Origin of the sequence: Acrocarpospora corrugata, from assembly GCF_009687845.1 — a bacterium.
Lineage (GTDB): Bacteria > Actinomycetota > Actinomycetes > Streptosporangiales > Streptosporangiaceae > Acrocarpospora > Acrocarpospora corrugata.
Map to the genome: position 1 here is coordinate 1 of NZ_BLAD01000063.1, position 113,306 is coordinate 113,306.

At 68.9% G+C, this 113,306-nt stretch carries 105 protein-coding genes and 5 pseudogenes; 50 read left to right on the forward strand and 60 right to left on the reverse strand.

The features are described 5' to 3' along the window. Window positions 1-629, forward strand: a 629-nt coding sequence (gene fsxC, locus Acor_RS24580) for an FxsC protein (protein ID WP_218034449.1), incomplete at its 5' end; no start/stop codon positions are given. Between the two features lie 15 nt (window positions 630-644). Here fsxC and Acor_RS24585 read toward each other — a convergent pair. Beyond that, complete coding sequence (locus Acor_RS24585) at window positions 645-1,877, reverse strand: RNA polymerase sigma factor (protein ID WP_218034450.1); 1,233 nt, start codon at window positions 1,875-1,877, stop codon at window positions 645-647. Continuing rightward, window positions 1,874-2,197 carry a YciI family protein gene (locus Acor_RS24590; protein WP_155339106.1) on the reverse strand — a complete coding sequence of 108 codons (324 nt, stop codon included), beginning with the start codon at window positions 2,195-2,197 and terminating at the stop codon, window positions 1,874-1,876. Before Acor_RS24590 ends, Acor_RS24585 begins: the two co-directional genes overlap by 4 nt. 274 nt (window positions 2,198-2,471) lie before the next feature. Here Acor_RS24590 and Acor_RS24595 point away from each other — a divergent pair, with 274 nt between their 5' ends. After that, on the forward strand, window positions 2,472-5,615 hold the full coding sequence (locus tag Acor_RS24595; RefSeq protein WP_170317060.1) for an AfsR/SARP family transcriptional regulator: 3,144 nt from the start codon (window positions 2,472-2,474) through the stop codon (window positions 5,613-5,615). Between the two features lie 92 nt (window positions 5,616-5,707). Here the strand turns inward: Acor_RS24595 and Acor_RS24600 are convergent, their stop codons facing one another. Together Acor_RS24600 and Acor_RS24605 are read right to left on the reverse strand one after the other, a co-directional pair. Then, window positions 5,708-6,712 (reverse strand): HEAT repeat domain-containing protein, encoded by a 1,005-nt coding sequence (locus tag Acor_RS24600; RefSeq protein ID WP_155339108.1) that lies wholly within the window; start codon window positions 6,710-6,712, stop codon window positions 5,708-5,710. Between the two features lie 6 nt (window positions 6,713-6,718). Then, entirely contained in the window at window positions 6,719-7,381 is a 663-nt protein-coding gene (locus Acor_RS24605) for a HEAT repeat domain-containing protein (RefSeq protein ID WP_155339109.1), read from the reverse strand. A 90-nt stretch (window positions 7,382-7,471) separates the two neighbouring features. Here Acor_RS24605 and Acor_RS24610 point away from each other — a divergent pair, with 90 nt between their 5' ends. The 3 genes from Acor_RS24610 (at window position 7,472) to Acor_RS24620 (ending at window position 10,262) form a co-directional block, all read left to right on the forward strand. Beyond that, window positions 7,472-7,957, forward strand: coding sequence for a GNAT family N-acetyltransferase (locus Acor_RS24610; protein ID WP_155339110.1), 486 nt, complete (start codon window positions 7,472-7,474; stop codon window positions 7,955-7,957). A gap of 59 nt (window positions 7,958-8,016) precedes the next feature. Continuing rightward, the gene (gene lexA, locus Acor_RS24615) at window positions 8,017-8,685 is read left to right on the forward strand and encodes a transcriptional repressor LexA (protein ID WP_218034451.1); all 669 of its coding nucleotides are present in this window, start codon (window positions 8,017-8,019) and stop codon (window positions 8,683-8,685) included. Window positions 8,686-9,023: 338 nt separating this feature from the next. Next, a complete protein-coding gene (locus Acor_RS24620; protein WP_155339112.1) occupies window positions 9,024-10,262 on the forward strand; it encodes a hypothetical protein in 1,239 nt (412 codons plus the stop codon). 260 nt (window positions 10,263-10,522) lie between these two features. On the opposite strand, the gene Acor_RS24625 is transcribed toward Acor_RS24620, so the two are convergent. Genes Acor_RS24625 through Acor_RS24635 form a run of 4 tightly spaced genes read right to left on the reverse strand, consistent with a single transcriptional unit; the run spans window position 10,523 to window position 14,307 of the window. Next, window positions 10,523-10,969 (reverse strand): DUF6262 family protein, encoded by a 447-nt coding sequence (locus Acor_RS24625; RefSeq protein ID WP_155339113.1) that lies wholly within the window; start codon window positions 10,967-10,969, stop codon window positions 10,523-10,525. Further along, window positions 10,959-11,897 carry a tyrosine-type recombinase/integrase gene (locus tag Acor_RS43390; protein ID WP_218034452.1) on the reverse strand — a complete coding sequence of 313 codons (939 nt, stop codon included), beginning with the start codon at window positions 11,895-11,897 and terminating at the stop codon, window positions 10,959-10,961. Before Acor_RS43390 ends, Acor_RS24625 begins: the two co-directional genes overlap by 11 nt. Next, window positions 11,837-13,192, reverse strand: coding sequence for a hypothetical protein (locus Acor_RS43395; protein ID WP_218034453.1), 1,356 nt, complete (start codon window positions 13,190-13,192; stop codon window positions 11,837-11,839). The genes Acor_RS43390 and Acor_RS43395 overlap by 61 nt, the downstream gene beginning before the upstream one ends. Continuing rightward, entirely contained in the window at window positions 13,189-14,307 is a 1,119-nt protein-coding gene (locus Acor_RS24635; protein ID WP_155339114.1) for a tyrosine-type recombinase/integrase, read from the reverse strand. The genes Acor_RS43395 and Acor_RS24635 overlap by 4 nt, the downstream gene beginning before the upstream one ends. 339 nt (window positions 14,308-14,646) lie before the next feature. Between Acor_RS24635 and Acor_RS24640 the strand changes: the two genes are divergently transcribed. The 3 genes from Acor_RS24640 (at window position 14,647) to Acor_RS24650 (ending at window position 19,778) form a co-directional block, all read left to right on the forward strand. Next, on the forward strand, window positions 14,647-15,786 hold the full coding sequence (locus Acor_RS24640) for a DUF1835 domain-containing protein (protein ID WP_246239070.1): 1,140 nt from the start codon (window positions 14,647-14,649) through the stop codon (window positions 15,784-15,786). A 117-nt stretch (window positions 15,787-15,903) separates the two neighbouring features. Next, entirely contained in the window at window positions 15,904-17,706 is a 1,803-nt protein-coding gene (locus tag Acor_RS24645) for an alkyl/aryl-sulfatase (RefSeq protein WP_155339115.1), read from the forward strand. A 257-nt stretch (window positions 17,707-17,963) separates the two neighbouring features. After that, the gene (locus Acor_RS24650) at window positions 17,964-19,778 is read left to right on the forward strand and encodes an ABC transporter permease (RefSeq protein WP_155339116.1); all 1,815 of its coding nucleotides are present in this window, start codon (window positions 17,964-17,966) and stop codon (window positions 19,776-19,778) included. 42 nt (window positions 19,779-19,820) lie between these two features. On the opposite strand, the gene Acor_RS24655 is transcribed toward Acor_RS24650, so the two are convergent. Together Acor_RS24655 and Acor_RS24660 are read right to left on the reverse strand one after the other, a co-directional pair. Continuing rightward, entirely contained in the window at window positions 19,821-20,567 is a 747-nt protein-coding gene (locus Acor_RS24655; protein ID WP_155339117.1) for a class I SAM-dependent methyltransferase, read from the reverse strand. A 325-nt stretch (window positions 20,568-20,892) separates the two neighbouring features. After that, window positions 20,893-21,828, reverse strand: a complete 936-nt coding sequence (locus tag Acor_RS24660; RefSeq protein WP_155339118.1) for a LysR family transcriptional regulator — start codon at window positions 21,826-21,828, stop codon at window positions 20,893-20,895. Window positions 21,829-21,958: 130 nt separating this feature from the next. On the opposite strand from Acor_RS24660, the gene Acor_RS24665 reads away from it, so the two are divergent. After that, window positions 21,959-23,203, forward strand: a complete 1,245-nt coding sequence (locus tag Acor_RS24665) for an MFS transporter (protein WP_170317061.1) — start codon at window positions 21,959-21,961, stop codon at window positions 23,201-23,203. A gap of 13 nt (window positions 23,204-23,216) precedes the next feature. On the opposite strand, the gene Acor_RS24670 is transcribed toward Acor_RS24665, so the two are convergent. The 5 genes from Acor_RS24670 to Acor_RS24690 all read right to left on the reverse strand — a co-directional run bounded on the left by Acor_RS24670 (window position 23,217) and on the right by Acor_RS24690 (window position 27,536). After that, window positions 23,217-24,341 (reverse strand): TolB-like translocation protein, encoded by a 1,125-nt coding sequence (locus Acor_RS24670; RefSeq protein WP_155339119.1) that lies wholly within the window; start codon window positions 24,339-24,341, stop codon window positions 23,217-23,219. Continuing rightward, window positions 24,341-24,826 (reverse strand): SigE family RNA polymerase sigma factor, encoded by a 486-nt coding sequence (locus Acor_RS24675; protein WP_155339120.1) that lies wholly within the window; start codon window positions 24,824-24,826, stop codon window positions 24,341-24,343. The genes Acor_RS24670 and Acor_RS24675 overlap by 1 nt, the downstream gene beginning before the upstream one ends. Window positions 24,827-24,876: 50 nt before the next feature. Continuing rightward, window positions 24,877-25,464: a dihydrofolate reductase family protein gene (locus Acor_RS24680; protein WP_155339121.1), complete on the reverse strand. Its 588-nt coding sequence runs from the start codon at window positions 25,462-25,464 to the stop codon at window positions 24,877-24,879. A 47-nt stretch (window positions 25,465-25,511) separates the two neighbouring features. Then, on the reverse strand, window positions 25,512-26,765 hold the full coding sequence (locus tag Acor_RS24685; protein WP_218034454.1) for an SGNH/GDSL hydrolase family protein: 1,254 nt from the start codon (window positions 26,763-26,765) through the stop codon (window positions 25,512-25,514). Between the two features lie 429 nt (window positions 26,766-27,194). Next, on the reverse strand, window positions 27,195-27,536 hold the full coding sequence (locus tag Acor_RS24690; RefSeq protein ID WP_155339122.1) for a hypothetical protein: 342 nt from the start codon (window positions 27,534-27,536) through the stop codon (window positions 27,195-27,197). Between the two features lie 203 nt (window positions 27,537-27,739). Here Acor_RS24690 and Acor_RS24695 point away from each other — a divergent pair, with 203 nt between their 5' ends. Further along, window positions 27,740-28,318 (forward strand): hypothetical protein, encoded by a 579-nt coding sequence (locus Acor_RS24695; protein WP_218034455.1) that lies wholly within the window; start codon window positions 27,740-27,742, stop codon window positions 28,316-28,318. A 281-nt stretch (window positions 28,319-28,599) separates the two neighbouring features. Further along, window positions 28,600-29,337 carry a haloacid dehalogenase type II gene (locus tag Acor_RS24700; protein WP_155339124.1) on the forward strand — a complete coding sequence of 246 codons (738 nt, stop codon included), beginning with the start codon at window positions 28,600-28,602 and terminating at the stop codon, window positions 29,335-29,337. Between the two features lie 65 nt (window positions 29,338-29,402). Here the strand turns inward: Acor_RS24700 and Acor_RS24705 are convergent, their stop codons facing one another. The 10 genes from Acor_RS24705 to Acor_RS24745 all read right to left on the reverse strand — a co-directional run bounded on the left by Acor_RS24705 (window position 29,403) and on the right by Acor_RS24745 (window position 42,033). After that, the gene (locus Acor_RS24705; RefSeq protein WP_155339125.1) at window positions 29,403-32,000 is read right to left on the reverse strand and encodes a caspase, EACC1-associated type; all 2,598 of its coding nucleotides are present in this window, start codon (window positions 31,998-32,000) and stop codon (window positions 29,403-29,405) included. 2 nt (window positions 32,001-32,002) lie between these two features. Next, window positions 32,003-32,377: an effector-associated constant component EACC1 gene (locus tag Acor_RS24710; protein ID WP_218034456.1), complete on the reverse strand. Its 375-nt coding sequence runs from the start codon at window positions 32,375-32,377 to the stop codon at window positions 32,003-32,005. A 207-nt stretch (window positions 32,378-32,584) separates the two neighbouring features. Further along, window positions 32,585-33,460, reverse strand: coding sequence for a pentapeptide repeat-containing protein (locus tag Acor_RS24715; protein ID WP_308805685.1), 876 nt, complete (start codon window positions 33,458-33,460; stop codon window positions 32,585-32,587). Window positions 33,461-33,650: 190 nt separating this feature from the next. After that, on the reverse strand, window positions 33,651-34,397 hold the full coding sequence (locus Acor_RS24720; protein WP_155339127.1) for a GntR family transcriptional regulator: 747 nt from the start codon (window positions 34,395-34,397) through the stop codon (window positions 33,651-33,653). Between the two features lie 8 nt (window positions 34,398-34,405). Beyond that, window positions 34,406-35,179, reverse strand: coding sequence for a tryptophan synthase subunit alpha (trpA, locus tag Acor_RS24725; protein WP_155339128.1), 774 nt, complete (start codon window positions 35,177-35,179; stop codon window positions 34,406-34,408). Then, a complete protein-coding gene (gene trpB / locus Acor_RS24730) occupies window positions 35,176-36,384 on the reverse strand; it encodes a tryptophan synthase subunit beta (protein WP_422664836.1) in 1,209 nt (402 codons plus the stop codon). Before trpB ends, trpA begins: the two co-directional genes overlap by 4 nt. A 186-nt stretch (window positions 36,385-36,570) precedes the next feature. Next, window positions 36,571-36,981: a hypothetical protein gene (locus Acor_RS42335; protein WP_170317063.1), complete on the reverse strand. Its 411-nt coding sequence runs from the start codon at window positions 36,979-36,981 to the stop codon at window positions 36,571-36,573. Between the two features lie 44 nt (window positions 36,982-37,025). Further along, on the reverse strand, window positions 37,026-38,378 hold the full coding sequence (locus Acor_RS24735) for an nSTAND1 domain-containing NTPase (protein ID WP_155339130.1): 1,353 nt from the start codon (window positions 38,376-38,378) through the stop codon (window positions 37,026-37,028). Further along, window positions 38,375-39,085, reverse strand: a complete 711-nt coding sequence (locus Acor_RS24740; RefSeq protein WP_155339131.1) for an nSTAND1 domain-containing NTPase — start codon at window positions 39,083-39,085, stop codon at window positions 38,375-38,377. Before Acor_RS24740 ends, Acor_RS24735 begins: the two co-directional genes overlap by 4 nt. Window positions 39,086-39,237: 152 nt before the next feature. Further along, window positions 39,238-42,033 carry an AfsR/SARP family transcriptional regulator gene (locus Acor_RS24745; RefSeq protein WP_155339132.1) on the reverse strand — a complete coding sequence of 932 codons (2,796 nt, stop codon included), beginning with the start codon at window positions 42,031-42,033 and terminating at the stop codon, window positions 39,238-39,240. Between the two features lie 324 nt (window positions 42,034-42,357). On the opposite strand from Acor_RS24745, the gene Acor_RS24750 reads away from it, so the two are divergent. The 5 genes from Acor_RS24750 (at window position 42,358) to Acor_RS24770 (ending at window position 50,419) form a co-directional block, all read left to right on the forward strand. After that, a complete protein-coding gene (locus tag Acor_RS24750; RefSeq protein ID WP_155339133.1) occupies window positions 42,358-42,918 on the forward strand; it encodes an RICIN domain-containing protein in 561 nt (186 codons plus the stop codon). Window positions 42,919-42,987: 69 nt separating this feature from the next. Continuing rightward, on the forward strand, window positions 42,988-43,974 hold the full coding sequence (locus Acor_RS24755; protein ID WP_155339134.1) for a hypothetical protein: 987 nt from the start codon (window positions 42,988-42,990) through the stop codon (window positions 43,972-43,974). A gap of 96 nt (window positions 43,975-44,070) precedes the next feature. After that, window positions 44,071-47,130 (forward strand): golvesin C-terminal-like domain-containing protein, encoded by a 3,060-nt coding sequence (locus Acor_RS24760; RefSeq protein ID WP_155339135.1) that lies wholly within the window; start codon window positions 44,071-44,073, stop codon window positions 47,128-47,130. Window positions 47,131-47,155: 25 nt separating this feature from the next. Beyond that, the gene (locus Acor_RS24765) at window positions 47,156-50,065 is read left to right on the forward strand and encodes a hypothetical protein (protein WP_155339136.1); all 2,910 of its coding nucleotides are present in this window, start codon (window positions 47,156-47,158) and stop codon (window positions 50,063-50,065) included. Between the two features lie 27 nt (window positions 50,066-50,092). Continuing rightward, the gene (locus Acor_RS24770; protein WP_155339137.1) at window positions 50,093-50,419 is read left to right on the forward strand and encodes a hypothetical protein; all 327 of its coding nucleotides are present in this window, start codon (window positions 50,093-50,095) and stop codon (window positions 50,417-50,419) included. A gap of 180 nt (window positions 50,420-50,599) precedes the next feature. Here the strand turns inward: Acor_RS24770 and Acor_RS24775 are convergent, their stop codons facing one another. Next, window positions 50,600-51,574 (reverse strand): helix-turn-helix transcriptional regulator, encoded by a 975-nt coding sequence (locus Acor_RS24775; RefSeq protein ID WP_155339138.1) that lies wholly within the window; start codon window positions 51,572-51,574, stop codon window positions 50,600-50,602. A 121-nt stretch (window positions 51,575-51,695) separates the two neighbouring features. On the opposite strand from Acor_RS24775, the gene Acor_RS24780 reads away from it, so the two are divergent. Together Acor_RS24780 and Acor_RS24785 are read left to right on the forward strand one after the other, a co-directional pair. Beyond that, the gene (locus Acor_RS24780; RefSeq protein ID WP_155339139.1) at window positions 51,696-52,091 is read left to right on the forward strand and encodes a RidA family protein; all 396 of its coding nucleotides are present in this window, start codon (window positions 51,696-51,698) and stop codon (window positions 52,089-52,091) included. Between the two features lie 46 nt (window positions 52,092-52,137). After that, on the forward strand, window positions 52,138-52,614 hold the full coding sequence (locus tag Acor_RS24785) for a DUF488 domain-containing protein (RefSeq protein ID WP_246239074.1): 477 nt from the start codon (window positions 52,138-52,140) through the stop codon (window positions 52,612-52,614). Between the two features lie 78 nt (window positions 52,615-52,692). On the opposite strand, the gene Acor_RS24790 is transcribed toward Acor_RS24785, so the two are convergent. The 4 genes and pseudogenes from Acor_RS24790 to Acor_RS24805 all read right to left on the reverse strand — a co-directional run bounded on the left by Acor_RS24790 (window position 52,693) and on the right by Acor_RS24805 (window position 56,796). Continuing rightward, window positions 52,693-53,403 carry a VOC family protein gene (locus tag Acor_RS24790; RefSeq protein ID WP_218034457.1) on the reverse strand — a complete coding sequence of 237 codons (711 nt, stop codon included), beginning with the start codon at window positions 53,401-53,403 and terminating at the stop codon, window positions 52,693-52,695. A gap of 57 nt (window positions 53,404-53,460) precedes the next feature. Beyond that, a pseudogene (locus Acor_RS24795) lies at window positions 53,461-53,730 on the reverse strand (aldo/keto reductase); the annotation flags it as partial. A 41-nt stretch (window positions 53,731-53,771) separates the two neighbouring features. Further along, entirely contained in the window at window positions 53,772-55,148 is a 1,377-nt protein-coding gene (locus Acor_RS24800) for an NADP-dependent succinic semialdehyde dehydrogenase (RefSeq protein ID WP_155339142.1), read from the reverse strand. Window positions 55,149-55,326: 178 nt separating this feature from the next. Beyond that, window positions 55,327-56,796, reverse strand: coding sequence for a sensor histidine kinase (locus Acor_RS24805; protein ID WP_155339143.1), 1,470 nt, complete (start codon window positions 56,794-56,796; stop codon window positions 55,327-55,329). A gap of 65 nt (window positions 56,797-56,861) precedes the next feature. Here Acor_RS24805 and Acor_RS24810 point away from each other — a divergent pair, with 65 nt between their 5' ends. The 7 genes from Acor_RS24810 to Acor_RS24840 all read left to right on the forward strand — a co-directional run bounded on the left by Acor_RS24810 (window position 56,862) and on the right by Acor_RS24840 (window position 62,123). After that, a complete protein-coding gene (locus Acor_RS24810) occupies window positions 56,862-57,413 on the forward strand; it encodes a hypothetical protein (protein ID WP_155339144.1) in 552 nt (183 codons plus the stop codon). A 122-nt stretch (window positions 57,414-57,535) separates the two neighbouring features. Next, window positions 57,536-58,177, forward strand: a complete 642-nt coding sequence (locus Acor_RS24815) for a hypothetical protein (protein ID WP_155339145.1) — start codon at window positions 57,536-57,538, stop codon at window positions 58,175-58,177. A 78-nt stretch (window positions 58,178-58,255) separates the two neighbouring features. Next, complete coding sequence (locus tag Acor_RS24820) at window positions 58,256-58,927, forward strand: response regulator transcription factor (RefSeq protein WP_155339146.1); 672 nt, start codon at window positions 58,256-58,258, stop codon at window positions 58,925-58,927. 70 nt (window positions 58,928-58,997) lie between these two features. Next, on the forward strand, window positions 58,998-59,735 hold the full coding sequence (locus Acor_RS24825) for a VOC family protein (RefSeq protein ID WP_155339147.1): 738 nt from the start codon (window positions 58,998-59,000) through the stop codon (window positions 59,733-59,735). A 164-nt stretch (window positions 59,736-59,899) separates the two neighbouring features. Continuing rightward, window positions 59,900-60,307 carry a YciI family protein gene (locus tag Acor_RS24830; protein ID WP_155339148.1) on the forward strand — a complete coding sequence of 136 codons (408 nt, stop codon included), beginning with the start codon at window positions 59,900-59,902 and terminating at the stop codon, window positions 60,305-60,307. Beyond that, window positions 60,304-61,449 carry an RNA polymerase sigma factor gene (locus tag Acor_RS24835; protein ID WP_155339149.1) on the forward strand — a complete coding sequence of 382 codons (1,146 nt, stop codon included), beginning with the start codon at window positions 60,304-60,306 and terminating at the stop codon, window positions 61,447-61,449. The genes Acor_RS24830 and Acor_RS24835 overlap by 4 nt, the downstream gene beginning before the upstream one ends. A 149-nt stretch (window positions 61,450-61,598) precedes the next feature. After that, a complete protein-coding gene (locus tag Acor_RS24840) occupies window positions 61,599-62,123 on the forward strand; it encodes an RICIN domain-containing protein (protein ID WP_155339150.1) in 525 nt (174 codons plus the stop codon). A gap of 56 nt (window positions 62,124-62,179) precedes the next feature. Here Acor_RS24840 and Acor_RS24845 read toward each other — a convergent pair whose 3' ends face one another. Beyond that, entirely contained in the window at window positions 62,180-63,826 is a 1,647-nt protein-coding gene (locus tag Acor_RS24845; RefSeq protein WP_155339151.1) for a beta-1,3-glucanase family protein, read from the reverse strand. 591 nt (window positions 63,827-64,417) lie between these two features. Between Acor_RS24845 and Acor_RS24850 the strand changes: the two genes are divergently transcribed. Next, a complete protein-coding gene (locus Acor_RS24850) occupies window positions 64,418-67,792 on the forward strand; it encodes a glycosyl hydrolase (RefSeq protein ID WP_155339152.1) in 3,375 nt (1,124 codons plus the stop codon). Window positions 67,793-67,876: 84 nt separating this feature from the next. On the opposite strand, the gene Acor_RS24855 is transcribed toward Acor_RS24850, so the two are convergent. Then, entirely contained in the window at window positions 67,877-68,134 is a 258-nt protein-coding gene (locus Acor_RS24855) for a hypothetical protein (protein WP_155339153.1), read from the reverse strand. 79 nt (window positions 68,135-68,213) lie between these two features. Here Acor_RS24855 and Acor_RS24860 point away from each other — a divergent pair. After that, window positions 68,214-68,545, forward strand: a pseudogene (locus tag Acor_RS24860) (helix-turn-helix transcriptional regulator); the annotation flags it as partial. Between the two features lie 50 nt (window positions 68,546-68,595). Here Acor_RS24860 and Acor_RS24865 read toward each other — a convergent pair. From Acor_RS24865 to Acor_RS24880, 4 genes are all read right to left on the reverse strand, one after another. Further along, window positions 68,596-71,733, reverse strand: coding sequence for a glycosyl hydrolase family 95 catalytic domain-containing protein (locus Acor_RS24865; protein ID WP_155339154.1), 3,138 nt, complete (start codon window positions 71,731-71,733; stop codon window positions 68,596-68,598). Window positions 71,734-72,016: 283 nt separating this feature from the next. Beyond that, window positions 72,017-76,735 carry an outer membrane protein assembly factor BamB family protein gene (locus tag Acor_RS24870; protein ID WP_155339155.1) on the reverse strand — a complete coding sequence of 1,573 codons (4,719 nt, stop codon included), beginning with the start codon at window positions 76,733-76,735 and terminating at the stop codon, window positions 72,017-72,019. 30 nt (window positions 76,736-76,765) lie between these two features. Continuing rightward, a complete protein-coding gene (locus Acor_RS24875; protein ID WP_155339156.1) occupies window positions 76,766-77,896 on the reverse strand; it encodes a HupE/UreJ family protein in 1,131 nt (376 codons plus the stop codon). Between the two features lie 173 nt (window positions 77,897-78,069). Next, window positions 78,070-78,513, reverse strand: a complete 444-nt coding sequence (locus Acor_RS24880) for a DUF6223 family protein (RefSeq protein WP_155339157.1) — start codon at window positions 78,511-78,513, stop codon at window positions 78,070-78,072. 219 nt (window positions 78,514-78,732) lie between these two features. Here Acor_RS24880 and Acor_RS24885 point away from each other — a divergent pair, with 219 nt between their 5' ends. Continuing rightward, window positions 78,733-79,848, forward strand: a complete 1,116-nt coding sequence (locus tag Acor_RS24885) for a sensor histidine kinase (protein WP_155339158.1) — start codon at window positions 78,733-78,735, stop codon at window positions 79,846-79,848. Beyond that, window positions 79,845-80,487: pseudogene (locus Acor_RS24890) on the forward strand (response regulator). The gene Acor_RS24885 and the pseudogene Acor_RS24890 overlap by 4 nt, the downstream one beginning before the upstream one ends. Here the strand turns inward: Acor_RS24890 and Acor_RS45555 are convergent. Together Acor_RS45555 and Acor_RS45560 are read right to left on the reverse strand one after the other, a co-directional pair. Further along, entirely contained in the window at window positions 80,451-81,008 is a 558-nt protein-coding gene (locus Acor_RS45555; protein WP_218034458.1) for a CocE/NonD family hydrolase, read from the reverse strand. The pseudogene Acor_RS24890 and the gene Acor_RS45555 overlap by 37 nt on opposite strands. Then, a complete protein-coding gene (locus Acor_RS45560) occupies window positions 80,908-82,146 on the reverse strand; it encodes a CocE/NonD family hydrolase (RefSeq protein ID WP_218034459.1) in 1,239 nt (412 codons plus the stop codon). Before Acor_RS45560 ends, Acor_RS45555 begins: the two co-directional genes overlap by 101 nt. 33 nt (window positions 82,147-82,179) lie before the next feature. On the opposite strand from Acor_RS45560, the gene Acor_RS24900 reads away from it, so the two are divergent. Then, window positions 82,180-82,404, forward strand: a complete 225-nt coding sequence (locus Acor_RS24900) for a hypothetical protein (protein WP_155339159.1) — start codon at window positions 82,180-82,182, stop codon at window positions 82,402-82,404. Between the two features lie 51 nt (window positions 82,405-82,455). On the opposite strand, the gene Acor_RS24905 is transcribed toward Acor_RS24900, so the two are convergent. Next, a complete protein-coding gene (locus Acor_RS24905) occupies window positions 82,456-83,181 on the reverse strand; it encodes a TetR/AcrR family transcriptional regulator (RefSeq protein WP_155339160.1) in 726 nt (241 codons plus the stop codon). Window positions 83,182-83,266: 85 nt separating this feature from the next. On the opposite strand from Acor_RS24905, the gene Acor_RS24910 reads away from it, so the two are divergent. The 6 genes from Acor_RS24910 (at window position 83,267) to Acor_RS24935 (ending at window position 88,690) form a co-directional block, all read left to right on the forward strand. Then, complete coding sequence (locus Acor_RS24910; RefSeq protein WP_170317064.1) at window positions 83,267-84,208, forward strand: ATP-binding cassette domain-containing protein; 942 nt, start codon at window positions 83,267-83,269, stop codon at window positions 84,206-84,208. Beyond that, complete coding sequence (locus Acor_RS24915) at window positions 84,208-85,029, forward strand: ABC transporter permease (RefSeq protein ID WP_155339162.1); 822 nt, start codon at window positions 84,208-84,210, stop codon at window positions 85,027-85,029. Before Acor_RS24910 ends, Acor_RS24915 begins: the two co-directional genes overlap by 1 nt. A gap of 204 nt (window positions 85,030-85,233) precedes the next feature. Then, a complete protein-coding gene (locus tag Acor_RS24920) occupies window positions 85,234-86,229 on the forward strand; it encodes an RCC1 domain-containing protein (RefSeq protein WP_155339163.1) in 996 nt (331 codons plus the stop codon). 169 nt (window positions 86,230-86,398) lie between these two features. Further along, entirely contained in the window at window positions 86,399-86,815 is a 417-nt protein-coding gene (locus Acor_RS24925) for a YciI family protein (RefSeq protein WP_155339164.1), read from the forward strand. Next, complete coding sequence (locus Acor_RS24930) at window positions 86,815-88,029, forward strand: RNA polymerase sigma factor (RefSeq protein WP_155339165.1); 1,215 nt, start codon at window positions 86,815-86,817, stop codon at window positions 88,027-88,029. The genes Acor_RS24925 and Acor_RS24930 overlap by 1 nt, the downstream gene beginning before the upstream one ends. Before the next feature lie 259 nt (window positions 88,030-88,288). Then, complete coding sequence (locus Acor_RS24935; protein WP_155339166.1) at window positions 88,289-88,690, forward strand: MFS transporter; 402 nt, start codon at window positions 88,289-88,291, stop codon at window positions 88,688-88,690. A 16-nt stretch (window positions 88,691-88,706) separates the two neighbouring features. Here Acor_RS24935 and Acor_RS24940 read toward each other — a convergent pair whose 3' ends face one another. After that, the gene (locus Acor_RS24940; protein WP_155339167.1) at window positions 88,707-89,483 is read right to left on the reverse strand and encodes a nucleotidyltransferase; all 777 of its coding nucleotides are present in this window, start codon (window positions 89,481-89,483) and stop codon (window positions 88,707-88,709) included. A 1,439-nt stretch (window positions 89,484-90,922) separates the two neighbouring features. On the opposite strand from Acor_RS24940, the gene Acor_RS24945 reads away from it, so the two are divergent. Both Acor_RS24945 and Acor_RS24950 read left to right on the forward strand, forming a co-directional pair. Continuing rightward, the gene (locus Acor_RS24945; RefSeq protein WP_155339168.1) at window positions 90,923-91,267 is read left to right on the forward strand and encodes a hypothetical protein; all 345 of its coding nucleotides are present in this window, start codon (window positions 90,923-90,925) and stop codon (window positions 91,265-91,267) included. Between the two features lie 96 nt (window positions 91,268-91,363). Then, window positions 91,364-91,654, forward strand: coding sequence for a pyridoxamine 5'-phosphate oxidase family protein (locus tag Acor_RS24950; protein WP_170317066.1), 291 nt, complete (start codon window positions 91,364-91,366; stop codon window positions 91,652-91,654). Here Acor_RS24950 and Acor_RS44645 read toward each other — a convergent pair. Further along, entirely contained in the window at window positions 91,576-92,049 is a 474-nt protein-coding gene (locus Acor_RS44645) for an MBL fold metallo-hydrolase (RefSeq protein ID WP_246239072.1), read from the reverse strand. The two genes, Acor_RS24950 and Acor_RS44645, sit on opposite strands and share 79 nt — an antisense overlap. A gap of 120 nt (window positions 92,050-92,169) precedes the next feature. On the opposite strand from Acor_RS44645, the gene Acor_RS24960 reads away from it, so the two are divergent. Together Acor_RS24960 and Acor_RS24965 are read left to right on the forward strand one after the other, a co-directional pair. After that, entirely contained in the window at window positions 92,170-92,928 is a 759-nt protein-coding gene (locus Acor_RS24960) for a hypothetical protein (RefSeq protein ID WP_155339170.1), read from the forward strand. Window positions 92,929-93,182: 254 nt separating this feature from the next. After that, the gene (locus tag Acor_RS24965) at window positions 93,183-93,401 is read left to right on the forward strand and encodes a hypothetical protein (RefSeq protein WP_155339171.1); all 219 of its coding nucleotides are present in this window, start codon (window positions 93,183-93,185) and stop codon (window positions 93,399-93,401) included. A 184-nt stretch (window positions 93,402-93,585) separates the two neighbouring features. On the opposite strand, the gene Acor_RS24970 is transcribed toward Acor_RS24965, so the two are convergent. From Acor_RS24970 to Acor_RS46375, 4 genes and pseudogenes are all read right to left on the reverse strand, one after another. Beyond that, a complete protein-coding gene (locus Acor_RS24970) occupies window positions 93,586-94,047 on the reverse strand; it encodes a flavin reductase family protein (RefSeq protein WP_155339172.1) in 462 nt (153 codons plus the stop codon). Next, a complete protein-coding gene (locus Acor_RS24975) occupies window positions 94,044-95,267 on the reverse strand; it encodes a styrene monooxygenase/indole monooxygenase family protein (protein WP_155339173.1) in 1,224 nt (407 codons plus the stop codon). The genes Acor_RS24970 and Acor_RS24975 overlap by 4 nt, the downstream gene beginning before the upstream one ends. A gap of 101 nt (window positions 95,268-95,368) precedes the next feature. Further along, entirely contained in the window at window positions 95,369-95,761 is a 393-nt protein-coding gene (locus Acor_RS43405; RefSeq protein WP_218034461.1) for a helix-turn-helix transcriptional regulator, read from the reverse strand. Continuing rightward, a pseudogene (locus Acor_RS46375) lies at window positions 95,731-96,388 on the reverse strand (cupin domain-containing protein). Before Acor_RS46375 ends, Acor_RS43405 begins: the two are co-directional and overlap by 31 nt. Before the next feature lie 205 nt (window positions 96,389-96,593). On the opposite strand from Acor_RS46375, the gene Acor_RS24985 reads away from it, so the two are divergent. Then, window positions 96,594-97,250 (forward strand): flavodoxin family protein, encoded by a 657-nt coding sequence (locus tag Acor_RS24985; RefSeq protein WP_155339174.1) that lies wholly within the window; start codon window positions 96,594-96,596, stop codon window positions 97,248-97,250. Here the strand turns inward: Acor_RS24985 and Acor_RS24990 are convergent. From Acor_RS24990 to Acor_RS25020, 7 genes are all read right to left on the reverse strand, one after another. After that, window positions 97,193-97,729: a hypothetical protein gene (locus Acor_RS24990; protein ID WP_155339175.1), complete on the reverse strand. Its 537-nt coding sequence runs from the start codon at window positions 97,727-97,729 to the stop codon at window positions 97,193-97,195. The two genes, Acor_RS24985 and Acor_RS24990, sit on opposite strands and share 58 nt — an antisense overlap. Beyond that, window positions 97,719-98,105: a carboxymuconolactone decarboxylase family protein gene (locus Acor_RS24995; RefSeq protein ID WP_155339176.1), complete on the reverse strand. Its 387-nt coding sequence runs from the start codon at window positions 98,103-98,105 to the stop codon at window positions 97,719-97,721. The genes Acor_RS24990 and Acor_RS24995 overlap by 11 nt, the downstream gene beginning before the upstream one ends. 110 nt (window positions 98,106-98,215) lie before the next feature. After that, window positions 98,216-98,728 (reverse strand): aromatic-ring-hydroxylating dioxygenase subunit beta, encoded by a 513-nt coding sequence (locus Acor_RS25000; RefSeq protein ID WP_155339177.1) that lies wholly within the window; start codon window positions 98,726-98,728, stop codon window positions 98,216-98,218. Further along, window positions 98,725-100,044 carry an aromatic ring-hydroxylating oxygenase subunit alpha gene (locus Acor_RS25005; RefSeq protein WP_218034464.1) on the reverse strand — a complete coding sequence of 440 codons (1,320 nt, stop codon included), beginning with the start codon at window positions 100,042-100,044 and terminating at the stop codon, window positions 98,725-98,727. The genes Acor_RS25000 and Acor_RS25005 overlap by 4 nt, the downstream gene beginning before the upstream one ends. Then, a complete protein-coding gene (locus Acor_RS25010) occupies window positions 100,041-101,207 on the reverse strand; it encodes a glycosyltransferase (RefSeq protein ID WP_155339179.1) in 1,167 nt (388 codons plus the stop codon). Before Acor_RS25010 ends, Acor_RS25005 begins: the two co-directional genes overlap by 4 nt. Before the next feature lie 438 nt (window positions 101,208-101,645). Beyond that, entirely contained in the window at window positions 101,646-102,212 is a 567-nt protein-coding gene (locus Acor_RS25015) for an OsmC family protein (protein ID WP_155339180.1), read from the reverse strand. Between the two features lie 350 nt (window positions 102,213-102,562). After that, window positions 102,563-102,757, reverse strand: a complete 195-nt coding sequence (locus Acor_RS25020; RefSeq protein WP_155339181.1) for a hypothetical protein — start codon at window positions 102,755-102,757, stop codon at window positions 102,563-102,565. 65 nt (window positions 102,758-102,822) lie between these two features. Here Acor_RS25020 and Acor_RS25025 point away from each other — a divergent pair, with 65 nt between their 5' ends. Continuing rightward, the gene (locus Acor_RS25025) at window positions 102,823-103,320 is read left to right on the forward strand and encodes a hypothetical protein (protein ID WP_155339182.1); all 498 of its coding nucleotides are present in this window, start codon (window positions 102,823-102,825) and stop codon (window positions 103,318-103,320) included. 126 nt (window positions 103,321-103,446) lie between these two features. Here the strand turns inward: Acor_RS25025 and Acor_RS25030 are convergent, their stop codons facing one another. Continuing rightward, window positions 103,447-103,650 (reverse strand): hypothetical protein, encoded by a 204-nt coding sequence (locus tag Acor_RS25030; protein WP_155339183.1) that lies wholly within the window; start codon window positions 103,648-103,650, stop codon window positions 103,447-103,449. Window positions 103,651-103,662: 12 nt separating this feature from the next. Here Acor_RS25030 and Acor_RS25035 point away from each other — a divergent pair, with 12 nt between their 5' ends. Both Acor_RS25035 and Acor_RS25040 read left to right on the forward strand, forming a co-directional pair. Further along, a complete protein-coding gene (locus Acor_RS25035; protein WP_155339184.1) occupies window positions 103,663-104,427 on the forward strand; it encodes a class I SAM-dependent methyltransferase in 765 nt (254 codons plus the stop codon). 144 nt (window positions 104,428-104,571) lie between these two features. Further along, a complete protein-coding gene (locus Acor_RS25040) occupies window positions 104,572-104,820 on the forward strand; it encodes a hypothetical protein (RefSeq protein WP_218034465.1) in 249 nt (82 codons plus the stop codon). A gap of 33 nt (window positions 104,821-104,853) precedes the next feature. On the opposite strand, the gene Acor_RS25045 is transcribed toward Acor_RS25040, so the two are convergent. The 4 genes and pseudogenes from Acor_RS25045 to Acor_RS25055 form a co-directional block, all read right to left on the reverse strand. Next, window positions 104,854-105,159, reverse strand: coding sequence for a hypothetical protein (locus Acor_RS25045; RefSeq protein ID WP_155339186.1), 306 nt, complete (start codon window positions 105,157-105,159; stop codon window positions 104,854-104,856). Window positions 105,160-105,192: 33 nt separating this feature from the next. Beyond that, a pseudogene (locus Acor_RS25050) lies at window positions 105,193-105,874 on the reverse strand (response regulator transcription factor). Continuing rightward, window positions 105,853-106,062, reverse strand: coding sequence for a sensor histidine kinase (locus Acor_RS45930; RefSeq protein WP_308805686.1), 210 nt, complete (start codon window positions 106,060-106,062; stop codon window positions 105,853-105,855). Before Acor_RS45930 ends, Acor_RS25050 begins: the two are co-directional and overlap by 22 nt. A gap of 45 nt (window positions 106,063-106,107) precedes the next feature. Next, window positions 106,108-107,055, reverse strand: coding sequence for a sensor histidine kinase (locus Acor_RS25055; protein ID WP_308805687.1), 948 nt, complete (start codon window positions 107,053-107,055; stop codon window positions 106,108-106,110). 154 nt (window positions 107,056-107,209) lie between these two features. Between Acor_RS25055 and Acor_RS25060 the strand changes: the two genes are divergently transcribed. After that, window positions 107,210-107,596, forward strand: coding sequence for a DUF6326 family protein (locus Acor_RS25060; RefSeq protein ID WP_218034466.1), 387 nt, complete (start codon window positions 107,210-107,212; stop codon window positions 107,594-107,596). Between the two features lie 409 nt (window positions 107,597-108,005). Next, the gene (locus Acor_RS25065) at window positions 108,006-108,569 is read left to right on the forward strand and encodes a dihydrofolate reductase family protein (RefSeq protein WP_155339188.1); all 564 of its coding nucleotides are present in this window, start codon (window positions 108,006-108,008) and stop codon (window positions 108,567-108,569) included. A 197-nt stretch (window positions 108,570-108,766) separates the two neighbouring features. Here the strand turns inward: Acor_RS25065 and Acor_RS25070 are convergent, their stop codons facing one another. Both Acor_RS25070 and Acor_RS42835 read right to left on the reverse strand, forming a co-directional pair. Next, complete coding sequence (locus Acor_RS25070; RefSeq protein ID WP_155339189.1) at window positions 108,767-109,774, reverse strand: RNA polymerase subunit sigma-70; 1,008 nt, start codon at window positions 109,772-109,774, stop codon at window positions 108,767-108,769. A 258-nt stretch (window positions 109,775-110,032) separates the two neighbouring features. Continuing rightward, a complete protein-coding gene (locus Acor_RS42835) occupies window positions 110,033-110,191 on the reverse strand; it encodes a hypothetical protein (RefSeq protein WP_174876194.1) in 159 nt (52 codons plus the stop codon). 771 nt (window positions 110,192-110,962) lie between these two features. Here Acor_RS42835 and Acor_RS25080 point away from each other — a divergent pair. Genes Acor_RS25080 through Acor_RS25095 form a run of 4 tightly spaced genes read left to right on the forward strand, consistent with a single transcriptional unit; the run spans window position 110,963 to window position 112,540 of the window. After that, the gene (locus tag Acor_RS25080) at window positions 110,963-111,283 is read left to right on the forward strand and encodes a PH domain-containing protein (protein WP_155339190.1); all 321 of its coding nucleotides are present in this window, start codon (window positions 110,963-110,965) and stop codon (window positions 111,281-111,283) included. Further along, the gene (locus Acor_RS25085; protein WP_155339191.1) at window positions 111,280-111,702 is read left to right on the forward strand and encodes a hypothetical protein; all 423 of its coding nucleotides are present in this window, start codon (window positions 111,280-111,282) and stop codon (window positions 111,700-111,702) included. Before Acor_RS25080 ends, Acor_RS25085 begins: the two co-directional genes overlap by 4 nt. 17 nt (window positions 111,703-111,719) lie before the next feature. Then, a complete protein-coding gene (locus Acor_RS25090; RefSeq protein ID WP_155339192.1) occupies window positions 111,720-111,941 on the forward strand; it encodes a hypothetical protein in 222 nt (73 codons plus the stop codon). Continuing rightward, entirely contained in the window at window positions 111,938-112,540 is a 603-nt protein-coding gene (locus Acor_RS25095; protein ID WP_155339193.1) for a hypothetical protein, read from the forward strand. Before Acor_RS25090 ends, Acor_RS25095 begins: the two co-directional genes overlap by 4 nt. A gap of 51 nt (window positions 112,541-112,591) precedes the next feature. On the opposite strand, the gene Acor_RS25100 is transcribed toward Acor_RS25095, so the two are convergent. Then, a complete protein-coding gene (locus tag Acor_RS25100) occupies window positions 112,592-113,089 on the reverse strand; it encodes a hypothetical protein (RefSeq protein ID WP_218034467.1) in 498 nt (165 codons plus the stop codon). Window positions 113,090-113,306 lie beyond the last annotated feature (217 nt).

Genomic DNA, 113,306 nt, shown 5'->3' on the forward strand with positions numbered 1-113,306 from the left:
GGCTGAGAAGCGCCTTCCACGACCTCGGCCCGGACGCGAACCAGTCCATCCCCAGGATGCGCCTGACTGTGGCCGCCCCGGACCTGTCCCGGTTGCCCAGCGGAAGGTCGGCGGAGTCGTACGGCCGGGACCCGCAGGACTGGAACCCGTTTTCCGAGCCCAAGGGGCAGCGCCCCCTGGTCGCCTACGCAAGGGAACAGGCGGTGCTGCACGGATTTCTGGCCGAAGTCGGTCCATTGGGCGGTCACATGGATCAGCTGACTCGCGACGACGGCCCTGACGCGCCCGGTGTCATCGTCGTGGACCCGTGGGCGGTCCGGGACGCCGAATTGCGGGAGAGCCTGCGCCGCGTCTGCCGACTGGCTTCGCGTCCACTGCCAATCGTGGTGTGGAATATGAAGGACGAGCAGACTGCCAGAGCCGAAACCGAACTAAGGGCATTGCTCCGCGAGGCCATTCCGGAACGGCCCGGCGTGCCCGTCGCCGCCCACATCACTTCCCTGGCCGCCTTTGATCGGGACCTGCCGCGGATTTTCACCACGGCCCTCACGATCTACAGCAGGTCGAACCGTCTCCGCCCCGAATACCCGCTGGCCAGGCCAAGACTCACAGCGGAGCAGGACGACTGAGCGAAAGACGCGGCGCTACCCCAACTGGTCGCGGCGGCGCGTCAGGTAGGCGATCTCGGCGGTGTTGCCCGCCAGATCGATGGCTTTGTCGTAGGCCGCGCGCGACTTCTGGCTGTAGCCCAGCCGGCGCAGCAGGTAGGCGCGCGTCGCATGGTAGGCGTGATAGCCCGCCAGCTTGTCCTGGAGCCGGTCGACGGCGGCCAGTGCCACCTCCGGGCCGTCGAGTTCGGCGACCGCGATGGCTCGGTTGAGCGCGACGATCGGCGAGGGGTCGAGGCGGACGAGCTGGTCGTAGAGGGCGACGACCTGGGACCAGTCGGTGTCGCGTACGTCGCGGGCGGAGGTGTGCACGGCGTTGATCGCCGCGAGGATCTGGTAGCGGCCCGGGGCCACACCGGCGGCCAGGCGCTCGCGTACCAGCCGGTGGCCTTCGGCGATCAACGCCGTGTCCCAGGCCCCACGGTCCTGCTCAACGAGGGCGACCAGCTCGCCGCTGCCCGAAACCCGGGCGGTGCGGCGGGCCTCGATGAAAAGCATCAGCGCCAGCAGTCCGGCCGCTTCACCGTCGGCCGGCAGGAGGGCACGGATCAGGCGAGTCAGCCGGATCGCCTCGGCGGTCAGGTCGTGACGTACCGGATCGGTGCCGGGGCCGGTCGCCAGGTAGCCCTCGTTGAAGACGAGGTAGAGAACGGCGAGTACGCCGGAGACACGGTCCGGAAGATCCTCCGCGGGCGGCACCCGATAGGGGATGCGCGCTGCTTTGATCTTGGCCTTCGCGCGGGTGATCCGCTGCCCCATGGCGGACTCCTGGACCAGGAAGGCGCGGGCGATCTCGGGCACGGTCGGACCGGCGACCATGCGCAGCGTCAGCGCCACGCGGGTCTCCATGGCCAGCGCCGGGTGACAGCAGGTGAAGATCAGCCGGAGCCGCTCGTCGTGGATGGCGCCGAGCGGCTCGGGCGGGGCGTCGTCGTACAACAGCTGGGCCTCCTTCTGCTTGGCGCCGCGCTTGTTCTCGCGCCGGATCCGGTCGATGGCCTTGCGGTTGGCGGTGATGGTCAGCCAGGCGCCGGGGTTGGCGGGTACGCCGTCGGCCGGCCACCTCTCGACGGCGGTCGCGAACGCCTCGGCCGTCGCCTCCTCGGCGATGTCGAGGTCACCGAAATGCCTGGTCAGGGCGGCGACCACCCGGGCCCACTCCTCGCGGTGGGCCCGGGTGATCGCCTTCCGTACGTCGATCACGCTCACAGGAACGGCCGCACCTCGACCTTCCGGTTGCAGGCCTTCGAACCCTCGGCTGCCAGCTTGAGCGCCACGTCGAGGTCGGGAGCCTCGATGATCCAGAAGCCGATGAGGAACTCCTTCGACTCCACGTAGGGCCCGTCGGTGAACAACGGCTCCGGACCGCGGTTGTCGATCACCGTGGCCGTGCTGGGCGCGCCGAGGCCGACGGCGAAGACCCAGTGACCTTCGGCCTGGAGCCGGTCGTTGAACACGTCGATCGCGGCCTCCTCGTCCGGGGTGGCGAAGTCGGTCGTGTCGGCGATCACGGAAACCAGATACTGCATCTCGTATCATCTCCTGTGCTTCGGGGACGCCCCTCGCCCGCGACCACTCACCCGTACTACGAACACCTCCGGCCCGATCCGACACCGCCGCCCGGCCTGTAGTCGAAAATGCCGCAGCGTGACCAGCGTGTCGCACCAAGCCACCGTGACGACCGCTCTTGGCGCCAACATTCGCCCGACCTGCGATAACGGTCTGATGAAGGCCGGCGGTGTTTGGGGGTGGCGAGCAGTGGCGATTAGTCGGTCGTTGCCATGGTTCGGCACAATTGCCGATGTGCGAGTTGAATTGCTCGGGCCGTTCGAGGTCCGGAACCGCGATGGAGCCATGGTGGAGGTTCCTGGCGTTCGGCTGCGCGCGCTGCTGGCCGCACTCGCCCTCGAACCTGGCCGGATCGTCACGCGGGCGAGGCTGGTGGACTGGATCTGGGGGCAACAGCCGCCCGCGGACGCGGTGAATGCCTTGCAGGCGCTGGTGTCCAGGCTGCGCAGGGTGTTGCCGGACGGTGTGATCGAGGCGGATTCCGGCGGATACCGGCTGGCCGTGGCTCCCGATGCCGTGGACGTGCGCCGGTTCGAGCACCTGGTCGGTCAGGCCCGTGCCGCCGAGCCCGCGGCGCGGGCGGATCTGCTGCGCTCGGCCCTGGCCCTGTGGCGCGGTACGGCCATGGCGGACATCGCACCGCGAGACAGCGACGCGTTCGACGCCGCGGTCACACGTCTGGACGAACTCTACGTCGCCGCGCTCGGGGATCGGGTGAACGCGGACATCCGCCTCGGCCGTGGCTCGGAGCTGGTCTCCGAGCTGACCGGGCTGGTCGCCACGTACCCGCTGCGGGAGGGGTTCGTGGCGGCGCTGATGCGAGCGCTCGCCGAGGCGGGGCGGGGGAACGAGGCGTTGACCGTGTACCAGCGGACGCGCGAGCGGCTCGCCGAGGAGCTGGGCGCGGACCCCTCGGCCGAGCTCTCCGCGCTGCACACCGCGCTGCTCCGTGGCGAGCTGGGCGAGCGGGCGGAGAATCGCAGGACGAACCTGCGCGCCGAGCTGACGAGTTTCGTCGGCAAGGACGAGGACATCGCCGCGGCCGCCGATCTGGCCGTCAAGCACCGGCTGGTCACGCTGACGGGGCCGGGCGGCTCCGGCAAGACCAGACTGGCCACGGAGACCGCGCGGACGATGCTCGCCGATCTGCCGGATGGGGCGTGGCTGGTCGAATTGGCCTCGGTGCGGGCAGGCGGTGAGCTGGCGCAGGCCGCCCTCACCGCGATCGGCCTGCGTGACCAGCCGTTGCTCGGTGGTGTGCGGGGCGGGGAACCGATGGATCGGCTCATCGCCGCGGTCAGGGAGCGCGCGATCCTGCTGGTCCTGGACAACTGCGAGCACGTGATCGAGGCGGCCGCGGCGTTCGCGGACCGGCTGCTGGGGGAGTGCAGGCGGCTGCGGATCCTGGCCACGAGCAGGGAACCGCTCGGCATCACCGGGGAGGTGCTGTGGCAGGTCGAGCCACTCGCGCTGCCCGCGAAGGGAGCCGATACCGCCGAAGTCGGGTCCTCACCCGCGGTACGGCTGCTGCGGGACCGTGCGGGTCTGATGCGCAAGGACATCGGCTCCGACGTGCACACCTTGTCGGCCATGGCGCGGATCTGCCGGGCGCTCGACGGGATGCCGCTGGCCATCGAACTGGCCGCGGCCCGGCTGCGCACCATGTCTGTCGATCAGCTGGCACGTCGGCTCGATGACCGATTCCATCTGCTGACCGGCGGCAGCCGTACGGCGCTGCCCCGGCACAAGACGCTGCGCGCGGTCGTCGACTGGAGCTGGGACCTGCTGACCGAGGCCGAACGTGGCGTGCTGCGGCGGCTCTCGGTGTTCTCCGGCGGGGTGAGCCTGGAAGCCGCCGAACGGGTGTGCGGGGACGAGGCGTCCGCCGGGGAGCAGGTGCTCGACGTGCTGACCGCGCTGATCGAGAAATCGCTGCTACTCGCCGACGGCGAGGGCGCGCCGCGCTACCGGATGCTCAACACCATCAGGGAATACGCGGCGCACCGGCTCGCCGAGGCCGGGGAGACCGAGCCGGCGCGCCGGGCGCACCTCGCCTACTTCACCGAGCTGGCCGAGACAGCCGATCCGCACCTGCGCCGGGCCGAGCAGCTGGAGTGGCTGACCACGCTCCAGGCCGACCACGACAACATCGGTGCGGCCCTGCGCGGAGCGATCGCCGAGGGATGGGCCCAGGAGGCGATGCGGCTGGTCGGGGCCGCGGGCTGGTACTACTACCTCAGCGGGCAGCGGACCGAGGGCACCGAGTTGAGCGTCGCGGCGGCCTCGCTGCGCGGCGAGGTGCCCGATGAGGTGCGGGCGCTGGCGTACACCCTCGTGACGGTGTTCGTGACCTCCGGGCCCGGCCGCGACCAGTATCAGGCGGAGGATTGGATCCGCGAGGCGCACCGGTTCATCCAGCGCAGCGGGTATCGCAACCCGCTGCTCGGGTTCGTCGCGCCGCTGGAACGGATGCTGCGGGAGCCGACGGAGTTCCTGCCCGCGTTCGAGCCGCTCATCACCGACGCCGAACCCTGGGTGCGCGCGCAGGCCAGGCTCACGCGTGGCCGACTGCGGCTCACGCTCGGCGGCGACGAGACAGACGTGGACATCGACATCGAGCTCGCCCTCACCGAGTTCCGCACGCTGGGTGACCGGTGGGGGATCTCGATGGCGCTGACCTTCCTGGCCGACCGGGTCGCCATGCGCGGCGAGTTCGCCCGCGCGTGTGAGCACTACGAAGAGGCGATCGAGGCACTGACCGAGGTCGGCGCGACCGAGGACGTGGTCGGCCTGCGGGCGCGGCAGGCTCAGCTGTACTGGCTGCTCGGCGATGAGCGATCCAGCACGTCCGCCATGGCGGAAGCGCAGCGGCACGCGAGCGGAATCGCCTGGCCGGACGCGCTCGCCGATCTGGCGATTTCGAAGGCACGACTGGCGCGCTGGCGCGGCGAGCCGGACCAGGCCCGCCAGCACCTGGCCACGGCGCACGCGGTCCAGGGCAACGCGGAAATGGCCAGCTTCATCCACGCCAAGACCATGGACCTGTACGGCTACCTCACCGAGGATCCAGAGCAGGCCCGCGCGCACCGGAGCGAGGCACTCCGCGCGGCTGTCGACACGACGTACCCGCCGCTGATCGCCGAGATTCTGATCGGGATCGCGGATCTCGCCCTGCGCCAGGGACAGTACGAGCAGGCCGCACGATTGCTCGCGGCAAGCGACGGCGTGCGCGGCACTCCGGATCGCTCGCAGCCGGACTTCTCCAGAATCACCGCGGACACACGGAACCACCTCGGCGAAACCGCGTTCACCGAAGCGACCCGTGCCGGCCAGCGGCAGGATTGGCGCGAACTGGCCGAGATCACCCTCACTCCGTAAACGTCACGCTCGGTCAGAGGTAGCCGATCAGCGCCCCAGTCCTTCGATCCGCCAGCCGAGCTGATCGACGCTCGCCTCACACAGCACCGCCGTTATCGTGCGTTGCGTAGCCCGAGAATGTATGTCGCAGTAAGCGCGACGCCACGGTCTTCGTCATGTGACAGATCCGCGAGGGCACGTGACGCCGTGATGCCCGGGATATCCGCGAGCGCCTGTGTCAGCCGTCGACGTGCGGACGATTCAACGGTGCTGTGGGCGAGGCGATCGACGAGCCTGGTAGCGATCTGGTCCGCCAGCGTGGGACGACTCGCCAGGGCGCTCAGTGCATCGGCTGCGTCGACGTCATTCGTCCCCTCGACGACCATATCGATGAGTGTCGGGACCGCGTCGGCCACTCCACGTGCTCCGAGCGCCAGAGCCGCATATCTGCGGACCACGATGTCGGGGTTCGCGAAGGCGTCCCGCAGCAGTGCGGTCGCCTCATCGCTGGGGATCTCGGCGATGGACTGGACGGCGCGTTTCCGCACCTCGGCTGATCGTGAGCCGAGGCCCTCCGCCAGCAGCGCCAATCCGCTGTCGCCCAATTGCGCCAAAGCCCATCGAAGGGCTCCCGCGACGTTCGGGTCCGTCTCGCTCAGCGCGGCCTCGACCAGTGCTTCCACTGGCACCGGAACCTCCTCGACTGAGGACAAGGCCGCGTGCTGGCGCTTTCCGGCGCTCTTCGACCCCAGCGCTTGGAGGAGTGCGACGATCTGGAGGACGTCTTCCCAGCCGGCGGGTTCCGCGGCGCCGATCCGACGGAGTCGTGTGAGCAGCTCCGTCTCAGCTGCGATGCGTTCTCGCGTCTGGCGGATGAGGTCGTCGACGAGCTCTGCGGGCGTGAAGCCGGGATCATCGAGCGCGCGCCCGACTTCACGCAGCGACAGCCCCAATGAACGCAGGCTCTCGATATGGAAGATCCGCCGGATGTCCTCGCTGGAGTACTCCCGGTAGCCGGCGTCGGTGCGACCCGTTGGCCGTACCAGGCCGAGCGTGTCGTAATGCCTGAGCATGCGGGCGCTGACCCCGGACCGTCGTGCCACATCACCGATCAACACTGCCGATCACCCCTCCTGGCCGCCGAGGGCCACGACGCGCTTCGCCTCCTTGATCGCGAACTCGAATCCGGCGTCCGGGTCGCGCAACAGCCGCTCCGTGGCGATCGCGTGCGCGCGCACGCGAGGGTCGGGATCCGTCATCGCGGCGCGCAGAGTCGGCAGAATCACTTCACCGAGCGCGATCAGCGCCCGGCTGAGGCTCAGCTGCACCTCACGTTCGCCGCGCCCGAGCTGTGCCGACAACACTACGGCCAACTCGGGCTCTTCACCTTCGGGCACCAGCACGACCGCGGCCCGCCAAGCGCTCCGCGCCACCTCATCGTCGGCGTCGGACAGCAGCGCCCGGGTGATCGCCGGCCACGCTCGCCGATCCCCGATCTTGGACAGTGTGTGCAACGCCTGGCTTCGTGCCTGCGCACGCTCCGAGCGGACTTCATCGAGAAGCTTGGGGACCGTCATTGACGCTGAGTGGCGGGCGAGTGCCCAGGTGAGCATGTCGCGCACGTAGAATTCGGGTTCGATCGCGCATCGTTCGATGAGCTTGTCGATGAACCGCGGGTCAGGGGTCGTGCCGACCGCCAGCGCCGTCCGCAGCCGCACTGACGAACGGCTGTCCTCCAGCCCCTGGAAAACTCGGATCGTATCCGTGTCCTGTTCCGGCATGGTCATCGGGACCACCTCCTCGGCACCAGTGAAGACCTTGTCACTGTGTCAAGGTCAAGCGGCCTCATCCGCCCGGTCTCGCCGTACGCTCCGGTCATGCCGATCCGGTACGCCCACCCGTCCGACGCGGATGTCATGGCCGAGGTCACCTGTGCCGCGTTCGCCGAGTTTGAGGACTTCGACGTCACCCGCGAGCAATCCGCCGCCAACTGGCGCCGGAATCTCGTGGGGGAGGCGGCCGAACGGCCTCGGCCGCATCACACCAGGATCGCCGAACTGCCGGACGGGACGGTCATCGGTCTGGTCATGGCCGGCCCGGCGGATCCGGAGCTCGGCCTTGACGCCGAGATCTACGCCCTCGCGGTCCGTCCCGGCCATCAGGGCCATGGCCACGGCCGTGCCCTGTTACGGGCGGCGGCGGCCGATCTGTCCGCCGACGGGTTCGGCTCGCTGGCGATTCGGGTACTGGCCGTCAACGAACGCGCCCGCCGCTTCTATACCTCTCTCGGCGGAGTCCTCGCGGGCGAGGTGCCACCCGGCGAGGTCTTCTACTCCTGGCCCGAGATCACGGCGCTCCTCTGATCCGGTGCAGCGCGCCACGCTGGCCGGATGTCCGGGCGCGGCAGGCGCTGGGCTCTAGCATGTCGCAGGTGACCGCCTATGACGACACTGACATGTTCGAACACCTGGATTCCTCGGTCTTGTCGCAGCGCCAGCAGCGGATCCTGGCCACGATCCGGGACTGGGTGGTCAGGTACGGATACCCGCCGAGCACCCGCGAGATCGGCCACTCGGTTGGGCTGCGCTCGCCCTCGTCGGTGTCGAAACACCTCAAAAGCCTGGAAGAGCAGGGCTTCCTCCGCCGGGGCACCGCGATGACCAGGCCGATCGACGTGCGGCTGTTCCTGCGCCCCCCGGCGCCGCAACCCGCCGTCGACCTGGTGAGCGTACCCATGGTCGGCGACATCGCCGCGGGCACTCCCATCCCGGCCGAGCAGTACGTGGAGGACACGCTGACCCTGCCTCGCGACCTCACCGGCCGGGGCACTGTGTTCGGCCTGCGGGTGCGGGGCGATTCGATGATCGACGCAGCGATCGGCGACGGCGACATCGTCGTGGTCCGGCAGCAGCCCGAGGCGCATTCGGGTCAGATCGTCGCCGCCATGATCGACGGGGAGGCGACCGTCAAGGTGTTCCGCCGCCGCGGCGGGCATGTCGTTCTCGAACCGCGCAACCCCGCCTACGACGTCATCGACGGTGACGCCGCCGTGGTGCTGGGCATCGTGGTGTCGGTCCTGCGCAGCGTTTGAGGGCTGCACCGGTACGCGCCGGCGGAAACACTCACTACACCCCGGAAGATCCTGTGCGGTAGATGAACGGCGCGTTTCCTAATTGTTATGGCAGGCAACAAAAATGCCATTGTCAGGTCTTGTCTTCGCACTTATGTTGTGGGCAACAACTTTTAAACGACTTCATGTGCTGGTTTCATCACGGTCTGTGCTCCCCAGGCCGGGATGGGTGGACGCTCCCGCAGACACCCCCGTCGTCCGTCGCGCGCCGCGGCTGGGCCACGAGGCTCTGCCCAACCGGCGCGCGCCGATGCTGTCGGACGATCACTGCGCAAGGCGATCACTGACAGGAGCACCACATGTACCATCCGAAACGCTCGCGGCTTCGGATCATCGGGAGTCTCATCGTCGTCGTCTCGGCGTCGATCTTCCCCGTCACCGCTGCATCCGCCGACGTGCTGCCCAACAACCCGATCATCAACGACTACTCGTCAGACCCGGACGCCCGCTGGTGCTACACCGGCAACGCGTGGGGTCTCTGCCTGACCACCTCACGCGACGACCGCCCGTCCGGCTGGAACTACAACGGCGGCAACCCGTATCCCATGTCGGTGACACGGATGTACTTCCTGCCGCAGGGGTCCAACCCCGGCGTCCAGTCCAACTGGCAGGCCAAGGGCAGCAGCGTGAGCGTGGACGGCACCAGCGTCGGCGGCGTCGTCTTCAGGGAGAACCCCGGCTACAGCGGCTGGGTCGACAACAACACCCGACACCTGTGGGCGCCCACCGACTGGTACAACAACCCCTGGGGGCGCTACAACCTGCTGGTTCCCGATCTCGACGTGACCAACCAGCCGCACGCCTCGTCCAGGATCGGCGTCTCCCGCTCCGCCAGCATCGACCCGGGCAGCACCTACACCTACCTTCACACGATGAACCTCGCCACGAACGGCAACGGGAGCGCCGCCCCCAACGGCGGATACGCCAGCGATCCGTCCTTCAGCAACGACTGGTGGCCGTTCATCACCTACGCCAACGGCGACTTCGACACCCGCCCGTGCGGCAAGATCTCCTTCGCGCAACTGGACTTCGAACTGTCCGTCCTGTCCGGCTGGCCGAAGCCGCTCGTCATCAACCAGGCCAGCCCGCCGGCCGGCACCGTCAACATGACCAGCGTGCCCACCAGCCTGCGCGGCTGCGACAACAACAACGACTACTACTTCGAGGGCCCGGAGCTCTTCTACCGCAACGTCAACGGTACGCAGAAGTGGTACCTGATGTTCGCCTCCAAGCCGCAGAGCGGGAACTCGGTCATCGCGTACGCCATGGCGGACAACATCGACGGTCCGTACACCTACCGGGGCATCATCATGTCCGGCAGCAGCACCGAGTGGACCAACCAGGCGACGATCGTCGAGGGCTGGGGCCCGAACGGCATGAGCCTGTTCTTCTACCACGACGGAGCGTCGGGCACCCCGCACTCCCGCAAGGTCCACGCCGAGTGTTTCCGCTTCAACGCCGACGGCACGATCCCGACCATCACCCGCACCACGAGCACGTCGTCCTCCAACTGGGTCGGTAACTGCTGGGACGACTGATCAGGACCGCCGCCCTCAATGACGAGGCGGCCGGCGGGGGCCGGGCTACGGCGCAGTCCGGCCCCCATTCCTGTCTCGCGGTGGTCGCCAGAGCCGGGGAGCCGGTCTGAGAGTGCGTTCCGCGAGCTGACGTAACCCCAGCGCGTTCACCGCCAGGCCCCGTTTCCTGCCCTTATCTTGAGCTCTCGAAATGATCATTATGTTGACCTGGTGCTCCGCGCGGCGGACGGTGTCTCCGACGAAGCATTCGCGGTTTGTGATCAGCACGGTCCGACCACTTTCGAGGATTTCCTCTTCGGCGTGTCGCGGGTGCTTGGCTGGCCGAGGATCTCGTGGGCCCGCACCTCGCCGAGAGCGCGGGCCATCGCGTCGCGGAGCTGCCGGTTCTCGTCTTCGAGGGCTCGGATGCGTGTGGTGGCGGCCTCCAGACGTCGAAGGAGGGAGACCTCGGAGGCGCGCTGACGATCCGGTGGCGAAGAGCCGGCCGGTTGAGGTGAGCGTTCGCGAAGCCGTTGAATCTCGGCTCGTAGGTCGTTTTGGGCGTAGAGCCAGGATCGAGAGACGCCCGCCTCACGGCTGACGGTGTCGAAATTGACCGGCTTGCCGGTGGCGTCCATGCCGCGAAGGGCCGCCAGTGCCCTCGCCCGAGTCTGCTCCGTTCGGCGCTGCGCCGCGGCGAGGAGGTGACGGGTGTTGTCAGCTCGCATCGGCTGCCCCCGGCGTGAGGTCGTCTTTTTCGATCTCACCGATCATGCGGTCCAGATTGGCGAGGACCTGCTGATTCATCTCGACGACGCGGGTCTGGCCCTTGCCGGTGGAGATGTCGATGAGGGTGAGGGTCCGGCGGTGCTGCTCGCGCAGCTCGGGGAGGAACTCCGGGCCGGTGATGAAGACCGGGCAGGTCAGACAGGCGTTGGCGTGGGGACAGCTCTTCTGGACGGGGAGCCCGCAGTAGCCGTTGGGCAGGGTCTGGGTGGCCATGCCGACGCGGGTCTTGGCCCACTGCGCCTGGGCGAGCGGGCCATCAGGATCGAGGGTGACGCGTTCGCCGTTGATGTTGACCTTGGTGGCCTGTTCCCAGTGCCGCCGGACCGTCTGATCGGTGATTTTGGCGTAGCGGGCCGTCATCTTGTGGGACTCGTGATCCAGCAGGACACGGACGACCTCCTGGGGGACGTCGCGGTTGATCAGACGGCAGGCGAACGTGTGCCGCCATTGATGCGGGGTCAGCTTCGCCGGGCGGCCGTGCTCGTCGTGGATGTCGCAGCTGTTCAGCCACCGGTCCAGGGAGCCGCGGAAGCTGGTGGGCTGCACCGGGATCTGTCCCGTGGCGTTGGAGTTCGGCCGTGGGAACAGGTGTGGGATGCCGTCGGGCCACCGGTGCAGGACGCGGCGCTGCTGTTCGATGATGTCGGCCTCGAGCTGCTCGTCGATGGGGACAGCCGCCTCGCGTTTCATCTTGGTGTTGAGGTAGCGCAGGTAGGGGGCGCCCTGTCCGTCGTGCAGGAGGCAGTCGAACTCCAGCCCCAGGGCGCTGGAGATGCGTAGGCCGCAGCGGATGAGGATCAAGGTGATCAGTCGTCCGGCGGGGTCGGGCCAGCGATCCAGGTTCTCGGGTGCCTCGACCTGCGCCATGACGTATTCGGCCAGACGGCGGTTGAGCTTCTCGGGAACCGGTGCGGTGTCGCCGGGAAGAACGCGGCGGTGCCGGGCAGCGTGTCATCCCAGCCATGCCTGCGGATGTCGCGCAGGAAGGTGTTGAGTTGTCCGATGCGCGTCTTCTTGACCCCGAGACCTCCCTTCCCGTTGTTCACCCAGGCCAGGTGACGCTCCAGCAGCGGCCGGTCGACCTCGGCCAGAGCGGTGACGCCTGCGGTGGTGAGCAGCTGGCTGAAGCAGGCCAGGGCGTCGAGTCCGGCTTTGGCGATGGCGGCGCTGAGTCCGGAAGACAGCCTCAGGCGAAGCCATCGCTTGGCCAGCGCGCGCAGCCAGGGCTGGGCGATGCGGTCGAAGCGCAGGTGGGCGCGTTCAGTGGGGCGGCCGGGGCCGATATCAACGCCGGGCAGCAGGTGGAGACGCCAGACGTCGCGGTGGTATTCGATCTCCCAGCCAGTCCCGTCCCGCAGCATTTCCACGGCCTCCCGCGCGTCCAGCAGGAAGATTCCACCGGCGTGCATCCGCGCGCGGAACATCGCGCGCCACTGGTCCGGAGAGCAGTCCAGCAGCGAGGAGACCCCGGCGGCCGTGACACGGTGCACCGCCTCGGCGACGAACTGCGTCGAAACCGTGCGCAGCCGTTGATCGTGCCGCCGTTGCAGGGCGTATTGGAACTCCAGCATCAGCTGAGGCGGGAGCCCTCGCAGGTCGATGTCGGCGCTGCCGGTGAGCTGGCAGTCGATGATGAAGGTCTCCACCTCGGGACGGCCGGAGTACTCCCACCGGTACTGGTGGTTCTGGCAGAAGACCTTGGTGCCGTTTTCCACCCACAGGCTGCAAAACGGCATCCTGCACTCGGCGACCCCAGTGGCGGCGACGACCGCCCAGGTGATCCAGGCCCCGAGCTCGGGGCGGCCCTGGCGTGCCCACTTGTCGTAATGCTTGCAGCACAGCCCGCGGCCGTTGACCCCGAAACGGCAGCCGTCGACGGCGCACTCACGCAGCTCCTCACGGCCGCGAACCGGTGGACCGGGATCGGCGAGGAACTCGGCCATGGTGGGGCCGCCGCGGTGTCGCCAGCGGATGACGTGCCCGTTGCAGAGCCCGTGCTGGGCGACCAGACGGTCACAACCGTCGACTGCGCACTCGGTCGTGACGAACACCGGGTCGTCCCGGTCAGGGTGGTAGACCTCGGCGCGGAACTCGGCCCGCACGCTGGCCAGTAACTTCTCCAGCAGGCCCGCCCCTGCGGGAACCGTTCCGACGGCGGTCACAGCCGGACCTCCCGTCCGGTGAACCAGCCCGCGGACTCCAGTGCCTGGCGGGCGTCCTCGACGGTGAGGTGCCCGTAGGTGTCGATCGTCGTGGTGATCGAGGCATGACCGAGGAGTTCCTTCACGCTCTCCATCCCGGCGCCCCGACGCAAAAGCCAGGTCGCGTAGGTATGCCGGTAGTGATGCGGCTCGAAGCCGATCCCGGTGCGGCGGCGGAGCCGCTGGACCAGGTCATAGACCGCGCGGTAGGTCCACGGCCGACCGTGGGGTTCGGCGAAGAGGTTGACGAACACGTAGTCGGAGTCCAACGCGCCGTACTCGCGGGTGAGGTAGTCGGCATAGAGCCGCATCAGCTCAGGGCTGGCCGGGGTCGTCCGTGAGATTCCGGCTTTGGCTCGGGCTCGGTTGGCGTTCGCGCGGGGAGTGACGGTGACGGTCTGCTCGGCGATGTTCATGTCTTCGTGCCGTAGGCCGAGGGCCTCGCCGATGCGTACTCCGCAATCGAGCAGGACGGCGAACAACAGGCGGTCGCGTAGATGTTCGCATGCGTCCAACACGGCCTGCGCCTGCGGGGCGGTCAGCACCTTCGGCCGGGGCGGGGACGATTTCAGCTTGATCGTCCGCCGCCGTTCCGGCTCCCCCTTGGTGATGTGGTGCAGGAACGGTTTGAACGATGTCGCGGCTCCTCGACGGCCCGCGGGCTGCATGGTGATCAACAGCCTGGCCAGTTCGAGGTCGCCGTGGCGGGCGTGGAACTCGCAGAACGACGTGAGGGCGGCGAGCTTGCGGTTCACGCTGGCCGCCGAGCAGTGGTGCGCGACGGTTGGTAGGACCGCGACCTTCCCGTCGCGCGCCTCGGGCGGCAGCCGTAACCATGCGACGAACCCGGCGACGTCCTCCAGCCCGGCGCTGTTCCAGTCGAGACACTGGCGGTTCAGATAGGCGAACCAGTCCTTCAGGTCGTGGGCGTAGGCCTTGACGGTGTTGGGCGATTTCTCGATCGACGTGAGGAAGGCCAGGAACTGCTCCACCGGCTCGATGGGAACCTGATCGTCGCCGAGCAGGGTCCACGACTCGTTCTCCGACTCCGGCATGAGTACTCGCTGAACGCGCATCGACTCTCCCGCTGTTGCGTGCTGGACAGCGGTAGATAACCGCATCCACGACGGTGATCGGGGAGATGCAGACCCTCGTCATTCACGTCATGGACAGGCCGGAAGCAGCTCAAGATAACTCCCCGGCACGCGCTTGGCGGCGTCCTTGCCGGTCGTGGAAGCCTAGTCGGGTATTCTGGCGGATGGCGTCCGTCCGCGCACAACCTCCGGCGACCCGCCCCAGCCGGGTCACCCCAGGAGGCAAAGGGAGGTTCACCTCCCGGCCGGGCTTTCGTTGTCGATCGTGCGTCCGCCGTACCGGTCGCTGGGGGATCTGCGGTCGGGCCGCGGGAGATGACGATGACCAAGCAGGCCGACTTCAAACGGCGCGTGCGCGCCCGCATGGCCAAGACCGGCGAGTCGTACGCGACCGCCCGCAGCCAGCTCTTGGCCGAGCAGCCGGGTCCAGCGGATTCCAGTCCCGATGGGATGGCCGCGGCCCTGCACGTAAGCAACGGCGACGCCACGGACCTACCCGGGACCGGGCTCGCGTCACGCGTTCTGTACTGGCGCGACTCCCTGCACGAGGGGCCGGTGCCTGCGGTGGGTCCCGAGGAGCTCCGCCAGATCAGAGCCGCCTTCCTGGCAGGAGCGGACGCGGACGACCGCGCGGAGGGCACCGAAATGTTCGCCGAGCGGGATCGCATCCTGGAGGCCAACCGGGACGGCGAGTATGTCCTGTGGTTCGAGGCGGATCTGTACGACCAGTTACAGATCATCCAGATCCTCGCTCGCCTCGCCGACCTTGGAGTGCCGGCGCGGCGCATCACCCTGATCTGCATCGGTGAGCATCCCGGCATCGCCCGTTTCGGTGGTCTCGGTGAGCTGACGGCCGAGCAGTTGCGCGAACTGCCCGGCACGAACGCGTGCGCCCGGCTGACCCCCGCCGCGCTTCAGCTCGCCACCCATGCCTGGGCCGCCTTCCGGGCGCCGAATCCCGAGGGCCTGCGCGCCATCGCCGGTACCCGCTCGGGTGAACTGCGGTTCCTGGGAGAGGCGTTCGACCGGCTCAGCCGGGAGTACCCGGCGACCCGCGACGGGTTGTCGCTGACCGAACGGCGGATCCTGGCCGCCGTCGCCGACGGCGCGGCTGAGGCTGCGACGGCGTTCGTCCGCTCCGCAGCGCGAGAAACGCGCCCGTACCTTGGAGACACCTGGTGCTTCACGATGATGGACCGGATGGCGCACGCCGCCGTTCCACTCCTGCACGCCGAACCGGCAACCCGTCCGGTCAACCGTGGAACCGGCCTGCACCTGACCGACACCGGAGCACGAGTGCTCGCTGGTGTGGCGGACCACGTCACGCTCAACGGCATCGACCGGTGGATTGGCGGGGTGCATCTACGCGGGCACCGCGTGCCGTGGCGCTGGCATGACGGGACCGAATCAATCGCCCGCGTGAGCGAGGAGAGCCAGGGGCCCCACCACGCCACCTCCTGACCAGTCAGTCAGCCGTCCTCCGAGACCTGGAAACGCGGCACAACCACTCACCCGACATGTGCTTTCTTGAGGTCCCCCTTGCCCTTATCGAAAGGCGGCTGCGGGCACGACCGTCCTATGGCAGACCTTCCCTTTCATGACCGGGCCGACTTCGACAACGCTGAGCGCGGCTTCGTCGCGAAACTGACCCCAGGCGTGATAGAGGCGGAAGACGGCACGATCGTGTGGGACAACGACTCCTACGCCTTCCTGGAGGAGGGCTGCCCGGACACCGCGCACCCGAGCCTGTGGCGTCAGGCGCGACTGTGCGCCAAGCAGGGCCTGTTCGAGGTGACCGACGGCATCTACCAGGTACGCGGACTGGATCTGTCCAACATGACCATCGTCGAAGGCGAACGTGGCGTCATCGTCATCGACCCGCTGCTGTCGGTCGAATGCGCGGCCGCCGCGCTGCGGCTCTACCGGGACCACCGGGGCGAGCGCCCGGTCACCGGCCTGATCTACACCCACTCCCACGCCGACCACTTCGGCGGCGCACGCGGCGTCACCGACGGCGCGGGCCTGCCCATCATCGCCCCGGCCGGTTTCCTGGAACACGCCGTCGCCGAGAACGTCTACGCCGGCGCCGCCATGAACCGACGCGCCAGCTACATGTACGGCCAGCTCCTGCCGCACTCGCCCGAAGGCCAGCTCGGCTGCGGGCTGGGCATGGGCACCTCGGCCGGCACCGTCTCCCTCATCCCGCCCACCCTCGACATCACCCACACCGGCCAGCAGGAGACGGTCGACGGCGTACGCATCGTCTTCCAGCTCACCCCCGGCACCGAAGCTCCGGCGGAGATGAACTTCCTGTTCCCGGACCATCGCGCCCTGTGCATGGCCGAGAACGCCACCCACAACCAGCACAACGTGCTCACATTGCGCGGCGCACTGGTCCGGGACACCCGCGTCTGGGCCCGCTACCTGACCGAGGCCATCACGCTGTTCGCCGATCACGCGGACGTGGCCTTCGCCTCCCACCACTGGCCCACCTGGGGCAAGGACCACATCGTGACGTTCCTGTCCCAGCAGCGCGACCTGTACGCCTACCTGCACGACCAGACCCTGCGCCTGCTGAACCGCGGCCTGACCGGCACCGAGATCGCCGAAGCCATGCAGCTACCGCCCGCCCTGGAGCAGGCCTGGCACACCCACGGCTACTACGGCTCGGTCAGCCACAACGTCAAGGCGATCTACCAGCGCTACCTGGGCTGGTTCGACGGCAACCCGGCCCATCTGTGGGAGCACCCGCCCGTCCAGCAGGCACGCCGCTACGTCGAATGCCTGGGCGGCACCGCCGCCGTGGTCGGCCTGGCCGAACGTTACCTCCAGGAAGGCGACGTGCGCTTCGCCGCGACCCTGCTCAATCACGCGGTGTTCGCCGACGACAACGACACCCGCGCCCGCAGGCTCCTGGCCCGGGTCTATACCCGGATGGGCCACGGCGCCGAGAACGCCACCTGGCGCAACTTCTACCTCACCGGCGCCGCCGAACTGACCGGCCGGCCCGCGGCGGCCACCGCCAGCACCACCGCCCCGGACGTGCTCAGCGCGCTCACCACAGAACAGATCTTCGACTCCCTCGCCATCCGGGTCCACGGGCCCAATGCCTGGAATGAGCGCTTCACCATCGACTGGCATCTCACTGATCTGGACGAGCTTCACCGCACCACGATGTCCAACGGCGTACTGATCCACCAGAAGACGCCATCCGGCGACCGAGCGGATCTGACGCTGCGCCTGACTCGGCAAGACCTGCTCGGCCTGTTCACCGGAGACGCTCCCGACGTCATCGACCACGACGGCGACCTGACCGTCCTTCAGCGGCTGACCGCCGTGCTGGAGGAGCCCGCGCCCGACTTCGCCATCGTCACACCCTGACCACGCGCACAGTTTCTGCAACCGGTACCGGGGGCTTGACCGCGACGGGGGATAACCGTTAGCTATTATGGCTAACGGTTAGAGGAGACACCCAGCGCGACGCTGTCGTTGGAGGGCAACATGCGCTGACTCAAGGCATGTGAGAAGAATCCGAAGGAGTAGATCGTGAGCAACACCGCCGACACGCCCGAGTTTCGCGCCCGCGGATTACAAATGGGGCAGTTCGGGGCGCTCGCCGGGCTGGGGGACTGACCGGAATGGGACGCATCGTCCTCGTGGTCCGCTTAACCCTGCGTGACCTCCGGCGGCGTCGCACCGAGGCCGTGCTTCTGCTGATCGCCATCCTGGCCGCGACCACGACGCTGACGCTCGGGCTCGTCCTGCGCGACGCGGCCGACGACCCGTACGAGAGCACCCGGGCGGCGACCAAGGGACCCGACGTGGTCGCCAACATCGGCCCGGCAGCCGACCTCGCCGGTCTCGAGAAACTGGCCACCGCCTCCGGCGTAACCGAGCACAGCGGACCGTACCCCGTCCTCGCGGGGAAGATCGAGGCGTCCGGCCGGACTTCGGACGTGCAGGTCGAAGGGCGTGACGCCACTGTCGCGGCGGTCGATCAGCCCGCGGTGACGCAGGGCGGTTGGGTCGGCGATGGCGGCGTGGTGCTCGAGGCCGCCTTCGCCAACTCGCTGGACGTGGGCGTCGGTGATTCGGTCGCCCTGGGCGGTAGACCGTTCACGGTCGTCGGCGTCGCGGTCACGGCCGGCATGCCGCCCTATCCCGGGGGATCCTGCCTCGTCGCCGCCGGCTGCATCAACGGCGTCATCCCCGCCGACCGGAACCTGCCGGGAGGGTTGCTGCACAATCCCGGGCTGGTCTGGCTCACCGAGGCGGATGTGCGCAGCCTCGCCTCCGACGGAAGCTCCCTGTCCTATGTAATGAACCTGAAGCTGGCCGATCCGGACGAAGCCCAGGCGTTCGTCGACCGGAACGGCGGCGCCCTGCTCATGCAGACCTGGGAGAGCATCCTCGCCGACGCCACCGAGCTGGCCCGGGACTCGCAGATCCTGCTGATGATCGGCGCCTGGCTGCTCGGCCTGCTCGCCGTGGCCAGTCTCTCGGTGCTGGTCGGTGGCCGGATGGCCGACCAGCACCGGCGTGTCGGACTCCTCAAGGCAGTCGGCGGCACCCCGAGCCTGGTCGCCGTCGTATTGCTCGCGGAGTTTCTCCTCCTGGCCATCGTCGCGGCAGCGGCCGGGCTGACGATCGGATCGCTGACCGCTCCGCTGCTCGCCGAGTCCAGTGCCGGCCTCGTCGGCAGCGCGGGCACGCCGTCGATGACCTGGTCCACGATCGGTCTGGTGACCGCCGTGGCGCTCGGAGTCGCCGTACTCGCGACCGCTGTTCCGGCCATGCGCACGGCCCGCTCCAGCACCGTCAGCGCACTGGCCGACGCGGCACGCCCACCCCGCCGCACCGGTTGGCTGATCACTCTCTCGGCGCGACTTCCCGTCCCGCTGCTGCTCGCCCTGCGGGTCGCCGCCCGCCGGCCGCGACGGGTCACGCTGGCTGTGGTCAGCATCGCGATCACCATCAGCGGGATCTACGTCCTGCTGGTACTCAACGCCTTCCTCGGCACCCAGCCGGACGCCGGCGGATACAGCGAGAGTCAGGTGGAGACGCTCCGGCACGTGCTCCTGGTCTGGACAGGCGTCCTGCTCTGCCTGGCTGCGGTCAACGCCATCGTCATCACCTGGGCGACGGTGCTCGACAACCGGCATTCGTCGGCGCTGGCACGCGCCCTCGGCGCAACCCCTCGCGAAGTTAGTACGGCACTGGCGGCGGCGCAGGTGCTGCCCGCGCTCGTCGGCGCTGTCTTGGGCATCTTCCCGGGAGGCTTCACCCTGTTCGCCGCAATCAACGCGATCACCGAGGGCGACGGCGACAGGGCCGCGCTTCCGTCCCTTTGGCAGTTGCTCGCCCTGGTGCTGGCAACCGTGCTCGTGGTGACGGCGCTCACCGCTGTTCCCGCCCGCCTCGGCGGCCGCCGTCCCGTGACCGAGAGTCTCTAGGGATGGGGCAGGCGCCTGGATCCGCGACCGCCGGTCGCGGGTTCAGGCGATCAGCAGGCGAAGGCCAAGCTCGGCCGCGTCGAGATCGGCGAGGTCCCGGTTGCGCTCGGCCCACCGACCGGATGCGAGGTCAGCACAGAGGCTGTGCACTGCGCGCCGCTCGGCGTCCGGCCCGACTCTGGTCCAGACCGATACCCCGCGACGGACATTCTCATCCAGGTACGCCTCAGGCTGGCGCCAGTGGGCCTCGAAGAAGCCGTCAGCGCAGTCCCACGGGATGGGCACCGGTTCGATCCGAGCTCCGATCGCGCGGGCCAGTTCGGTCAGCGAAGGCCGGCCGACAATGAGGTCCGCGACTTCAGGCAGGTAGTCGCGAGTAAGCCAGAACCGATTAAGCCATCCGGCGTCAGTGGTGTCGTGCGTGAACACCACCACGCGGCGAGCGACGCGCCGCATCTCGCGCAGGCCGGCAATCGGGTCCGGCCAGTGATGAACGGAGGCGACAACCATCGCCGCGTCGAAGGACTGGTCATCGAACGGCAGGTTCTCGGCGGATCCAACCAGGCACGGCGCCGCGTCCGGAGGGCGCTGCGAACGCATGAGCGCCGACGGTTCCACCGCGAGGACGTGACGGTCGGGGGGCTCGTAGGACCCGGTGCCCGCCCCGACGTTCAGGATGGTCCGGGCATCGCCGAGCGCAGCCCAGATCCGCGCGGCGATGCGCGGTTCAGTGCGCCGTGTCACGGTGTAGGTGGCCCCGATGGTGTCGTACAACTGCGCACCGGACATTTACACCGCCTCTCTGGCTGTCACCGTCGTCCCCGCACCGTGTCTGCGGCCTGGGTAGCGTGTCACTGCGCGGGATGTCGCTTGTGCGCCATTCCACCACATTGATCAGCCACGTGAGCAGCTGGCAATTGAGTGGCGCTCATGTCTCGCGGTGGACGATGTCACGGGCTAATCCAACGTGGGCCGTTCGGATACCAGCTCACGCGAGACCTTCTCGCTCGCGACGGACAAGGATCCGGAAGCGATCGGGTTCCGCCGGATCTCGATCCACGACCTGGATGGGCGTCCGTCGATCCGGCCACGATGATCGCAGACGCGGCGGCGTTCAGCGCCAAATGACCCAGCCCGGCGTCCAGGTTCCGGCGGCGTCGTGACTGGCCGCTGCGGCGGTGAGGTGGGCGCGGAGGGTGGCCAGCGCCGGGTGGGGGTTGTCGCGGTGCCACAGGAGCGAGTGCGGGTAGACGGGCGTCGGGTCGGTTACCGGGATGCGGCGCAGGCCGTGGCCGGCGGGCCAGACCAGGCGGGTCTGCTCGCCCATGAAAGTGGCCAAGCCCGGCGTGTCGGCGATGGTGTCGAGGAGCGCGTCGGAACCGAAGTTGGGGCCGGTCGCCTCGATCGTGAGGCCGAACTCGGCGACGAGGTCGTCGTAGTAGGCGGCCCACTCGGTACCGGGGACGATGCCGGGCATCCAGATCCGGTGCCCGGCGAGCTGGGCGACGGTCACCGACCGGGCGCCCGCCAGCGCATGGGCGGGCCCGGTGAGGAGTTGGAGCGGCTCGTCCAGTACCCAGACGGACTCGATGTCCTCGGGAAGGGGCCGGCCGGGCATGGCGACGGCGCGGAAGGACGCGTCGATCGCACCGGACCGAATGGCGGCGACGGCCGTCTCGACGTCGAACAGCGTCACCACGTCGAGCTCGATCTCGGGGTGCGCGCGGTGGAAGCCGCGCATCAGGCCCGAAGGCGCGGTGCGCGAGGCGATCACGTCGACGCGCAGCGGACGGCTGCCGGGGAGCACGGACGCGACCGCGCGCTCGGCGACGCGCAGCAGCTCGCGCGCGTGGGGCAGGAACGCCTGCCCGTCGATGGTGAGCCTGGCCCCGCGCGGAGTGCGGCTGAACAGCCGGACGGCGAGGTACTTTTCCAACCCGGCGATGCGCTTGGAGACGGCCTGCTGGGTGATCGACAGATCTGTGGCGGCGTCCTGGAACTGGCCGGTGTCCACGACGGCGACGAACGTGCGCACAGCATCGAGATCCACACCAGCCGACCTTAGTGCACAACTCACAGTTGTGTACCTTCGGCCAGACGGTTGTTTGACGTGCCCACTAACAGCGCATTTTGATCTCTCAATCAACGGGTGGTTGTTTCAAGAGGTTGCGGGGTGCGCGTTGGGAAGGTCACTGGGGCGGCAGTTCAGGTGGTTCTGGGCCGCATCTGCGGTCAGCACGTTCGGCACATGGCTCGCGTTCGACGCGTTCGCCCTGATCGCGATTCTCGCTCTGGACGCAGGGCCTGCCGAGGTGTCGGTTCTGGCCGCCACGGGGCTCGCGGTCGGGGCGGTGGTCGCGGTGCCGCTCGGGCCGTGGGTGGAGTTCCGGCGTAAACGCCCGGTGATGATCGCGATGGACCTGATCCGGTTCGCGGCGCTGATGAGCGTTCCCGCCGCCTACCTGCTCGGCTGGCTGAACTTCGCCCAGCTCCTGATCGTGGCGGTCGTCGTCGGCGCGGCCGACATCGCCTTCACCGCCGCGAGCGGAGCATGTCTGAAGGCGCTCGTCCGGTCCGAGGACCTGCTCGTCGCGTACGGGCGGTTCGAGGCCACGACCTGGACCGCCACCGCGCTCGGGCCGCCGCTCGGCACCGCAGCGCTCGGGCTGGTGGGGCCGGTGACGAGCGTGGCGGTCAACGCGGTCAGCTTCCTCCTCTCGGCCGCGGGAATCCGCGCCATCGGCGGGCGGGAGCCACGCCCCGCGCGAAGGGCCACACCGTCCCGGCCTGGAGCCCGCGACCTGCTGGAGGGCTGGCGGTACATCCTCGCCGGCCCGGCGCTGCGCCCGTTGTTCTTCAACAGCGTCCTGGTCAGCGGGCTGATCATGGCAGCCGTACCGTTGCTCGCCGTCCTCATGCTCGGCGACCTCGGGTTCGCACCCTGGCAGTACGGCCTCGCCTTCGGCGTCCCCTGCGTCGGCGGCCTCGTCGGCTCGCGACTGGCCCGCCCGCTCCTCGCACGGTTCGGACAGCACAAGGTCATGCGCACCGCCGGGACGCTGCGCGCGTGCTGGCCACTCGGATTGGCCTTCATCCACCCCGGCCCCACCGGGCTCCTCCTCGTCATCGCCGTCGAACTCGGGCTGATCACCTGCATGGGCGTGTTCAACCCGGTATTCGCCACCTACCGGCTCCAACAGCTCCCCTCGGACCGGATCGTCCGCACGCTGTCCGCCTGGTCAATCACCAGTAAAGCCACCACCGCGGCCATGACCGCCGGGTGGGGCCTGCTGGCCGGCCTCACCAGTCCCCGCACCGCGATCGCGATCGCCGGTCTCCTCCTGCTGGCGACCTCGCTCCTCCTCCCTCGACACGACCGCACACCCCAACTCGAGGACGCCGACCAGACGCGGACACTCGCATGAGCACCGCGTTTGGTCAGTCGATCGCCGTGAGGTCGACGATCACCATGTGGTCGCCCTTGCGGTAGGTCAGCGTGGTCGCGCGGTAGTCGAGCGCGGGAGAGTCATCGGGGTGCAGTTCGGTGGTCACCCCCGTGGCCAGGTCCGACAGCAGGTGGTAACGGTCCGACTTGGGTGTCGTGAACAGCAGGAAGCGGTCCAGGGCGGGCGGGTCATGCGCCCAGCTCGGCATGGTGCGCACCGAGGTGCCGTCCCGGCGCCCGACCTGATCGCGGCTGACGCACCAGGTGACCGAGCAGGAGGTGGGCGACCACCAGGCCGGCGCGGTGCGGCGTTCGCCGGTCAGCGCGTTGACGATCTCGGCGTGTGTGACCGCCGGGTCCCTGGGGCGGAACGAGGGCCGGCCGAGCCACGGCCAGTGCACCATGTGCAGTCCCTTCGTCCCTTCGATCGGTCTGGGTGTGCCGCCGGTGAGCGGAACCTCGTACGCGCCGCCGGTGCCCCCGCGGGTCCAGACCAGACGTCCGTCGTCGATCACCAGGCCCAGCGGGGAACCGGCGGCCTCGGCGATGGCGCGCTGCTCGCCTCCGGTGACGGGGGCCGTGAAGAACGTGGTGGTCATCTTCCCCGCGACACGGCGGGCCGTCCACCAGACCAGGCGCCCCTCGCCGACCACGGCGAACCAGAAATTGAGGACGCTGTCCTTCGGCACGCGTACCTTCACCAGCCGGGTCGCCGACCCTGTCGCCAGGTCGAGCGACCACAGTCCGTCGGTACGGTCGGCGTTGCCGTCGCGGACCGTGCGCAGCAGCGCGTGCCCTCGGTCGATCATCGCCACCACGTCGAATGGCCGGCCGTCCGGCAGCCTGAACGGGACCACGTGCACCGCGTCCGGGTGAACCTGCTCGATGGTGCGGATCGTCACCGGTGGCGGCACGACGCGTTCGGCGGGGCCGCCCGCCGTGACGATCGCGCCTGTCCCGGCGACGGCCCCCGTCGTGAGCGCGGCGGCGAGCAGGCGCCACCACCACCGGCCACGCCGGGCCCGGATCCGGCTCGTCAGGTCGGGAGGGGCCGCCGGGGCGCGTTCGGCGAGGAGACGCAGGCCCGACTCCAGGTTCCGCTCGAATTCGTCGCGCATCAACGTCTCCTGACCCCGTCGGCCGTCAGTTCCCCACGCAGCCGCGCCAACCCGCGGAACGCCTGACTGCGCACGGTGCCCTGCGAGACGCCCATCGTGGCGGCGATCTCCTCGTCCGGCAGGCCGGTGTAGTAACGCAGCACGATCACCGCGCGCTGGCGGCGCGGCAGCCGGGCCAGCGCGTCGCTCAGATCGGAGGTCTCGTCGTAGACGTCCGGGTCACCGTGGTCGGGTGGCTCGGAGGTCGGGCGTTCCCGGGAGCGGATCCGCCAGGCGCGTACGTGCAGGCGCGTCATCGTGGTGCGGACGTAACTCTCCGGGTCGTCCTTACGCTGGACGCGCGCCCACGAGCCGCGTAATCGGGCCAGCGCCTCCTGGACGAGGTCGGCGGCATCGTGCGGGTCCCCGGACAGGACGTACCCGAAGCGCAGCAGCGCGTCGGCGCGTCCGGCCACGAACTTCTCGAACTGTTCCTCGTCCCGCATGTCTTCTTAGAGCATGAGAGAGCCGGATCCGTTGCACGACGCCGCATCCTTCAGCGGCGTACCCGATAGCGGATGTGGGTAGCCGCCGCCGTGTCGACGACCCGCACGATGTCCAGCTCGACCCGGGACGGCAGGACGTCGAACAGCCGGCGGCCGCCGCCGAACAGCACCGGGATCTGGTGAATCTGCAGCTCGTCCAGGACCCCGGCGTCCAGCGCCCGCTGGGCTGTGTACGCGCCGTGCACCATCACGTCCCGGTCCCCGGCGGCGACCTTCGCCTGGGCCATCGCGCTCTCGATCCCATCGGTCACATAGGTCACCAGCGGATAGTTCGCCACCGACGGGCCCGGCGGCCGGTGGCTGGGCACGAAGATCGGCACACCGCGGCCGTGGTGATCGCCGCCCCAGTGATCGACCTGCTCTACCGTCCGCCGTCCCGCGACGACCGCACCGGTCGCATGGTATTCGTCGGTCAACCGCCCGGCCGCCCCATCTGTCCGGTGCCGCTCCCCGTCCGGCGTGAGGCCCCACTCGTGCAGTCGGACGAAGCCGTCGCCGCCGGGATTGTCCGGTCCGTCGCCCGGCCCCGCGATGTACCCGTCGAGTGACATCGACATGTAGAGCACGGAAGCAGCCACTTCGACCTCCTTGAGGGACCTACCACGCCAGCATGGCCCATGCGGCGTCAGGAGATGGTGAGTGTGCCGTTCGCGTTACGGGCGCATGTGACGATCGTGCGGGGCGGGGCGGTGAGGCCGCCGGTCAGGCACTGGCCGAGGATGGTGTGGCCCGCGGCGTTCGGGTGCCACGACTCCTGGCAGGTCTGGAAGTAGGTGACGCAGGTGTTCGCCAGCCGCTGGATGCCGATCTTCTCCCAGCCGGACAGGCTGGTGATGAACGTGCCGGATGGCCCGTCCTGCACGCGGACCGGTGTGGCGAGCACGCCCGCCGGGCTGCCGGGGTTCTCGCAGAGCCGGGCCCCGTCGAAAGCCTTCTGGACGTCCAGCACCCGCAGGTCGGCCGCCGGGCGCTCGGCCGCCAGCGTGCTGTAGGCGTTCTTGACCAGGGAGCCGAGGTTCTGGGAGAACATGTGCCCGGGCGCGAGGCTCGCGCGGTGGATCGGGCAGCCGGCGGCGTACCGTTCGGCGCCGAGGGCGCGGAACTTGTCGCGGGTGTCAGTGCGGCTGTCCTCATCCCGGTACGGCGTGGCGACATCGAGCGGCAGCGGGTTGGTGTAGGTCTGCAGCACTACCCGGTGAACCCCGTCGGCGTCGATCTGGGCGAGGGTGTCGAGGATCTGACGCAGGGCGGCGGTGGTCTCGGTGGTCGCGGTGGCGACCTCGGCGTCGGTGGCCAGGTCCGAGACGGTGCAGGGCTCCTGCGGCACCTCGCCGTTCAGGTACGCCCAGAACTCCCACCAGCCCGTCCAGGCGTCGGCGATGAAACGGTTGGCGCACAGGGTGGCCACGTCGCCGAAGGTGAACTGGGTGTTGTTGGAGCCGAGGCCGATGAGGACGACGTCGATGTCGTGGGTCTGGGCGACGGCGCGTAACTGGTCGAGCTGCGAGGCGACGGAGCGGCCACTGGCGCGGGCGCTGGAGGGGGCGGCGATGTCGGCGGGCTGGCCGCCGGAGCAGGCGAGGTTGAAACGATCCTGGATGCCGGGAAGTGACGCCTGGAACAACGAGGCGTTCGCCGACCGGTGGCAGAAGTAGGCGTTGCTGTTGGCCGCCGACCAGCCGGGGAAGGCCTGCGCCGTCCCGGAGGCGTCGACGACGGGCTGGTAGTTCCCCGCGCCCTCACCGCTGATGAAGCTGTCGCCGAGCGTGACGGCGGCGGTGGGCAGGGCCGCCTGCGCCGCTTCGCCCTGGACGACTTGGATGCCGACCGCGCCCACCAGGAGCGCGCCCATCGCGACCACCCGCCGGAGAACCTTCACAACCGCCCCATTTCCTACTAAACAAGCATGAAATAACGGACGTTAAGATCACAACACCCCACGACTAGGGCGTCAAGATCTCCCTGAGGCCCGGTCGCTTCCCCTAAAAGATCGCATATCGCCCTGATCGTCAAGCATGCGTTTGCTTGCCCAGGCGCCTGATCGGATCGGATCGCAGCGGTCGGGTACGGCCGGGGCTCTTCCGGCAGGGTTGACATCGAAAGGAGGCCTCATGATCTCGGATCCGGGCCAGGATCTCGTCCAGTTCCGCGGCCGGCCGGTGACGGTCCGGCCGCGCGGACGGGACGAGACCCATGCCCGCCGAAGCCTCGAACGGCATCGGCTCAAGGCCGGAGACCGGCTGGTCAAGCCGGTCCCGGACCTCGATGAAGCGCGCCGCCAGGCCGGGATGCCGGTCGATCAGGTCGGTCAGGTCGCTGCGGGTGAGCAGGGTCCGGCTGAGCGTACGGCCCGGCCGGTCTCCAGCAGCCGCAGCGCCCGCGCCGCCCGCTCACCCGCCGGGGCGCCGGGGTCGGCGAGCGCCAGCGCGGCCGCGTCGGCGGCCAGCCCCGCGAACTCGCCGATCAGGTGCTGCTGGTCGCTTCGCCCCAGCTGGTACGGCGCGGCCGTGGGCAGCAGGCGGACCGCGTTCTCCATCAGCCGGGCCGCCCGGCGGGGATCGGCCGACAGCCGCGCGCCCTGACGGCCTGCCCCGATCCGCAGCGAAGGAGGAGCCTCCGCCATGCCGGCCGCCTCCGCGAACGCCTTCACCGCCTCCTCACGGTCGGATTCCGCGCCCGTGTGCTCGAAACGGGCCTGCAGCGCGATCCCCAGATTGCCGAGCCGCCCGGCCTGTTCGGGATGGCCGGCGGGGCCGGCGGCCAGCCCTTCCCGGATGCGCGCGATGGCCTCGTCCAGGTCGCGCGCAGCGGTGGTCGGCCTCGTGGTCGATTCTGATGCGCGGATCGAGCTTGGTGCGTGGCAGCCGCGTCATTCTCGCGATCTTCGCGGCGACGTTCCTGGTCAACGGCGTCGTCAGCGCCTATGGCCGCCTCTACCCGTTGCGGTTGGTCGACCTCGGGCTTTCCGTCGATCCCGTGGTGTGGCTGGCGGGGCTGGGTGTGCTGATGAGCCTCGCCGGCGCGGCCGGGTTACGCATGGTGCGACCGCATATCGACGGTGTCCACACGGTGCGACGCGGCTACGTCATCGCCTGCGCGGTCGCTGCGGTCGGCGTCGTCGGGCTGGCCGGCGCACCTGAGGAGAACAGCGGCAGCCTCGCCGTGCTGGTGGCTGCGGGCGCGTTGCCGCTGACCCGCACCTTCAGCACCATCTGGGTCAACCGGCAGACCAGCAGCGACGTCAGAGCCACCGTGCACTCGCTGCTCGCCCAGGCCAAGTACCTCGGAGAGATCACCTGCGGACTCGCCCTCGCCGCCGTCGCCCAGCTCGCTGACATGTCCATCGCCCTGGTGACCTGCGGAGCGCTGCGCGCGACCACGATCCTGCTGGTCCAGCGCTTCGGCAATCCGCGAACCGAACGAATGCCATGAGTCGGTTTTGATTCGATCCTCGCCGACGTATCACGCGGTTAACGTCGACATGTAACGCCGCCGACCAGGGTAGAGGCCAAAAGAGGGGGATCGGCCCAGGTCCGCGCCGGTAGAGATCCCGCGCGGATCGAAGTGCGGCGTCGGCCGAGCAGGGCGATCGTATGCATTCCGCCTTCACGAGTCGGTCATGCTGCATGTCACGGTCGGGACCCGGCCTTATGTGGATGCCGCGCCAGGCAAACCTCCCGTACCCATCCGAACCGAACAGGGGGATGACAACGATGAACCACGACCAGAGCACGCCTGCCAGCGGCGATGGCGAGTGGATCGGCGGTGAGCCCCGCGTGCTCGTGTTCGATGTGAACGAGACGCTGATCGACTTCGAGTCGATGAACCCGCTGTTCGAAAAGATCTTCGGTGACGCGCGGGTGATGCGTGAGTGGCTCGGCCATCTCATCATGTACTCGATGACGATCACTCTGTCCGGCCTCTGGGAGGGCTTCTTCAGCCTGGGTCAGGGGCTGCTGAAGATGGTCGGCGACGTCCACGGCGTCCGGGTCACCGACGACGACATCGAGGAGATCAGGCAGGCGATGCTGACCATGCCCGCCCACCCCGATGTCGAGTCCGGCCTGACCAAGCTCAAGGACGCGGGCTTCCGGCTGGTCACGCTCACCAACTCGCCGGCCAATCCCGCCGGGCCCAGCCCGCTGGAGTACGCGCGTCTCGCGCCCTTCTTCGAACGGCAGTTCACCGTCGAGACCGTCCGCGCGTACAAGCCCGCTTCGCAGGTCTACCATCTGGTGGCCCAGGAACTGGCGGTGCCGCCGTCGGCCTGCCACCTGGTCGCCTGCCATGTCTGGGACACCATCGGCGCCCAGAGCGCCGGCTACACCGCAGGCCTGATCACCCGGCCGGGCAACGCGCCTCTGCCGTCGCCCTGCCTGCCGCAGCCCAACCTCGTCGCACCGGACCTGCCCGCCCTGGCCGACCAGCTGATCCGGCGCTGGCGGTCGTGATCTGACGGCCGCGATGAGCATCGCGGCCAGGCCGTTGGCTCCCAGAGCCTGCAGCGTCAACCCGGTCAACGGGCGATGGGCCACAGCCGTACTGTCTTGTCGGAGCTGGCGGTGGCGAGGGTTTTGCCGTCGGGACTGAACGCCATGTCGTTGATGCGATCGGTGTGGCCGACCAGAGCGGCGATGGAGCTGCCGGTGGCCAGGTCCCACAGCCTGCCGGAATCGGCGGTGGCGTAGGCGTAGGTCTTGCCGTCCGGGCTGAACATCGTCCCGGAGGGGAGGCTGGCGGTCATCAGCCCGGTGCCGATGTCCCACACCTGCACCGACTCGTCGTTGTCGGCGACGGCAAGAGTCGTGTGGTTGAGGAATGCCAGAGGGCGGCCAGTGCCGAGGGTGGCAGTGTTCTTGCCGGTGGCCACATCCCACAGCCGCACCTGGTCGTCGGTGTACGGACTACTGGTGGCCAACGTCGTGCCGTCGATACTGAACCGCACTGTCCAGCCTGCGGTGAGGGTGAACGTGGTCTTTCTGGTGGCCACGGCCCACAGCCGTACTGTCTTGTCGACGGCACCAGAGGCGAGGGTCGTCCCGTCGGGACTGAACGCCATGGTCTGGACCCCGTTGGTGTGGCCGGCCAGAGTGTCGATGGGTTTGCCGGTGGTCACGTCCCACAGCTGCACCGGGTTGTCGAAACTGTCGCCGCAGGCGCAGGTGCCGGCGGTGGCGAGGATCGTGCCGTCCGGGTTGAACGCCATCGCGGCCGTGCCTTGATGGCGGCGAGGCAGGGACGCTCGGGTCTTTCTGGTGGCCACGTCCCACAGCCGTACCTTGCCGTCCCCGTTGACGAGGGCGAGGGTCTTGCCGTCGGGGCTGAACTCTGCCGCCTCGACGCCGGTGAGCGTCGCGATGGATTTCTTGGTGGCCAGCTCCCAGAGCCGCCAGGCTGGCTTGGTGGTCTCTGTGCCACTGGTGCCGGTGGCCAGGATCGCACCGTCAGGGCTGAACATGACCTCGTCCACCTTGCCGGGATAGCCATCCAAGGTGGTCGAAGCGGTAACGACAGTAGCGGCAGAGGGCCTGTCGCTACCCGTAGACCCCCCGTTGTTCAGGTAAAACACCACCACGACGATGGTCGCCACCATCGCAATGGCCGCTGTGACGGTGAAGGCTCTGGCGCGGCCAGTGCTAGGCAGCAGCCGGGACCAGCGGACCGGCGCCGAGCCGGATCGCGGCGGTGGCTTGGTCCCTCCGGTCGCCGATGGCGAGGTCCTCGGGTCGGCATCCACGTCGACAATGGGGACCTCTGCCGTGGAGACGTTCCCCGAGGGCGGGTGGCTCGCGGTGGCGGTCGCCGGCGCCGGTCTCATCGGTGGTGCGGTTGGTGGTGTTGTTTCCGGTGCCGCGACCGGTTCGGGCGAGGTCGGCTCGCCTTCCTGCGGCAGGGTCGGCGATGGCGCAACCTCCACCGGCGGGGCGTCCATTCGCACTGGCTCGGCCCGGAGCGGCGCGGGCTCGGTCTCCTGGACGGGTTCGGTCGGTGACCACGCGGGCTGGTCGGGTGGGGCGTCGTCGGCGGGTGATGTCGGCGCGAGGGCGGCGGCTGCCGGGTCGAGTCCGGTGGGAGCCGGCCGGTTGAGCTTGGCGGGGAGGGCTGTGGGCGGTGGGGTGGCCGACTCTGTCGTGCCGGGTGGTTGCCGGCTGGGTGGCTGGGGTGGTGCGGGGAGGAGGGATTGCAGGCGTGCGGCGGCGGAGGCCGACACTTGTTTGCTGTCGTCGTCGGCGAGGCGGCGGATCTGTTCGCGAACGTGGCCGCGGACGGTGCTGTTGCCGATCTGGTGCAGGTGGGCGAGCCCGTCCAGGGCGGTGAGCCGGTCGGTGGCGATCGGGCTGCCGATCGCGTTGCGCAGGTAGGTCGGCAGCGTCCAGTTGATGTTCTGGGCGATGATGGTGCGGCCTTCGACGTTGTCCTGCTTTTTGGGGCGCTGCTGCGGCATCTCCTCCACGACCCGGTCGTGGACGTAGCTGTACAGTTCGTCGACGGAGATGTCGCCGTCGCCGTCCAGGTCCGCGCTGCCGTCGCGCAGGCCGTCCACCAGGTAGCGGGTGAACACCGATTGAGGGGCCTGGCCGTGTGCCTGGTTTCCCTCGAAGGAGTACTGGGTGGCGTCGGAGGCGGTCAGCACGGTACGGCCGCGGCCCTGGAAGCGTTCGAGGGTGTTGACGGCGCTGTCGGCTTTGGCGATTCGGCCCGCGGGGAACGCCCCGCTGTAGCAGCAGTCGAGGATGAGCACCTTCTGCCGCGAGCGGCAGCCCTCCATCGCCTGATCGATCTGCTCGGCCGACAGCGCGGTGAACAGCAGGCTGTCCCGGCGGGTGTTGGTCATCGCCAGATACAACCGGCCGTCGTCGTCCTTGAGGCCGTGCCCGGTGAAGTACAGCAGGGTCAGGTCGTCACGGCGCGGATCACGATAAAAGTCGCCGATGGCCTCGCCGACCCGGTGATGCGGTTCGTTGATCAATGTGGTGACCTCGAACCCGGCGATCTCCGGGTCCCGCAGCACCGCCGCCAGGGCCTCAGCGTCATGCGCCGGCGCGGTCAGCTGCCGCAGCCCGGTGTCCTGGTACTGGTAGGTGGCGATCAGCAGCGCCAGCCGGCGGCCCACCGCTATCCGCCGGAGTGACGCTGAACATAGGCGTCGAGGAGTTCCTGCTGCTGCTTCGCCGAGGCTCGTTCCAACTCGATGGTGTCGCCGTCGATCGTCACCGAGATCCGGTGCCGCCCCGACTGCCGATCCAGCCAATCCCGCAACGTGCCGATCAGCGTCGTGAACACCCCACCTGAAGCGCTGAACGCCACGACCAACGCCGCCAACGTCACAGGGTCGGCGCCTTTCGCCCCCTCAGGAACTGATCCAGCCGCCACCGGCGCAACGGAGACGACATCGAGCTCGGTGAGCTCGCCGCGCAACCGGCGGACCAGCCCCTCACCCCGCTCCAGGTCCAGCTCCGGATCCACATGAACAATCAGAGACAGGCTCACCAGGCCATCGGCGTCCGCGTTCCCGCCATTCATCCGATCGCTCACAGCACCACACTCTCGCCCAGGCAACCCGCCTCGAAAGCGCTCAATCAGCCAGCCCCATCACCCGGGAGAACCGACAACGCCGCCCTCGGATCATTTCAGGAAATAGCCCTTCCGTGAAAGCAATTCGGCGCCATGAGCATCTCGGGGCCCGGCGGTGCGGGCTCAACCACGGGATGTATCACCGGATGTGCGTCGGAACGCGTCGAACAGCTCTTCCCGGAGGGCGGGCGGCAGTTTGCGGCCCAGCATCGCCGGGCTCACCAGAGCCTGATCGTCGTTCCATTCGTGCGCCGTGTCGCCGAGGAACTCCAGTGCCGAACGGGCCACTTGGCGGTGCTTGTCCTCCGGCCAACTGCCGACCAGTGGCAGCACCGAGTTCACCCGGTCGGCGATCCGGTCCAGGAGCGCGTAGCCGGGCAGGCCGGGCAAGCGCGGGGCTCGCAGGTCGATGTGGCGGAAGGAAAAGTCGTCGAGCTCGGCGGCGGTGAAGTCGTTGCCGGTGAAATCATTGTGGTCCCGGCCCAGCACGACCCGGTCGCCGTCGGCCGGGCGGCCCCAGAAGTTGATGCTCCGCACCGGGCCGGCAAAGACGCAGTCGACGAACTCGGCCTCGGCCGTGGCCGTCTGCCGCCGCAGGCCAGGCCGGTCGAATATGCACCTTTCGAACCGGACATTGCCGAAAAAGGTGAACGCCGGGAAACGCGTGCGGCGGAAGACGCAATCGCGGAAGACCGTCTGCGGCCAGGTGGCGCCGTCCCACTCCTGTCCGCCGATGCCGGTGCGGGTGCTGCCCATCAACAGGTTCTCGAAGGCGGCGCGGGAGAAGTCGCATCCGTCGAACTCGCTGCCGTGGGCGATGAAGTGAGGCAGCCGCGTCCCGGTGAAGTCCACGTTCACCAGCCGCGCCCGGTCGAAGATCACATCGGACACGCCTGCGGGCAGCGGAAACGGCTGGTCACAGAGCTCTCCGCGAGCGACCCTGGCGCTTCGCCACGCTTCCTGGCTCGGTTCGAGGGTGAACCGCTCAAAGGTGTCCACAGCAGCCGCCTGAAAGCACGAGATTCATGTGCGGAGTCTCACATCCGGCCCCGACAAAAGCCTCGCTCCAATCACCGTTGCCTGGCAGAAGAGCGCATCCTGCGGGCCGCCCTCGTCTACATCGACGCCCTGATACTCCAGGACGTCCTGGCCGACCCCGAGTGGGCCAAGCTCCTCAAACCGCGGACGGTCAGTGCTGGGAGACCCAGTGCAGTGACAGGTCCGTGGCCTTGCGCTCGGCCCTGATCTCCATCCACTCGCCGAGGATCGTGGCGTGGTCCAGGACGATCAGGGCGCCCTGGTCGTCGTAGGTCGCCCGTTCGCTGACGAAGACCGGGCTGCCCGCCGGGTGCTGCAGCCGTACCGCGACCAGGGCCGTGAGCAGGGCCGGCCTGATCCGTTCAGTCGCCCGGTGCACGCGCGCGCCGGCGTCAATGAGCGCGGTGTACAGCGGGGTCTCGGTGAAATCGGTCCCCTTGATCGCCGAGGCGTGTGGCTCGACGATCCAGGAGATCTGGTGGACGGCGGGCCGGCCCAGCAGATGCCGTACACGTGCCAGCCGGAGGGCCCGGCGGCCGGCCGGCGCGTCGCCCAGCAGCGGGGTGAGCGAGCGCGGGGCCGGCCGGAACGCGGCCGACAGCACCTCGGTCCGCAGGGGGTAACCCTGCCTGCGCAGGTCGTCACCGAGACTGCGCAGCGTGTCGAGAGGGTACTCCGCGCTGGCCGGCGTCACATAAGTGCCGCGGCCGGCTCGCTGGACGATCAGGCCCTCGGCGCTGAGGACCTGCAACGCCTGCCGCAGCGTCATCATCGTCACGCCGTAGTAGGCGCTGAGCTCACGCTGCGCGGGCAACGCCTCGCCCGCGCGGTAGTGGCCCGACTTGATCTTGTGGGTCAGGTCGTCGGCGATGGTGCGGTAGCGGGGAGTACCGCTCATCTGGCTCCCTAATCGAGTGCGCGTCGAATGCTCGCCACATATTCTCCCAGCTCGCGTGGCCGGGCGCCGTCCAGGAGTTTGCGCATCAGCGTCGAAGCGACCACGACGCCGTCGGCGTGGCCCGCCAGTTCGGCGGCCTGCGCCGGGCTGGAGACCCCGAAACCGAACAGGACCGGCCGGTCGGTGAGTCCCTTGAGCTCGCGGCCGAGCCGGGTGGCCTCCTCGGGAATCTCGCCGCGCTCGCCGGTGGTGCCCATGCGGGTCACGGCGTAGACGAAGCCGCGGCTGCGCTCGGTGATCTCGCGCAGTCTGGCCCGGGAGGAGGACGGAGCGGCGAGCAGCACGAGATCCACGCCCTCGGCCGCCGCGGCGTCCGCCAGCTCGCCGACCTCCTCCAGGGGCGAGTCGGGCACGATCAGCCCGCGCAGTCCGCTCGCGGTGAGGGCCGCGCAGAACTCCGCGGTGCTCCGCTGCACCACCAGATTGCTGTACGTCATCGCGATGAGCGGCACGTCGACGTCGAGCGTCGCGACCTCCTCGAGGATCCCCCTGACCGTGGTCCCGGCCGCGATCGCCCGGTCGGAGGCCTCCTGGATCGTGACGCCGTCCAGCATGGGATCGGAGAAGGGGAAGCCCAGCTCGACGGCGTCGGCTCCGGCCTCGGCGTAGGCGTGGACGACGTCCGTCCACCCGGGGGTGACCCCGGCGGTGACATAGGGCACCAGCAGGGGACGCCCCGTGCCACGGCGGGCGATCAGGAACTCTTCCAGGGATTCGGTCACAGCAGCTCCTTGATGGAGGCGATGTCCTTGTCTCCCCTGCCGGAGAGCGTCAGCATCACGGTCGACCCCGGCGCGATCTCGCCGGACTTGGCGGCCCGGATCACCCAGGCCACGGCGTGCGAGGACTCCAGCGCGGCCAGGATCCCCTCGGTGCGGGCCAGGCACAGCAGCGCCTGGACGACCTCTTCGTCGTTCACGGTCTCGTAGCGGGCGCGGCCCCCGTCGCGTAGCTGGGCGTGCTCGGGGCCGATCCCCGGATAGTCGAGGCCGGCCGCGACCGAATGGGCCTCCGTCACCTGGCCGTGCTCGTCCTGGAGGACCAGCGAGCGGAAGCCGTGCAGCACCCCGGCCCTGCCGAAGGTCGCCGCCGCGCCGCCCTCGGCCTCGACCCCGATGAGCCGGGCAGTGGTGTCGACGAAACCGGCGAACGTGCCCGCGGCGTTGGAGCCGCCGCCGACGCAGGCGACCACGTAGTCGGGCACACCGACGGGGAGTTCGGCGGCGCACTGGGCGCGGGCCTCCTCGCCGATCACCCGCTGGAACTCGCGCACCATCCACGGATAGGGATGCGGGCCCATCACCGACCCGATGCAGTAGTAGGAGTCGTCCACCGACGACACCCAGTGCCGCATCGCCTCGTTGCAGGCGTCCTTGAGGGTACGGCTCCCCGTCGTGACCGGCACGACCTCCGCGCCCAGCACGTTCATCCGCAGAACGTTGAGCTCCTGCCGTTCGATGTCGCGCTCGCCCATGAACACGGTCGCCTTGAGGCCCAGGAGCGCCGCGGCCGTGGCCGTGGCGACGCCGTGCTGGCCCGCGCCGGTCTCGGCCAGCATTCGTTCCTTGCCCATCCGTTGCGCGAGCAGCGCCTGGCCGATCACGTTGTTGATCTTGTGTGAGCCGGTGTGCGCCAGATCCTCGCGTTTGAGGAACAGGGTGATGCCGAGCTCACGGGAGAGCCGCCAGGCGGGGGTCAGCGGAGTGGGGCGGCCGGCGTAGACCGTGAGCAGGGTGTCGAGCCTGCCGCGGAACTCGGGGTCACTCCAGGCCTCCCGGAACGCCGCCTCGATCTCGTGGCAGGCCGGGATCAGCGACTCCGGCACGTACCGCCCGCCGTAGGTTCCGAAGCGGCCGGTGGCGCCGGGGTCGCTCATCGCGCGGGCGGCGGCGCGCACTGTGACACCCTGCCGACCGGACCAGGACATCTCGCCCATGATCGTCTTCTCTCTCTCGACTGTTCTAGAACAGTAGCTCAGGGCGGCCGGTAGGCAAGCACTGGTAGAGGTTCTGGCGGGTCAGGGTGGAGCGTCCGGCGCGGTCAGGGACATCTCCGTGCGGGCCCGGGCAGTTTGAGTTGCTTGCCGTTCTCGGCCAGGGTCATGCCCCCCGAATTAAGGGCATCCGGTAGGGACGACGTCGGGTGCGTACACCGCCCATTCGTCCCGGGTCAGGGAATCCCCTGGAATCGCGCACATGGCGGCGAGAAGATCGGGCGGAAAGCCCGCCAGCATCCGGACCCAGCCCTCCGCGGGGTTGCTACTGCTGCTGGCCAGGGTGCGGCCGTCGGGGCTGAAGGCCACCGAGGTCGGATAGCCGTCGCGGGTGGGAAAGACCGCACGTAACGGCCGGGTCAGTACGGCCATCATGCTGTAGCGGGCTTCGGCCGTCGGGTAGGCCTGCCAGGCCGCGGCCGCCAGCCGAGGGTCGTCGTCGGGAGCCTGTTCGCTCCGTGCGGCCAGGACCTGGGACGCCGCGACATCTCGCTGGCCGATGGCGGTCTGCTGGGCTCGGATGGCGATCACCGCGGTCCCGGTGGCCAGGACGAGCAGAACCGCCAGAGCGCCGATCAGTCCCCGGCGCAGGCGCGCGGTCCGAGTCTCCGCGGCGACCGAGGCGCCCAGGAACTCGGCGGGAACGCCCGCCAGATCAGGGTAACGGTCCGGGTCGGCCTGCCAGCCGGGCACCAGTTCCCGAACGCCGGCCAACCGCTCGCCCCGGTACAGATAGCCCGTCGGCCCGCCATTGCGCCGCCAGTCGTGAGCATCCTCGAGCAACTGGCTGTATCTGGCGTGACTCGCCAGATCACCCTCCAGCCAGGCTCGCAGCTGAGGCCAGCCCACCAGCAGGCATCACGAGCGATCTGCACCGTCTCCCGGTCCACCACCAGCAACCGCCGCTTGGTGAAAACCTCCAGCACCCGCGCGACACCCGACACATGACCGACCAGGCCGGGTCCGGGATCCTCAGGAGCGAGGGAGCCATCATCACCACCGATGCCCAGCACCGCTCGTGGGACCGCGCGGCGGGCTGGTATGCCGTCCGACGTCACTGTGGTCAGTTGGTGGAACAGGCGCCGGGCGGCTGCTTTCGCGTCCTCGTCCAGTTCCCGATACGCGGCGTCGGCGGAGGCGGCCACCGCTTGCCGGACCCCTCCGGTGCGGCCGTAACCCCGGCGGGTCAGCCGGATGCCCTCGCGGTGCTCCCAGATGGTCAGCATCGCCTGGGAGAGCAGCGGCAGCGTCCCGGCCAGCGGCTCGCCCGGTCCCTGACGCAACTCAGCCAGGATGTCATCGGCCAGCCCGGCCTCCAGTTCCAGCCCGGCCTCGGCGGCCGGTCCCGTGATGGCCAGGCGCAGCTCCGGCTCGTTCATCGGGCCGACGATGAACGGCTGCGCCAGGGCCGGGGCCAGCAGCCGGAAGCCCGCGCATCGATCGATGTAGTCGCCCCGGACCGCGAGCACCACCAACGCGGCCGGGATCTGCTCCGGCCCGCAAGGCCGCGTCGCCGCGGCGTGCAGGGCGGCGATCAGCGCGGCCGCTTGCCCTTCGGACGAAACGGCCGCCGAGCTGTCGACTCCGGTGAAGACCTCCTCGAACTGGTCGATGACCAGAAGCAACCGGCTCGCCGCCGCCTCCCTGCCCGACAGCCCTCGCCGTACGGCGTCCGCCTCGACCGCCTGGCGGACCAGCAGGTGGCACTGCTCGGGATGGTCGGCCAGCTGCCGCAGCACCGAGGTGACCTCCAGCCCGGCCAGTCCGGCCAGCAGCGTGGCCAGGCGTTCCAGTGGCGCGGAGGTCGGCCGGTCCAGCACGCCACGCGGCCACTGCCTGGCCTGCTCGCTCAGCTTCCCCTGTGCCAGCGCGGGCCACAGTCCCGCACGCAGCAGCGAGGACTTGCCCGCCCCCGACGCCCCGGTCACCACCACCAGCCCGGCCCGGCCAGCCGCTGGGCCAACGTGGCCACCAGCTCGGCGACTGTGGTCTCACGCCCGTAGAACACCGGCGCGTCGTCCTCGTGGAAGGCCACCAGCCCCTTGTAAGGGCAGAGCTGCCATACCGCCGGGCGGGACCGGCCTCGGTCGCCGGGATCGCGGGTGCGTCGCTCGATCACCGCGACCTGGTCGGCCAGCAGCCGGATATCGGTCGCCTGCCGATACTGCGGGCCCACGGACACCTGCAAGTCGGCGTTCGCCTGGTCCATCCGCTCACGGATCAGCCGCAACTGCAGCGCCACCTCGGCCGTCACGAACCCGAACTCCGCGAACTGCTCCGCCAGCCCGATCAGCCCCGTCGCCAACTGCTGTTGCAACAGGCGATCCCCGCTGACCACCGCCTGTTCGATCGCCGCCCCGACCAGATCGTGCTTCCGCATGACTTCGGCGATCTCCGCCCGTAACAGGTCGGCTTGTTCCCCGCCGGCCTCCAGAACGGCCTGGATCCGCTGCTCCACCACGGTTTGCGGGTCCTGCGAGTCGGCGGGTTCCAGCCGGTTGATCGCCGCCTTGACCACATCGGTGAGCACATTGCCGCCCACCGCGGCCAGCGCGCCCACCATCGCCGCGGCGGCCGTGGCGCTCGGCAGCAACAGTGGCCCCAGCGCGCCCGCCGACAGCACCGCCAGCAACATCGGCGGCGTCCATCTCGCGCCCCGATCCCCGCCGCCACGGCAAGCCGCGCGATCCGCGCCCGAATGCCGGTACGCATCAACTCCGACGCGTCGTCAGGCGGCTGCATGCCCACGCGCCTATATCGCCGGATACCTACGAAACGTTCCCAACGTCATGGACGTTTCCGTGCCTGGTGTACCTCCTGCGACTCCGCCCGCGCCTGGCGTACCCACTCCTCGTTGCCCAGTTGCTCGGCGAGGGTGATCGCCTCGGAGATGTGGTCGAGGGCTTCGTCGGGGCGGTCCAGCTGCCGGCACGCCTGCGACAGCCAGATGAGACAGCGCAACTGACCGATGCGGTAACCGGTCGTACGGAACTGCGCCAGGGCCGCCGCCAGGTGGTAGCGCGCCGCTTTCGGGTCGTCGTTGCGCAGACGCAGTTCGCCGAGGAGTGTCGCGGCGGTGCCCTGATGGGTCAGATCGCCCGCCCGCTCGGCGTCGTCCAGCGCCTCGGTCAACGCCTGTGCCGCCTCCCGCACACTGCCCAGTTCCTGGTGGGCGGTGCCTTTCATGATGAGGGCGTAGCGTACGCCCACTCCGCTGCTGATCTGCCGGGCGATGCCGAGCTGGCGCTCGGCGTAGTACAGAACCCGGTCGTAGCGCCTCCGGTGCACGTGGAGGTTGGCCAGGTTGCCCAGCGCGCGCTGCTCGCCGAAAAGATCCTCCCGTTTCGCGCACAGCGCCAGCTGTCTCTCCAGGTATACGGCGGCCTCGTCCAGCTGCATCTGCGCCTGCAGTCCACCCGCCACGTGGCCGAGGGCCTCGGCGGCCATCGCCTCGTCGTCCAGCCGCCGGCTCACCTTCAGCGCCTGCTTGTTGAGGGAGACGAGGTCGGTCTCCAGAAAGTTGAAGCGCTGGTGCCACATCAGGCCGAAGGCGATCGCCACGCCGAGCCGGGCGATCTCCGGGTCGGCGTCGGCCATGGCCTGCGTGGCGGCCGCCGTCAGGTTCGCCGCCTCCTCCGCGAGCCACGCCGCCGCCTCGTCGGCGCCGCTCACCTGGTGGGGGAGTACGGAAGACGGGCAGAAACCGAGGTCCGGGGCGGCAGGCTGAACCCGGTGCGGGTCCCGGACTCTGCTGGCGTGCTGAGCCGAGAGCGTGAAGTAACGCAACGCGTCCCGTAAGGGCTCGCGCGAGGGCAGCCGGCCGGCCAGCTCGGTGGCGTAGAGCCGGACCAGATCGTGCGGCTGATAGTGGTCGAGGCGGTTGCGGTCCAGCAGGTGGGCGTCCACCAGCCGCTCCAGAGCGCGCTCGGCCTCCGGCACCGGTGTGCCGAGCAGAGCGCCGGCCACCTCGGCCGTGATGTCATGCACATGCAGCAAGCCGAGAAGGGCCAGTGCGTGCGCGGCCAACCGGCTGGAAGGACGGGCGCTGCCGCGCAACGACTGCCAGCTGGCCGACAGACTGGATCGGACCGCCAGGTCCCCGGCCGCCAGCTCGTGCAGCCGCTCCCGCTCGTCGCGTAGCCGCGCGACCAGCGCCGACAACGGCCAGTCCGGCCGGTCGGCCAGCCGCGCCCCGGCGATGCGCAACGCCAGCGGCAGGCCGTCGCACAACCGGACCAGACCCGCCGCCGCGCCCGGGTCCGCGGCGACCCGGTCAGCGCCGGCCAGCTTGGCCAGTACGGCTACCGCCTCATCGTGCGGCATCCGGCTCAGGAGCTGCTGGACGCAGTCGTCGCCGGCAACCATGCTCTCCCGGCTGGTCACCAGCAGGCAGGTGCCGTGCGGCGCCGACAGCAGCGGCTGGATCTGGCCGAGGTCGACCGCGTCGTCCAGCAGCACCAGCATGCGCTTGGCGTGCAGCCGGCTGCGCCACAGGGCCGCGGCCTCGTCCACATCCGACGGCACCGCTTCGGCCGGCACGCCCAGCGCGCGCAGGAACCGGCCCAGCACGTCCTGGGCCGAGAGCCGGGGCACGCCCGGCGTCGCCCCCCTGAGGTGGACGAACAACTGCCCGTCCGGAAAACGCTCCTTGACCTGATGCGCGATCCGTACGGCCAGAGCGGACTTGCCGACGCCGGGCGCGCCGGACACCACGACCAGCGGCGGCGGAGCGGCACCGTCCGGGGGAGCGAGCACCGCCCGCAGCCGCACGGTCTCCTCCAAGCGGCCGACGAAACCGATCAGGTCGGAGGGCAACTGGCGCGGCGGCGGCAACCGCGTCTCGACGGTGGGGCGCTCGGCAGTGAGGCGGAGGATGCGCTGGTGGCAGGCGCGCAGCCCCGGGCCGGGGTCCACGCCCAGCTCCTCAGACAGGACCCGCCGCCCCTCCTCGAACACCTCCAGAGCCTCGGCCTGGCGGTCGCATCGGTGCAGCGCCAGCATGAGCAGCTCGCGCACCTTCTCGCGAAGCGGGTGCTGGCGGGTCAGATCCTGGAGGAAGGGGAGTGCCTCCTTCGGCTGCGACAAGCTCAGCAGCACCTCGGCCCGCCGCTCCAGGGCGACGAGGCGACCTTCGTGCAGGCGGGCACGCTCGGCCTCCGCGAACGGGCCGGGAACCCCGGCCAGCGCCTGTCCGTTCCACAGCCGCAGCGCCTGGTCGAGGCAGAACAGCTCACCTGCGAGATCCCCTGACTCCTGGGAACGGCGGGAGGCGTCCAGGTGGTCGGCGAAGGCGCCCACGTCGGTCTGCAGGCGATGCAGCCGCAGCGCGTAGCCGGCCGCGGTACGGGCCAGCAGAGCGGAATGTTTGTGGCGGCCTCGGTCGGGTTCGAGCGCCCGCCGCAGACCCGCGACATAGAGATAGACGCTCTGCGCCGCGCTGGGCGGGGGCCCGTCACCCCACAGGGCGTCGACCAGCTGGCTCAGCGGCACCATCCGCCCGGGAGGCGAGGCCAGCACCGCCATGACCGCCTGCTGACGCGGCGGGCCGAGATGCAGATTCGTCCCGTCTCGAAGTCCTGTCACGGGCCCAAGAAGGCAAATGAAGGTTTCCTCAGCCACACCTGCTCCGCAATCGTGGTGATCGCTTACCAGCGGAGCCTAGCCACAAGATCCCACGAAAATAAAGCCCAATTTTGGCGTGCCATCGCCGTTGAACCGCTCGCCCCGGCTCGGCGCGGCCGGCGAGGTGGGGACACAGCCTGCTTCGGCCCGCTGCTCCGCAGCCGTGTCATGCGGGGCATTTAGATTAAATATAGATCACCGCTGTACTGTCCGTTCTCGTGCGTTCTGGTGAAATTCCCCTCCTTTTGAAGAAAGGTATTCATGCGAACGCGAAGAATTCTTACCGTGGCCGCGGCCGCCCTGGCCCTGACCGTGACCACACAGGCGTCGGCGGACATCTGGTATGCCGACTACAGTCATTTCCACCGCCTGTCCTTTCTCACCAACGGAGCTATGGACAACGCCAACTCGCGGCAGGTCAACGGAAATCCGGTCATTCTCTACGCGCGCACCAACAACCCGAACCAGTGGTGGCAGCACTGGGTTCGGGACACCGACCTGGCGGAGGTCTACTATACGAACGCCGGCGCCAGCGACTACGTCATCACCGGCCATGGCTCGACCGGCCTGGCCTACGGCGCGCGGATCTACGTCCACCAATATGCGCCCTTCCAGCAGAACAACCAGCGGTGGTATCCCGCCAGGTACAACTCCGGAAACGGCAGCGCCTGCGCCCTGGATCCGAACATCCCCAGGGCCGACCTTTTCTGCACCGCATACTTATCGGTGGTCAGCACGAATATGTGCATCGACGATCCCAACAGCACCAACCAGTCCGGCACCCAATATTGGGCCTACGGGTGCAACGGCACCAACGCGCAGCTCTTCCAGGAAAACGCGGCATGAGATCGCCGGTGAAATGACCGGCCAGAAAACATGCCACGCCGTCGGGCCACGACCAGAATCGGGAAGAGCATGCGAAACAGATTGATTCTCATGGTGTCCACGTTGGGTGTCGGAGGTGTGATCTTCGCCGCCATGCTGCACGCGGCCGACGCGGACACCCTGCAACCGGTGACAGTCCCCAGCGGAATGCAGACGCAGCCCGCACCGCCGGAGCCGACGATTCCGCCGAGTCCGGACAACTCCATGATCGTGAACTTCGAACCCCCGCTGGAGGCGCTGCCCCAGCTCACCAGCCTGGCCGACGCCGCCCTGCCGCTGGACGCCTACCGGCTCTCTCCTGAGCAGGCGGCGATCAGGAACCCGGTCTGGCTGAAGCTGGAGCAGAACTGCATGGCCGGATTCGGGCTGGAGGGAATCGTCGGGTCCAGGATCCGTGACGTACCCAGCCAGTCCCGGGTGGCCGGGCACCTGAGCGTCGTGACGGCGCGGGAGAAGGGCTACCAGCCCACGGCGGCCGCACCGCCCGTGGTCGACCTGCCGGTCCGGACGAAGCTGTTCACCAGCGCGGACACCCAGGCCGCGACCGGTATCTTCACCGGCTCGCTGACGAGCTACCAGGGCAAGCCGGTCCCGCAGGGAGGGTGCCGCCAGGCCGCCAGCGACATCATCAACGCCGGTGTCGGCTCGTTCGCCCTCGACCCCAGTGACCTGGCGTTCTCCTCCGGCTCGCTGACCACGAAGGACAGCAGGGTCCTGCGGGCCGCCAAGGGCTGGGCGGACTGCATGGCCAAGGCCGGCCTCTCCTACCAGTCTCCCGAGGATGCCGCGCAGGATCCGCGGTGGATGGCGGGGGAGCGGGGAAGCGCCGCGGAGAAGACCGCCGCCACCGCCGATGCCCAGTGCCGGGTGACCTCGGACCTCTCGCGCTACCAGGTCGCGGTGGAATCCGCGTACCAGAAGGTGCTGATCTCCAGGCACCAGAAGGACCTGGAGCGGGTCAGGGAGCAGATCGCCAAGCAGGTCGAGAACGCAGTGAAGGCCGCGAAGACGGCCTGAGAGAGCTAGCGGCGGGGGGCGCAGGTGCCCGCCCCCCGCCGCGACCCGTCCCCACCGGAGACATGCCGCCACGCGGCGCGAAGAACCGGAGTGACAATGCTCGGACGTGGGCCGACGCGGTCGGCCGCCCTACTGGCCGTTCCCCTCATGGCGGCCACCATCATCCTCCCCGTGTTCACCCCCAAGCCCGTCGAGGCCGCCGCCGTCCAGCGCCAGATCCAGCAGACCGCCCCCAGGGACGTCCCGGCCGTCGACGACCGGCTCTCTTCCGTGAAACCGGCCGACAGGGACCGCGCGCTGGTCAAGGGATGGGCCGTGTCGACGGATCTCGCGATGACGACCTCGGGCGACTCCACCGGCTTCCACGTGCTGGTCGCCGAGGCGAGCACCGGATATCAATGGCGCACTCTGGCGTCCCTCTCCGAACCGGGGATGGACACCGACCAGTGGATCGGCAACGCCTGCGTGACCGGGTCGGGGGACCGGGTCGCGGTGGTCTACGCCCCCCGCCACTTCACCAACCGTCCAGAACTCTTCGCCCGCGGCGCCTTCGCCGCGATCGTCAAGGTGGCCGACGGCACGGTCGCCAAACTCAAGGACCAGGTGTCCCTGGCCTACTTCAATCCCGGGTGCGGCGCCGACGACGTGGTCGCCCTCACCCAGGGCGCGGTCGAGGAGCACCGGACCAGCCGGCTGCTCAGGGTGGAATCGGGGAGCGGGAAGACCTCCCGGGTGGCGGTGCTCCCCGGGCAGTACACCTCCGGAGTTCCGTACCAAGATGGCATCGTGGCCGCCACGGGGGCTGGCGTCATCGCCGTTTCGGGTTCGGGCCAGACCCGGACGCTGGCAAAAACGGGTTCTGTCCCCTTCGACGTGCACGTGGACAGTCAGGGTGGGGTGGTCTTCGCCGAGCAGGGGGCCGGCCAGGTCACCGTCAGGTACCACCACGACGGCAGGACCAGGACCCTCGCCACCGGAGCCCAGGGTGATCTCTCGGTTCAGGCGGGCAAGGCCGGGAAGATCTTCCTGCTGGGCCGGAGCCGACCGGCCGGAAGCCTGCCCGGCACGATGGCCGTGGTCGAGGGGTCCGCGCAGGGTCAGGTCTCGTCCCAGGGCGAGCTCGTCGTCACCAGTGCCGCCCGGCGGGGGCTGCGTCATGGGCTGGGCGGCGATCCCAAGGACACCGGAATCGACGGAGTCGGCCGCGACAACGGGACGGCCGAACCCGTCGACGTGGTGAGCGAGGTGCCCGCCACCAAGGCGAAGCTGACCTTCGAGGTCGCCGTGACGGCCAGGCCGGCGCCCGCGCTGGCCACCGGCGGCAAGCTGAACGCCCGCCTATCGACCGTACGGCAGGCGATCACCCTGGCCGAGGATCCGGTCGACGTGGGCTACACCTGCGCGGTTCCCCGCAACGACCCGAAGGTTCAGGTCTACCAGCCGCACTGGCGTCAGGTGGAGTGGGCCGTGGACCAGCTGGTGCAGGAGCGGCTGACGCTGACGCGGACTTGGCCGGGGATGGACGCCTGGTCCCCGCAGCAGATGTTCGATCCACCGGCCCTGCGGGGCGGCGGACGGGTGCCGACCAACATCATGCTGGGCATCCTGGCCCAGGAGTCCAACCTCTGGCAGGCCCAGCGGCGGGTGGCCGAAGGGGAAACCGGCAATCCGCTGGTGGGCAACTACTACGGGGTCAACGTCTACGACGCCAATCCCGCCAACGACTGGGACATCGACTTCTCCAAGGCGGACTGCGGGTACGGAATCTCGCAGCGGACGGACGGTATGCGCCTGGGCGGGCCCGGCCTGACAGCGCACGAGCAGAAGGCGGTGGCGCTCGACTACGTCACCAACATCGCGGCCGGGCTGAAGACCCTGTCCGAGAAGTGGAACCAGATCTGGGACGACTCCGCCGGCGCCGTGATCGCCAACAACGGCGACGAGGCGAAGCTGGAGAACTGGTACTTCGCCATCTGGGCCTACAACTCCGGCTGGCATCCGCTCGCCGCGGCGAACGGCAACGACGCCGACGGCCAGCCGAACAACGGGGCCTGGGGGGTCGGCTGGACCAACAATCCCTCCAATTCCATCTGGAAACCGGGACGCCGTCCGTTCCTGGACGGCAACAGCTACGCCGACGCGGCCTCGCCGCAGTTCTGGCCGTACCAGGAGAAGGTGCTGGGCTGGGCGGCCTGGCCCATCACGAAGAGCTTCTGGGACCCCGCCCTGGGCAGGATGACCGACCAGGCCGGCTACAACGCCGCCTGGTGGAACGACGCCGCCTACCGTTCCCAGGTGGTCCCCGCGATCGCCGGGCCGGGCGGGATCTACACGGTGGACGTGAACGCGTTCTGCCTCGCGCCCGGCGCCACCGGGCACAACAACTGCCAGCCGGGGACCACGAACTCGCAGAACCCGCCCGCCAGCACGGCCGGCACCTGCCTGCGCGCCGACTTCAAGTGCTGGTGGCACGTGCCGAAGGTGTGGAAGGGGAACTGCGCGCTCCTGTGCGGCAACGAGGGCACCATCCGATACTCCGACACGGTCTGGGCCTCGACGGAACGGGAGGCGCCACGGGACTTCTGGTATCCGTGCAAGACACCCGGGCTGCCGGCCGGGGCGCTGATCGTGGACGACGTGCCGACTTCCGCGCCGCCCATTCGGGGCGGCTGCGACAACAGCGGCTGGACCAACTCGGGCGCCTTCACCCTCGAATTCGGCAGGGACGCGGCCGGAAAGACCCCGGCGAAGGCGGACTTCCAGCAGCTCGGCAACGGGTTCGGCGGCCATCAGTGGTTCGGGTACGCGCGAAACGCCAGCCACAACGGGGAGGTGATGAGGGCCACCGGCACCTGGACGGTGGGCCAGCAGGTCACCGGGCTCCGGCAGGTCTTCGTGCACCTGCCCGACCACTACGGATACACCAGGCAGGCGCGGTACGACGTGCACACCGCACAGGGCATCCGGCCCCGGGTGATCACACAGCGCCCGGTCAAGGCCAACCCCGGACAGCAGGCGAACCGCTGGGTCTCGCTGGGGGTCTTCACCTTCTCCGGTACGGCGAAGGTCTCGCTCAGCACGCTCAACGGCAACGGGACGGGCGACGAGAGCGTGGTCTTCGACGCCGTCGCCTTCGCCCCCGTCTCCTGTCCCTGACGCGTCACGAAGGACGGTGTTGATCATGAGGTCGAAGACGTCCCGCGCCCGGTGGAGAGTCATCGCGACCGCCCTGGCGGCGGTCACCGTGACCTTTGCCCCGCCGGCCGTGGCGCCGCGCGCGAACACGACGGAGGCGGCCGTGAGTCCGGCGAGCGTCCGGACCGACCCGAGCCCGGCTCCATCGGAGAAGACCCGGCCATACCGGCCAGTCGAGCCGAAAAAGAGCGAACTACACAAGGAGCTCGCGGGGAAACGGCCGGATTTCGGGCCGCGAGATCCCATCACCCAGGCGTGGGCGCGCGAGCAGATCTCCGCGGACGAATACGTGGATCTTTCCCTGAAACGGCTGGCCAGACCGGCGGACCTGCCGGGAAGGTTCCGTACGGAAGGGGAACTGCCCTCCTCCACGGGATTGGCGCTCGCCTACGCCCTCGACCAGCAGGGCAAGGCGTCGCCGGAGATGGCCAGGGCGGCCCGCCTGACCACCATTCCCGGCCCGCAGACACAGCTCGCCGCTCCGTGGACGGGGTGTGACGTTGAATACGAGTATTTTCTGGAAGTGTTCGACTGCCAGAAGGTCGTCGGCGGCTTGTCCCGGCCGGTCTCGATCTACTACCGGATCGACGGCCTCACCGCACGGGACGGCGTGCCCGCGGTCGATGTCAACAGCAACGGCGTGCCGGACGCCATCGACCGGTTCGCCGCCGACATGACGGCCGCGTGGGGAGCGTACGAGTCCTGGGGGTACACCTGGGCGCCCGGTTCGGTCAACGTCTTCTTCGGGATCGACTGGAACGGCCAGAATCCGGGGGTGACGTTACCCTTCGGGGACTACGGCACCGACGGGGCGAAGATCCTGCTGCCCTCCGACCCCGGACCCGACAGGTACACCTACCTCGCCTACCACGAACTCTTCCATGCCACGCAGTACCACTACATCCCCACCCCGGCACTGCTGCTCGATCTTCCCTCGGTGAACTGGTGGATGGAGGCGACGGCGGAGTGGGCCGCTCATCGGGCGTATAACCAGTTGGGCGCAAGCGCACCCGGCAGGAGTCTGTACGCCAGCTCGGTGAGTCAGTTCCTGGACCAACCCTCTCTGCCCGTCAACACCAGCACCTGGCCCTGGGAGGCGCACAAGCGTCAGTACGGCGCGTTCCTGCTGGCCCAGTACCTGACCGAGCAGACCGACCAGCATTTCATCCGCCGCACCTGGGAGATGATTCCGGTCCTGCTCCCGCTGGACGCCATAGCAAGCGTCCTCAGCGGGTACGGCCTGACCCTGCCCAACCAACTTGAAGGATTCTCCATAGCGACCTATCGGCTGGCGACCGACCACGCCGGTCTGAGCGGCTTCGTCGGTTCCGGTGTCGGTTACAGCGACCCGCACGCGCCCGGGGTCTGGGCGTCCACGTCAGCGTTCGCAGGACGCCCGAAGCGTTCCGCGGAGCGGACCATGTCGTGGGGCGGAACGACGAGCGGCTCGTTCGAGCTCGGCCCGAGCGGCGCGAGCTACGTTGAGTTCACTCCCACCGCGACCGGCCGGAGCAGAATCACCCTCACCCTGCAACCCGCACAGGGGACCATCCCGCTGGCCGTGTTCCGCCATGTGCTCGTCACGTGGCCAATCGCCGGGGGAGCGCCAACGGACACCCCCGTCCGATGGATTCGCCCAGATGAGTCCGGACAAATCAGCATCGCCGTTGACCCGGGGCAAATGGCAACGTTGATCACGACGCGGACGGACATTGTCTCCTCCTCGCTGTCCGCGGCCAATGAGCTGACCAGGCAGCGGGTGGACTGGAGCGCGACGCTGGCGGCCGAGTCCACGACGCAGCCCAACACCGCGCTCGACACCATGTGGACGACGCGCGCCAGCACGGCCGGGTGCGCCGACTGGAGCGGCGGCGACGCCGTCCAGTCGACTCGGCTGCCCAGCGGGAAACGGGCCTGGTTCTTCTCCGACACCTTCCTCGGCGACCCGGCCAAACGCGGCGCCGGGAACGAGACCAGCTACATCCGCAACTCCGTCGTCGTCCAGAACGGCACGTCGCTGCGGACCATGACCGGCGGAAGCACCTGCCGCGAAACCGACCAGAGCACCGACTTCTGGTCCCGGTACGCCAAGACCCCGGCCGGGGACGGCGGCCAGTACTGGACCGGGGACGCCAAGGTCGTCCCGGGCGGCGAGGTGATCAAGTTCTACTACGAAGGGATCGGGGACGAGAACACGCGGGCGTCGTACGCGCGGATCCCCTTCGCGAACCTCGAAAGCGGCAGTGTGCTGTCGGTCACGCCGACCAACCTCAGGGACTGCTCGGCCCGGCCGCCGTACCCGGTCATCTGGGGGGCTTCGCTGCTGGACCATGACGGGTACACCTACATCTACGGCTGGGAGGCCGACGGCGCCAATCCGCAGAAGTCCTTGTATCTCGCGCGTACGCCGAACGTCTCCCCGGCCGACGATCTGGTGGACGAGAACCGCTGGCAGTATTTCGGCGGGACCTCAGGCGGGGCCGCGCAGTGGGTGGGGTCGTGTACGGGCGCCAAGCCGTTGCAGCCGAAGACCGAGGCCGACTTCAGCGTGATCCGCCTCAACGGCAGGTTCTGGCTGGTCCACCACACTCCGGGACAGAACCCCGGAAAGATCGTGGCGATGCCGTCCTCGACCGTGTGGGGGTTCGGGGCGGACACGGTGGACCTCTACACGCCGCCGGAGGCACACCCGTCCCCGGCCCGCGCCACGGTCTACGGAGCGCGGGTTCACCAGGACATCCTGTCCGGCACCGGGAAGGTCTCGGTCTCCTACACCGTCGGGACCACGGCCGCGAACGCGTCCTGCTTTCAGCGTGGTTACTATTTCCCCGACGACCAGTACCCCCGTTTCGTCGATGTGCCGGTGACCGCGTTCTTCTCCACGACAGTGCTCTGACCCATCGGCCACGGAAGGGAGAGCCGGATGCGTTCTGGCGGCTGGAGGGGCGTGCTGGGCGCGACCGCCCTGACGGTCGTCCTGGCCGCCTGCCAGATCCCTCGGTCCGCCATCTTCTCCGTCGTCAACGACTCGGCCGAGACCGTTGTGGTGACCCGGAGCGGAATGGTGTACGCGACCCTGCCGCCGACGCAGAGCCGTGACCTGTCCTTCCCCGAGAACAGGTGCGCCGCCGAGACCCCTCCGCCGGACGAGTTCAAGGCCACCTCGGCGAGTGGCCGGGAGTACGTCTACGGGCATCCCGCGTGCAACGGGAACACCTGGCGGATCGGGGTCTCCCCGTCCGGCCCGTAGACGTCACCCTCGTCTGTTGACCCAGACGCAGGGCATGCTCACTTCCGGAGTGGCCGGGTCGGCCAGCGGGATCGTGAAGGTCTTGGCCGGCGCCGGGAGGACCAGACCGGCGGTGAGGTTGGCCAGCCCCCCAGCCCAGGCATGAATCCCTCAAATGAGGGAGTACCAGGGGATCTACTGTCAGGATGACACTCCGTAGCGGGTGGTGATCGCGGTGGCGCGGTTGCGCAGGGAGTCGCGCAACCACTGCGGGGCCAGGGCTTCCGCGTTCGTGGTGAGTTGCCAGAGTGCCCATTCGGCGTGTCTCGGGTCTTGGAAGGTCACCTCCAGGCGCAGCCAGCCGTCCGCGTCGGCTTCCTCGGCGAGGACGGACAGCGCTGTGCCCACCAGGTCCTCCCGCCGCCTTGGGTCCACCCGTACCAGCACGGTGACCTGGTCGCCGCCGGTCCGGAACCGCGTGCTGCGTTCCTGCCAGGCCCGGTCCAGGTCGACTCGGTCTGGTCGCTGTGCGGGTTCGGCGAGTTCCGTGGCGGCCAGGATCCGGGACAGCCGGTAGGTGCGGTCCGCGCCGGACCTCGTGGCCAGCAAGTAGCCCCGGTCGCGTACGGTGACCAGGCCGATCGGGTCCACCGTGCGCCACTTCGGGGCCTGGTCCACGGCCGCGTAGTGGATGAGCAGCTTGTGTCCGGCGAACACCGCGCGCAGGACCTCGGCCACGATGGCGTCAGGCACCTCCTCAGCGACCAGCCGACGCGAGAGGAGGTCGGTCTCCGGGTCGATGAGCAATCGCTCGGCCGCGCCGGCCGCGATGTCCCGATAGCTTTCGGGTAGCGCGTCAACCACCTTGAGCATCGCCGAAGCGAGCGCCGCGCCGAGGCCGAACGCCTGCGCGCCGCGCCGCGATCCGGCGACCAGCAGGGCAAGGGCCTCGTCGTGGTTCAGTCCGGTGAGCTCGGTCCGGAAACCGGGCAGCAACGCGAAACCGCCATGCCGGCCGCGTTCGGCGTAGACCGGGACGCCGGCCGCGGACAGCGCCTCGATGTCGCGCAGCACGGTGCGGGTGGATACCTCCAGCTCGCCGGCCAGCCCCGCCGCTGTCAGCCGACCGTGCTGCCGCAGCAGCAGCACCAGCGAGACCAACCGGTCGGCACGCATACGAAAACCCTACAGAAATACGTGACACAGGATGTCGTGATTTGCCTGGAGGCTTATCGACGTGGCTAACGAGCCGATCGACGTACGTAATGTCGACGAATCGAATGGAGCTGATGGGGCAATGGAACGAACTGCGGTCAACCCGTGGGCGTGGTCGGTGGAGATGGGGTACAACCAGGGCGAGATCGTCTCCGGGCACACCCGGACCCTGTACTGCGCCGGCCAGACCGCGATGAGCGGCGACGGCAAGCCCCAGCATGCCGACGACATGGCGGCCCAGTTGGCGTTGAGCCTCGACAACCTGGAGGCCGTACTCGGCGAGGCCGGCATGTCCCTCGCGAACCTCGTCCGGCTCAACGTCTACACCACCGACGTCGACCGGCTCTTCGAGCACTACGGCGTGCTGGCGTCGCGGTTGGGCGCCGCCCGAGTGGCACCGTCCACCACGATGCTCGGAGTGGCACGGCTGGCGATCCCCGACCTGATGGTCGAACTTGAGGGGACCGCCGTCGCGTGATGCGACCTCACGAGTAACAGGCAGGTGGGTGATTCCGGTGCTCAGAATGGTGACAATCGGCGTCTATGGCTTCGACGGCGAGTCCTTCCTGCAACGACTGCGGCACGCGGACGCCCACCTGCTGCTCGACGTACGCCAGCGCCGCGGTGTCCGCGGACCTGAGTACGCCTGGGCCAACTCACGCCGGCTGCAGGTGGCCCTCGCCCAGGCCCGGATCGCCTACGAGCACCACCCCGAGCTGGCCCCAACCACCGAGTTACGCCAGCTCCAGTACGCCGAGGACCATCGCCAAGGGGTCGGCAAGCGCTCACGCCGCGAACTCGCCGCCGAGTACACCCGCCGCTACACCACCGAGATCCTCGACCGCGCCGACCTCACCCCGATCGTCTCGGCGCTGCCGAGCAGCGGGACCATAGCGCTGCTCTGTGTCGAACGCGACCCCGAGGCATGCCACCGCTCGTTGATCGCCCAGCGGCTGACGGAACAGCACCGCGTCACGATCGAGCACCTGCGCCCGCTGTGACACGTGAATCCGGCCAGTGAGCGGGGGCGCGTCGGTTCTCCAGGTCCAGGTCCTCGACGTGGAAGGAAAGGCTCCGGGTCAGCGCGGGGTGAGGAGGCAGAACTCGTTGCCCTCCGGGTCGGCCAGGCATGTCCACGGGACGTCGCCCTGGCCGAGGTCGACATCGGTGGCGCCCAGAGCCCGCAACCGGGACACCTCGGCCGCCTGGTCGTCTCCGGGGTAGGGCCGGAGGTCGAGATGGACGCGGTTCTTCACAGTCTTCGCATCCGGCGTACGGAGGAACTCCAGATACGGGCCGACACCCTTGGCGGAACGCAACACCGCATGATCGTCAGTCACCTCGTGCAGGGTCCAATCCATCGCCTCGTCCCAGAACCGGGCCATGGCCCGCGGGTCCGCGCAGTCGATCACCACGGCGGCGATCGGCCCGGTGTCCTGGTAGATCTCCCGGGGCTCCAGCACGCAGAACTCGTTGCCCTCCGGGTCGGCGAGGACCGTCCACGGGACGTCACCCTGGCCCACGTCGGCGGGTGTCGCACCGAGATCCATGAGACGCGCGACCAGGTCCGCCTGGTGGCTCGCGGAGGTGGTGGCGAGGTCGACGTGCACGCGGTTCTTCACCGTCTTGGGTTCCGGGACGGTGATGACGTCGATGCAGACGGCGACGGGGTCGGGATAGACGAAGCCCACGGGTTCGAGGTTGGTCACGCCGGGTTCCTCACTGGCAACACCCCAGCCGAGCGCCTCCGCCCAGAACCGGCCGACCACGGAGTCATCCCGAGCATTCATCGCAATCTGAACAAGTCGCCTCGCCATGCCGTCGATCCTGCCATACCGTGTTGCCCGTTACTCGATGGCCGCGGTCAGCTCGGCGACGTCGTCATCGGTCAGGTGGACGCTCGCGGCGGCCACGTTCTGCTCTAGATGCGCAACCGATGATGTGCCCGGAATGGGCAGCATGACTGGCGAGCGGCGCAACAACCACGCGAGCGCGAGCTGCGACGGTGTGGCCGACAGCCGGGACGCGATGCTCTCAAGCGGGCCGCCTGTCTTCACCAGGTCGCCGGTGGCCAGCGGAAACCATGGGATGAAGGCGATCTGGTGGCGTTCGCAGTAGTTGAGTACGTTCGGACGTCACGTCCGGGGGCTGATGGGTGTCAGCCCATCCAGATGGTTTTGAGATTGCAGAACTCCCTGATCCCGTGCGTGGACAGCTCGCGGCCGTAGCCAGAGCGCTTGACGCCGCCGAAGGGCAGTTCCGGATACGAGGTCGTCTTGCCGTTGATGAACACCTGGCCGGCGTACAGGTCGGCCATGAACCGTTCCTTCTCGGTCTTGTCGTTCGTCCAGGCGTTGGATCCCAGGCCGAAGGTGGTCGCGTTGGCGATCTCCAGCGCCTCCTCGATGTCGGCCGCCCGGTAGAGCGAGGCGACCGGGCCGAACACCTCCTCGGCGAAGATGCGCATATCGCGGGTGATGTCCGCGATGATCGTCGGCGGGTAGAACCAGCCCGCCCCGTCCGGCCGCCGTCCCCCGCACAGGACGGTCGCCCCGGCGGCGATCGCGTCGTCCACCAGTTCCTCGACGTCGGCCCGGCCCTGTTCGGTGGCCAGGGGTCCGACGTCGGTGGCCGGGTCGAACGGGTCCCCGACCGTCAGCTCGCGCATGCGTGCGACGAACTGCTCGGTGAAGGCGTCGTAGATGTCGGTGTGGACGATGAACCGCTTGGCGGCGATGCAGGACTGCCCGTTGTTCTGCACCCGGGCATCCACCGCGGTCGCCACGGCGCGATCCAGGTCCGCCGAGGGCATCACCACGAACGGGTCGCTCCCGCCCAGCTCCAGCACGGTGTGCTTGACCTCGTCACCGCAGATCGCGGCCACCGATCGGCCGGCCGGTTCGCTGCCCGTCAGGGTGGCGGCGACCACCCTCGGGTCCCGCAGGATCGCCTCCACTTTCCCGGAGGAGATGAGCAGCGCCTGGAAACAGCCTTCGGCAAATCCGCCGCGCCGAAGGACGTCCTCCAGGTACAGCGCGCACTGCGGCACGTTGGAGGCGTGTTTGAGCAACCCGACGTTGCCCGCCATCAGCGCCGGCGCGGCGAACCGCATCACCTGCCACATCGGGAAGTTCCACGGCATCGCCGCGAGCACCACACCGAGCGGCTGGTAGCGGCCCAGGGCCCGCTCCGCCCCGACCTGCGACGGATCGGCCAGGACTTCGTCGGCGAGGAACTCGGCCGCGTGGTCGGCGTAGTACCGCATGCCGTGGGCGCATTTAAGCGCTTCGCCGTGGGCCGAGGCCAGGGTCTTGCCCATCTCGGTGCTCATCAACTGAGCGGCGTGGTCGACTTCCTTCTCGACCAGATCCGCAGCGGCCCGCATGCACTCGGCCCGCTCGTCGAACCCGGTGAGACGGTAGGTCCGCCACCGTTCGTGGGCGACGCCGATCTTCTGTTCGACCTCGGCCTCGGTCAGTTCTGGAAACGTTCTGACCGTCGTTCCGGTCGCGGGATTGATCGTGGCAATCGCCATGACCGGCCCCCTCCTGGTCGTCTGAGCACTCGCTACGCTGGCGACGCGACTCTCGATCGGGGAGCACCCAGAATGGATGAAACTCTCCTTCCAACCTATCGACCATGACCGGGCTCCCAGTCATCGCGAGGCAAAAACTCGTCCAGCCTGACTGGTGAGCAGGGGCGGCCGTGGCGGGTCAGGCGTCGGTGAGGGCCTGTGCGGGGATGGCGCCGTTGACGCGGGTGCCGCGGCCGGGTGTGGAGTGGATGTGCGCCTGACCGCCCAGGGCGGACAGCCGGTCGTCGATGTTGGTGAGGCCGGTGCCGGCGAGCGTACGGGCGGGGTCGAAGCCGATGCCGTTGTCGCTGACCTGGAAGCAGAGCCGGCCGCCGTCGGCGGTCAGGTCGATGGTGATGGTGGTGGCGCTGCTGTGGCGGATGGCGTTCTGGATGGCTTCCAGGCAGCAGAAGTAGGCCGCCGCCTCGATGGTGCGGGGGTAGCGGCCGACCTTCCGCGCCGTGACCGATACGGAGACGGGCAGGTCGCGAGCGTGGTCGCGTAACGCGTCGGTGAGCCCCGCCTGTTCGAGCAGGGGCGGGTGGAGCCCGCGGGCGAGGGCGCGGAGCGATCGCACGGCCACGTCGACGTCCGCGCCGATGTCGTCGAGCTCGGTCGTGAACGGGCGGGTTTCGCTGTGCCGGTCGAGGTGGGCGCGCAGGGTGGCGAGCCGGATCCGCAGGGCGATGAGGCGGGTCTGGGCGCCGTCGTGGATGTCGCGTTCGAGCCCGCGGCGGGCGTGGTCGTGGGCTTCGACGAGGCGCCGGCGTGAGGCCTGCAGGTCGGCGAGCCGGGCCTGGAGCTGGCTGGTGAGCCGGTCGTTGCGCAGGACGATGCCGAGAGTGTGGGCGACGTCGCCGAGCAGTTGCGGCGCGTCGGGGACGAGATCGGCCCGCGCGGTCGCGTAGAGGCGTACCTCGCCGAAGGTCTCGCCCTGGTGCCGTACGGCGGCCACCAGCACCGCCGGATCCGCCGACGGCGGGTGCGGATCGGCCGCGAGGCGCACTTCGGCCCGCGTGGCGCCGGTGCTGCGTACCAGCAGTTCGGTCACCTCGGCCAGGACGTCCGCCGCGGAGGCCGCGCTGGCGTGGGCGGCCAGGCGTGACATCACCTCGGTGCGGTCGGCGCTCCGGCGGAAGATCAGCTGGTCGACCAGCTTCCTGGTCCGGCGGCGGGCCGGTTCGACGAGCAGCGCCACCGAGCCGGCGGCGGCCAGCGTCAGCAGCCGGCTGTCGACGCGCTCGCCGGCCAGGCCGGTCGCGCCGTACAGGATCGCGGCGCAGACGGCGGCGACCAGCAATGAGATCACGGCGGCCACCGCCGCACGGCCGAGCACCGGTTCCAGGTCGTGCAGGCGGTATCGGGCCACCGCGAGGGCGTAGGCGACGATCAGGAGGTTGAAGCTGACGAGGATGGCGGGGATCCAGATGTGCTGCCAGGGGTAGGTGAGGACGGCGATGGCCGCGAACCCGACGGCGGTCACGCCCGCCACCTGGAACGGCCGCCGCCGGGTGGCGTCCGCCCGCCGCCACCGCCGCAGGAGGCTGCCGATGCTGGCGGCGACCGCGCCGGCGACCAGCAGCCCTCCGGGGGCGAGCAGGACCCGCAAGAAAGACCGGCGCCTCTGCGGGGGTCCAGCCGGCCGTGGGCCACCTGTCGATGACGAATGCCGTCATGAGCAGACCTCCGCCCGCGGCGGCCGCCGCCACGATGGGCCGCCAGGCGCGGCCGGACAGGGTGCCGTCAGGGAAGGCGAGCAGCAGGACGGTGGCGGCCAGCACCGGCGCCGGCACCCACAGCCAGCCGGTCACCCACAGCGGGATCGCCGCGCCCAGCGGCAGATCCGCGGGCGCCAGTCCGGCCGCGATCCGGGTCAGCGGCGCCGTGAACCCGGCGGCCACCAGTGCCATGTCGGCCCACACCGAGACCGCCGTGTGCAGCACGTGGACGACGCCGATGGCGAACAGAACCCATCCCGCGACATTGCGCGGCTGCCGGCGCAGCACCAGACGGCCCATCCACAGCAACACCACCGCCGAAGGCCCGTTCTGGAACAGGAAGAGCCCGTACTGCACCTCGGCCGACCGCTGCCGCAGCAGCATCACCGCGAACGCCGCCACCACCAGGGCCGTACCGGCCACCGCGACAGGGGTCACCACCCGCAGCCACCACCCGTCGCGCTGCTTCATCTCGCAATTATCGGCGCCCGCAACACCGGTCCGATAGAGGAGCCAGCCGAACCGTCGGGGTGCGGCTGGCCGCACCAGCAGTTGGTCGGCCAGCCCCGCTGGTGGGCCGCTCCGGTGGCGGCGAGGCTGACGGACGTCGGCACAACCCGAGGAGCACCCATGAACTTCGACGTCCCAGGTACGATGAGCCCTGCCGCGTCCCGCGTCTTCGGCCTGGCCACCGTGGCCGGTCCCCTGCTGCTGCTCGGCAGCACCATCGCCTTCCTCACCGAGAACGGCGTCAACGACGGCGTCCTCGGCGGCATGATCGGCCTCTGGTCCACCTTCGCGCTGGCTGTCGCGTTCACCGGCATCTACCGGATCATCGAACCCCGGGCTCCCCGCGTCGGGCCGATCTTCGGCGCCGTCGCCGTCACCGGCTTCACCGCCGGCGCCGCGTTCAACCTGCAAGCCATGTATCTGGCCGTGTACGGAAAGGACCTGCTCTCCGACGTCATGGAGGGCACGCTGCCGGACGTCCCGGCCCACACCTTCCTCGCCTTCCTCCCGTGGGGCTGGCTCGTCCCGCTCTCCCTGGTCGCCACCGGGATCCTGCTCTGGCGTACCCGCCTGGCGCCGGCCTGGTCCGCGGCCCTGCTCGTCCTCAGCGGAGTCCTGTTCATCTCCTCCCGCCCGGCCCGCATCGACCAACTGGCCCTCGCCTGCGACATCGCCCTCGTAATCGCCCTGGTCCCGATCGGCTGGTCCATGCTCGCCCGCCGCCGCACCGTCGCCGAAGTGCTGTCAGCACCATCGGCCTGACGCCCGAACACCGTCGTGTCGGCCCAATCGTGCCGACGGATTCCGCGTATCCCGCCGTGCACTACGGTGTGGCCTACTATGCGGATCCGTCTGGTCGTAGCCGAGGACAGCTACCTCATCCGTGAGGGTCTGCGGTTGCTGCTCGCCACCCAGGACTACGTCGATCTCGTCGCCAGCGTGGCGAGCCTGCCGGAGCTGACCGCGGTCGTCGACGAGCACCTTCCCGACGTCGTCCTCACCGATGTACGGATGCCACCCGGCGACCGGGACGAAGGAATCCGGTTCGCCGAGGGGCTGACCAGCTCGCATCCCCGGATCGGCGTCGTGGTGCTGTCCCAGCACCTCGAACCGGATTGGGCGCTGAGACTGTTCGCCGCCGGCGCCTCCGGACGGGCGTACCTGCTCAAAGAGCGCGTCGGCGACGCCGCGCAGCTCCGCAACGCCATCGAATCCGTGGCGGCGGGCGGTTCATTCCTGGATCCGCACGTCGTGGAAGCACTCGTGCGGACCCGCACCCGGCAGGCGCCGTCGCCACTGGCTTCGCTGACCCCACGCGAGCGGGAAGTCCTCGCCCTGATCGCCACCGGCCTGTCCAACACCGCGATCATGAACCGCCTGGTGCTCAGCGAACGAACCGTGGAAAAGCACATCACCTCCCTGCTGGCCAAGTTCGACCTCGACCCCGCCGACCCCCAGGTGAACCGCCGAGTCCGAGCCGTCCTGCTCTACCTCTCATCCCAGAACCCGTAGCTGGGTGGGTTGCTTTGGGCCGCTCAGATTACCTCCTGGCGTTGCAGAGCGGGTGCATAGGATCGCCTGCATGGCATTGCGACCTGTTCAGGTGAACATCAAGGCTCTGGATCATTCGGCGGTCGGCCGGTTCTGGGCGGAGGCTCTCGGCTGGAGTGTTTTCAGTGGCGTGACCACCTACGTCGCACCCGTCGGCGACTTCGTTTGGCCGGATCCGGTCGCCGTCTGCGTCGATGTTGTTCCCGTCCCGGAGCCCAAGACGACAACGAAGAACCGTGTGCACCTTGATCTCGCCACCACCTCCGCGGCCCATCAGGCGGAGTTGGTCGCGCGTCTCATGGATCTCGGTGCGATGCCGGCTGACGTGGGTCAGGGCGAAGTGCCGTGGACGGTCCTCGCCGATCCGGAGGGCAACGAGTTCTGCGTGCTGGAGCCTCGGGAGGTCTACCGGGACACCGGGCCGATCGCCGCCGTGGTGGTCGACTGCGTGGATCCGCGGGTCATGGCCCGGTTCTGGGACGAGGCGATGGATTGGACCCTGCACGAGGTGACTGACGATCATGCGGTGTTGCGTTCCGCCAAGGGTGTCGGCCCGTATCTGGAGTTCCTCCGCAAACCCGGCGTGAAGACCGTGCCAGATCGCGTCCATCTTGACCTGCTGCCGTACCCCGGTGATGACAAAGCAGCGGAGGTGGCCCGGCTGCGGGCCCTCGGCGCCACCGACCTCGACCTCGGCCAGGGCGACGTCCCGTGGACATGCCTGGCCGACCCGGAGGGCCACGAGTTCTGCGTCCTCGCCCTGTCCTGACACCGGTGGTAGGGGCTAGGCGGCCTTCGTCGTCCCAGGTCAGCGTGTAGGGCGAAGAAGTCCGCCAGGAAATGTCGCGGTGGCATGTCGAGAACCCGCGCCCGGCTCCGTCCCCGGCAGTGAACACGGCCACAATGGGCCGTACCGCACCGAGGAGAAATACGATGGCCAAGTACCTGCTGCTCAAGCACTACCGGGGCGCGCCGGCACCGGTCAACGACGTGCCGATGGAGCAGTGGACGCCGGAGGAGCTTTCGGCCCATGTGCAGTACATGCTTGACTTCGCCGCTCGGCTTGAGGGCACCGGCGAGTTCGTCGACACGCAGGCGCTTTCCCCGGAGGGCACGTTCGTCCGGTACGACGGCGAGGGGCGGCCGCCGGTCACCGACGGCCCGTTCGCGGAGACCAAGGACCTGATCGCCGGCTGGATGGTGATCGACGTCGAGACCTACGAGCGGGCGCTCGAACTGGCCGGCGAACTGTCCGCGGCTCCGGGTGCGGGTGGGAAGCCGATCCACGAGTGGCTTGAGGTGCGCCCCTTCCTGGCCGAACCGCCCACGGTGACCGAGTGAACGAGTCGCTGCTGCGGGAGCTGGTGCCCGCGGTGATCGGTCTCCTCCTCCGTCGCGGAGCCGACTTCGCGGCGGCCGAGGACGCCGTGCAGGACGCCCTGGTCGAGGCCGTCCGCGTGTGGCCGGACAGCCCGCCGCAGGACCCCAAGGGCTGGCTGGTCACCGTGGCCTGGCGTAAGTTCCTCGACGCCGCCCGTGCCGATAGTTCCCGACGGCACCGCGAGGTACGCGTCGAGGGCGAGCCCATGCCCGGCCCTGGCGAGGCGGCGGACGACACACTCCGGCTGTACTTCCTGTGCGCGCACCCGTCCCTGACACCGGCCTCGGCCGTCGCGCTCACGCTGCGCGCGGTCGGCGGCCTGACCACGCGTCAGATCGCGCGGGCCTACCTGGTGCCGGAGGCGACCATGGCCCAGCGGATCAGCAGGGCCAAGCGGACCGTCTCGGGCGCCCAGTTCAACCAGCCAGGGAACGTCGCCACGGTGCTGCGTGTGCTCTACCTGGTCTTCAACGAGGGCTACTCCGGCGACGTCGACCTCGTCGCCGAGGCGATCCGGCTCACTCGCCAGCTGGCGGCCAGGACCAAACACGAGGAGGTCGCGGGCCTGCTCGCGCTCATGCTGCTGCACCACGCCCGGCGGCCGGCACGGACCGGCCCCGACGGCAGGCTCGTGCCCCTCGCCGAGCAGGACCGCAGCCGGTGGAACACCCGCCTGATCGCCGAGGGTGTCGACGTGCTCCAGAAAGCCCTCACCCGCGACCGCCTGGGCGAGTTCCAGGCCCAGGCCGCCATCGCCGCGCTGCACGCCGACGCCCAGGCCGCCGAGGAGACCGACTGGGTGCAGATCGTCGAGTGGTACGACGAACTGGTGCGCCTCACCGACAGCCCGGTGGCCCGCCTCAACCGGGCCGTCGCGGTCGGCGAGGCCGACGGCCCGCGGGCCGGCCTGGCCGCCCTGGCGGAGCTCGACCCCGCCCTGCCCCGCCACACCGCCGCAGCGGCGTACCTGCACGAGCGTGACGGTGACCCGGTGACCGCGGCACGGCTCTACGCCGAAGCCGCCCGATCAGCGTCCAACCTCCCCGAACGCGACCATCTCACGCGACAGGCCGCACGGCTCAACGCGCAACTGCGCAGTTGACCGGCGTTCACCGCCCGGATTCGCCGCGATCCTGGACACGCTGGGCAGCCCGCCCGTTCTCTCAGAGCGGACAACCTAGATCAACACGAGGGGTGATCATCTTTTAGCGTGAAAGAGATCTATGTCCACAACAGAAAGGCTGTTCTGTCATGAAACGAATCCTGCGCCGTGTCGGAGGGGTGCTGGGTGGCCTGCTGATGGTGTGGACGGTCGTCGGGGTCGCGGCTCCCGCGTCCGCCGCCGTGCCGTACACGGTCTACATCCGGCAGGAGGTGGCTCTGACGCGCAGTCTCGGCATCCTCGGCACCGCCGAGACGCGGGACCCGGTGAACGAGCTGCTCGGCTCGGCCAAGTTATGGGAGATGAACCACATCCAGACCTACCAGGGCTCGTGGGTGGTGACCTTCGAGTACAGCAACTCCAACCTCTGCCTGGACAAGTCCATGGACACCACCGGGAACACCAACGTGTACCTCTATCCCTGTAGCGGGGCACAGAACCAGAAGTGGCTGCTCCAGAAGACGGGCTCGATCTCCGGGGCGAACCTCCACTACATCCGGACGTTCTACCAGGGCGTCGGCGGGGGAGCCTGCCTGAAGACCAACACCACCGGTCTCTCCTCGGTGGGCGCGTGCAACGCCGACGTGGACGAATACGCCATTTACGCCCTCTGATGTTCCGTTAAAAGGGGTAGAGCAGGCGGCGTCGCAGCGTGACGCCGCCTGCTTCGTCAGGGTTGGATGACGAATCGGAACGACTGCGCGCCGCTGCCGTTGCAGGTGTACTGCACCAACTGGACGCTGTCGGCGGTGGACGCGCCGGGTACGTCGGCGCACTTGCCGCTGTGCCGGGCCGTGAAGTGGTAGTAACCGCCGCCTTCGGAAACGGCCAGCCATTGCTGGTTGTTGCCGCCGCCATAGGCCCAGAGGTGCAGCAACGCGTTGTCCGCGGTGGACACCCCGCTCACGTCCAGCACCTGGGCGGGGTTGTTGCGGTTGTTGATCCGCACGTAGCCGCCGCTGGTGGGCTGGAGCTGGAACTGCTGCGCGTAGGAGTTGTTGCAGGTGTACTGCTGGATCGCCGTCCCGTTCGCGGTGCCGGAGGAACGGGCGTCAAGGCACTTGCCGCTGGTCTTGTTGACCAGGCTGACCCACGAGGCCGGGGGATTGGGGTCCACGGGGCCGCCGGCGCCGAACGGGCTCAGGATGATGCCGGCCGAGCGCGGGTCGCCGTCGTGCACCAGCGATTCGAAGGCGCCGACGTCGTCGAAGGCGAAGGCGTAGGCTTTCCTGTCGACCATGTTCGCGTGAATGATCTTCGCGTACTGGTTGGTCGGGTTGTTGAGGTAGAACTGGGACGCGTCCAGGCTGGGCTGGGTGTCGATGGTGCCGAGGGTGCCGCGGTTCAGGGCGGCGCACAGCGTGCGGGCGATCGGCCCGACGACCTGGTCGTTGGGCGCGTGCAGGTTGCCGTCACAGCCCCAGACATGGGCGCTGGTCGGCTTGTTGAACGACGCGACCTGCTGTCCGGCGGAGTTGGTGAAGTTCATGACGTTGCCGCTGGTCCGGCCGAAGTACCTGATGGCGGGCTGGTCGGTGAACGGCACCACCGTCAGCGTCCTGCCGGTGTAGGCGTTCCACGCCGACGTGATGTATCCGTCCAGGTAGGTGGGGCTGAACAGGCCGGCGTCGGCCGCCTTGCCCGGCGCGAGGACGCGCAGCACGGTGCCGTCGGAACGGGTGTAGGCGGTGTTCGCCCACCCGGCCTGCGCCCGGATCGAGTTGATCGTGGTCTGGCGCCCGTTGGAGACGACGTCGCCGGTGCGCTTGGTGGCCCCGCTGGCGCCGGTCACGGTGACGGCGTGCGGGACGGCGAACATGTCGACCTGGGAGCTGTTGAGCCAGAGCCCGGCGTCGTTGTAGGTGAACTCGCTCCAGTCGAACAGGATGTCGCGGTTCGCGTCGCCGCCCGCCCACGGCGCGGGTTGCACCAGTCCGTCGGGGGTCAGGAAGAACTTGAGTTTCTCGCCGAAGGAGAAGTACGCCCGGCCGGAGAAGCCGCGCGGGAACCGGATCGTCGTGCTGGCACCGTTTCCGGGTCCGGCGATGGACGCGTCCGGGGCCGGTGACGGCGGAATCTGGCCGCCGGTCCAGGGCACGAAGGTGCCGGCCGCGTTGACGTAGCCGAGCCGGCCGGTGCTGAGGTTGACGCCGATCACGTATAGATAGACCGCGTCGGCGCGGCCGGTGCTGTTGGTGACGGTCACGGGCAGGAGAGCGGGTCCGATCGCCTGGGCGGGCGCGGCGGCGGCGAGCGCGATCGGGATGGCCATGGCGATCGCGGCCAGGGTGCCTAAGACCCTTCGCTTGGTAGGCATTGCGAAAGTCCTCACATTCGTCGAGTGATGACGGTCGCTGGCTTCGCCGGGGGCTGAGGGCGGCTCAGGCAAGAGGAGCGGGACGGGTTCCCTCGCGAGGCGAAGATTCACGAGCACTCATCCTGGAAGAGCGTTTAGCGGGGAGAGCGCTCTCGCAGATTAGGCCGGGCTCCATCGCTCGTCAATGGACGAAGTGCTACGGGCGCTCCACGCGCGCCTCGCGCGGTCCGCCGCGGGAGAACCCGCTTGGCGGCATCCGCCGGTAGACGTCGCGGCTCGCGACCGAGGGCGTGCGGCGGCCGGGGCGGCTTCGGCGCCGCGACACCGGACCGCATTGACCTGCACCGGAGGGATTAACCTCCGGGCAATCAGCCAGAAACATTGACGAGAGGCGTTCCGGGCACTAGTTTCCGCGCTGAGAGAGCGCTCTCTTCGCCGTGGAGGGAGCCCGTCCCACGGGACGCTTTCCCCGGTGCGTCCCCGATTCCACTGCGAAACCCAGACATCACCCGCTGTAGCCCCCGATCCGCCCGCACCCCGACTCCGCACACCCCGACTCCGCACACCCCGGTCGTCCACAACGGAGGAAAAATGGACCAGCCCATTGGGGCCCACTTACCGGGCGCCTCGCCGCCCAGCGCCGGCCCGCCGGCTCGCCGTACCGCGTCGCGGTCGGTCGTGGTCAGCGTGGTGCTGGCGATGATCGCCGCGATGCTCGCCTTCGTGGCCAGCACGCCTGCCGCCCAGGCGGCCACGGTCGGCGCCGGGTCGTACACCGAGACGCTGCCGGCCGGCCGTGCGCTGCCGGTCGGCTGCGGATCGCTGTCGACCAACCCGCGCGCCTACGTCACGGCGAACGCCCCCGCCGGCGCGGTCCCCACCAATGACTGGTGGTCGTCGCTGCTGTTCAAGAAGTTCGACTGCGCCTACAGCGAGCCGCTGCACGCGCACCCGATCTCGTACGACACGGTCGCCGGCGGCCTCGGCTTCTCCTACAACACCGTCGCCGCGATCAGCGGCACCGCGACCGGCGTCGGGGAGTACCACTACCCGTACGTGCAGGACATCCTGGTCGGCGTGACCGGGCTGAACTCGCCGGACGCCAAGGTGGACGGCTGGACCGACTGGACGGTCACCCCGTACTGGAGTGACGGCACGCGGACGCTGAAGGCCACCATCGGGCACGGCCTGCCGTTCGCCTACTTCCAGAAGACCGGCGGCAACGCGCAGATCACCACCAGCGGGACCCCGACCGTGTGGTCCAACAGCGGCGCGACCATCGGGTTCACCGTCAACGGCAAGGACTACCTGGGCTTCGCCCCCAGCGGCTCGACCTGGACGGTCAGCGGGACCAGCATCTCCTCGACGCTGAACGGGCAGAACTACTTCTCGGTCGCGGTGCTGCCGACGACGCCGTCGACCCCGGCGGCCACCCGTACCAGCCTGGCGACCACCTACGCGCAGTACGCTCACGCGCACGTCACCGGCACCCGGGTGTCGTACTCGTACAACCCGAGCAACTCCAACGTCAGCACCACCTACACCTTCACCACCACGGCCCGGGAGGGCAGCGCGACCGGCACCGTCATCGCGCTCTACCCGCACCAGTGGAACTACCTGACCGGCTCGACGCCGCTGGCGCAGACCTACATCTCGGCGCGCGGCCAGATGAAGGTGGTCACCGGCAACTCCTTCAGCACCACGATGAAGTTCCAGGGTGTGCTGCCCGAGATCCCGGCGGTCGGCGACAACTCCGGCGGCGACCTGACCACCGTCACCAACTACCTGAACGCGGAGCTCGGCGACCCCACGGCCGGCCTCGGCGACGACACCTACTGGACCGGCAAGGGCCTGGGCCGGGCGGCGCGCATCGCGGAGATCGCCGACCAGCTCAACCTGACCGCCGTCCGGGACTCGGCGCTCAACCGCATCCGGACCAGGCTCAACGACTGGTTCACCGCCAGCGCGGGCAAGACCAGCCGGGTCTTCTACTACAACGCGGCCTGGGGCACCCTGCTCGGCTACCCGGCCTCGTACGGCTCGGACGCCGAGCTCAACGACCACCACTTCCACTACGGCTACTACATCGCGGCCGCGGCGACGCTGGCGAAGTTCGACCCGAACTGGGCGACCAACGGCCAGTACGGCGGCATGGTCGACTTGCTGATCAGGGACGCCAACAACTACGACCGCAACGACACCCGCTTCCCGTACCTGCGTGACTTCGACATCTACGCGGGTCACGACTGGGCGGCCGGGCACGGCGCGTTCGGCTCCGGCAACAACCAGGAGTCCTCCTCGGAAGGGATGAACTTCGCCAACGCCCTGATCCAGTGGGGTCAGGCGACCGGCAACACCGCCGTCCGCGACGCCGGCGTGTTCATCTACGCCACCCAGTCCGCGGCGATCCAGGAGTACTGGTTCGACGTGCGCAACCAGAACTTCCCGTCCACCTTCGGGCACTCCACGGTCGGCATGGTCTGGGGCTCCGGCGGCGCGTACGCCACCTGGTTCAGCGGCGAGCCCGAGATGATCCAGGGCATCAACATGCTGCCGATCACCGGTGGCCACTTCTACCTCGGCGAGTACCCGGCCTACGTGGCGACCAACTACAACGAGCTGGTCACCAACAACGGCGGCCCACCGACCGTCTGGCAGGACATCCTCCAGGAATTCCGGGCGCTCGGCGACGGACCGGCCGCTCTGGCGGCCTTCCAGGCCAACCCGGGATACACCTCAGAGGAGGGTGAGAGCAAGGCGCACACCTTCCACTGGCTGCGCAACCTGGCCTCGCTGGGCACGGTGGACACCACGGTCACCGCGAACCACCCGCTGGCGAAGGTCTTCGTCAAGAACGGGGTACGGACCTACGTCGCCTCCAACATCACCAACAGCTCGCTGACGGTGACCTTCTCCAACGGCACGACGCTGACCGCGCCGGCCGGCAAGACCGTCACCTCGGGCCTATTCACCTGGAGCGGCGGCAACGCGAACGGGGGAGGCACGCCGACCAGCCCGTCGCCCAGCCCGAGCCCGTCGCCCTCGCCGTGCGACTCCACGCTGCTCTCGCAGGGCCGGCCGGCCACCTCGTCGAGCATCGAGGCCGGCTACCCGGCCAACCTGGCGTTCGACGGCAACGGGGCCACCCGCTGGGCGAGCGCGTTCAGCGACCCGCAGTGGATCCAGGTGGACCTCGGCTCGGTGCAGAACATCTCGGCGGTGCAGCTGACCTGGGAGGCCGCTTACGGGCGGTCGTACCAGATCCAGACCTCCACCAACGGGACGACCTGGACCAACATCTACACCACCACCACCGGTGACGGCGGCACCGACAACCTGGTGACGTCCGGGTCGGGCCGCTACGTGCGGCTCAACGGTACGGCGCGCGGCACCGCATGGGGCTACTCGCTGTGGGAGTTCAAGGTCTTCGGCGGCGGCGTCTGCACCAGCCCGTCGCCCAGCCCATCACCCAGCCCGTCGCCCTCACCGCCCGGCCAGTTCGCCGCCAACCGGTACCCGCAGTCGAACGGCACGCTGCCGGGGACGACGGGTGCGGCCGGCAGCGTCACGCTGGCCGCGGCCAACGGCAACCGCGACGGTGTCCCGACCAACGCCGCCGTCTACAACGCCACCGGACTGACCGCCACGTTCAGCGGCGCGGCCACCACGTTCGACGTGTTCGTGGACGCCGGGGCCAACGTCGGCAACGCCACACAGGTCAGGGTCTCCTACGACCTGACCGGCAACGGCAGCTGGGACCGGGTGGAGACGTACACGTACTTCGCCACCGACCCGGTGAGCGGCTGGGAGCACTACACCCAGGCGGCCGGGGTGAAGACGGCCACCGGCGCGCTCGGCAACCTGGCCAACGGCTCGGTACGGGTCGAGGTCTGGAGCGCGATCGGCTCCACCACGACCAACCTCGGGATCGGCAACCAGAGCGTCATCCGGCTGCCCTTCGCATAACCGATGATGGCGGCGGGCCGCCCGTACGGCCCGCCGCCATCCACCGTCCGGTAGGCGGACAACGCACTGATCGACTCTGCTCGTTCACCTGAAGGCGGCGAAGAACTCACGGATGTCGCCGAGCAACAGGTCGGGCGCCTCCATCGCGGCGAAGTGTCCGCCGCGGTCGAAGTCTGACCAGCGCACGACATTGTTGACCTTCTCCTCATCTCGGCGCAGGGCGATGTCCTGGACGGTGAACAGCGCCACGGCCAGCGGCACGGAAGACGGTTCCTGTTCACCCCACGCGTGCCCGTCCTCGTAGTAGGTCGTCCGCGCCGACGCTGGGGTAGGTCGTGCCACCGTTGACGTGCACCGCGACGACACTGCCGGGAGCCTCCAGGCCCAGCGCGCGGGAGATTCCGCTGCCGAAGCCGCCGCCCTGGGCCTGCTCAGACTGCTGTCGCTTGTTGCAGACCCATCGCCAATGGTCGGGCGCGGAACCGGCCGATCGACTCAGGGTGAGCCCGCGCACCGTCCGCCGCGACGTCGACCGGCTGCGTGAGCTGGGTTACGCCGTGCACGCCGTCGCGGGGGCGTCGGGATATTGGCTCGGCGCCGGGTCCGACCTGCCGCCGCTGCTGCTGGACGATGAGGAGGCGGTGGCGGTCGCCGTGGGGTTGCGCACCGCCGCGGGCGTGACCGGCATCGAGGACAGCTCGGTGCGAGCGCTGGCCAAGCTGGAGCAGGTGCTTCCATCCCGGCTGCGCCACGCGTCTGAATGGGCCGGAGTCTCCGGCCCATTCAGGGCGCCCTTGTTCCGGTTAGCCGGAGACGGTGAACGAGTCCAGGTCGAACAGGAAGCCCGAGCCTCCGGTGAAGACCAGGTACAGCGGGCCGGAGGCCGACCCGGACAGTGTCGTGGAGACTGTCGCGTGGGTGTCCCAGCCGCCCGTCGGGGTCACCGCGACCGAGCCCAGCAACGTGCCCGTGGCCGAGCCCGACCGCACCTGGATGGTGCCGCCGGAGCCGGCCGAGGACACCCGGGCGCTGAAGCTGCGCAGGCCCGAGGTGTTCACCCCCGAGTACGCCGCCCAGTCGCCGTTCTCGATGTAACCGATCGAGAAGCCGCCCTGCGCGTTCGGGTGGTCGGCGGGCTGCACCCCGCTCTGCGAGGTGTAGGCCTCGCCCTGGACGGTCTGCGGCTGCGGGCCGCCGCCGGAGGTCGACACGGTGATGGTGTCCACGTCGAGCAGACTTCCCGAGCCTCCGGTGAAGACCAGGTACAGCGGGCCCGTGCCCGAGCCGGTCAGCGTCGTCGACACCGTCGTGAAGGTGTCCCAGCCTCCGGTCGGCGCGACCGCCACCGAGCCGAGCAGGGTGCCGGTCTGCGACCCCGAACGGATCTGGATGGTGCCGCCGGGTCCGCCCGAGGACACCCGGGCGCTGAAGGTGCGCAGGCCCGCGGTGCTGACCTGCGAGTAGGCCGCCCAGTCGCCGTTGTCGATGTAGCCGACGGTCTGGCCGCCACTGGCGGTGGCGTGGCCCGCGCTCTGGACGCCGGACTGCGAGGTGAAGGCCTCACCCTCGACGGTCTGGCTGTTCCCCCCGCCGGTGGTGGTGGTGAAGCTGATCGTGTACGTCTTCCCCGCGGTCGCCCCCCAGCTCAGCGTGTCACCGGTCCGGGTGGCGGTGACGGTCGCGCCGGTCTCGTCCTTGACCTGGTAGGCGCCGGTGGCGGCGGCGGTGCGGACCTTGATCGGGGCGGTCTTCGCGGTCCGCAGCGTGACCGTCTCGGCCGCGCCCGACTTCCAGGTGGTGTCGACGGTGATGTCGCCACGCGCCTTGAGACCCGTCACCGCGCCGTTCGCCCAGGTGCCGGGCAGGGCGGGCAGCACGTGCACGGTGTCGTGCTGGCTCTGGACGAGCATCTCGGCGACGCCGGAGGTCGCGCCGAAGTTGCCGTCGATCTGGAACGGCGGGTGGGTGTCCCACAGGTTGTCGAGCGTGGACGACTTGAGCTGTTCGGACAGGAGCTTGTGGGCGCGGTTGCCGTCGAGCAGCCGGGCCCAGAAGTTGATCTTCCAGGCCTTGGACCAGCCGGTGCCGCCGTCGCCGCGGGCGTTCAGCGAGACCCGGGCGGCGTTCGCCTGGGCCGTGCCCGGGAGGATCTGGTTGCTCGGGTGCAGGGCGAACAGGTGCGAGACGTGGCGGTGGGTGTCGGTCTGGGAGTCCCAGTCGGTCTTCCACTCCTGGAGCTGGCCCCAGCTTCCGATGCGCAGGCCCGGGTCCAGGCGGGACAGGGCGGTGGTGAGCTCACCCTGTAGCGCGGTGTCCACGTTCAGCGCGCGGGCGGAGTTCAGGGCGTTGGTGAACACCTCCTTCACGATCTGCTGCGACATGGACGCGCCGGCCGAGAAATCGCCGTTCTCCGGCGAGTAGCTGGGCGAGACCACCAGGCGGTTGTCGCGCGGGTCGGTGTGCAGGAAGTCCAGCCAGAACTCGGCCGCGCCCTTGATCGCCGGGTAGGCGGTGGTGCGCAGGTAGTTGATGTCGCCGTTGAAGCGGTAGCTGTCGTAGAGGTGCTGGGTCGTCCAGGCGGCCGCCTCGGGGAACCAGAACGACTGCGGGTAGTTGTGCACGCCGGTGAAGCCGTAGGGGTTGGTCTCGTTGTTGACCACCCAGCCGCGGGCGCCGTACATGTTCGTGGCGGTGACCCGGCCGGGGGCGACCATGCTGTTGACGTAGCGGTCGTAGGGGCGGGTGGTCTCGCGGAGGTTGGTCTGCTCGGCCGGCCAGTAGTTCATCTGCAGGTTGATGTTGACGTGGTAGTCGGCGTCCCAGGGTGGGTTCACCACGTTGTTCCACACGCCCTGCAGGTTGGCCGGGAGGATGTCGTTCTCCCGGGAGGAGGAGATCAGCAGATAGCGGCCGTAGGCGAAGAACATCGCCTCCAGCGCCCGGTCCTGGGTCGACGAGCCGCCCGTGTAGTTGCTCCGCAGCGTGTTCGTCGGCACGGTCGGGTTCGTCTGGCCGATGTTCAGCTTCACCCGGTCGAACAGGTTCTTGTAGTCGGCCAGGTGGGCGGCCTTCAGGTCGTCGTAGCTCCGGGCCGCCGCCGTGGTGACCCGCGAGGTGACGCCCGCCGCCGGGTCGGTGCCCCGGTAGGTCGGGTACTGATCGGAGTAGTTGGTGCCCGCCGACAGCACCAGCAGCACGCTGTTGGCGCCGGTGACGGTGACCCGGTCGCCGGAGTCGGTGCGGGTGCCGCCCTGGTTGACGACCTGGACCTGGGCCTCGAACTTCAGGCCGTTGCCGGCCAGCGCGCCCTTGATGGTCAGCCGGCCGTTCGAGGCGGTCACGGTCTTGTCGGTACGCGGTGAGGTGTGCCGCAGGGTGAAGGAGACGCGGCCGGTCTGGTTGGCCGAGATGCGGGCCACGATCACGTTGCCGGGGTTGCTGGCGAAGTACTCGCGGGTGTACTCGACACCGCCGGCCGTGTAGCCGACCCGGGCGACCGCCTCGCGCAGGCTGAGCTCCCGGCGATACTCCGTGGTGCTCGACGGCGGGTTGGCGAAGTCGAGGAACAGGTCGCCGAAGGTCTGGTAGGAGCCGAAGTTGTTCTTGCCCTGGCCGAGGGCGTTCGCGACGGTCTGCGGGGCGATCCGCTGGCTCTGGTCGATCTGGGCCTGGATGTTGTCGATGGCCCCCGGGCGGGGGGAGGTCCAGTTCCCGTGGTTGTAGCCGCCGGAGGCGCCGGGGCCGCCGGTCCACAGGGTCTTCTCGTTGAACTGGATCTGCTCGGAGGCCACCCCGCCGAACAACTTGGCGCCCAGCGGGCCGTTGCCGATCGGCAGCGCCTGGGTCTCCCAGTTCGTCGCCGGCGAGTTGTACCACAACGTCAGGTCGTCGGTCGGGGGAAGGGCCAGCGCCGTCGCCTGGCTCTGGGTGATCGCGGTCATGCCCGTGAGCATGACCAACACGGTCAATCCGGCAATGCCTAATCTTCGGCGCACGAGATCCTCCGGTCAGGTGTGGGGGGTCAATCAAGGAAATAGCATCGAAACACCCCTGAAACAAGGCTTGGCATCCGATGTTTCCAGGACTTGAAGCTGATTTCTGACCGGTTGATCCCGATGAGGTGGACTACAGATCGGATGTATTTCGAGTTATCGGAATCCTGGCTCAGCACAATGGCCGGCCCGGTTGGATTCCGGGCCGGCCAGGTGGTGGGGTGGGTACGCGTTACGGCGCGGACACTCCGTCGAGGATGCCCACCGCGTCGGTGCCCGGGGTGACGACGAGCTTGCGGGTGAGGGTGTAGGAGCCGCCCGCCGGCACGTCGACGTGGAACCGGCTCATCACCCAGTTGCCCGCGGCGTAGACGTCGAAGGCGCCGGCCGGCGTGCCGTAGACGAGACCGAAGACCTGCGGATCGGTTCCGGTCATGCCGATGTACGGCTTGGTCGGGACGTAGGCCGCCGTCGCACCCGGCGTCACGATGCCGGCACCGGGGATGACACTGGCTTGGCCGGCCGCGTCGTGGTCCATCGCGTCACCGGTCCACACGCTGAGCGGAGCCGAACCGGAGTTGCTCAACTCCGTCGAGACCGTGGCGAAGTCATCGCCCGGCTTCAGCGTGTACGTCGTCGTCGCCGTCAGACCGGTAAAGCCGCTGACCGGCCCGGACACCCGGACGACGGCCTTGTCGCCGGTCGCCTGGACGATCTGGACGTCGGTCGCCGCCACCGACCGGATGTCCCACGCGCTACCGCCGGTCGGCTGGTCCGCCGAGACATAGGGCAGGTTGATCCAGTCGAACTGGTCGGCCATGCCGCGGACGGCGATGTCGACCGGCTTGCCCCGGGTGCCGCCGGAGAGCTGCGCATCGTTGTAGGCGTCGGCGATCGCCATCGAGAGCTTGTCGTTCTCGAGCATGACGTCGCCGGAGCCCGCCTCGACCAGACCCGAGCCGATCTGCTTACCGTAGCTTGCCTCGACCGTGACCGGGCTCAGCGCGACGTCGGCGACGCCGCTGCCCGCCGCCGGCACGGTGACCGTGCCGGTGGCCGTCTGGTAGCCCAGCTTGGAGACCCGGAGGTCGTACTGACCGGTCGGGGCCTTGACGAGGTACTTGCCCTGGGCGTCGGTGCTCGCGGTCGCGACCACCATGCCGGCCTGCTCGAGGGCGACCCGGGCGCCGGAGACGGCGGCGCCGCCCGCGGTGATCGTGCCGGCCGCGCGCGCGGCGTCCGGGACGGCCGCGTCGTGCAGGTCGATCTCGTCGGCCCACTTCGCGATGGCGCGGGTGGGGTCGCCACCGGCGGTCGCGTAGTCGGTCAGGTGGTAGAAGCTGAACTGCCTGGTGGCGCCGGGCGCCATCGTGGCGTCGTAGTAGAGACCCTCGACGTAGCCGTACGCGCCGACGGCGGCCGGCGTGTCCAGTGCCCACGCGAGGCCGTGGGCGGCCTGGCCGTTCGTGGTGGCCGTGTCGGCGCCGACGTAGACGTACTTCCCGGTCCAGCCCGAGGTCTTCAGGCCCGGGTTGACGCCGCTGAACCCGGGGATCCGGCCGTTGTCGACCGAGCTGTCGGGGTCGATCATGTAGTTGAAGTAGCCCTGGTAGCCCGTCGTGCCGGTGTTGGTCAGCTTGACCGTCATCTTCACGATCGGAGCGCCGGGCAGGGTCTCGTAGCGGACCTGCGCCTTGATGGCCGGGTTCGCCCGGTACTGACCGTTGCCGACCACGGCGGCGCCATCGACCGCGAGGTCGGGCAGGTCCAGCTGGTCGTTCGGCCGGTCCCACGAGTCGGGCGGCGTGAGGCTCGGACGCAGCAGCATCTCGCCCCAGTCGATGGTCTCGGCGCCGTTGACGTCGTTGAGCAGGAGGTCCGACAGCGCGCCCTGGCCCAGACCGCCGACGCCATTGTTGCCGCCGACGCCGTTGTTGCCGGCGGCGTACGGCGTCACGGATGCCCTGATCTTGTCGTTGGCCAGGTAGTAGTACTCCCTGCCCGTGACGGCGTCCGTGCGGGTGCTGCCGTTGCCGTAGTCCGGCGCGTAGATCGACTTGCCGGCGACCGGGTGGGTCACCTTGATCAGCTTCAGGTCGGCCGTCACGTTGCCGGTGGCGCCGACCGTGACGCCGACCGCCGAGCGGTCGTCGGCGATCAGGCCGCGCTTGGCCGCCGTGACGGTCCAGGCCGACGCCGGCAGGCCGATCCGGTAGCGGCCCTGTGCGTCGGTGCTGGTCACCACGGTGTCCTGACCGGCGGCGACGGCGGTGACCTTCGCGCCGGCGATCTCAGCGCCGGTCTCCGGGTCGCTGACCGTGCCGGTCACCGTCGCCCAGCGCTGCGCGGACTCGCCGCCCGGCACGTAGGCGTAGAGGTTGCCGTCCCAGGCGCCCGCCACGACGGTGTTGCCGCTGACGGCCGGTCCCGCGCCCACCCAGGTGCCGATCTCGTGGCTCCACAGGATCTGGCCGGTGTCGGTGGCCAGGGCGTAGAACCTGCCGTTGTTGGCGCCGACGAAGAGCGTGTCGCCGGCCACGACCGGGCTGGACATGACGCCACCGTGGTAGACGTCGCCGGGCAGCGCCCGCTCCCAGAAGAGGTTGCCGGTCTTGGCGTCCAGGGCGACGACGGCGCCGCTCGGGAAGCCCATGTAGACGACGCCGTCCTTGACGGCCGCGGCGCTCGGGGTCGATCCGCTGGAGACGAGCGCGGAACGCGAGCTCTGGTAGGTCCACAGCGTCGCGCCGGTCTTGGCGTCACGCGCGACCATGCCGTTGTTGGCGCCGATGAAGACCTTGCCCTCGGCCGCGGTCGGCACGCCGTCCTGCCAGCTGCCGAGCGACTCGGTTCCGGTCCACTTGCGGGCGCCGGTGGACAGGTCGTAGGCGAGCACGCGGTCGGCGGTCTCGTTGCCGACGTACACGGTGCCGTCCATGACGGCGGGCGTGCCGTCGCTCATGGTCGCGCCGGACATCGGAGAGGCCCAGATCTGCTGCCCGGTACGGGTGTCGAGCGCCTTGAGCACGCCCTGGCTGCCGATGCCGAAGCGGGTCTGGTACGGCCAGAGCACCGTGTGACCGGAGACGGCCGGTGAGTAGTAGCCGTAGGTGCGCTGGTTGTTCGGGGCCGGCGCCTGCTCGGGCACGGCCTTCCAGCGCAGCTTGCCGGTCTCCGCGTCGACGGCGTAGAGCTCCGAGCCGAGGGTCGGCGCGAAGATCAGGCCGTCACCGTAGGCGAGGCTGCCGTGGATCGACTGCGGCACCTCGACGTTCCACAACTCCCTGCCGTTCTTGAGCCGGATGGCGTGGATCCGGCTGTTGCCGTCGCCGTTCTCGTCGCGGGTGCCCGCGTAGACGACGCCGTCGTGGATGACCGGCGACCCGGTGAGGAAGGTGCCTTCGGTGCGGAAGCTCCAGGCGAGGCGGCGGCCCGCCTCCTGCGCCGGCGCGACACCGGAGTGGGACTGGTCGCCGTGGTGCTGGTTCCAGTCGCCACCGGCGACCGGCTTGAGCTCCGGCTCGCCGGTGAGGGTGAAGTCCGCCGACTTGGTCCAGGTCTTGCCGGTCGCGTCGACCACCTGCACGTCGATCCTGTGCTCACCGGGCGTCTGCTGGCTGTTGGGCAGGTTGCCCCGCCAGGTGAACTCACCGCTGCGGTACAGCGGCCGCCAGTTCTTGTCGCCGGCGATCTGGAAGCGCGCCGAGACGACCTCGTCGCCGGTGTCGTAGGCGTTGATCTGTACGTCCGGCATCCCCGCGGCCGGCACCTTCGAGCCCGGCGCGGGGTTGACGATGGTGACGTGCTCGTTCTCGCCGTACATCCGGAACGGGTTGTCGAAGCCCGGGCCCGCCATGTGGATGTAGCGGAAGCCGCGGGGCGCGTTGTCGATCGTGTACGAGCTCGACACGGTCTGGATGTGCTTGGCGGTCGAGGCGAACGCCGACTTGTTCTCGACGTGGTTGGAGTGCTCGTGGCCGACCAGGATCAGCTGCGCCTTGTACTGCTCGAGCACGTCACCGAAGGCGTCGTACGTCGACGGCGAGCCGAACGGGACGTTCATCGGCTGGTGGGTGAGGACGACGACCTCGATGTCGTTACTGGGGTCGTCGTCGAGCGGGACGCTGGCGGCGAGGTCGTCCTTGAGCCAGTTCAGCTCCTCGTCGAACGGCGCGGAGCCGTTGTTCTCGAGCACCACGAAGTGCCGGTTGCCGTAGTTGAACGAGTACCACTCCGGGCCGACGTTCTTGCGGTAGTTGTCGATCCTGTCCGCGTACTCCGACCCGCTCGCGTACTCGTGGTTGCCGACGGCCGGCCACACGCCGACGGCCGACTGCTGGGTGCCGCGACGATAGGTGTCGAACTGTCCCTGGCTGGCGTCGTTGGTGAGGTCGCCGCTGACCGCGATGAAGCGCAGGTCGGTGCCGGTGGAGTTGATCTCGCGGATCTGGTCGGGCAGCTGTGCGTTGACGTGCGGGTCGGCGATGTTGGCCCAGGAGAAGCTGGCGCCGTCGGAGACGCTGTCACGGACGAGCGCGAAGTCCGCGGTCGGCGTGGCGTCGTCGGCGAGCTGGCCGAGGTTGGCCCAGAACCTCGGCTCCTTGTACTGGTCCAGGCCGAACCGGTAGCCGCGGGGCTGGCCGGCCCACACGATGTCGGTCGTGCGGCGGTCGGTGGAGATCGTCAGTGCGTAGGAGCCGTCGGCGGCGGTCGTGGTGGCGACCGTGCCGTCGGAGACGCGTACGCCGGCCAGGCCGGCCTCGCCGGGGTTGCGCTGGCTGTCGCCGTTGGCGTCGACGTACACGACGCCGCGGACGGTGGCTTCTGGTGGGTCGATGGCGGCCGCCGCGTATGACGCGAGCGGGCCCGCCACCACGCTGACGGCGAGCCCCAGCGTGGTGGCGTACAGGACGACGCGCAGGCGCGCGCGCGTCCGTGGTATCGCGGACATCAGGATCCTTCTGGTGGGGGGAGGTGGGTGTCAGGTCAGGAGGGGAGAACGTTCCACGAACCAGACCAGACCGGCACCGGCGACGGCGACGGCCGCGGCGACGGTGCCGAGCGTGAGGGCGCGGGCGGCGACGGGCGTGGTCGCGGCCCTGCGCAGGAACAGCAGCGCAGGGAAGGCGACCGCGATGATCGTCAACTGGGCGAGTTCGATGCCGACGTTGAAGGAGATCAGGTCGGCCAGCGTCGAGGCCGACGGCGGCCCGTCGACGCTGAGCGCGCCCGCGAAGCCGAGCCCGTGCAGCAGCCCGAAGCCGAAGACCACGGGCAGCCGGTGGCTCGTCCTCGGCGAGAGCAGGTTGTCGAGCGCGACGAACGCGATCGACAGCGCGATGAGCGGCTCGACGATCCACCCGGGCACGCTGACCCAGCCGATCGCGGCCAGCACCAGGGTCACCGAGTGCGCGGCCGTGAAGGCCGTGGCGACCTCGACCACGTCGCGCAGCCGCTTCGCGCCCAGCAGCAGCGCCAGCAGGAACAGGACGTGGTCGAGCCCGAAGAGCAGGTGCTCCGCCCCGAGCCGGATGAACTGCGGGATCTCACTGAGCAGGTCGGTGTTCCCCACCGTGACGCTGGTGTGGGCGGTGTCGAGCAACGCGGAACCGCGGTGGCCGTCGACGTCGTAGGCGACCAGCGTGGTGGTCTCGTCGACGACGCCGTCGGAGGCGCGGAAGATGTCGCTGCGGACGGTGAGCGCGCCGGACGCCGGGCAGGCGTAGGCGAGCGCGACCTGCACCGCGCCGGAGTCGGCGAGTTCGACGCGGGCGTGTTCCTGAGCGGTGCACCCGATCGAGCCGCGGCTCAGCCGCAGCCGCTCGCCGACGTACCCGGCCGCCTCGCTCGCGTGCGCGTCCAGCGAACTGCGCCGCACCTCGGTCGGCACCTCGACGGCGGCGCCGTCCGCGCCGACCGCGTCCGGGCTCAGGACACCGTCGAGACCCAGCAGCCGGGCCAGGATGTCGTACTCCACGTCGACGACGGCCGCGACGCCGTCGCCCTGGCCGCGGAGGTCGATCGCGACCTCGGTCGCGCGGACGTGCGCCTGCGCCGGGGCCGCGGCGAGGAGCAGGACAACAAGAGCGGTGAGGAACGCCAGCAGACGCACGGGGAAGCACTTCCGTCATTGGAGGGGGGAACGGCGGTCGTTCCTCAACCCTGCAGTGATCGCTCCACACCGGGCAACACGCGACGATCCAATTCACCGACCCTTCCGCTGGCGGCTACCCGCTGGCCGAAAGATGGGTTTCTGGGCGCCGAAATCCGGCTCTCCGGGCCCGGCTACGAGGCCCGCGCGGATTGCCGTCCGGTGCGGCGGGCGCGGGCCAGAGCCAGCCCGCCGAGGATCAGGGCGATCGGCCCCACCACCAAGGCCACGAAGCCCCCGACTATGCCGTAGCCGGTGCCGGGACCGCCTTCGGCGGCGGCCACGACCAGCCCGCCGATGACCACGCCGGCCAGCCCCGCCACCAGGGCCACGATGGCACCCCTTCGTCCCTTGCCGGTGCCGATACGACCGGTGGAGCGGGCCAGAGCCAGCCCGCCGATGATCGCGCCGGCCAGCCCCAGCAACGCGGCCGCCGAGGCCCACAGACGCCCGGCGGTCAAGGCGTAGGCGTCGGCGGGGACCGGCTGGACCATGAGGTGCGCGGCCGCCGGTGTGGCAAGCACGATACCTTCGACCAAGGCGGCCGCGGCCACGGCCAGCATGAATCGGACTGACATGAGGGTTCTCCTTCTTCCGCTGCGAGTGGGCGTCGCTTGATGATGTCCGCTGGACCCCCCGCCGGTCGTCCGGCGGACGCGGGCAATTCACGCTGCCGCCGATGGCGCGCCCGGGTGCTGCGGATGCCGCAGGAGCCGCGAAACTACCGCGGGTGCGGTAGTCGGCCGGTCATCCGCGCGCAGGAGTCGCCCGCGCGGACATCCGGTTAGGGTGCGCGCATGGGTACAGGACGGGCTGGTGTCAGGGATTGGGCGACAGCCGTCGGGGTGGCGGCGATCCTGCTGGTCACCGGGCTGTCCGAGCGGCACTCCGCCATGTACCTCGACCTGCTCGGCTACGCGTTGCTGGTGGCCGGCGGCCTGGGGCTGGCCGCGCGCCGCCGGGCTCCGGTCGGCGTCCTGGCCGTCACCGGGTTGTGCGCGGTGGGTTACCAGGCGGCCGGTTTCGACGTCCCCGCCGTCGCGTATCTGTTCGCGGTGTACGCGGCCGTGCGAGCGGGACATCACACCGTGACGGTGGTGGCGAGCGTGATCATGCTGGCCGCTCTCCCCGTCGCGGCCCTGGCCTCGGGGTCGCACGACGCGGGGGAGGCGTTCGCGCAGGCTCGGGGCGCCCTTGAGCTGGCCTGGCTGATCGCGGCCGGCGCCGCGGGTGAGGCGTTGCGGCAGGCCGAGCGGCGGGCGGAGGAAGCCGAGCGCACCCGGGAGGAGACCGCGCGGCGCCGCGCGGACGAGGAGCGGCTGCGGATCGCGCGGGAGTTGCACGATTCGCTCACCCACCAGATTTCGATCATCAAGGTGCAGGCCGAGGTCGCCGTCCACGTGGCCCGCAGACGTGGTGAGCAGGTGCCGCAGGCCCTGCTGGTGATCCAGGAGGCCGGGCGTGAGGCGACCCGGGAGCTGCGCGCGACTTTGGAGGCGCTGCGCGAGGACGGCGCGGCCCCGCCGCGTGGGCTCGACCAGGTCGCGGAACTGGTGGAACGGGCTCGGACAAGTGGCCTGGACGCGACGCTGACGATCGAGGGGCACCGGCACGAGGTGCCGTCCGCGGTGAGCGGGACCGTCTACCGGATCGTTCAGGAGTCCCTGACCAACATCGCCCGGCACGCCGCCACCACCACCGTGTCGGTCCGGATCGACTACTGTCCCGGCACCCTCACGATCCGCGTCGACGACGACGGGAAGGCGGCACCGGGCACCCTCCCGGTGCCCGGTGCCGGGCTGCTCGGGATGCGCGAACGGGTGACCGCGCTAGGCGGTCGCCTGCGCGCGGAGCCGCGCGGCGAGGGCGGCTTCACCGTCCAGGCCGAACTTCCTGTGGATCGAACATCGTGATCCGGGTCCTGCTGGTGGACGACCAGCCGCTTCTGCGCAGCGGGTTCCGCGCGCTTCTCGATCTTGAAGACGACATCGAGGTGGTGGCCGAGGCCGGCGACGGGTTGGCTGGCCTGGCTCTGGCCAGGGAACATCTGCCCGACGTCGCGCTCGTCGACATCCAGATGCCGGTCGTCGACGGCATCGAGCTGACCCGGCGTATCGTCGCGGATCCGGCCCTGGCCGGGGTGCGCGTCGTCATCCTGACCAACTACGGCCTGGATGGATACGTCTTCAACGCACTGCGCGCCGGGGCGGCCGGATTCCTGGTCAAGGACATCGTGCCGGAGGACTTCCTGCACGCGGTACGCGTTGCTCGCCCCGTCGATCACCCGCAAGCTGATCAGCCGGTACGTCACCCAGCCGCGCGGCATCGGCACCGGCATCGGGCTGGAAGAGCTGACCAACCGCGAACGCGAGGCCGTCGCCCTGGTCGCGCAGGGCCTGTCCAACAACCAGATCGCCGACCGCATGGTGATCAGCTCACTGACCGCGAAAACGCACATCAACCGGGCCATGACCAAGCTCCACGCCCGTGACCGCGCTCAGCTCGTCATCCTCGCCTACGAATCCGGCCTGGTAGCCCCGCGTAGTTCCTGACATTGGGTGACCGGAACCACGACCCGTGAGATCGACAGGTCGATCGTCCGGTGTGACGGCAGCATTCTCGTTGAGGTGGCCGGGTCGTCGTCTGTTCCCAGATTCGGTTCCCAGCGCGGATGCGACCCGCCCGCGACGACCAGCCGAATCCGGTTGTCCCGCGCGAACCGGTGCGCGACGGCGTCGAGCTCTATACGAATCAGGCCCTGGGGCGCCGAAGGATCGAGTCGGACGAACCCGTCGCTGACGTTGCGTGAGCGGCCTTGGGCATCCACTTCCGACACCCGAACGAACAGGTCGGCGAAGGGGTTGTCGGAACTGTGGCCCAGTTCTACAACCGGGCTGCCGACGACCTCGAGCTCCGTGGTCAACGGGTCTGACGTGAATGCCAGCACGTCGGAACGCGAGGCGAGCACGCTGTCATCCGTGTAGCCCGCCGTCACTCCCGGGGAGACTTGCGTGACGAACGCGCCGCCGTAGGTGGGGGTCGGCTGGGCCGGGTCGTAGGTGAATTCGCTCACTTCTCCCGCGTCGGCCGGTCGAGCGGGCCAGGAGTTCGCCGGAGCGGGGATACAGGATCTGCTCGACCGTCGCCGGCGGCCAGGCCGGAAGGTCGCGCCAGCCCTCGTTCCGACCGCTGACGAACACCTTGACCGGCATGGCGCGGCGCCGGACACCGGATCCGGCCAGCTGCTCGTCGAACCAGGCGAGAGCCTCGGGGAGCAGGACGCGGGCGCCCTCGGCGCCCCCCTGAGCATGCGTCCATGGACCCATGGTGAGTCCGACATCGACGCCACGATCGGCCAGCCGCGCGTACCCCGCCAGCGTCTGGCGGAGAAAGCCGTCCTGCCAGCCGCCCTGAAGCAACACGGGGACTCGCACCCGATCCAGCGCCTCAGTCAGGTTGGCGCTCTTCCACCATGGGTCGCCCAGGTCCCGCCGGCCGATCCACTCGCGGTACCAAGGCGCCTTCCCGCCCATCAGCTCTTCAGCGGCGTCGGCCAGCGGAAGCGCTGTCAGGGCCTTCTTGATACGGCCACGGGCCGACAGAACCGCGAAGATACGCGGCAGTATCGGCTTCTCTTGCCTGGTCGCGACGAACGACCATTCGAACATCGTGCTGAGCAGAAAGGCTCCACCGGTGTAGACGAACGCACCGAAGTTGTGCGGCGCGCACGCGATGACCGCGGTGGCCAGCTCCGGAGGCGGGTCCATCAGTAAAGCCCACTGAGTGAAGCCGAGATACGAATAGCCGTGGGTGGCGAAGCGCCCGTCGAACCACGGCTGCTCGCGCATCCAAGCGACGATGTCGGCCGCATCCTCGACTTCCCGCATGAATGGTTCGAAGGCTCCACCCGATCCGAACGTGCCCCGGCACCGGACCAGCACGACCCGATAACCGCGGCCTGCGAACATTCCGCCGGTCATGGCCGACCCCATCGCGTTCGTGCCGTAGGGGGAGCTGACGAGCAGCGTTCCCGACGCCGGCCCCTTCGGCTCCAGGAGATTCGCCAACAGCTCGACGCCGTCTCTCATCGGGATCCGCACGTCGCGGGTCACGCTGTAGTCGCTCGTCGAAGCGGGCAGCCGGGCGTACTTCGTCCACAGCAGGTCGGCGAGCCGTTCCCCGAGCGTGCGATCCTTGGCTCGTTGGTTCATCTCTCTCCTCCGCACCACAACACGTGCCTGGCCATGCGCGCCTCCCGTCGCCCGCATCGGCCCGCGGACGCTCGACCCGGGTCTCGTTTCCTCGAAAGAGGCGAGGCCGATCTGCGAGAAGGCATCGCCATCCTGGGCGACTCACCAACGGCCGACCGGCTGAACGAGACGGTCGAGCTCATCCAGTTCCTCAGGGACGAGACCCGCGCGATGATGCGCCGCTGGCAGGAGCGCAAGGCGGCACTGCGAACACGGTGAACCGCAGCGCCTCCACCTCCAGGGCGATGTCTTGTGCCATACCCCGTTCTGTTACTCGGCCGTTGGCGGGAGGGCCGCGGCGATGCAGTCGAGGACGCGCCGGAGCCCGTAGCGGAACTGGTCGTCGCGGCTCAGGTGCGGCTGGCGCGCCTCCATCACGATCTTGGTGAAGATCGGGTACTCCCCGCTCTTCACCAGCTGGTCGACGTACGGGTAGCTCCGCGCCATCCACTCCGACTCGCTGAGGCCGCTGCGGCGGACTTCCTCGGCCGAGCTGGTCTCCTCGCGGACGGTGCCCTCGATGTAGCTGGTCAGCAGGGCCACGAGGCCGAGGTTCTCGTCGATGGAGACGAAGGCGTCGAGCACTCCCATCAGCCGTTCGATCAAGAGCAGCTGGTTGGGGCCGAAGCTGGGGAGTGACCGCTGCACGGTGGCGATCCACGGGTGCCTCAGCCACATGGCCCGCAGCCCGTCGGCGTAGCGGGTCAGGTCGGCGCGCCAGTCGCCCGAGGGCATGCCCGTGACGTCGATCTCGCCCATCAGCCGGTCGGCCATGAGCTCGACCAGGTTGTCGCGGCTCGGGACGTACCGGTAGAGGGACATCGCGCCGGCGCCGATCTCGGCGGCGATCCGCCGCATGGTGGCGGCCTCCAGCCCCTCGGCGTCGGCGATCCGGACGGCCGCCTCGGTGATCTGCGCGCGGCTGTAGACCGGCTTCGGCCCGCGGGCGGGGCGCTCGGGCCGCATCCAGATGTTCACGTACTCGGCGTCGGTCACCGTTCCACCCCCTAGTTGCGTACATAGTACCCAGTAACTTAGCCTGGCCGAGATAACCGCGTACAACGTACCCAGTGGAGGAATCATGGCGGATCCGGTCGTCTTCGCCGAGGGGCTGCACAAGTCCTTCGGCGACACCCATGCGCTGCGGGGGCTGGACCTGAGCGTTCCGAGCGGAACGGTCTGCGGCGTGCTGGGGCCCAACGGCGCGGGGAAGACGACCGCGGTGCGCATCCTGGCGACCTTGTCCGATCCCGATGCCGGGCACGCCCGCATCGCCGGATACGACGTCGTCCGCGAGGCCGGCAAGGTGCGCGCCAGGATCGGGCTCGCGGGCCAGCACGCCGCCGTGGACGAGAAGCTCACCGGCCGTGGCAACCTGCGCATGTTCGGGCGCCTCTCCCACCTGTCCCGGCGCGAGGCGCACCGGCGGGCCGACGAGCTGCTCGAACGCTTCGGCCTGATGGACGCCGCCGATCGGCAGGTCACCGGCTACTCCGGCGGCATGCGGCGCCGCCTCGACCTGATCACCAGCCTCATCCTGCGCCCCGAGGTGCTCTTCCTGGACGAGCCGACCACTGGCCTGGACCCGCGCAGCCGCGGCGAGATCTGGGACAGCGTCCGCGAGCTGGTGGCGGAGGGCACCACGGTGCTGCTCACCACGCAGTACCTGGACGAGGCCGACCAGCTGGCCGACGACATCGCCGTCGTCGACCACGGACAGGTGATCGCCACGGGCACACCCGACGAGCTGAAGGCCACGATCGGCGACCGCCTCGACGTCGTCCTCGAAGACCCCGCCGCCCTGGGTCCGGCGGCGACCGTGCTGAAAGCCCTGGCCGGGACCGATCCCACGATGACCGGCGCCGACCGGCTCAGCGTCGCCCTGCCGGGCGGCGGCTTCCGGCTCGCCGACATCGTGCGCGAGCTCGACCGCGCCGGGGTCGCCGCGGCCGACGTCGGGCTGCGCCGCCCCACCCTCGACGAGGTGTTCCTGCGCCTCACCGACCGGAAGGAACTGGTCTGATGACCGACCTCGCCCCGCCGCTGGGCCGCCGCCTGCGGTGGACGTTCACCGACGGGCTGACCCTGGTCGGCCGCGAGCTGGGACGGCTGCGGCACGATCCCGGCGAACTCGTCGCGGCGCTGATCTTCCCGGCCGTCATGGTGGTGTTGTTCGGGTACGTCTTCGGCAGCGCGATCCAGGTGCCGGACGGCGGCGACTACCGCGAGTACCTCATGCCCGGCCTGTTCGCGATGGTGACCTTCTCCGCGGTGATGGGGGTCATGACGCGGATGGCCGCCGACGCCTCCCGCGGTGTGATGGACCGGTTCCGCTCCATGCCGATGGCGCGTCTGGCGGTGCCGTTCGGGCAGACCGGCGCCGACCTGCTGGTCGGCCTGCTGATGCTGGCCGTCATGGTGGGCGCGGGCCTGCTGGTGGGCTGGCAGCCGCACCGCGGCCTGATCCCCACGGCCCAGGCGTTCCTGCTGATGATCGTGCTGCGGTACGCGCTGAGCTGGGCAGGCGTCTATGTGGGCCTGGCGGTGAAGAACGACCAGGTCGCCGACGCGATGGTGCCGCTGTTCCTGCCGTTCACGATGCTGTCGAACGCGTTCGTCCCGACCGGCGGCATGCCGGGCTGGCTGCGCTTCCTGGCCGACTGGAACCCGGTGAGCGCGCTCACCGCCGCCGCACGGGAGCTGTTCGGCAACCCGGGCGTCCCGTCCGGAAACGTGGCCTGGCCACTCGCGCATCCGGTGACCGCCGTCCTGCTCTGGTCGGCCGCGCTGCTGGTGATCTTCGTCCCGCTGTCGCTCCGCGCCTACATGCGCAGAGGACGCTGAACGCTCGGCGTCAGCCGAGAAGGGCGGGCCGCCCTTCGACAGTCAGGGCGTCAGCCCCGATTCGAGAGGTGTTAGCGGGCGGCCCGCAAGTAGACCACTTTGGGTGGTTGTTCAGACTCCGAGTGGCTCTGGTCTCCTTTCGTCCCAGGTGGGTTACATAGGGTCCCGCACGTGTGAGATTTGGTGGCTGTGAGTCAAGGCGCCATGACCAATGTCAAGGCGATCAGAGCGAGCTTTCTCAGCGGGTTCGCGATCCGTACCGACGGCACGCTGCGGGCGTGGGGTGTGAACGACAATGGAAATCTCGGCGACGGCACCCACACGCCGCGATGGACCCCGATACAGGTCCCAGGTCTGACCATGGTCACCGATGTGTCCGGAGGCCACACGCACACGGTGGCCCTGCGCTCTGACGGCTCGGTGTGGACGTGGGGTTCGAACGGCTGGGGCCAACTGGGCGACAACACGCAGACCGCCCACTTCACCCCGGCGAAGGTGCCCGGGATCTCCGGTGTGAAAGCGGTCGCCGGCGGGTGGCGGCACAGCATGGCCCTGCGGACCGATGGAACCGTCTGGACGTGGGGCGGGAACGCCAACGGCGCGCTGGGAACGGGGGACAAGGTCGACCGCAAGGCCCCCGTCCCCATCTCGTCTCTCACCGGCATCTCCCAGATCACGGCCGGGTCGGACTCCAGCTACGCGCTCGGCAGCGGCAAGGTGTGGTCGTGGGGAGAGAACGCCGAAGGCCAGCTGGGTGACGGTAGCGGCCTGCCCAACCGGACCTTCCCGGCCAAGGCCGCCCTGCCTCCCCTCGTCGTGGCCACCGGGTTGGCCGACCTGAGCACCAGCGCCAACCACATGCTCGTGATCCGAACGGTGACACCCGGGTTCCAGGTCCACCTCACTCCGCGATCGGGCACCATGCCCGCCGGGGGTTCGCTCAACGTGACCGTCCCGATCAAATGGATCAACGGCACCCCGCAGCCGGTCACCCTGACCGCCCCCGGTCTGCCGCCGGGTCTCACCGCCACCTTCAACCCCGGCACGGTGGCACCGGGCGGCTCCTCCGTCATGACTCTTACCTCAACTCCGGAAACCCCGCCCGGCTCGTACGCGGTGACCATCATCGGCTCGACCACCGGACCTGACACCAGCACGACAGCCGTCTTCTCCCTCCAGGTCACCGACCCGGTTCACTGATCCCGCACTCGCATCGGAGGGCTGGTCGTCGTTCCTGGAACGACCAGCCCGTCAGCGTAGGGTGGCACACTGCGGGAGATTTCTTCGGGACTGTGTCGATCCGTGTGCCGCTCGTTCGACGTGTGGGTGCGAGGGCCGAGAGGCGGCCCCGCTGGACGAGGAGAACGCGATGCCGAAGTACATGCTGATCATGCGGGGCACCGATGAGTCGCACGCGGCCATGATGGCTTCGATCGACGAGTCGATGGCCGCGACCGGCCGGTTCATCGAGGAGATGATCAAGGCCGGTGTCCTCCTCGCGGCTGAAGGGCTGGACCTTCCGGGCCGGGGTGTCGTGGTCGACTTCAGCGGCGAGGCCCCGGTGGTCACCGACGGGCCGTACGGCGAGACCAAGGAACTGTTCGGGGGCTACTTCATGCTCGATGTCGCCTCGAAACAGGAGGCGGTCGAGTGGGCCAAGCGGGTCCCGGCGGTCCGCGGGTCCAAGATCGAGGTCCGCCGGGTGGCCGGGAGCGACGAGGTCCCGGAGGGTAACGAGCACCTCGTCGAGGAGCGCGCCCGGCGCGAGAGCAGCGACCAGATCTGATGAGTACGGCCGACGTCGAGGCCGTCTGGCGGATCGAGTCGGCGCGGATCGTCGCCGCGCTGACCCGGTTCACCGGCGATTTCGGGCTGGCCGAGGACGCGGCCCAGGAGGCGGTCGCCGAGGCGCTGGTGTCATGGCCGCTTGCCCCTCCGGCCAATCCGGCCGGCTGGCTGATGGCCACGGCCCGGCGGCGGGCGATCGACGCGATCCGCCGCCGGACCGCCCTCCAGGACCGATACGCCCTGCTGGCGGCCGACCCGGCGGTCGACGAGGAAATCGACCCCGACAAGATCGACGACGACGTTCTGGCGCTGATGTTCGTCAGCTGCCATCCGGTGCTCTCCCCGGAGGCCCGGGTGGCGCTGACCCTGCGCGTGGTCGGCGGCCTGTCCAGCGAGGAGATCGCGCGGGCGTTCCTGGTACCCGTGCCGACCGTGCAGGCCCGCATCACCCGGGGCAAGAAGACGATCGCGGCGGCCGGGGTGCCGTTCGAGCTGCCGGCGGCCGGCGAGCGCCGGGAGCGGCTGGGCGGCGTGCTGAGCGTCCTTTATGTGATCTTCACCGAGGGGTCGACGGCCACGTCGGGCGACCGGCTGCTGCGCCCCGACCTCGCGTACGAGGCGATCCGGCTGGCCCGCACGCTGGCCGCGCTGCAGCCGGACGAGCCCGAGGTGCACGGCCTGCTCGCGTTGTGCGAGCTGACGGCCGCGCGCTTCCCTGCCAGGACCGGCCAGGACGGCTCGCCGGTCCTGCTCGAGAACCAGGACCGGCGGCGGTGGGACTTCTCGGCGATCCGCCGTGGGCTGGCCGCGCTGGCCAAGGCCTCGACTCGCGGCCTCGGCCCCTACGGCCTGCAAGCCGCGATCGCCGCCACCCACGCGTCGGCGCCCTCCGTCGAGGCGACCGACTGGGACCGAATCGTGCTGCTCTACGAGGCGCTCGGCCGGGTCGCGCCCTCGCCGGTGGTCGAGCTCAACCGGGCCGTCGCCGTGGCCATGGCCTCGGGTCCGGCGCAAGCCCTGGCCATGGTGGACGAGCTTATCGCCTTGGACCGGCTCCCCGGTTCGCATCTGGTTTCGACCGTACGCGGTGAGCTGCTGGCCCGGCTCGGCCGGCGACCGGAAGCGCGCGCCGAGCTGGAGCTGGCGGCCCGGCTGTGCGCCAACCAGCGCGAACGCTCAGTGCTGCTGCGCAAGGCGGCCGCGCTGGGCTGACTTCTGGTGGCATACTGCCTGGGTGCCCCGGATCTCGACGACCTCCGCGACCACATGGTCCCGGCCCGGTTCATCCGGATTGACACGTTCCCTTTGACCGTCAACGGGAAGGTCACTCAGCCCTCCCGGACCCCGATCGCGCTGCCGCCTGCCCGCCGCGTACTTGGCCGCAGCGGGAAGCCTGCTCATCCCGTACTCCGCGCAGCGTGCGTTCAGCCCAACGGAGACAGGCCTCCTATTGGCAGCCACGTCAGTCGGCATGCTCATCGGTGACGTCGTGGTCGGGCGGGCGTTCGCGCCTGCCACCCGGGAACGACTCGTCCTGCCACTGCTGCTGGTCACGGGCACGCCCCCGATCACGCTCATCCTGGACCTGCCGCATCCGGCGATCGTCGCAGCGTACGTAATCACCGGCGTGGGATCCGCCTACCTGCTCGGCCTGCAGCGACGTTTCCTGGAGGCGGTCCCGTCCAACCTCCAGGGACAGGGTTTCGCGCTGCTCAACACCACCACCATGACCTTCCAGAAGATCGGACCCCTCGTCTTCGGCGTGTTCGCGGAATTCCTCCCGGTCGGCCTCGCGATCGCCCTGACCGGGGTGAGTAGCGTGACCACCACACTCCTCCTGCGCGACGCGATCCGCCCACGCACATCCGGCTGAGGCTGTCCCGTGGCGGTCACGATTCAGCTGAGGTCCCTGTCGGTTTGTGACCGGCCACCAGCCGGTCGATCGCCGGCCCGAGAAAGGCGAGTGTCGATTCGGCGCGGTAAGCAAGCCACGGTTGCCCGGCAGGCCTCGGATCTCCATAGCGACGCCGCCGGATGTCCTCCACCACCTCGGCGGGTGCGTCCAATTCCTGGAGCACTCCGAGAGCGTCGCGCTTGCTGATCAACTTTCCGGTGCGTAGGGTCACTGTCGCCCTGGCCAGGGTCAGCAGGCCGAGATCGACCCAGATGTCCTTGAGCCACCACTCGGGATGGTCCAGCGACGGCCGCCAGAAGGTCTTCAGATCGTGGAGGACGAAGTCGGTGAGCTGCCGCTCGGTGACCGGTGGGAGAATCACCGCTGGTGGCTCGCCGTACAAGACGAGCCCGAATTCGTGCAGTTCGCGTCTGGTCACCGGGGTGATGGGACGGCGCAGAAGTTCCTCGTGCGCCCAGGCCAGATGTGCGCGCGCGGGGTCGGCCGCCTCGGCGGCGGGGAGATAGCCGCAATGGAGTTTCACCGCGAGCGGGTTGCTCCTGCCCAAAATCTCATGCACATCAGCGATGTGATGTTCCTCCTGGGCAGTGCAAGCGCGGCTGAGCACAGCGACCAGGTCGAGATCGCTGCGCGTCGGCTGGTAGTCGCCACCCGCGAGCGATCCGTGCGCCCACATCGATACCAACGGCACGACAGGCCGTATGGCAGTGATGAAGTCGTCGAGAAGGCGTGCGGTGGCGCCATCAGTCACGTAGCCGGGTCTTTCTGCTGGTCCGTCGGTAGAACGCGGGGAGGCAACAGTTCTCGAAGTAATTGTGAGCCCCATGTCAACAGCCATAAGCGTGTGCATGGCCACGGACACCGCCTGTGAGGCTTGGCGCCACCCGTCGGTGGTGACCGCCTGGTTCGTCGTCGAACAGGCTGTCCGCTCACGCATGGTGACGACCTGCGGGAAGCCGGGGGAGCGACAGCCACGCCCATCGCGGCGAGTGTGCCCGCTCATCTGCAAAGTGCGCGACGACCCAGCCCTCCGCCGGATACCGGCCGTCAACCTTCAACCCCTGGAGGACCTGGCGGGATGGTCACGGTCCCCGAACGGCTCCCGCCCTCGGTACCACCTCCTGGTGTCATCGGCGCGAATGACGGATCGATCACTTGACTCGAACCTGGCAGCTTCCGCTTCCCTGAGTCCCTGACCCACTACAGTCGGAGGCTGCGCCGGTGGGATCCGCTGTTACTTTCGCCTTGCAACGGCCATCGCCTTGCCACTTACAGATGGCATCGGGTTTGAACTTCTTAGCGGACGGCGTGCCGCTGACCTCGGGTGACGGGCTTGGGAGCTTCGAGGCCATTCTGTCCGTCGCGGTGGGCTTCGGCTGGGGAAGGGGCTCGTGGAGCCAACGCCCCGCCGCCATGGTCGTAACTGTGGCGGCCAGCACAATCAAGCCGACCAATAGCACGCCGAGGCGACTATTCGTCGTCCATATGGCATGACGCCGGGACTCTTTCGGAGAGGGCCGCCCGCGTTGGACACGGATCCAGGCACGCTGCCACTCGGCCAGCCTTTCGTGGCCGGTGACCCCGCATGCCCGAACGAAGGCGACCAGGATTCCCATGCCGGGCATACGTTTCCCACTCAGCATGTCCGACACCGTCGCCTGTGCCAGGTGATCTCCGTTGTCACGAGCCGTCTTCGCCAGCGTACGCAGGCTAGGCCGCCCGGCCTGGGTGTGCAGCTCGTTCAGTAGCCTGACCAGGTCCTCCTGAGTTCGCACCGACGCCGGGTCAAGACCCTCATCTGCCAGACCGTTCGCCGGATCTGTCATCCGTAAGCCTCCGGGTTGGAGTTCGACAGCGTTCCAAGGTGTTCGATCGTTACGCTTAGCGTCGATACGGTAGCATCCCGTCCTCATCGCAGGCCGAGGTTTCATGACACCGTCAAGGAGCGTTCACCAACGCCGGCACTTCGTACGACACCGGTAAGAGATCGTTCCGCGCTCTACTGAACACCACGTCGCAGGCTGTCTGCTTGGTACGGCGATTCCGGACGGACCGGCATCCCACCTGGGCCGGAGGGCCCCACACCCCATGAACTCAGCAGACACCCGCCACAGCGCGGATCGCGACGCCGCGCGTCCAAGGATCCGGGCGAATTCCCCCGCCGTCATCATCACTGCGATTCTGTCGCCGTTGGTGTCATACACCGGCGTATCGCTCACGGTGGTCCACAGCACCAGCGACCCGGCCCTGGCCATGTTCACTGGCCTCGCGGTCACTGTGCTCACCTTCGCCACCGCCGCGCTCGCCGTCACGGATGAGCGCGCCCGCACGCCTACCCCGGCGCGTGACCGAGGAGCGACCAGAACCACCGCGATCGCTCTGGTCTCGCTCCTGTGCGCGGTCCCCCTCCTGATCGCCTATCCCACCGCCGCGCCCATCGTCAGCGCCCTCACCGGCATCATCTGCACCGCCCCGATAGTCGCCGTACGCGCGCGGAAAGGCACTCCCGCGAAGGGTGGCTGTCGACCTGGATGAAGGTCTGCCGGCACGGACCCGAGTGGCCGTGCCGGCCGGCGCAGGTCTGTACGCCTCCCAGCTGTGTTCGATCACAAAGCGAGTAAAGTCGGCGGCGTGGACGTGGCTTCGTTTGCCGAGATCGCCGTCGAATTTCAGGCGCGTATCGCTCGCATCGCGTGGGCCACGGTGGCCACATCCGGGCCCGACGGCGCGCCGCGGACCCGGATCCCGCACCCAATCTGGGAGGGCCACGTCGGCTGGATCGCCTCCACCAGCGGCAGCCTCAAGCTCCGCCAGATCGTGCGCGAGCCCCGGATCAGCCTGACCTACTGGGATCCTCTGCACGACAACGTGCACATCGAAGCCGTCGCAGCCGCGCCGAACCCGGCGTGCCAGAGCAGGTGATCCCAATGCGGATGCGTCGAGAAACCCGCCACAACGGGCTGGCTCAATTCGCGAAGGTCGTTCGCGAGGCAGGCCATTTCGTGGCCCTGCACCCCGGGGTCGATGAGCAGCACACCAGCGCGGCCTTGCACGACAACGGAGTTGCTTTGGCAGAACTCGCTCTCGTGGATCAGCACGCCCTCCGCGACCTGCCTCAGCACGGTGACCCCTTCCGCTTGTGATTTGCAACCACTTGTCGAGACGGTAGTACCGGGCGGTGGTGGATTGCAAGCAGTATGGGCGAAGCGAATGAGCCGCGGTCGGAGTGCCGGATCGGCCTGGCCGAGCGGTTGTATCCGCCCTGATCCATCGTCCAGAGGCTTGTATGTCGGGTACTGACAGACCCAACGCCGCATCGGAGATTTCTCGGGCGAGGTTCCCGGCCTTCCCGTCTCGCTGCGCCCGGGATGTGACCTAACTACCAATTTGCCATGCAGTAAACGATCCACAACGATATGGGACTCGTGATCCGAATCATGGTTCCTATCGCCGCGTTCCTCGCCGCCAGCTTGATCCCGAGCGGCGCCGCGTTCGCACGTGTTGCCGACGACCCCGCCGTGAACCGCCTCTACACCGCCGGCCCCATCGCCCGCACCACCTGCGCCGAGAAGCCGATCAGCAAACGCAACAATCTCCCCATCGCCAAGGCGTACGTGACCAGCGTGGTGGGCTGCCTCAACAACGCTTGGTCCAAGTATTTAGCGAAGACCGGCCACAAGTTCGCGAAACCCAAGGTCGCGCTGCTGTCCAAGAACCCCGCTCGCTTCTGCGGCAGCAAGTGGGAGAAAGAGACAATTTACGACTACTGCTTCCTCAATCGGACGATCGCCATCGTGCTCGACCGGCGCTTGCTCAACCTCAAGCCCAACGACCTCTACATCTTCCTCACCACGGCCGAACTGTACGGCGAGCACGTCCAGACTCTCACGGGCCTCGACGCCGACTGGGCCGAGAGCGCCCCCAACCCCGATGAGGACGAGGAGGGGTTCGCCGAGAGCGTCCGCCGCCTACACCTGCAAGCCGCCTGCCTGGGCGCCGCCTTCACCGCGAGCGTCTACAAGTCGATGCCCCGCAAGACGGCCGAGTGGAAGTCCATCGTCCGCGAGAAGAGCAAAGAGATCGGCTACATCTACGGCTCAGCCAAGGCCATCACGTATTGGCTGAACCGCGGCTTCAACTCCCGCAACCCCAAGTACTGCAACACCTGGACCGCTTCCACTGCCCAGGTCTCATAACCAGACCCATCGCCGCGAAACACAGCATCGTGATCGTGGTGGCGCACGCCTGCGGCGGGCACACCAGACGGCTCGATCTCAGCCCGCGGACCGTCGCCTTGGAAAGTTTCAAGTCGTAGCTCGCTTGTTCGCGAGGCCCTGCCAGGTCACGCCCCACCTGAACGATCACCGGCGGGCGTGACCTGGACGCATATTGCTCGCGCGGTGATGCTCACGAAGGAAGTCCGACATGTCATCCACTCACAGGAGGATTGATGCGCAAGGTTCGAGCCTTGATCGCAGTCGGCACCTTGGTCACCGGGTTAACGGTGGTCGCGAGCGCCACGCCCGCCCAGGCCGACACGCTCCGCAATGTCTACTTCACGGCGTCCTACTGCTACCAGTACGGCAGCTACGGCGTCCAGAACGGTCTCTGGACCTCCTACCACTGCGACCTAACGAACGGCTACTGGTTCCTCTGGAGCAACCCGTAAGAATCGGGCTCGCGCCCAACTCACCGCGGCCCCGCGTGATCTCGCGTCTCCCGATGCGTTAGCCCGCGGGGTTCGCGGCGGGCGACGCGCCGGCGGGGGAGCGGTGCCCCCGTCCGCGTGGACTCGTTCACAGCGACCTGCTCCAGGTCCTCAAGCGCGGCTGGCTACGCGGCCCCGCCGGTGGTCATCTCGGGCCAGAACTCCCGGTAGCGCCGGAGTGGAAGACGAGCGGCTCCCCTTCGGCCCGCTGGTATCTCTCCACCGCCCCGACGAAGATGTGGTGGTCGCCGCCGTCGTGGAGGCGCTCCGTACGGCAGACGAAACTGGCCAGCGTCCCGGCGAGTATCGGCAGGGGAGCGCCGAGCAACTCCACCCCGGCGAACTTGTCGGTCGAGGGTGTGGCGAAGCGCCTGGACAGGTGGTCCTGGTCAGCGGCGAGGACGTTGACGGCGAACCGCCCGGCCCGCAGGAAGAGCGGCGCGCTGGGCGCCCGGTTCGACAGGCACCAGAGCACCAGCGGCGGATCGAGCGAGACCGAGGTGAAGGAGTTGACGGTCACGCCGGCCCGCTCCCCGTCGTCGGTCACCGTTGTGATCACCGCCACCCCGGTCGCGAACTGCCCGAAAGCCTCACGGAGCAATCTCATGCCGCGACTCTGCTCAGGTAGGCCTCGGCTCGGCCGGCGTCCATGAACCAGTCGGTGTAGTCGGCCGGGTCGTCGAAGCCGTTGACGAATCGGGAGGCGATCTCCGGATGCTGTCCGGTGGCGCCCAGGAGCGCCAGATGGTGGGGTTCGGCCGGCGCCAGCAGGGCGTTGGTCCAGTTCGTGACGTGCTGGGCCTGCGTCCAGAAGAGGTCGAAGGTCCGCCGCATCCAGTCCGCGTCGAACGGCTGCGCGCCCCGTTCCACGATGGCCCGCAGGTAGGTGGCGGCGCACTTGGCGGCGTTGTCGCTGCCCTGCCCGGTGATCGGGTCGTTGAGCACCACGACGTCGGCGACGCCGAGCACCGGTGCGCCGGAGGGCAGAACGGCGACAGGACGGCGAACCGTGGGGGCGAAGCGGCCGGTCAGGACCGCGTTGGCGTCGGTGAGCTCGATCCCGGCGCAGCGCTCGGCCTCCCACGGGAAGAAGGTTTCCAGGATCTGGCGACTGCGCGCCAGATGCTCGGCGGGGCCGCGCACGTCGCCCCAGCAGTCCATGGGACCGCCTGGCACGCCCTCGAACACCATGATCTCGCAGGGGCCGGTGTGTGTGAGCGCGGGGAAGACGAAGTACTCGCCCACACCGGGGAGCAGATTGAAGCAGACCGCCGAATGATCGGGGCGGGGGGCGAGACCGTTGACGTAGGTGACCGCCAGCGCGCGCTGCGGAGCCGCGTACGGGGAGCGTGCGGGGTCCCGCTCGAAGAGCGAGGCGATCTGCCCCTTCCCCGCGGCGACGAGGACCAGGTCGTACTGGGTGGCATAGCTCTCCAGGTCCGCTGGCGTGGCGTCGCGCAGGACGAGCTTGCCGCCGAGCCGTTCGAACTCGCCCAGCCAGGCCGGCATCTTCAGCCGCTGGTCGACCGAGCGGGCCGGGACGTCCAGCCGCGCCGCCCAGTCGAGTGATTTGCCGCCCTCCGGGCTCGGAACCGTGAGTGCGATGCCCTCGATGGGCGGGCAGACGTCGGCCCACCAGTCCAGGCCGAGCTCACGCTCATGGGTATGCGCGGTGCCGAACATGGCCTGGCCGGACATCACCCGGCCGTCGCGGATTTCCTCGGGGGTGCGGTTGGAGATCACGGTGACGGCGTAGCCGTGCTGGAGCAGGCCGATGGCCAGGTGGAGGCCAGCCTGGCCGGCGCCGACGATGAGGATTTCGCGCATGGTGGTGTGTTCCTTCGGTGTCAGGAGTGGAGGTTGCGATCGGCGTCTGACAAGAAGGTACGGCTGGCGCGTCCGCCCGAGCTATCCGCTGAGCGCGGATCTCATCCACCTGACGCTGAACCCCTGCGCAACGTCTCCGACGGCGGCAGCCCGTACCTCTCGCGGTATTGGGCGGCGAAACGTCCCTGGTGCAGGAAGCCCCATCGGGCGGCCACCGTGGTCACTGTGGTCCTGGCGGGATCGGCCGTCCTGAGCTCGTCGTGCACCCGCGCCAGCCGTACCTGCCTGAGGTAGGCCATCGGGGTCAGCCCGCAATGCGCGCGGAAACCCTCCTGGAGAGAGCGGCTGCTGACCGCGACGGCGCCGGCGATGCCGGAGGTGGTGAGCGGGAGATGCGCGTGCCCTTCGATGAACTCCATCGCCCGGCGCACGACCTTCGGCAGCGCGGCCGGCCTGGGCGCCGTCAGCCGCTCCAGGTAGTTGGAGGGCTGCATGTCAGCAGCAGGGTGATCAGTGCGTTCTCCAGGTGCGCGATGGCCAGCGGATGGCCGGTCAGCCCGTCGTCTCGTTCGGCCTCCCCGACGAGCAGGTCGGCCATGTCCCGCCAGGACCGGGTCCAGCCCGTCGTCAGGTCCATACCGAGATCGAAGAAGACCGGACCGTTGAGCTGTTCGCCGAGCATCTGCTCCAGCGAGCGCTCGATAGAGGTGCGCTCGAACTTGATCACCAATTGGGGGGCAGCCGGCGGCCCAGCGCATGTCGAGGTGGCGGGTCGGCGAGGGCAGCGCGGCCAGCGACGGGGTAGAGACGATTTCCTTGTCGCCGGCGCGGATCAAGCTGCGTCCGACAAGCGGGATCATGACCAGGAAGAATGTGTCGAGGTCGCCTGGTTCGATGTGCACGTCGGCGCCGTAGTCGAGGTAACTGACGCGGACCGAGCCGAGCTGGACGGAGTTGAGCCGGGCCGACAGCAGGTCCGCATCCCCGGCCAGGTGCAGCCGGTGCGGGCAGAATACTTTGGCGACCTCGCCGCGGACCTCGTCGAGGTCGGAGCTGGCGAAGACGGCACGATTGCTGAGGAGCACACCAGATGATCGTCGTTCTCGACCCCGGTGTTCCATGAAAAAGGACCTCTAAGAGCCTGGGTCGCTGCGCGTGAGACACCTCTGCATCCACCCGTCATGGGATCGCAGCCACTACGGGCGCCTGCTCGTGGTTATTTCGCTACCCGTTTGGGTGGTGCTCAATTGTGGGTAGGTTGAGGCTGCCTCAGTGTGCGGCCCCGGGGGCTTCGGTGGCGCTGAGCGGACAGGGGAGGCCCTTCGGATGAAGGTCGTTGCGTTGTCCTGCACGCAGAAGCGTCTCCCGTCGCTGACCGACGCGCTGCTCGAGGCGGCGATCACCGGCGTGGTCCGGGAGGTCGGTGACGCGGAGATCCAGCGGATTCGGTTGATCGACCATCGCATCGCGATGTGCGAAGGCGAGGACACCTGCCTTGATCCCGAGGTGGGCCGGTGCACGCTCGACGACGACTTCGAGCATGTCGTCGGTCTGGCCGAGGGTGCGCAGGCGATGCTGCTCGCCATGCCGGTGTACGCGGGGAACGTACCCGCGGTGCTGAAGATCTTCCAGGAACGCTTGAAGAGCTTCATGAACGCCAGTCAACGCCCGTTCGGCAACCTGCTGGTGGGGACGATCGTGCATTCGCGCACGATGCTGGCCGAGCCTGCACTGGGATCGTTGTTCCCGTGGTACCTGCGCCTGCGGAACAAGAACGTGGCGTCGGCGTGCTTCACCCAGAACGATCATCAGGACCTGACCCGCACCGCGGCGATCGACCTGTGTGTGGCCGTGGGCCGGCAACTCGGCATGACGCTCGACGGCAGCCGGTCGCCGGCCAACGAGCGCACGGCACTGCCGTTGGTTCAATCACCGGCTCGTCCGCGGTGCGGTGACCCGGCCGCGTCCTCTCCTGGAGCGTGAGGAGATTCCGCGCGCCAGGTGCACCCGTCGCCCGCCTGTTCGCACGACACCGTGACGTCCGGTTCCACGTAGCGGGCGGCGATGGCGGTGTTGAGTTCCTGGCAGTACGGGCACGGCGACGAGAACGTCAGTACGACGCCGGCGCGGGCGGCCCGTTTGCGGTACCGGAGGATTCCACACTCGGCGTTGCGCAGGACGGTGCCCGAGGGCTGGGGCTCACTGGTCACTGCCGAGTCGTACAGCAACAGCTGAAGCTGCAGCCGGGTCATGAAGTGATCGGTGGCGGATACCCCGGCGGGCCGTTGCGCTCGCAGTAGCTCCGCGGTGATGCGGGAGTTCGCCTGGATCCACGCAGCCAGGCCTTCTTCGCCGTGTTCTCCCAGGATGAACTCCTCTGCGGCCGCCTGGGCCTCGAAGAACCGCTGGCGCCACAGGTCGACCTTCTCGGCGAGGTCGAGGGGAGACGGTTCACTGGTCATGGTCCGCGTCCGTGGCGTCGTCCAGCTCGGCGAAAACCTCCTGGGCGACGCGCAGTCCGTTGTTGGCGACCGGCCAGCCACCGTAGTAGGCGAGCTGAATGATGACTTCGACGATCTTCTCTCGCGACATCCCGAGGTGCAGGGCGGCACCGATGTGGCCGCGCAGCTCCCAATCGGTCCGCGCCAGCGTGACGGCGGTCAGCGCGACCAGTTCGCGCTCCTCGACGCTCAGGTGCGGGCGGGTCCAGATCTCACCGAACAAGTGGTCGACGGTGATCTGCAGGAACTCCGGGTAGGAACCCGGGCGCGGTTCGCGGCCGAAGACCTGCTGGAACATGGCCTCACCCCGCTCATGTCGGTCAGACGGCTGATCCACGATCAACTCCTTCGTGTTGGCCGAACAGTTGTCAACACCAAGGCTGTGATCGTCGCCGCAGCCCCACCGGTGCCGGCGATCATGGCGGGCCGGCGGCCGTCACTGGCCGGTCACAGGATGATGCTGAGCTTTCCGTGCTCGTACAACGTCTCGTGGTCGAGCACCACGACCCGTCTCCGGACCCGGAACGACTCGCCCTCGACGACGAGCTCGGACCGGCATTTTCCGACGTAGGCGTCAGAGCGCCCGTGCCCGAACCGGTACACGACGACATTTGCCGCCACGTCGAGGTGCGTGCCCCGGTCGGTCAGGATCTCCACGTTGCTGATCATCCGATTCGTCCGCGACTGAGGGTTCTCGCACCACACCTCACCGTTGAGGAGTTGTTCGATCCGCTGGCGTAGCCGGGCAGCATCATCGTCGATGAGCCCGAGAGCATCGGCCGTCCCGCCGCGGACGTCGGTGGCCGGCACCGAGTAGCGGATGTCGTCGGTCAGCATCTCGTCGTACCACTCGAGCAGGCGCCACTCGTCGAGCAGCCGCGCCTCACGGAAAAGGAACTGGCTCACCCGGTGCCACAACCGCACCTGGGCCGCTTCGTCGACCGTCAGCTCGGTGGTCATCGTGGTTGTGCCCCTTGCATCTCGGCCCGGTGAGCGACCTCGAGGTGACCGTCGTCGCCGTGCATCAGCCGGTCCCACTGCCGCCAGAACTCGCGGGCGGGAAGCTCGTCGGTCGTCTCCGGGACCTTCTTGTTCATACCGCGTGACAGATCCGAGTAGCGGACCGTGCGGTTGAGATAACCCCGCTGGCACGACTCGACGATCTCGATGTCGTCGGGAGTGGCGAAGCCGGCGGGGCCGAGGAACGTCAGGTAGTGACTCTTGCGGAGTTCCCGGATGTCCGGATCCTCGTCCTTGGGGGCCAGGGCGACCGAGGTGATGGCCATCTGGCCGGCGCCGATCGGGTCGATCTTGCGGATCGTGATCGCGATCGCGTCGATGATCATCAAGTTGGGGAAGATCAGCACCGCGCGATTGGTGCCGGTGATCCGTTCGGCGCGTTCGGCGCCGAACCGGTCGACGAACCGTGCGGCCGTCGCCTCGATCCGCGGCCGGACCTCGGGGCCGAACATCGGCGTCCAGTAGGCGAGCGGGCGGGCTGCCGCCGGTGGCAGCTCGTTGGCTCCATGCCCCAGTCCGAGGGCGCAGCCGAAGCCGCCTCGCCGTCGTGGTGGCACCGACCCCAGCGACTCCATGTAGCCGACGTAACGCTTGTGCAGGGCCCGGAAGTGGTAGATGTCGACGCTGTTCTCCATCATGAGCTTCCAGTTGGCCCGAGCCCCGTGGAGTTGCGCACCTTGGATCACCTCCATCCCGACCTCGGACTGGTCGTCGATCAGATCGAGGTACTCCGTCGCACCCGCCAGGTACTCGGTCAAGGTGCGCGGCTGCTCCGGATCGAAGGTGACGAACACGAAACCGCGGTAACTGTCACTACGGTGCCGCGCCAGGCCGAAGTCCGCCTTCCGAAAGCCTGGCCCGTACCCGTCCGGGATCGGGACCCCGACCAGGTCGCCCTGGTTGGAGAACGTCCAGTCGTGATACGGGCACCGGAACGAGCTGGCCTGCCCGGCCGGCTGCGAGCAGATCAGAGCCCCGCGGTGAGTGCAGCTGTTCGCAAACACCCGGAGCACCCCGTCGGACCCGCGCGCCATGACCACCGGGCGCCCGCCGACGTCGCGTGCCACGTAGGAGCCCGGCCCTGGCACCTCCGATTCGTGCCCGACGTACAACCAGCAGCGATCGAAGATCCTGGTCATCTCCTGTGCGGCCAGATCGTCGTCGGTGTAGGCGCGGCGATCCACCCGGAACGAGAGGCGCTCAAGATCATCGATCACGATCGGGTCGCCCACCGGCCGCTGCAGTTCGATCGTCACTGCTGCCCCTTTCGCTGTAGCGTCTCGACCGTGCTGATGACCAGCTCGGCCGTGCGCACGGCAGAATCGCCGCACTCCTGCTGCGCGGCGCGCAGCCGGGCCCGGTAGTCCCGGGCGGGATCGAGCAGATCGGTGACAGCGTCAGCGACCGCCTGCTCGGTGACGCCGGCCGGCTCCAACGCCGTACCGAAACCCGCGCTACCCACGAAGTACGCCTGGACAGGCTGATCCACAGCCAGCGGGATCACCAGCATCGGTGTCGCCGCCCGGATCGACTCCGCCACGGAGTTGTAGCCGCCATGGGTGATGAACACGTCGGCGCGCTCGAGCACCTCACGTTGCGGCAGATACGGGGCGGTGAGCACTTCGTCGGGCAGCGCGAGCTCCTCGGTGAGATCTCCTACCGCGGCGATCACCTGTGCACCGGTCGCCGCCGCCCCGATGATCACAGTGCGCAGCAGGTCCGGCCGCCGGTAGAAGATCGTGCCGAAGGAGACGTACACCAACGGGCGGTCGGGGTCGATCCGATCCAGGCCCGAGAAGGCGACCTCGTCGCCGCGGGTCCCCGCCGCACCCGGCAACCCGACCAGCTGCACACCGTCGTCGGTGACCGCGTCGTCCCCGACGAGAGCAGGAATCGTCGGCATCAAATTGAGAATCGGCGAACGCGCCGAATGAGTCCGGGTCGACCACAACACCCCGTGCCTGGTCAGATAGTCGCCGACCTGCTCGTCGTACGGCCAGCGCCCTCGTCGATGCTCGCTCGGGCATACTCCGCCCAGGTTGGCCCAGATCATCCCGTACGGCACGCCGGACGCCTGTGCGCCGACCATGGCCGACGCCGTGACCGGCAGCGAATCGACGAGCACGAAGTCCGGCGCCGTCGCACGGAGCGCGTCAGCTGTCTGGTCTGCCACCGGCGACGACTGGAGCATCGCGCCGATCTTCGCCGGGTCGCCGCTCCACGGCGCCATCTCGACCTGCCCGATCGCGTGGACCTGCGCCTTGCCCAAAGCCTGGCGACGCTGCTCGTCGAGCACGCCACCGTCCGCGGACAACAGCAGCAGCGCAACCTCACTGCCGGCAGTTCGGAGCGCATTGACCACCGGAATATACGGGTTCAGGTGACCATGCTGAGTCGTGGTGAGAAGGGCGACGCGCATCAGATCTCCGATCCATCGAAAGAAGACGACCAGGCCGACTCAAGATCTGGCTATGGATGCACGACACCCTCCTGCCTTCAGAAACGAGTCGAGACGGCGACGCACGAACGGCAGAACTGGGCTCCCGGACAGGCGAGAACGCCCGGCAGGCGAAAGGGCCCGTCGACGTCCAGGTACTGCTACGGGGCTCTACGCATTCCCCAACATTGCTGAGGGGACATATCGATCGACGCTACTCGGAACAACCTCGAAACAACCGGTTCACCACCTGCCCCCCAGGAAGTTTCGCAAAGCGTGCCGGGATGTGCAATCGATGTCAACGCCTCGCAATTGTCACTACCACCATTCTGCTGAACGCAACTTCGACCGTGCTCCGCCTCGGCCTCCAGCCGGCGCCCTGCCCGGCTCCGCCCCGGTCTCACCGGGGACCAGGCCGGATCAGACGGTGCTGACGTCGATGTCCACCGACACGCCGTTAGTCAGCACGTCGTAGACGGAGGACCGGGCGCGGGTCTGCTCGACCAGCGCGCGCAGCTCCTCCGGCGCGGCGTCGCCCTCGATGACGAATTGCACCCGGATCGCCTGGTAGCCGTTCCTGACCTGGTCGGACAGGCCGAGGAGGCCGAGCAGGTCGATGTCGCCCTCAACGGTGGACGTCACCCGGGTGAGGGAGATGCCGTTGATGGACGCCAGGGTGGCCAGGCCGGCGGTCAGGCAGGAGGCGATGGCGTGCAGCAGGTACTCCGCCGGGGTCGGCCCGTTCCCGTCGCCCACCAGCACCGGCGGGTGATCGGCGTCGAGGAGGAACGGCTCGGCGCGGCTGGTGTCCTCCTGACCTGCGCCGTAGAAGCCCTGAATGGCGGTGCGGCTGTGGGTGCCGCTGACCCACTGGTTGACCGCCCGGAACTGGAACTTGGCCAGCTCGGGGGTGCCCTTGATCGCGTCCACGGTGGCGAGCAGGGCAGGGGTGTCCACGCCGTTGCGCGCGACGGGGGTGGTGCTCATGGCGGTGTCTCCTCACGGGGATGAGCGCCGACGGTCCGGCGCCGGCGATGTCTCAGATGCTACGGAGCCGCCCCTTCCCCGATCCCTCTCCCGGCCCGGACGCTCTGCGGCAGGCGGAGGCGCACGACCAACTCGCCGCGCTCGCGGAACCTGCAGGGCTGGACAGTGACACCGACGTGAGCCGACCTGTCCTGCCCGGCGTCGGAGGGCGCGTCACGCAGGCCTTCGCCAGCTTCGCTCCGACCGATCTCGGAATGCCAGGCACGCGCACATCCGGAACGCAGACGTGATCTGTGATCAATACGGCACCGCGCTGAGCTCGCGGAGCCGGGCGACCGCTTAGCTCCTGATCACCAGGCGGCGCGCGGCGAGTCGCCCTCACCCGGACGCTCGTCGACCGTGATCGGCACCGAGGCGACCGCGCCGTCGGCGAGGGCAACCCGGTAGGCGCGCCGCTTATGCACGTACAGGAGATGTTCGCCGGTCCCGTCGACGCTGAAGCGCAGGCTCAGCGAGGCGTCGGGCGGCAGTTCCGGCCGGGCCACTGTCCCGGGCAGCGGCCACGAGGTGCCAGGAGCTTTCGACGCCGGGCGGTAGCGGGATGTCCGCGATGAACGACCCGGTCTCGGCGTTATGTACGGCGGGCGGCACCGGGCTGAAGACAGCGGTCTTGGACCTGCCGGGGAAGTGGGCGAGCGGAGTGCGAGCGGAAAGGAAGAACCGCGGCGAGCCCGTCGCAGCCAGGGGTGCTCCGGTCGCCATGGGCTCGGCCAAGGAGGTCGCCGGCGGGAACGGGTGCTGTGCGGGACCCGAGGACACCATGGGCGAGGGCTGCGGCGGGACCGCCGTGAGCGACGGCAGCGGCGGGGACGCCGGGGGCTGGGTCGCTCTGACGATCGACACCCGGTCGGCGGCCGGATCGGTGCATCCGGCGGAACGGCATGTAGTGATCATCGTATGGAACGGCGTGCTCGACCAGGACGGGACACGATCAGTTGAGAACCATGAGGAATCGCAGCGCCGTGCGGATGAGCGCGGCGCCCAGGTGGTAGACATGCTCCTACGGCTCGATGCCCGTTCAGGCCGCCTCTGCAGGGCTGGACAGTGACGATGACGTGAGCCCGGCCTGCCCCGACAATCAGCCGGGATCCGCGAGGAAGGGTGCTCGTCGTGCCCTCAAAGGTCGGCGGGTGGTTCGGTGCATCCGGCGGTATGAAGTCGTGCAACCGGCCGGTCAGGAGACATCACGGTACAAGCTGAGGTCGAGCCCGGCGGCGGGTAGCCGTCTGGCCAGCCAGTGAGCTGGTGCGCCCCGCGCGTTTCCCGGTTCCTCCACCAGCCAGTACGCGGAGTGCGGCTTGTCCAGGAGGAGGTGGGTGGCGTCGCCATGAACCATCCGATGCGGAGTGGCGTTGGCCGCGCGGGCTCGGGACCACATACGTTCGCCTCCATGGTTGACGCAGCTTTCGGGCATCCGCGCCTCGCCGCCATCTACGACCCGCTCGATCCGGACCGCAGCGATCTCGACGCGTATCTCGCGATGGCGGAGGAGTTCGGCGCGCGGTCCGTGCTGGACATCGGGTGCGGTACGGGTGTGTTCGCGCTGCTGCTCGCCGAACGCGGGATTACGGTCACCGGGATCGATCCCGCGCGGGCGTCCGTCGACGTCGCGCGTGGCAAGCCGGGCGCGGAGCGGGTGCGCTGGCTCGACGGAGACGCGGGGGACCTGCCGCCCATGCAGATCGACCTGGTGACGATGACCGGGAACGTCGCCCAGGCGATCGCCGATCCGCAGGCATGGCGTACGACGCTGCGCGGCGCGTACAAGGCGCTGCGGCCCGGCGGGCGGCTTGTCTTCGAGACGCGCGATCCGGCGCAGCGCGTGTGGGAGGAGTGGGCGGAGTGGACGCGCGAGACCACGTACCGCATGACGGACATTCCGGGCGTCGGCCACGTCGAGACCTGGGCCGAGCTGACGGACGTGAGCCTGCCGCTGGTGAGCTTCCGGGGTACGCACGTGTTCGCTGCGGACGGCGACGTACTGACCTCGGAATCGACACTTCGCTTCCGCGAATGTACGGAGATCGAGCGGGACTTGCACGGGCACGGCTTCGTCGTCGAGGACGTACGCGACGCACCCGACCGGCCGGGCAGGGAGTTCGTGTTCGTGGCGCGGCGCGATACCGCGGAGCCCGTCCCTCCCGGAATGCCCTAGGGTGTGGGGTGCGAAAACTCGACCCTGGGGCTGCTACCTGCGATTATGCGGTGATCAAAGATGGTGGTCTGTCATGGTTGCGCATCATGATGTGGTCTCTGCTCTACCTGATCGTCCGGCGTCTCGCCGCAGGACTGGTTCTCCTTGCGCGTGGAAACGGTGCTGCGACACGAGGTCGCCGTGCTGCGCCTGCAGATCGCCCGGCCGCTGCTGCAACCGGCCGATCGGATGTGGCTGGCCGCGCTGTCGCGCCTGCTGCCCCGTGACCGCTGGACCGTGTTCTTCGTCGCCCCGGCCACGCTGGCATCGCGACCTGACGCGGCGACGCTGGAGATATCCGCACCGTACGCCTGGCCGGGCCCGCCACCGCCGCCACGGTACGCGAGCTGGTGATCCGCTTGGCGCGGGAGAATCCAAGTTGGGCTATCAGCGTATCCACGGAGAACTCAAAGGGCTCGTCACCGGATCACGGAGACGGTCGCTGCCATGGGCGTGAACTGGTTCGTGCTCATCCGCTGCCAGCCACATCCGGTCGGCCGGTTGTAGCAGTGGCCGGGCGATCTGCCGGCGCAGCACGGCGACCTCGTGCCTCAGCACCATGATCTCGACCTCCCTGGCGCCGTTGCTACGAGCAAGGAGAACCAGTCCCGCGGCGAGATGCCTAACGATCACGTAGGACCACACCATAGACGTGAGCACGGGCTCCGCCCAGCGGCTCAGGATCAGCGGCATCAGGTTCTGAACAGTGGGGCCGCGCCGGCCGGATCAGCCGGTCAGGCCGGCGTCGTGGGCGAGCAGGGCGATCTGGGTACGGTTGTTGAGGTCGAGTTTGGTGAGGATCCCGCGACACGTGCGCCTTCACGGTCGCCACGCTCATGAACAGCTCGCCGCCGATCTCCCCGTTGGACCTGCCCCGCCCCACCGCCACGGCCACCTCGCGTTCGCGGGCGCTCAGCCGGCCAAGCAGGGCACGAGCGCGCTGCCGCCGGGCGTCCGCGCCCGTCTCACTGAGGTGGGCGATGAGTTGCCGGGTCACCACCGGCGACAGGATCGGCTCGCCGTCCGCCACCCGGAAGATAGCGCGCAGAATCTCGGCGGGGAGGGTGTCCTTGAGCAGGAAGCCGCTGGCCCCGGCGCGCAGCGCGCGAAGCACGTACGCGTCAGCGTGGAAGGTCGTCAGCACGATGACCTCCGGCGGGTCGGGCCGGGCGCGGAGCCGCTCGGTGGCGGCGAGGCCGTCGACCGTGGGCATCCGGATGTCCATCAGCACGATGTCCGGGGCGCAGGCGCCGACCGCGGCGGCCACCTCGGAACCGTCGGCCGCCTCGCCCACCACGGTCAGCCCGGGCGAGGTGGCGAGGATCATCGCGAGCCCGGCCCGGACCAGCGGGTCGTCGTCGACGATGAGGATCCGGATCGGACTCTTCACGCCGGCCACGGCAGCCATGCCCAGAGCCGGAAGTCACCCGAACCGGTACGGCCGTGCTCCAGCCGCCCACCGGCCAGCCCGGCCCGTTCGGCGAGCCCGATGAGGCCGGTACCGGCGCCCGGGATGCCGGCGGTACCGGCGCCCACCGGCCACGGGTTACGGATCTCGACGGTCAGGCCGTCGCCCGCGGCTCCCCGCACGGTCACCGACACCTTGCCGCCACGCGCGTGCTTGCGGGCGTTGGTGAGTCCTTACTGCACGATCCGGTAGGCGCCGCGGCCGACCATCGCCGGTACGGCGCCCGGATCGGCCACCTGAGACTTCAGCAGTACCCGCATCCCCGCCCGCCGCGACTCCTCGACCAGCTCGGGCAGGTCGACCAGGGTGGGCTGGGGCCGGTCCGGTGGATCGGTCGCCCAGTCGGCACCTGACCGGTCTTCACGCAGCACGCCGATCACTTCTCGCAGGTCCTCCAGCGCCTGGTGCGCGCAGTCCCGGATCACCCCCGCGGCGCGGGCGACCTCGCCGTCGAGGGCGCCGAGGCGCAGCTCCAGCGCCCCGGCGTGCAGGCTCACCAGCGAGATGCGGTGGGCCAGCACGTCGTGCATCTCCCGGGCGATCCGGTCGCGTTCGAGCTGGCGGGCCCGAGCCACCAGGAGCTCCTGCTCGGACTCGGCCCGCCCGGCCCGCTCGCGCCGAGACTGCCGCCGGGTCCGGACGAACATCCCCCACGCGAGCATCGCCGTGACGCAGACGACGCCGAGTACGGCTTGCGACCAGTGCGTCATCGGCAGGTCCGGCCGGATCAGCAGGGAGAGAAACGCGGCGAGCGAATGCCCGGCCACGATCGGCGCCACCACCGCGAAGCGCCGGTGCACCGCGACGGTGAACAGCGCGATCAGCGCCACCCCGGCGGCGGCCAGCGAGTAGACGCTGAACACACCCATGATCACCGCGAAGTCGACCGGCCGGCGCCGGCGCAGCCACACGCCGAGACAGCCCAGCCCGCCCATGGCGAGATCCACGGCGCGCGGCACCGGGGGGAGACGCTGCTCGACGCCGTCGAAATGGACGAGCACGGTGAAACAGACGGCCAGTGCGAAGAACAGGACGTCCACTACCCAATCGCGCGGTGTGCGCCGGATCGGATCGCCGGCGGGCAGCGGGTCCCGACGCTCCAGGGCCGCCTGGATGGTCATGACCAGACCGTACGCGACGGCGGGTCCGGCGGCATCCGACCAAAGTCGATCCCGGAAGTCAGACCTAAGTCGCGGCGGATGCCGACCTTGGACCGAAGCGGCGCACCGGGCGCTCCGGGCAGGCTGACTCACACCGGACGCCATGGAGGAAGAAATGAATACGAAACTGAGAATATCGTCACTCTGGATCGTCGTGCTGTTCAACATGTTGTTTGCGGATGTGCTGAGTTTTATGACCCCCGGTTTTCTGCGGGAGATCATGACGGGATACGCGGGATCACTACGAATCAATCAAGAAATTCTGTTGGTGTTCGCGGTGCTCTTGGAGATTCCCATTACCATGATTTTCCTGTCCCGAATACTGGAGTGGCGGGCGAATCGCCTGACAAATATCGTCGCGTGTGTGATAACCATTGCATTTACCATAGGCGGCGGGTCGGCAACTCTCCACTATATATTCTTTGCGACCGTAGAAGTCGTGTGTATGTTACTTATTGTCTGGTACGCATGGAAGTGGCGCCAAGACGTGGCTGCAGCGTAGGCAGCCTTAACCGAACTGATCTTGAAGAGGCTCTCGGTTCATCGGGACCGGTCCTGCAACTGAACGGCTGCGGCCCCGGCCGGTGCCGCCGGACTACAGCAAGGCGCTGACCCGCCCGCAGGTAGCCACGGTGCTCGAACTGGACGTGCCGCTGCCGGAGCGGGTGCTGTGGACGCTGCTGTACGAGCGTCGGGAACTGCTTGGCGATCTCCAGCGCGGTGAGAGGGCCCGGCGCTGTAGCTGTGTGGCCAGGCGTTTGCGAGGGTGAAATCGAGATCCGGCCGGTGGTGCTCAAGCCCGCCGAGTACGCCGTGCTGAGTCCGGAACGCGAGGACTACCTGCGGACTGATTAGGTTTCCACGCCGCGCCCATCTGTACGTGTGAGATCGACTCACGAGAGGCTGGCACGATGCGGAAACTGATCTTCGGCATGAACCTGAGCTTGGACGGCTACATCGCCGCGCCCGGCGACGACCTCGGCTGGAGCGTACCGAGCGACGAGCTGTTCCAGTGGTGGTCCGACCAGATGCGGGCGAGCGATCTGTCGCTGTACGGGCGCAAGCTGTGGGAAACGATGAGCTCCCACTGGCCGACCGGCGACCAGCAGCCCAACGCTACCCCGGCGGAGATCGAGTTCGCGCGCCGCTGGCGGGACATGCCGAAGGTGGTGTTCTCCTCGACGATCGACAAGGTCGACTGGAACACCCGCCTGGTCACCGGCGACGCGGTCGCCGAGATCGCCCGGCTCAGGGCCGAGGACGGCGGCCCGATGGACATCGGCGGCGCGACGCTCGCCGGGGCGGCCATGCGGGCCGGGCTGATCGACGAGTACGTGCTGGTCACCGCACCGGTCCTGGTGGGCGGCGGCACGCCGTTCTTCACCGCGCTGGACAGCTGGGTGAACCTGAACCTGGTCGAGACGCGGACATTTCCCGGCGGCGTGGTGCTGACCCGATACGAGACGAGGCGATGAGCACGGGCCAAATGCTCGGCTCGTAACGCCAGGTCGAAATCCTTCCCGGCGTGCTCACCGCGACCCTCGGCGATGAGGGAACCTTTTCCCGGCCCTTCCTTGCGTTCCGAGTGAGCTGTTGACCGACTCGCTGAAGATGAGGACGACGGTGACGCCTGCCCGTGCGCTGGACTCGTCCACGATGAGGACTTGTCTGATCACAGTGTCGGGGGCAGGCCCAGCCATGGTTTGTCGGTGGCGTCGAATCCGGTGAGCTCGGCGATCTTCCCGTCGACGACGTGCAGGACCGCGATGGTATATAGCCGGTATTCCGGGTCGTCGGGGGTGCGGAGGTACAGCACGGCGGCAGGCATGCGGTTGACCGTCGTGGCGATACAGCGCCAGTCGTCGTGGCCGCGCTGGAAGAGCCCACCGGTGACCCAGCCGTCCACCGCGTCCTTGGCCGTGATGACCGAGGTGCCCGGCTCGGGCAGCATCGCGAAGCGCAGGTCGTCGCGCAGCAGGGCCATCAGCCCGTCGAGGTCGTTGCGCTCATGGGCGTCGATATACGACTTCACCACGCCGCGCTCGTCATCCGACAGCTCGTGGGTGGCGGGGCTCCGCCAGTCGAGGCGGCGGTCGGGCAGCTGCTCGCGCATCGTCACGCGCGCCCGCTGCAGTGCGCTGGTCACCGATGCGACGGTCAGCTCGAGGGCGTCGGCGGCCTTCGACGCCGGCCAGCCGAGCACGTCGCGCAAGATGAACACCGCCCGCTGCCGCGGCGGCAGGTGCTGGACGGCGACGATGAACGCCAGCTCGATCGTCTCCCGCGCCACCACCGATTCCTGCGGGTCCTGCGGGAGCATCCGGTCGGGGTAGGGCTGCAGGTACAGCACCTCGGAGCCGGGTTCCGGCAGCTCGGACGGTACGGGTGTGCGGTCGTTGCGCTTGTCCAGGAAGTCGAGGCAGGCGTTCGTCGCGATCCGGTACAGCCAGGTCCGCAGCGCCGCGTGGCCCTTGAACGACTCCCGCTTGTTCCACGCCCGCAGGAACGTCTCCTGCGTCATGTCCTGGGCATCCTCGTAGTTCGCGAGCATCCGGTAGCAATGCACCTGCAGCTCACGCCGGTGACGCTCGGTCAGGAGCGCCAACTGCGCGGTATCCTCCGCGCGGACCGCCGCGAGGAACGCGGCCTCGTCGGCGCCCAGCGGTCTGGTGTCGGTCATGGTCATCAATCCTTCCACCGGTGCGAGGGCTAACAGAACTGACGACGTGGCGGAGGATTTCTGATCGGTGAAGCCGCTGACACCGGGCCGTTCGCCAGGCCGGATGGGTCGGGGTCGATCCAGGGGACGTGCTCCGGGTCGGGCACACCCTCGATGTCGAGGTGGGGCCCCATAGTACTGGGGAAAGATCGGGCGGATATGGCTGGTCTGGCTGATCGCCCAGTGCAGCGGCCGATCCCGGCCGGCCAGCGGCAAGCCCTATGCGTCGTCTTCGGCGTCCGGGTCACGCAGCGGACGGTGGCTGCCGCCGAGGTCGGGTAGGTGAAAGCTGTAGTGCCCGTCGATGCTGATGTGGTGGCGCACGAACGGCGACAACCGCGGCACGTCCTCGACGAGCACCGGATAGCTCGTACGCAACGAACGACGAGACATCCCAGAAGGTCGCTTACGCTGCATTGCAGACGGCTTCTTCCCACCCCGGATAACACAGCACGATGCAGTTGAGCACGAGGCCCAACGCGGACAGCTGGTCCTCCATGCCGTCGTAGTAGGCCGTCCCGGCCGAACTGTTCGATGATCTGTTCCCGTCCCGGACCGGGCGGCCGAGTCTGCCCGCCGAGGTGGCCGCCGCATGGCCGTTCTCAACCTGGGCCGCCTGATCAACCTCGGGAATTCCTTCTGTCGGCTAGATGTCCAGCTCTCCGGACAGGTCGCGCCACTTGTTCTCGCCGTCCTTCCGGTTCTTCCATGCCGACGGTTGAGAAATCGCGATCAGCGGGCCGGTCGCTGGCTCAGGGGTTCGGCCGGCGGCCGCCCGCCTTCGACAAGGCCCAGTACCGGCACCGCAGTGCCGTGCACAAGCTGAAGCAGTACCGGGCGGGTGACCACTCGCTACGACAAGCGCGACTACATCGTCAACGGGACACTCACCGTAGCAGCGATCATGATCTTGCTCCGTGGCACCGTTCAAGAGATCATAAGCGCCCTAGGGGAGCTAGGGCAGGGTTCCCCGCATCACCTCGAGGACGGCCCAGAGGCAAAGCTTGACGATCTCCAGAGCGGTTCGGATCCGCCAGTAGTTCTTCTCGGTCATGATTCCTCCTTTCTGAGCCAAGGGAATCCGCACTCGCGTACCGTCTTGAAGGCCGACGGACATAGTGGACGCATTCGCTGGTCAGACTGGCCAGAATGGACGATGTGGACATCGACCTGGCCGCGGCGGAGACTCTGCCGGAGTTCAAACAGTTGTTAAGGCGCCTGTCGGAAAATCTGTCGCTGCGCGAGCTGGAATCGAGGGCGAAAAGCGCTAACTACAAGCTGTCGAAGTCTGCGGCCAGCCAGGCCACAAACCCTGAGGACCCCAGAGTTCCGGAGAACCGGACCGTCCGCGCGTTAGTTCGCGGGTGCGGCGAGAGCGAGGAGGAAGCGGACGAATGGGTGCGGGCCCTCATCCGCGTCACGCGTAGGGGGAACCCCGCGTCCCAGCCGAGGGCACTCAGATCGACTTGAGTGCGCTGGTGAGGTACTACGACGGACAGATCCAGCTCCCCGAGGCGATCCTGCGCGGGAACCTGGAGAAGATGCCCAACCTGGCGGCGATGGCCTCGGCGGTGGACTTCCTGGTCACGTTGATGCCCGTCACCGCCCGGATCGCGGCCCAGCACCATGCCGTGCGGCTCGACGGCGCGCCCGGCCTGCTGGCCCTGATGACGTGCGACATGGTGCTGCACCGGAGGGACGAGGCATCGCGGAGGTGGCTCATCAAGGAAACCAACAAGATCCTCAACGAGGACAAGGACGCGGAGAAGGTGCAGCTACGGCGCGTCTGGTTAACGCTTTTCACCGTCTACGCCCGGGACACGTGGCCGATCGAGGACATCCTGGACAAGTTTGTGGAACGGGTTCCCGGACAGCCCGGCCGGTTCTAACGCTCGTCTGCTTCCTCTTGGACCTGCCGACCCTGCGCGACGACGCCGAACTGGTGGCCCGCCTGCACCGCCGGCTCCTCAGCCATCAGAGCGCGCTGCCGGAAGACGCCTCACTGGAATGGCGCTGGCGGGTCAAACACTTGCTGGGCGCAACGGCGCCCAGCCCAGGTGAAGGATTCTCCCCGAACCTCACGCCGATCAAGGCGGGTCCGCTGTGCGACTATGATTTCGGGCCATGACCTATCCGTTGACGGTCTGGGAAGTCGATGGGCTCTTCCAGACCCAGACGGACAGGCCGATCGCCCTGTTCTATCCGTATGTCTTCGACCTGTCGAGGTCACCGTCGCGCCCGCTTGCGGTGGTACTGGCCGACCTGATCGGCCGCTGCCAGGCGAAGTCACCCCACGACGGCTGGGTCTGGGCGGTCCCGACGGCCGCCGAATGGCTTGCCCTGGCGGGATGCCAGGAGGGGACGGACCATCCTTGGGGAGCGGAGAAGATCGGCCCTCACCACGCCAACTTGCGTACAGGCGGTCGGCGCAGGCTGGAGCCTGTGGGAATCCGACCTGCAGGCCGGTCTGTCACCAGGACCTGGGACTGTTTAGGCAACGTGCACGAGCTGGTGGCCTGGAACGAAGATGACTACCGCCTGGCGGGCGGCTGCATGCGCAATGCGCCGAGCCAGGTCGATGCCCGCCGCTTCCGTCCCTTGCTGGGCGAGAAGCTACAGCGGAAGAACGTCGGCATCCGGCTCATCAGATACCGGGTGGAGGATGCGGAGCGCCGAATGGCCGTGCTACGCGCCTACTGCGCAAGCTATCCCTCCACCTGGATGTAGACCGAGTAGGGAAGATCCGGATCCGCCGTGAATTTCGACCGATGCACGCCCTTAGCGCACTTCAATGATCGGCCGGAGCGTTTGCGTGGGCTGAGTTCCGACCTGCCGTGATGTTGGACCGGCCGGAGTTGGAACGTCAGCGAGTTGATCAAGCAGCTTGTTCAGGGCCGCTTGGCCGTCGTCGACGGCGGCCCGTTCGTCGTCGAGAGGGGTGTAGAAGTCGCACTTGGCGCAGGCCATCCTGTGCGGACACTGCTCGAAGAAGGTGTAGCTGCAGAACCCGTGCCCCAGGTCGTAGTACTGCCACGGCCCGCCAACGGCTGCGGCTCCGTTCGCGACGGCGTCTCGGTCGACCAGGACCTCGATGGTGCGGACATTGCGTTCGAAGTAGCCGTCGTTCTGGTAGGCCTTGGCGAGGGTGGTGGGGGTGATCTTGGCGTACTGCTGAGTGGAATCTGGTGACCGATGTCCCAGCCAAGCTTGAAGCTCGAACAGCGTCATCGGCTCCTTGGCGTTGTAGAGCTGGGTGGCGATCGGCAGCTTGGTCAACCGTGATACTGAATAGCCCACAACGAGGGCCCTTACCGCCGGATCTCGCGGACTTGTTCCTCACGGGCCGCAGAGGGCCCGCTACCTCCACGCGGTGGCGGAGGGAGCGGGCCAGGTGTGGAGACGCGGCCATCGAGGTCCGGCCCGCCGCCTATCCGGTCTGCTGCCGGGATCGCCTGCTCGTCACCTGCCCGGTTGCTGCTCGGTCCGTACGGGG

What these genes read in the sequence shown, in the direction of transcription:
- Acor_RS24590 (WP_155339106.1), bottom strand. Translation starts at nt 2,197, where the DNA reads ATGCAGTATCTGGTTTCCGTGATCGCCGACACGACCGACTTCGCCACC.
- Acor_RS24605 (WP_155339109.1), bottom strand. Translation starts at nt 7,381, where the DNA reads ATGACCATGCCGGAACAGGACACGGATACGATCCGAGTTTTCCAGGGG.
- Acor_RS24610 (WP_155339110.1), top strand. Translation starts at nt 7,472, where the DNA reads ATGCCGATCCGGTACGCCCACCCGTCCGACGCGGATGTCATGGCCGAG.
- lexA (WP_218034451.1), top strand. Translation starts at nt 8,017, where the DNA reads ATGTCGCAGGTGACCGCCTATGACGACACTGACATGTTCGAACACCTG.
- Acor_RS24620 (WP_155339112.1), top strand. Translation starts at nt 9,024, where the DNA reads ATGTACCATCCGAAACGCTCGCGGCTTCGGATCATCGGGAGTCTCATC.
- Acor_RS24625 (WP_155339113.1), bottom strand. Translation starts at nt 10,969, where the DNA reads ATGCGAGCTGACAACACCCGTCACCTCCTCGCCGCGGCGCAGCGCCGA.
- Acor_RS43390 (WP_218034452.1), bottom strand. Translation starts at nt 11,897, where the DNA reads ATGGCGCAGGTCGAGGCACCCGAGAACCTGGATCGCTGGCCCGACCCC.
- Acor_RS24635 (WP_155339114.1), bottom strand. Translation starts at nt 14,307, where the DNA reads ATGCGCGTTCAGCGAGTACTCATGCCGGAGTCGGAGAACGAGTCGTGG.
- Acor_RS24640 (WP_246239070.1), top strand. Translation starts at nt 14,647, where the DNA reads ATGACCAAGCAGGCCGACTTCAAACGGCGCGTGCGCGCCCGCATGGCC.
- Acor_RS24645 (WP_155339115.1), top strand. Translation starts at nt 15,904, where the DNA reads ATGGCAGACCTTCCCTTTCATGACCGGGCCGACTTCGACAACGCTGAG.
- Acor_RS24650 (WP_155339116.1), top strand. Translation starts at nt 17,964, where the DNA reads ATGGGACGCATCGTCCTCGTGGTCCGCTTAACCCTGCGTGACCTCCGG.
- Acor_RS24655 (WP_155339117.1), bottom strand. Translation starts at nt 20,567, where the DNA reads ATGTCCGGTGCGCAGTTGTACGACACCATCGGGGCCACCTACACCGTG.
- Acor_RS24670 (WP_155339119.1), bottom strand. Translation starts at nt 24,341, where the DNA reads ATGCGCGACGAATTCGAGCGGAACCTGGAGTCGGGCCTGCGTCTCCTC.
- Acor_RS24675 (WP_155339120.1), bottom strand. Translation starts at nt 24,826, where the DNA reads ATGCGGGACGAGGAACAGTTCGAGAAGTTCGTGGCCGGACGCGCCGAC.
- Acor_RS24700 (WP_155339124.1), top strand. Translation starts at nt 28,600, where the DNA reads ATGAACCACGACCAGAGCACGCCTGCCAGCGGCGATGGCGAGTGGATC.
- Acor_RS24720 (WP_155339127.1), bottom strand. Translation starts at nt 34,397, where the DNA reads ATGAGCGGTACTCCCCGCTACCGCACCATCGCCGACGACCTGACCCAC.
- trpB (WP_422664836.1), bottom strand. Translation starts at nt 36,384, where the DNA reads ATGTCCTGGTCCGGTCGGCAGGGTGTCACAGTGCGCGCCGCCGCCCGC.
- Acor_RS24740 (WP_155339131.1), bottom strand. Translation starts at nt 39,085, where the DNA reads ATGTTGCTGGCGGTGCTGTCGGCGGGCGCGCTGGGGCCACTGTTGCTG.
- Acor_RS24755 (WP_155339134.1), top strand. Translation starts at nt 42,988, where the DNA reads ATGCGAAACAGATTGATTCTCATGGTGTCCACGTTGGGTGTCGGAGGT.
- Acor_RS24760 (WP_155339135.1), top strand. Translation starts at nt 44,071, where the DNA reads ATGCTCGGACGTGGGCCGACGCGGTCGGCCGCCCTACTGGCCGTTCCC.
- Acor_RS24765 (WP_155339136.1), top strand. Translation starts at nt 47,156, where the DNA reads ATGAGGTCGAAGACGTCCCGCGCCCGGTGGAGAGTCATCGCGACCGCC.
- Acor_RS24770 (WP_155339137.1), top strand. Translation starts at nt 50,093, where the DNA reads ATGCGTTCTGGCGGCTGGAGGGGCGTGCTGGGCGCGACCGCCCTGACG.
- Acor_RS24775 (WP_155339138.1), bottom strand. Translation starts at nt 51,574, where the DNA reads ATGCGTGCCGACCGGTTGGTCTCGCTGGTGCTGCTGCTGCGGCAGCAC.
- Acor_RS24780 (WP_155339139.1), top strand. Translation starts at nt 51,696, where the DNA reads ATGGAACGAACTGCGGTCAACCCGTGGGCGTGGTCGGTGGAGATGGGG.
- Acor_RS24785 (WP_246239074.1), top strand. Translation starts at nt 52,138, where the DNA reads ATGGTGACAATCGGCGTCTATGGCTTCGACGGCGAGTCCTTCCTGCAA.
- Acor_RS24790 (WP_218034457.1), bottom strand. Translation starts at nt 53,403, where the DNA reads ATGAATGCTCGGGATGACTCCGTGGTCGGCCGGTTCTGGGCGGAGGCG.
- Acor_RS24800 (WP_155339142.1), bottom strand. Translation starts at nt 55,148, where the DNA reads ATGGCGATTGCCACGATCAATCCCGCGACCGGAACGACGGTCAGAACG.
- Acor_RS24810 (WP_155339144.1), top strand. Translation starts at nt 56,862, where the DNA reads ATGAGCAGACCTCCGCCCGCGGCGGCCGCCGCCACGATGGGCCGCCAG.
- Acor_RS24815 (WP_155339145.1), top strand. Translation starts at nt 57,536, where the DNA reads ATGAACTTCGACGTCCCAGGTACGATGAGCCCTGCCGCGTCCCGCGTC.
- Acor_RS24820 (WP_155339146.1), top strand. Translation starts at nt 58,256, where the DNA reads ATGCGGATCCGTCTGGTCGTAGCCGAGGACAGCTACCTCATCCGTGAG.
- Acor_RS24825 (WP_155339147.1), top strand. Translation starts at nt 58,998, where the DNA reads ATGGCATTGCGACCTGTTCAGGTGAACATCAAGGCTCTGGATCATTCG.
- Acor_RS24830 (WP_155339148.1), top strand. Translation starts at nt 59,900, where the DNA reads ATGGCCAAGTACCTGCTGCTCAAGCACTACCGGGGCGCGCCGGCACCG.
- Acor_RS24840 (WP_155339150.1), top strand. Translation starts at nt 61,599, where the DNA reads ATGAAACGAATCCTGCGCCGTGTCGGAGGGGTGCTGGGTGGCCTGCTG.
- Acor_RS24845 (WP_155339151.1), bottom strand. Translation starts at nt 63,826, where the DNA reads ATGCCTACCAAGCGAAGGGTCTTAGGCACCCTGGCCGCGATCGCCATG.
- Acor_RS24850 (WP_155339152.1), top strand. Translation starts at nt 64,418, where the DNA reads ATGGACCAGCCCATTGGGGCCCACTTACCGGGCGCCTCGCCGCCCAGC.
- Acor_RS24865 (WP_155339154.1), bottom strand. Translation starts at nt 71,733, where the DNA reads ATGACCGCGATCACCCAGAGCCAGGCGACGGCGCTGGCCCTTCCCCCG.
- Acor_RS24870 (WP_155339155.1), bottom strand. Translation starts at nt 76,735, where the DNA reads ATGTCCGCGATACCACGGACGCGCGCGCGCCTGCGCGTCGTCCTGTAC.
- Acor_RS24880 (WP_155339157.1), bottom strand. Translation starts at nt 78,513, where the DNA reads ATGTCAGTCCGATTCATGCTGGCCGTGGCCGCGGCCGCCTTGGTCGAA.
- Acor_RS24885 (WP_155339158.1), top strand. Translation starts at nt 78,733, where the DNA reads ATGGGTACAGGACGGGCTGGTGTCAGGGATTGGGCGACAGCCGTCGGG.
- Acor_RS45560 (WP_218034459.1), bottom strand. Translation starts at nt 82,146, where the DNA reads ATGAACCAACGAGCCAAGGATCGCACGCTCGGGGAACGGCTCGCCGAC.
- Acor_RS24900 (WP_155339159.1), top strand. Translation starts at nt 82,180, where the DNA reads ATGCGCGCCTCCCGTCGCCCGCATCGGCCCGCGGACGCTCGACCCGGG.
- Acor_RS24910 (WP_170317064.1), top strand. Translation starts at nt 83,267, where the DNA reads ATGGCGGATCCGGTCGTCTTCGCCGAGGGGCTGCACAAGTCCTTCGGC.
- Acor_RS24915 (WP_155339162.1), top strand. Translation starts at nt 84,208, where the DNA reads ATGACCGACCTCGCCCCGCCGCTGGGCCGCCGCCTGCGGTGGACGTTC.
- Acor_RS24920 (WP_155339163.1), top strand. Translation starts at nt 85,234, where the DNA reads ATGACCAATGTCAAGGCGATCAGAGCGAGCTTTCTCAGCGGGTTCGCG.
- Acor_RS24925 (WP_155339164.1), top strand. Translation starts at nt 86,399, where the DNA reads ATGCCGAAGTACATGCTGATCATGCGGGGCACCGATGAGTCGCACGCG.
- Acor_RS24930 (WP_155339165.1), top strand. Translation starts at nt 86,815, where the DNA reads ATGAGTACGGCCGACGTCGAGGCCGTCTGGCGGATCGAGTCGGCGCGG.
- Acor_RS24935 (WP_155339166.1), top strand. Translation starts at nt 88,289, where the DNA reads ATGCTCATCGGTGACGTCGTGGTCGGGCGGGCGTTCGCGCCTGCCACC.
- Acor_RS44645 (WP_246239072.1), bottom strand. Translation starts at nt 92,049, where the DNA reads ATGCGGCGTTGGGTCTGTCAGTACCCGACATACAAGCCTCTGGACGAT.
- Acor_RS24960 (WP_155339170.1), top strand. Translation starts at nt 92,170, where the DNA reads ATGGTTCCTATCGCCGCGTTCCTCGCCGCCAGCTTGATCCCGAGCGGC.
- Acor_RS24965 (WP_155339171.1), top strand. Translation starts at nt 93,183, where the DNA reads ATGCGCAAGGTTCGAGCCTTGATCGCAGTCGGCACCTTGGTCACCGGG.
- Acor_RS24970 (WP_155339172.1), bottom strand. Translation starts at nt 94,047, where the DNA reads ATGAGATTGCTCCGTGAGGCTTTCGGGCAGTTCGCGACCGGGGTGGCG.
- Acor_RS24975 (WP_155339173.1), bottom strand. Translation starts at nt 95,267, where the DNA reads ATGCGCGAAATCCTCATCGTCGGCGCCGGCCAGGCTGGCCTCCACCTG.
- Acor_RS43405 (WP_218034461.1), bottom strand. Translation starts at nt 95,761, where the DNA reads ATGCAGCCCTCCAACTACCTGGAGCGGCTGACGGCGCCCAGGCCGGCC.
- Acor_RS24985 (WP_155339174.1), top strand. Translation starts at nt 96,594, where the DNA reads ATGAAGGTCGTTGCGTTGTCCTGCACGCAGAAGCGTCTCCCGTCGCTG.
- Acor_RS24990 (WP_155339175.1), bottom strand. Translation starts at nt 97,729, where the DNA reads ATGACCAGTGAACCGTCTCCCCTCGACCTCGCCGAGAAGGTCGACCTG.
- Acor_RS25000 (WP_155339177.1), bottom strand. Translation starts at nt 98,728, where the DNA reads ATGACCACCGAGCTGACGGTCGACGAAGCGGCCCAGGTGCGGTTGTGG.
- Acor_RS25010 (WP_155339179.1), bottom strand. Translation starts at nt 101,207, where the DNA reads ATGCGCGTCGCCCTTCTCACCACGACTCAGCATGGTCACCTGAACCCG.
- Acor_RS25015 (WP_155339180.1), bottom strand. Translation starts at nt 102,212, where the DNA reads ATGAGCACCACCCCCGTCGCGCGCAACGGCGTGGACACCCCTGCCCTG.
- Acor_RS25025 (WP_155339182.1), top strand. Translation starts at nt 102,823, where the DNA reads ATGAACGACCCGGTCTCGGCGTTATGTACGGCGGGCGGCACCGGGCTG.
- Acor_RS25030 (WP_155339183.1), bottom strand. Translation starts at nt 103,650, where the DNA reads ATGTGGTCCCGAGCCCGCGCGGCCAACGCCACTCCGCATCGGATGGTT.
- Acor_RS25035 (WP_155339184.1), top strand. Translation starts at nt 103,663, where the DNA reads ATGGTTGACGCAGCTTTCGGGCATCCGCGCCTCGCCGCCATCTACGAC.
- Acor_RS25045 (WP_155339186.1), bottom strand. Translation starts at nt 105,159, where the DNA reads ATGCCGCTGATCCTGAGCCGCTGGGCGGAGCCCGTGCTCACGTCTATG.
- Acor_RS25055 (WP_308805687.1), bottom strand. Translation starts at nt 107,055, where the DNA reads ATGACCATCCAGGCGGCCCTGGAGCGTCGGGACCCGCTGCCCGCCGGC.
- Acor_RS25060 (WP_218034466.1), top strand. Translation starts at nt 107,210, where the DNA reads ATGAATACGAAACTGAGAATATCGTCACTCTGGATCGTCGTGCTGTTC.
- Acor_RS25065 (WP_155339188.1), top strand. Translation starts at nt 108,006, where the DNA reads ATGCGGAAACTGATCTTCGGCATGAACCTGAGCTTGGACGGCTACATC.
- Acor_RS25070 (WP_155339189.1), bottom strand. Translation starts at nt 109,774, where the DNA reads ATGACCGACACCAGACCGCTGGGCGCCGACGAGGCCGCGTTCCTCGCG.
- Acor_RS25080 (WP_155339190.1), top strand. Translation starts at nt 110,963, where the DNA reads ATGGACGATGTGGACATCGACCTGGCCGCGGCGGAGACTCTGCCGGAG.
- Acor_RS25095 (WP_155339193.1), top strand. Translation starts at nt 111,938, where the DNA reads ATGACCTATCCGTTGACGGTCTGGGAAGTCGATGGGCTCTTCCAGACC.